Source organism: Shewanella sp. 10N.286.54.B9, assembly GCF_041468565.1.
In the GTDB taxonomy this organism is placed as follows: domain Bacteria; phylum Pseudomonadota; class Gammaproteobacteria; order Enterobacterales; family Shewanellaceae; genus Shewanella.
Window position 1 is genome coordinate 1 of the sequence record NZ_JBFRIY010000018.1, and the last position, 115,343, is coordinate 115,343.

The 115,343-nt window shown below is 41.8% G+C and carries 103 protein-coding genes; 48 read left to right on the plus strand and 55 right to left on the minus strand.

Annotation, left to right across the window (positions count from 1 at the left end):
- Positions 1–172: 172 nt before the first annotated feature.
- Positions 173–2,101, minus strand: a complete 1,929-nt coding sequence (locus tag AB4135_RS06255; RefSeq protein ID WP_371991253.1) for a transglycosylase SLT domain-containing protein — start codon at positions 2,099–2,101, stop codon at positions 173–175.
- Positions 2,102–2,150: 49 nt separating this feature from the next.
- Positions 2,151–3,644 (minus strand): DNA recombination protein RmuC, encoded by a 1,494-nt coding sequence (gene rmuC / locus AB4135_RS06260; RefSeq protein ID WP_371991255.1) that lies wholly within the window; start codon positions 3,642–3,644, stop codon positions 2,151–2,153.
- A gap of 213 nt (positions 3,645–3,857) precedes the next feature.
- Here rmuC and msrP point away from each other — a divergent pair, with 213 nt between their 5' ends.
- The gene (gene msrP / locus AB4135_RS06265; protein WP_371991257.1) at positions 3,858–4,880 is read left to right on the plus strand and encodes a protein-methionine-sulfoxide reductase catalytic subunit MsrP; all 1,023 of its coding nucleotides are present in this window, start codon (positions 3,858–3,860) and stop codon (positions 4,878–4,880) included.
- 7 nt (positions 4,881–4,887) lie between these two features.
- Positions 4,888–5,535 carry a protein-methionine-sulfoxide reductase heme-binding subunit MsrQ gene (msrQ, locus tag AB4135_RS06270; protein WP_371991259.1) on the plus strand — a complete coding sequence of 216 codons (648 nt, stop codon included), beginning with the start codon at positions 4,888–4,890 and terminating at the stop codon, positions 5,533–5,535.
- A 416-nt stretch (positions 5,536–5,951) separates the two neighbouring features.
- Here msrQ and AB4135_RS06275 read toward each other — a convergent pair whose 3' ends face one another.
- Positions 5,952–6,278, minus strand: coding sequence for a hypothetical protein (locus AB4135_RS06275; RefSeq protein WP_371991261.1), 327 nt, complete (start codon positions 6,276–6,278; stop codon positions 5,952–5,954).
- Positions 6,279–6,465: 187 nt separating this feature from the next.
- On the opposite strand from AB4135_RS06275, the gene AB4135_RS06280 reads away from it, so the two are divergent.
- The 3 genes from AB4135_RS06280 to AB4135_RS06290 are packed head-to-tail and all read left to right on the plus strand — an operon-like array spanning position 6,466 to position 9,352.
- Positions 6,466–6,963 (plus strand): putative 4-hydroxy-4-methyl-2-oxoglutarate aldolase, encoded by a 498-nt coding sequence (locus AB4135_RS06280; RefSeq protein ID WP_371991263.1) that lies wholly within the window; start codon positions 6,466–6,468, stop codon positions 6,961–6,963.
- A gap of 32 nt (positions 6,964–6,995) precedes the next feature.
- Positions 6,996–8,813 (plus strand): AsmA family protein, encoded by a 1,818-nt coding sequence (locus AB4135_RS06285; RefSeq protein WP_371991265.1) that lies wholly within the window; start codon positions 6,996–6,998, stop codon positions 8,811–8,813.
- Positions 8,813–9,352: a BsuPI-related putative proteinase inhibitor gene (locus AB4135_RS06290; RefSeq protein WP_371991267.1), complete on the plus strand. Its 540-nt coding sequence runs from the start codon at positions 8,813–8,815 to the stop codon at positions 9,350–9,352. The genes AB4135_RS06285 and AB4135_RS06290 overlap by 1 nt, the downstream gene beginning before the upstream one ends.
- A gap of 88 nt (positions 9,353–9,440) precedes the next feature.
- Here AB4135_RS06290 and sodB read toward each other — a convergent pair whose 3' ends face one another.
- Positions 9,441–10,025 (minus strand): superoxide dismutase [Fe], encoded by a 585-nt coding sequence (gene sodB, locus AB4135_RS06295; protein ID WP_371991269.1) that lies wholly within the window; start codon positions 10,023–10,025, stop codon positions 9,441–9,443.
- Between the two features lie 224 nt (positions 10,026–10,249).
- Here sodB and AB4135_RS06300 point away from each other — a divergent pair, with 224 nt between their 5' ends.
- Complete coding sequence (locus tag AB4135_RS06300; protein WP_371991271.1) at positions 10,250–10,597, plus strand: Grx4 family monothiol glutaredoxin; 348 nt, start codon at positions 10,250–10,252, stop codon at positions 10,595–10,597.
- A 123-nt stretch (positions 10,598–10,720) separates the two neighbouring features.
- Here the strand turns inward: AB4135_RS06300 and AB4135_RS06305 are convergent, their stop codons facing one another.
- Positions 10,721–11,974 (minus strand): uracil-xanthine permease family protein, encoded by a 1,254-nt coding sequence (locus AB4135_RS06305; protein WP_371991273.1) that lies wholly within the window; start codon positions 11,972–11,974, stop codon positions 10,721–10,723.
- Between the two features lie 174 nt (positions 11,975–12,148).
- On the opposite strand from AB4135_RS06305, the gene AB4135_RS06310 reads away from it, so the two are divergent.
- Positions 12,149–13,255: a DUF2066 domain-containing protein gene (locus AB4135_RS06310; RefSeq protein ID WP_371991275.1), complete on the plus strand. Its 1,107-nt coding sequence runs from the start codon at positions 12,149–12,151 to the stop codon at positions 13,253–13,255.
- A gap of 72 nt (positions 13,256–13,327) precedes the next feature.
- The gene (gene hda / locus AB4135_RS06315) at positions 13,328–14,038 is read left to right on the plus strand and encodes a DnaA inactivator Hda (RefSeq protein WP_371991277.1); all 711 of its coding nucleotides are present in this window, start codon (positions 13,328–13,330) and stop codon (positions 14,036–14,038) included.
- Positions 14,039–14,108: 70 nt separating this feature from the next.
- On the opposite strand, the gene AB4135_RS06320 is transcribed toward hda, so the two are convergent.
- The 4 genes from AB4135_RS06320 to AB4135_RS06335 all read right to left on the minus strand — a co-directional run bounded on the left by AB4135_RS06320 (position 14,109) and on the right by AB4135_RS06335 (position 18,491).
- Entirely contained in the window at positions 14,109–16,037 is a 1,929-nt protein-coding gene (locus AB4135_RS06320) for a PKD domain-containing protein (protein WP_371991279.1), read from the minus strand.
- A 198-nt stretch (positions 16,038–16,235) separates the two neighbouring features.
- Entirely contained in the window at positions 16,236–16,607 is a 372-nt protein-coding gene (locus AB4135_RS06325) for a DUF2069 domain-containing protein (RefSeq protein WP_371991281.1), read from the minus strand.
- Positions 16,608–16,619: 12 nt separating this feature from the next.
- A complete protein-coding gene (arsC, locus tag AB4135_RS06330) occupies positions 16,620–16,970 on the minus strand; it encodes an arsenate reductase (glutaredoxin) (RefSeq protein WP_371991283.1) in 351 nt (116 codons plus the stop codon).
- 63 nt (positions 16,971–17,033) lie between these two features.
- The gene (locus tag AB4135_RS06335) at positions 17,034–18,491 is read right to left on the minus strand and encodes a M48 family metalloprotease (RefSeq protein ID WP_371991285.1); all 1,458 of its coding nucleotides are present in this window, start codon (positions 18,489–18,491) and stop codon (positions 17,034–17,036) included.
- 111 nt (positions 18,492–18,602) lie between these two features.
- Between AB4135_RS06335 and AB4135_RS06340 the strand changes: the two genes are divergently transcribed.
- Both AB4135_RS06340 and AB4135_RS06345 read left to right on the plus strand, forming a co-directional pair.
- Entirely contained in the window at positions 18,603–18,818 is a 216-nt protein-coding gene (locus AB4135_RS06340; RefSeq protein WP_371991287.1) for a sulfurtransferase TusA family protein, read from the plus strand.
- Positions 18,819–18,909: 91 nt separating this feature from the next.
- Entirely contained in the window at positions 18,910–20,004 is a 1,095-nt protein-coding gene (locus tag AB4135_RS06345; RefSeq protein WP_371991289.1) for an AI-2E family transporter, read from the plus strand.
- 44 nt (positions 20,005–20,048) lie between these two features.
- Here the strand turns inward: AB4135_RS06345 and AB4135_RS06350 are convergent, their stop codons facing one another.
- Positions 20,049–20,948: a LysR family transcriptional regulator ArgP gene (locus tag AB4135_RS06350; RefSeq protein WP_371991290.1), complete on the minus strand. Its 900-nt coding sequence runs from the start codon at positions 20,946–20,948 to the stop codon at positions 20,049–20,051.
- Between the two features lie 122 nt (positions 20,949–21,070).
- Between AB4135_RS06350 and AB4135_RS06355 the strand changes: the two genes are divergently transcribed.
- Positions 21,071–21,682: a LysE/ArgO family amino acid transporter gene (locus AB4135_RS06355; RefSeq protein ID WP_371991292.1), complete on the plus strand. Its 612-nt coding sequence runs from the start codon at positions 21,071–21,073 to the stop codon at positions 21,680–21,682.
- 47 nt (positions 21,683–21,729) lie between these two features.
- Here the strand turns inward: AB4135_RS06355 and bcp are convergent, their stop codons facing one another.
- Together bcp and AB4135_RS06365 are read right to left on the minus strand one after the other, a co-directional pair.
- The gene (gene bcp / locus AB4135_RS06360; protein ID WP_371991294.1) at positions 21,730–22,197 is read right to left on the minus strand and encodes a thioredoxin-dependent thiol peroxidase; all 468 of its coding nucleotides are present in this window, start codon (positions 22,195–22,197) and stop codon (positions 21,730–21,732) included.
- Between the two features lie 17 nt (positions 22,198–22,214).
- Positions 22,215–22,751 (minus strand): glycine cleavage system protein R, encoded by a 537-nt coding sequence (locus AB4135_RS06365; protein WP_371991295.1) that lies wholly within the window; start codon positions 22,749–22,751, stop codon positions 22,215–22,217.
- A gap of 238 nt (positions 22,752–22,989) precedes the next feature.
- On the opposite strand from AB4135_RS06365, the gene dapA reads away from it, so the two are divergent.
- The 6 genes from dapA (at position 22,990) to AB4135_RS06395 (ending at position 31,440) form a co-directional block, all read left to right on the plus strand.
- Positions 22,990–23,871, plus strand: a complete 882-nt coding sequence (gene dapA / locus AB4135_RS06370; RefSeq protein ID WP_371991297.1) for a 4-hydroxy-tetrahydrodipicolinate synthase — start codon at positions 22,990–22,992, stop codon at positions 23,869–23,871.
- Positions 23,872–23,877: 6 nt separating this feature from the next.
- Entirely contained in the window at positions 23,878–24,978 is a 1,101-nt protein-coding gene (gene bamC, locus AB4135_RS06375) for an outer membrane protein assembly factor BamC (RefSeq protein ID WP_371991299.1), read from the plus strand.
- A gap of 753 nt (positions 24,979–25,731) precedes the next feature.
- A complete protein-coding gene (locus AB4135_RS06380; protein ID WP_371991300.1) occupies positions 25,732–26,817 on the plus strand; it encodes an efflux RND transporter periplasmic adaptor subunit in 1,086 nt (361 codons plus the stop codon).
- The gene (locus AB4135_RS06385) at positions 26,814–29,906 is read left to right on the plus strand and encodes an efflux RND transporter permease subunit (protein ID WP_371991302.1); all 3,093 of its coding nucleotides are present in this window, start codon (positions 26,814–26,816) and stop codon (positions 29,904–29,906) included. Before AB4135_RS06380 ends, AB4135_RS06385 begins: the two co-directional genes overlap by 4 nt.
- A gap of 713 nt (positions 29,907–30,619) precedes the next feature.
- Positions 30,620–30,844 (plus strand): hypothetical protein, encoded by a 225-nt coding sequence (locus AB4135_RS06390; RefSeq protein ID WP_371991304.1) that lies wholly within the window; start codon positions 30,620–30,622, stop codon positions 30,842–30,844.
- Positions 30,845–30,951: 107 nt separating this feature from the next.
- A complete protein-coding gene (locus AB4135_RS06395; RefSeq protein WP_371991306.1) occupies positions 30,952–31,440 on the plus strand; it encodes a hypothetical protein in 489 nt (162 codons plus the stop codon).
- Positions 31,441–31,804: 364 nt separating this feature from the next.
- Here AB4135_RS06395 and AB4135_RS06400 read toward each other — a convergent pair whose 3' ends face one another.
- From AB4135_RS06400 to AB4135_RS06465, 14 genes are all read right to left on the minus strand, one after another.
- Positions 31,805–32,005 (minus strand): DUF2897 family protein, encoded by a 201-nt coding sequence (locus AB4135_RS06400; protein ID WP_371991308.1) that lies wholly within the window; start codon positions 32,003–32,005, stop codon positions 31,805–31,807.
- A gap of 14 nt (positions 32,006–32,019) precedes the next feature.
- Complete coding sequence (kdsB, locus tag AB4135_RS06405) at positions 32,020–32,757, minus strand: 8-amino-3,8-dideoxy-manno-octulosonate cytidylyltransferase KdsB (protein WP_371991310.1); 738 nt, start codon at positions 32,755–32,757, stop codon at positions 32,020–32,022.
- Between the two features lie 67 nt (positions 32,758–32,824).
- Positions 32,825–33,895, minus strand: coding sequence for a 3-deoxy-alpha-D-manno-octulosonate 8-oxidase KdnB (gene kdnB / locus AB4135_RS06410; RefSeq protein WP_371991312.1), 1,071 nt, complete (start codon positions 33,893–33,895; stop codon positions 32,825–32,827).
- 79 nt (positions 33,896–33,974) lie between these two features.
- The gene (kdnA, locus tag AB4135_RS06415; RefSeq protein ID WP_371991314.1) at positions 33,975–35,159 is read right to left on the minus strand and encodes an 8-amino-3,8-dideoxy-alpha-D-manno-octulosonate transaminase KdnA; all 1,185 of its coding nucleotides are present in this window, start codon (positions 35,157–35,159) and stop codon (positions 33,975–33,977) included.
- A 242-nt stretch (positions 35,160–35,401) separates the two neighbouring features.
- The gene (can, locus tag AB4135_RS06420; protein WP_371991316.1) at positions 35,402–36,013 is read right to left on the minus strand and encodes a carbonate dehydratase; all 612 of its coding nucleotides are present in this window, start codon (positions 36,011–36,013) and stop codon (positions 35,402–35,404) included.
- 164 nt (positions 36,014–36,177) lie between these two features.
- On the minus strand, positions 36,178–37,008 hold the full coding sequence (locus AB4135_RS06425) for an alpha/beta fold hydrolase (protein WP_371991318.1): 831 nt from the start codon (positions 37,006–37,008) through the stop codon (positions 36,178–36,180).
- A gap of 50 nt (positions 37,009–37,058) precedes the next feature.
- Entirely contained in the window at positions 37,059–37,736 is a 678-nt protein-coding gene (locus AB4135_RS06430) for a M15 family metallopeptidase (protein ID WP_371991319.1), read from the minus strand.
- The gene (dapE, locus tag AB4135_RS06435) at positions 37,727–38,872 is read right to left on the minus strand and encodes a succinyl-diaminopimelate desuccinylase (protein ID WP_371991321.1); all 1,146 of its coding nucleotides are present in this window, start codon (positions 38,870–38,872) and stop codon (positions 37,727–37,729) included. Before dapE ends, AB4135_RS06430 begins: the two co-directional genes overlap by 10 nt.
- On the minus strand, positions 38,869–39,213 hold the full coding sequence (locus tag AB4135_RS06440) for an ArsC family reductase (RefSeq protein ID WP_371991323.1): 345 nt from the start codon (positions 39,211–39,213) through the stop codon (positions 38,869–38,871). Before AB4135_RS06440 ends, dapE begins: the two co-directional genes overlap by 4 nt.
- A gap of 234 nt (positions 39,214–39,447) precedes the next feature.
- Positions 39,448–39,957, minus strand: a complete 510-nt coding sequence (gene crr, locus AB4135_RS06445; protein ID WP_371991324.1) for a PTS glucose transporter subunit IIA — start codon at positions 39,955–39,957, stop codon at positions 39,448–39,450.
- A 56-nt stretch (positions 39,958–40,013) separates the two neighbouring features.
- Positions 40,014–41,720, minus strand: coding sequence for a phosphoenolpyruvate--protein phosphotransferase (ptsP, locus tag AB4135_RS06450; RefSeq protein ID WP_371991326.1), 1,707 nt, complete (start codon positions 41,718–41,720; stop codon positions 40,014–40,016).
- Positions 41,721–41,731: 11 nt separating this feature from the next.
- The gene (locus AB4135_RS06455; protein ID WP_371991328.1) at positions 41,732–41,989 is read right to left on the minus strand and encodes an HPr family phosphocarrier protein; all 258 of its coding nucleotides are present in this window, start codon (positions 41,987–41,989) and stop codon (positions 41,732–41,734) included.
- Between the two features lie 48 nt (positions 41,990–42,037).
- Positions 42,038–42,430 carry an ACT domain-containing protein gene (locus AB4135_RS06460; RefSeq protein WP_371991330.1) on the minus strand — a complete coding sequence of 131 codons (393 nt, stop codon included), beginning with the start codon at positions 42,428–42,430 and terminating at the stop codon, positions 42,038–42,040.
- Positions 42,431–42,537: 107 nt separating this feature from the next.
- Positions 42,538–44,178 (minus strand): methyl-accepting chemotaxis protein, encoded by a 1,641-nt coding sequence (locus AB4135_RS06465; RefSeq protein WP_371991332.1) that lies wholly within the window; start codon positions 44,176–44,178, stop codon positions 42,538–42,540.
- 335 nt (positions 44,179–44,513) lie between these two features.
- On the opposite strand from AB4135_RS06465, the gene AB4135_RS06470 reads away from it, so the two are divergent.
- Both AB4135_RS06470 and AB4135_RS06475 read left to right on the plus strand, forming a co-directional pair.
- Positions 44,514–45,212, plus strand: coding sequence for a DUF3334 family protein (locus AB4135_RS06470; RefSeq protein ID WP_371991334.1), 699 nt, complete (start codon positions 44,514–44,516; stop codon positions 45,210–45,212).
- Between the two features lie 81 nt (positions 45,213–45,293).
- Positions 45,294–46,310 carry a LacI family DNA-binding transcriptional regulator gene (locus AB4135_RS06475; protein WP_371991336.1) on the plus strand — a complete coding sequence of 339 codons (1,017 nt, stop codon included), beginning with the start codon at positions 45,294–45,296 and terminating at the stop codon, positions 46,308–46,310.
- A gap of 50 nt (positions 46,311–46,360) precedes the next feature.
- Here the strand turns inward: AB4135_RS06475 and AB4135_RS06480 are convergent, their stop codons facing one another.
- Complete coding sequence (locus tag AB4135_RS06480) at positions 46,361–47,029, minus strand: PolC-type DNA polymerase III (protein WP_371991338.1); 669 nt, start codon at positions 47,027–47,029, stop codon at positions 46,361–46,363.
- A gap of 171 nt (positions 47,030–47,200) precedes the next feature.
- On the opposite strand from AB4135_RS06480, the gene AB4135_RS06485 reads away from it, so the two are divergent.
- On the plus strand, positions 47,201–48,346 hold the full coding sequence (locus tag AB4135_RS06485) for a JmjC domain-containing protein (RefSeq protein ID WP_371991340.1): 1,146 nt from the start codon (positions 47,201–47,203) through the stop codon (positions 48,344–48,346).
- A gap of 114 nt (positions 48,347–48,460) precedes the next feature.
- On the opposite strand, the gene AB4135_RS06490 is transcribed toward AB4135_RS06485, so the two are convergent.
- Positions 48,461–49,378, minus strand: a complete 918-nt coding sequence (locus tag AB4135_RS06490) for a transporter (protein ID WP_371991342.1) — start codon at positions 49,376–49,378, stop codon at positions 48,461–48,463.
- 165 nt (positions 49,379–49,543) lie between these two features.
- On the opposite strand from AB4135_RS06490, the gene AB4135_RS06495 reads away from it, so the two are divergent.
- The 3 genes from AB4135_RS06495 to AB4135_RS06505 are packed head-to-tail and all read left to right on the plus strand — an operon-like array spanning position 49,544 to position 51,164.
- Positions 49,544–50,056 carry a GreA/GreB family elongation factor gene (locus AB4135_RS06495; RefSeq protein ID WP_371991344.1) on the plus strand — a complete coding sequence of 171 codons (513 nt, stop codon included), beginning with the start codon at positions 49,544–49,546 and terminating at the stop codon, positions 50,054–50,056.
- Between the two features lie 44 nt (positions 50,057–50,100).
- A complete protein-coding gene (locus AB4135_RS06500; protein ID WP_371991346.1) occupies positions 50,101–50,616 on the plus strand; it encodes a GNAT family N-acetyltransferase in 516 nt (171 codons plus the stop codon).
- Between the two features lie 2 nt (positions 50,617–50,618).
- Positions 50,619–51,164 carry a GNAT family N-acetyltransferase gene (locus AB4135_RS06505; protein WP_371991348.1) on the plus strand — a complete coding sequence of 182 codons (546 nt, stop codon included), beginning with the start codon at positions 50,619–50,621 and terminating at the stop codon, positions 51,162–51,164.
- A gap of 60 nt (positions 51,165–51,224) precedes the next feature.
- Here the strand turns inward: AB4135_RS06505 and AB4135_RS06510 are convergent, their stop codons facing one another.
- Both AB4135_RS06510 and AB4135_RS06515 read right to left on the minus strand, forming a co-directional pair.
- Complete coding sequence (locus tag AB4135_RS06510; RefSeq protein ID WP_371991558.1) at positions 51,225–53,720, minus strand: glycoside hydrolase family 15 protein; 2,496 nt, start codon at positions 53,718–53,720, stop codon at positions 51,225–51,227.
- Between the two features lie 143 nt (positions 53,721–53,863).
- The gene (locus AB4135_RS06515) at positions 53,864–55,420 is read right to left on the minus strand and encodes an MFS transporter (protein WP_371991350.1); all 1,557 of its coding nucleotides are present in this window, start codon (positions 55,418–55,420) and stop codon (positions 53,864–53,866) included.
- A 341-nt stretch (positions 55,421–55,761) separates the two neighbouring features.
- On the opposite strand from AB4135_RS06515, the gene AB4135_RS06520 reads away from it, so the two are divergent.
- Entirely contained in the window at positions 55,762–56,127 is a 366-nt protein-coding gene (locus AB4135_RS06520; RefSeq protein ID WP_371991351.1) for a hypothetical protein, read from the plus strand.
- Between the two features lie 27 nt (positions 56,128–56,154).
- Here AB4135_RS06520 and AB4135_RS06525 read toward each other — a convergent pair whose 3' ends face one another.
- A complete protein-coding gene (locus AB4135_RS06525) occupies positions 56,155–57,690 on the minus strand; it encodes a DUF3612 domain-containing protein (RefSeq protein WP_371991353.1) in 1,536 nt (511 codons plus the stop codon).
- Between the two features lie 156 nt (positions 57,691–57,846).
- Here AB4135_RS06525 and AB4135_RS06530 point away from each other — a divergent pair, with 156 nt between their 5' ends.
- Positions 57,847–58,359 carry a malate synthase gene (locus tag AB4135_RS06530; protein ID WP_371991354.1) on the plus strand — a complete coding sequence of 171 codons (513 nt, stop codon included), beginning with the start codon at positions 57,847–57,849 and terminating at the stop codon, positions 58,357–58,359.
- A gap of 81 nt (positions 58,360–58,440) precedes the next feature.
- Here the strand turns inward: AB4135_RS06530 and AB4135_RS06535 are convergent, their stop codons facing one another.
- The 5 genes from AB4135_RS06535 to AB4135_RS06555 form a co-directional block, all read right to left on the minus strand.
- Positions 58,441–60,570 carry a glycoside hydrolase family 97 protein gene (locus tag AB4135_RS06535; protein ID WP_371991356.1) on the minus strand — a complete coding sequence of 710 codons (2,130 nt, stop codon included), beginning with the start codon at positions 60,568–60,570 and terminating at the stop codon, positions 58,441–58,443.
- A gap of 234 nt (positions 60,571–60,804) precedes the next feature.
- The gene (locus AB4135_RS06540) at positions 60,805–62,871 is read right to left on the minus strand and encodes an alpha-amylase family protein (protein WP_371991358.1); all 2,067 of its coding nucleotides are present in this window, start codon (positions 62,869–62,871) and stop codon (positions 60,805–60,807) included.
- Between the two features lie 40 nt (positions 62,872–62,911).
- A complete protein-coding gene (locus AB4135_RS06545) occupies positions 62,912–64,840 on the minus strand; it encodes a glycoside hydrolase family 13 protein (RefSeq protein WP_371991360.1) in 1,929 nt (642 codons plus the stop codon).
- A 10-nt stretch (positions 64,841–64,850) separates the two neighbouring features.
- Positions 64,851–66,368 (minus strand): tryptophan halogenase family protein, encoded by a 1,518-nt coding sequence (locus AB4135_RS06550; protein WP_371991362.1) that lies wholly within the window; start codon positions 66,366–66,368, stop codon positions 64,851–64,853.
- A gap of 100 nt (positions 66,369–66,468) precedes the next feature.
- Entirely contained in the window at positions 66,469–69,192 is a 2,724-nt protein-coding gene (locus tag AB4135_RS06555; RefSeq protein ID WP_371991364.1) for a TonB-dependent receptor, read from the minus strand.
- Positions 69,193–69,666: 474 nt separating this feature from the next.
- Between AB4135_RS06555 and AB4135_RS06560 the strand changes: the two genes are divergently transcribed.
- The 3 genes from AB4135_RS06560 to AB4135_RS06570 all read left to right on the plus strand — a co-directional run bounded on the left by AB4135_RS06560 (position 69,667) and on the right by AB4135_RS06570 (position 73,982).
- A complete protein-coding gene (locus tag AB4135_RS06560; protein WP_371991366.1) occupies positions 69,667–71,331 on the plus strand; it encodes an alpha-glucosidase in 1,665 nt (554 codons plus the stop codon).
- 16 nt (positions 71,332–71,347) lie between these two features.
- Complete coding sequence (locus AB4135_RS06565) at positions 71,348–72,613, plus strand: sugar MFS transporter (RefSeq protein ID WP_371991368.1); 1,266 nt, start codon at positions 71,348–71,350, stop codon at positions 72,611–72,613.
- 151 nt (positions 72,614–72,764) lie between these two features.
- On the plus strand, positions 72,765–73,982 hold the full coding sequence (locus tag AB4135_RS06570; protein ID WP_371991370.1) for an RsmB/NOP family class I SAM-dependent RNA methyltransferase: 1,218 nt from the start codon (positions 72,765–72,767) through the stop codon (positions 73,980–73,982).
- A gap of 127 nt (positions 73,983–74,109) precedes the next feature.
- Here AB4135_RS06570 and AB4135_RS06575 read toward each other — a convergent pair whose 3' ends face one another.
- The 4 genes from AB4135_RS06575 to AB4135_RS06590 form a co-directional block, all read right to left on the minus strand.
- Positions 74,110–74,529 carry a secondary thiamine-phosphate synthase enzyme YjbQ gene (locus tag AB4135_RS06575; RefSeq protein WP_371991371.1) on the minus strand — a complete coding sequence of 140 codons (420 nt, stop codon included), beginning with the start codon at positions 74,527–74,529 and terminating at the stop codon, positions 74,110–74,112.
- Positions 74,530–74,612: 83 nt separating this feature from the next.
- On the minus strand, positions 74,613–75,914 hold the full coding sequence (locus AB4135_RS06580) for an O-antigen ligase family protein (protein ID WP_371991373.1): 1,302 nt from the start codon (positions 75,912–75,914) through the stop codon (positions 74,613–74,615).
- A complete protein-coding gene (locus AB4135_RS06585) occupies positions 75,904–77,949 on the minus strand; it encodes a sulfatase-like hydrolase/transferase (protein ID WP_371991374.1) in 2,046 nt (681 codons plus the stop codon). Before AB4135_RS06585 ends, AB4135_RS06580 begins: the two co-directional genes overlap by 11 nt.
- A complete protein-coding gene (locus AB4135_RS06590) occupies positions 77,946–78,215 on the minus strand; it encodes a hypothetical protein (protein WP_371991376.1) in 270 nt (89 codons plus the stop codon). Before AB4135_RS06590 ends, AB4135_RS06585 begins: the two co-directional genes overlap by 4 nt.
- A gap of 322 nt (positions 78,216–78,537) precedes the next feature.
- Here AB4135_RS06590 and AB4135_RS06595 point away from each other — a divergent pair, with 322 nt between their 5' ends.
- From AB4135_RS06595 to AB4135_RS06670, 16 genes are all read left to right on the plus strand, one after another.
- Positions 78,538–79,818, plus strand: coding sequence for a L,D-transpeptidase family protein (locus AB4135_RS06595; protein ID WP_371991560.1), 1,281 nt, complete (start codon positions 78,538–78,540; stop codon positions 79,816–79,818).
- A gap of 1 nt (position 79,819) precedes the next feature.
- Positions 79,820–80,227 (plus strand): transposase, encoded by a 408-nt coding sequence (locus AB4135_RS06600; RefSeq protein ID WP_371991378.1) that lies wholly within the window; start codon positions 79,820–79,822, stop codon positions 80,225–80,227.
- A 557-nt stretch (positions 80,228–80,784) separates the two neighbouring features.
- Positions 80,785–80,964 carry a Flp family type IVb pilin gene (locus tag AB4135_RS06605; RefSeq protein ID WP_371991380.1) on the plus strand — a complete coding sequence of 60 codons (180 nt, stop codon included), beginning with the start codon at positions 80,785–80,787 and terminating at the stop codon, positions 80,962–80,964.
- Positions 80,965–81,047: 83 nt separating this feature from the next.
- Positions 81,048–81,614, plus strand: coding sequence for a prepilin peptidase (locus AB4135_RS06610; protein WP_371991382.1), 567 nt, complete (start codon positions 81,048–81,050; stop codon positions 81,612–81,614).
- Between the two features lie 9 nt (positions 81,615–81,623).
- Entirely contained in the window at positions 81,624–82,931 is a 1,308-nt protein-coding gene (locus AB4135_RS06615) for an AAA family ATPase (RefSeq protein ID WP_371991384.1), read from the plus strand.
- A 36-nt stretch (positions 82,932–82,967) separates the two neighbouring features.
- Positions 82,968–83,777 carry a Flp pilus assembly protein CpaB gene (gene cpaB / locus AB4135_RS06620; RefSeq protein ID WP_371991385.1) on the plus strand — a complete coding sequence of 270 codons (810 nt, stop codon included), beginning with the start codon at positions 82,968–82,970 and terminating at the stop codon, positions 83,775–83,777.
- Between the two features lie 39 nt (positions 83,778–83,816).
- Positions 83,817–85,253: a type II and III secretion system protein family protein gene (locus tag AB4135_RS06625; RefSeq protein WP_371991386.1), complete on the plus strand. Its 1,437-nt coding sequence runs from the start codon at positions 83,817–83,819 to the stop codon at positions 85,251–85,253.
- A 16-nt stretch (positions 85,254–85,269) separates the two neighbouring features.
- Complete coding sequence (locus AB4135_RS06630) at positions 85,270–85,572, plus strand: hypothetical protein (protein WP_371991388.1); 303 nt, start codon at positions 85,270–85,272, stop codon at positions 85,570–85,572.
- A 12-nt stretch (positions 85,573–85,584) separates the two neighbouring features.
- Positions 85,585–86,937, plus strand: coding sequence for a Tad domain-containing protein (locus tag AB4135_RS06635; RefSeq protein WP_371991390.1), 1,353 nt, complete (start codon positions 85,585–85,587; stop codon positions 86,935–86,937).
- Between the two features lie 9 nt (positions 86,938–86,946).
- Complete coding sequence (locus AB4135_RS06640; RefSeq protein WP_371991391.1) at positions 86,947–87,414, plus strand: TadE/TadG family type IV pilus assembly protein; 468 nt, start codon at positions 86,947–86,949, stop codon at positions 87,412–87,414.
- Entirely contained in the window at positions 87,411–87,860 is a 450-nt protein-coding gene (locus tag AB4135_RS06645; protein WP_371991393.1) for a TadE/TadG family type IV pilus assembly protein, read from the plus strand. The genes AB4135_RS06640 and AB4135_RS06645 overlap by 4 nt, the downstream gene beginning before the upstream one ends.
- A 73-nt stretch (positions 87,861–87,933) precedes the next feature.
- On the plus strand, positions 87,934–89,166 hold the full coding sequence (locus AB4135_RS06650; protein ID WP_371991395.1) for a CpaE family protein: 1,233 nt from the start codon (positions 87,934–87,936) through the stop codon (positions 89,164–89,166).
- A 1-nt stretch (position 89,167) separates the two neighbouring features.
- Positions 89,168–90,496 (plus strand): CpaF family protein, encoded by a 1,329-nt coding sequence (locus AB4135_RS06655; protein ID WP_371991396.1) that lies wholly within the window; start codon positions 89,168–89,170, stop codon positions 90,494–90,496.
- Between the two features lie 11 nt (positions 90,497–90,507).
- Positions 90,508–91,485: a type II secretion system F family protein gene (locus tag AB4135_RS06660; protein ID WP_371991398.1), complete on the plus strand. Its 978-nt coding sequence runs from the start codon at positions 90,508–90,510 to the stop codon at positions 91,483–91,485.
- A gap of 2 nt (positions 91,486–91,487) precedes the next feature.
- Positions 91,488–92,450: a type II secretion system F family protein gene (locus tag AB4135_RS06665; protein ID WP_371991400.1), complete on the plus strand. Its 963-nt coding sequence runs from the start codon at positions 91,488–91,490 to the stop codon at positions 92,448–92,450.
- Positions 92,451–92,485: 35 nt separating this feature from the next.
- The gene (locus AB4135_RS06670; RefSeq protein ID WP_371991402.1) at positions 92,486–93,517 is read left to right on the plus strand and encodes a tetratricopeptide repeat protein; all 1,032 of its coding nucleotides are present in this window, start codon (positions 92,486–92,488) and stop codon (positions 93,515–93,517) included.
- Between the two features lie 90 nt (positions 93,518–93,607).
- Here the strand turns inward: AB4135_RS06670 and AB4135_RS06675 are convergent, their stop codons facing one another.
- From AB4135_RS06675 to asnS, 12 genes are all read right to left on the minus strand, one after another.
- Positions 93,608–93,955, minus strand: coding sequence for a hydrogenase maturation nickel metallochaperone HypA (locus AB4135_RS06675; protein WP_371991403.1), 348 nt, complete (start codon positions 93,953–93,955; stop codon positions 93,608–93,610).
- On the minus strand, positions 93,955–94,971 hold the full coding sequence (gene hypE / locus AB4135_RS06680) for a hydrogenase expression/formation protein HypE (RefSeq protein ID WP_371991405.1): 1,017 nt from the start codon (positions 94,969–94,971) through the stop codon (positions 93,955–93,957). Before hypE ends, AB4135_RS06675 begins: the two co-directional genes overlap by 1 nt.
- Positions 94,968–96,092, minus strand: a complete 1,125-nt coding sequence (gene hypD / locus AB4135_RS06685; RefSeq protein WP_371991407.1) for a hydrogenase formation protein HypD — start codon at positions 96,090–96,092, stop codon at positions 94,968–94,970. Before hypD ends, hypE begins: the two co-directional genes overlap by 4 nt.
- Positions 96,089–96,334, minus strand: coding sequence for a HypC/HybG/HupF family hydrogenase formation chaperone (locus tag AB4135_RS06690; RefSeq protein WP_371991409.1), 246 nt, complete (start codon positions 96,332–96,334; stop codon positions 96,089–96,091). The genes hypD and AB4135_RS06690 overlap by 4 nt, the downstream gene beginning before the upstream one ends.
- On the minus strand, positions 96,334–97,089 hold the full coding sequence (hypB, locus tag AB4135_RS06695; RefSeq protein WP_371991410.1) for a hydrogenase nickel incorporation protein HypB: 756 nt from the start codon (positions 97,087–97,089) through the stop codon (positions 96,334–96,336). The genes AB4135_RS06690 and hypB overlap by 1 nt, the downstream gene beginning before the upstream one ends.
- A 115-nt stretch (positions 97,090–97,204) precedes the next feature.
- A complete protein-coding gene (gene hypF / locus AB4135_RS06700; protein ID WP_371991412.1) occupies positions 97,205–99,586 on the minus strand; it encodes a carbamoyltransferase HypF in 2,382 nt (793 codons plus the stop codon).
- Positions 99,586–101,355, minus strand: a complete 1,770-nt coding sequence (locus tag AB4135_RS06705) for a NiFe hydrogenase (protein WP_371991414.1) — start codon at positions 101,353–101,355, stop codon at positions 99,586–99,588. The genes hypF and AB4135_RS06705 overlap by 1 nt, the downstream gene beginning before the upstream one ends.
- The gene (locus tag AB4135_RS06710; protein WP_371991416.1) at positions 101,342–101,899 is read right to left on the minus strand and encodes a HyaD/HybD family hydrogenase maturation endopeptidase; all 558 of its coding nucleotides are present in this window, start codon (positions 101,897–101,899) and stop codon (positions 101,342–101,344) included. The genes AB4135_RS06705 and AB4135_RS06710 overlap by 14 nt, the downstream gene beginning before the upstream one ends.
- A 9-nt stretch (positions 101,900–101,908) precedes the next feature.
- Positions 101,909–102,577 carry a Ni/Fe-hydrogenase, b-type cytochrome subunit gene (cybH, locus tag AB4135_RS06715; RefSeq protein WP_371991418.1) on the minus strand — a complete coding sequence of 223 codons (669 nt, stop codon included), beginning with the start codon at positions 102,575–102,577 and terminating at the stop codon, positions 101,909–101,911.
- A gap of 14 nt (positions 102,578–102,591) precedes the next feature.
- Positions 102,592–104,295 carry a nickel-dependent hydrogenase large subunit gene (gene hyaB, locus AB4135_RS06720; RefSeq protein WP_371991420.1) on the minus strand — a complete coding sequence of 568 codons (1,704 nt, stop codon included), beginning with the start codon at positions 104,293–104,295 and terminating at the stop codon, positions 102,592–102,594.
- Positions 104,296–104,297: 2 nt separating this feature from the next.
- A complete protein-coding gene (gene hyaA, locus AB4135_RS06725) occupies positions 104,298–105,434 on the minus strand; it encodes a nickel-dependent hydrogenase small subunit (RefSeq protein WP_371991422.1) in 1,137 nt (378 codons plus the stop codon).
- Between the two features lie 470 nt (positions 105,435–105,904).
- Positions 105,905–107,305 (minus strand): asparagine--tRNA ligase, encoded by a 1,401-nt coding sequence (gene asnS / locus AB4135_RS06730; protein ID WP_248975555.1) that lies wholly within the window; start codon positions 107,303–107,305, stop codon positions 105,905–105,907.
- Positions 107,306–107,457: 152 nt separating this feature from the next.
- Here asnS and AB4135_RS06735 point away from each other — a divergent pair, with 152 nt between their 5' ends.
- Positions 107,458–107,793, plus strand: coding sequence for a hypothetical protein (locus tag AB4135_RS06735; RefSeq protein WP_371991424.1), 336 nt, complete (start codon positions 107,458–107,460; stop codon positions 107,791–107,793).
- Between the two features lie 71 nt (positions 107,794–107,864).
- On the opposite strand, the gene AB4135_RS06740 is transcribed toward AB4135_RS06735, so the two are convergent.
- Positions 107,865–108,485 carry a CoA pyrophosphatase gene (locus AB4135_RS06740; protein WP_371991426.1) on the minus strand — a complete coding sequence of 207 codons (621 nt, stop codon included), beginning with the start codon at positions 108,483–108,485 and terminating at the stop codon, positions 107,865–107,867.
- Positions 108,486–108,489: 4 nt separating this feature from the next.
- The gene (gene pabB / locus AB4135_RS06745) at positions 108,490–109,989 is read right to left on the minus strand and encodes an aminodeoxychorismate synthase component I (protein WP_371991428.1); all 1,500 of its coding nucleotides are present in this window, start codon (positions 109,987–109,989) and stop codon (positions 108,490–108,492) included.
- A 178-nt stretch (positions 109,990–110,167) separates the two neighbouring features.
- Here pabB and AB4135_RS06750 point away from each other — a divergent pair, with 178 nt between their 5' ends.
- From AB4135_RS06750 to AB4135_RS06760, 3 genes are all read left to right on the plus strand, one after another.
- Positions 110,168–111,688 carry a fumarate hydratase gene (locus AB4135_RS06750; RefSeq protein ID WP_371991429.1) on the plus strand — a complete coding sequence of 507 codons (1,521 nt, stop codon included), beginning with the start codon at positions 110,168–110,170 and terminating at the stop codon, positions 111,686–111,688.
- A 248-nt stretch (positions 111,689–111,936) separates the two neighbouring features.
- The gene (locus tag AB4135_RS06755; protein WP_371991431.1) at positions 111,937–113,988 is read left to right on the plus strand and encodes a prolyl oligopeptidase family serine peptidase; all 2,052 of its coding nucleotides are present in this window, start codon (positions 111,937–111,939) and stop codon (positions 113,986–113,988) included.
- 113 nt (positions 113,989–114,101) lie between these two features.
- On the plus strand, positions 114,102–114,419 hold the full coding sequence (locus tag AB4135_RS06760; RefSeq protein ID WP_371991432.1) for an antibiotic biosynthesis monooxygenase: 318 nt from the start codon (positions 114,102–114,104) through the stop codon (positions 114,417–114,419).
- Between the two features lie 49 nt (positions 114,420–114,468).
- On the opposite strand, the gene AB4135_RS06765 is transcribed toward AB4135_RS06760, so the two are convergent.
- Positions 114,469–115,035, minus strand: coding sequence for a Tfp pilus assembly protein FimT/FimU (locus AB4135_RS06765; protein ID WP_371991434.1), 567 nt, complete (start codon positions 115,033–115,035; stop codon positions 114,469–114,471).
- Positions 115,036–115,343 lie beyond the last annotated feature (308 nt).

Here is a 115,343-nt window from a genome sequence, read left to right on the forward strand (position 1 = left end):
GAATAGAAGCATTGAGTCGAATCCAAAGGGCAGCGTTTCTTGGCTATTTTTACTGTGTTGTAGACTATTTGTGGAGAATAACTAAACGGCATAGCCTCCGCCTTGTCAAAATAGCCAATAAACTGCGGCAAAAAAAACCGTGAAAGATCAACAGCCCCTAGTATTGAATAGTTTAATATTGAAAAATGAGCTCTTCCTTAGACATCAACTCAGGTTGTTTTTGTTGTTTTATTTGATAAATAACTCGGTAACTGAGAACCGCTTGCACATATTCTCGAGTTTCTGTGTAAGGGATTGACTCAATAAAACTCATTACATTGAGCTTCGCATCACTCTTCTTTAGCCAAGATTTTACTCTATGGGGACCTGCGTTATAGGAGGCCGTTGCCAATACTCGGTTGTTATCAAACTGCTCGAGTAAACTTGAATAGTAGGCACTGCCTAACGCGATATTGAGTTTTTCATTATAGAGACTGCGTGTACCACGATAATTGAGTTTGGTCTTTTTAGCTGTTTGCTTTGCGGTGGCTGGCATTAGTTGCATATATCCTCTAGCGCCCACTCCAGATGTCGCATTGGGGAAATAGGCACTTTCGCGCCTTGCAATAGCCCTAATTTCATCAATATCAACCTTGTATTTTTCACTCGCGTTAGTAAATGAAGTTTGCGCCGCATATGGAAAGCGCATATCCATATCATTCCAAAGCTTAGCTTGAATGCTAGCTTGAACACCTAAGCTATGCCATTTATGCGTTACGGCGTATACGCCATAATCCCTTTGCATCTCTTTATTGTGCCTAGCTAGTAGCATTACCCATTCAGCGCGGGCATCAGATTGCTTGTCGATAGCCAATAGCTCTGTCACTCGCGCTAGGCCTTTATCACTGGCAAGCTTACTTTGACGCTCAGTAGTGCTCTGTGTGGGTTGGTGTTGCACGTTATAGACACCATTAATTACATTTGCAGCTTTAAATCCGTAGAAATTACGCTGTTTACTTAAGTCCGTAAATAACACCAAAGCGGCTTGCTGATCGAGCTTATCTTCACTCTGTTGTAATATGGTTGCACGCCAATAAGTCCAACGAGCGGTATTTTGCTTCTCTTTTGTAAGCAGCGTAATAAAATATCTAAACTGCTTTTGTTCATTGGTTCTTAGCGCCCAGCGCAATCGCATCTCAATTAAATCATCACTGTCTAGTAAGGGAAGCATAGTGTCGGCAAAGCTTTTTAACTCTTCAACTTGGTAAATGAGGGCTCTGCGTACTAGGTAACGGCTAAGTAACCGCCCCTTATAATCGCTAAAGCGATCGGCTTTTTGGTATTTAGCATACAGTTTCACTGCTTGCTTAAGATCTTTTTTCGCTAATCGTCGTAAACCTATGTCGACGATAGTGGCATTTATCTTTGCTTTACCGCTGTATTTGGATGTGTTGCGTAGCTGGCGCGGGTCTTTATAAACAGATACAAGACGTTCAGCTGCTTGTTTGTTACGGGTGACCTTTCTAGAGAGATAAGTTAGTAGACCGTATTGTCCTTGCTCAAAGCTGAGTAGCATTCTTGACCAAATCAACTCTTGGGTTTGAAAGCCTGCCTTTTTCCACTCATTAAAAAGTGGGTCACACTCTTTGGGACGAGAGCGTCCATAAAGCCACAAGTCACCAGCTCCCTTGTAAGCAAGTTGTTTATCTCCTTTTTGTAACTGCGCTCTGAGGAAATAGCATTGTAATATAATATTGTTAGGTTGTTTTGGACTAACGGCTAAAAAATCATCCCAACGTTTCTGTTGCCCGCTACGGTTTAAATATCGCGAACGTGCAGTGTTATAAAGTGGGCTGCCTTGGAATTGCAAAAAGGCTTTAGCTGCTTGGTTGCCTGGTAACTGTAATATTGAACCGATATTTTGATGAAAATCCAAATATATAGCCAATGGATAATCACCGAGCTGTTCACGCTGTTTCAAATATGTATTGAGGTTTTGCTTATCAAGCGATTTTTTTGCGTCGAGGTATAACTGCTGCTCAGACGTCAAAGTCTGAGCTACTATCGGGTACGATATTAATGTCGCTAATGCGAATAAAATGCCGCTTAACTGCTTGTGCATCTATGAATGTCCTCTATCAATGTCCCTATTGCGAGTTTTGTTGACTATATTATTGCGAGATGATTTCACCTTCAGATAAGCTTAGCGCTTTATCCAGTAACTGGGAGTCAACTTTTTTACTGGTTTCTACTCCCAACTGCTGCATCTGATGTGCTTGGCGGATCACGTTGCCTTTTCCTGATGCCAATTTATTCATCGCGTTTTGATAATTCTTGTCTGCAGACTCGATAGCACGACCTATTTTTTCCATGTCTTCTAGATAACCGCAAAGCTTGTCGTATATTTTCCCAGCTTGTTTAGCAATCAACTGTGCATTTTGATTTTGGTACTCGTAACGCCAAATATTATTAATTGTCCTGAGCGCTACAAGTAAGTTGGTTGGACTGACTAGCATGATGTTACTTTCAAGTGCAAAATTAACTAGACTCGGATCATGCTCTAAAGCGAGTAAGAATGCAGGTTCTAGCGGGATAAACATCAATACGTAATCCAAGCTCGTTAAACCATGAAGCTTTTGATAATCTTTGTTGCTTAAGCCTTTAATATGAGCTCTAACTGATACGATATGCTCCTTAATTGCTTGAGAACGTACTTCTTCATCATCGCTATTAAAGTATCGTTCATAGGCAACTAGAGACATTTTTGCATCGATAACAACATCTTTATTTTCTGGAAGGTGTACCACAACATCAGGTTTGAAGCGTTTACCATCATCATTTTTTAAATCGGTTTGGGTGTCATATTCGTGTCCTTCACGAAGGCCACTTTCCTGTAACACTCGTTCCAAAATAACCTCACCCCAGTTACCCTGCTGCTTGTTATCTCCTTTTAACGCCTTAGTCAGGTTTATTGCATCTTGACTCATTTTTAGATTGAGTTCTGTTAATGAATCTAATTGATGTTTTAGTGCACTTCGTTGGCTCTGCTCGTGGGCATATGAGGATTGTACTTGAGCTCTAAATCCCTCTAATTGCTGCTTGAAAGGGGCTAGAACACTGTCTAGTTGCTGGTTGTTTTGGTTTTGCAATTGTTCACTTCGGGCTTCAAAAATTTTGGTGGCTAGATTTTCGAATTGGTTATTTAAACGCACTTCAGCTTTTTCTAATAATTCAATCTTGTCATTTAATGCCTGTTGCTCTGCATCGTAGCGAGCAGTAATGGTTTGTTGCATCGCATTTGATTTAGAAAGCGCAAGTTGAGTTTCCATCTGCTTGCGTTGATTGTCCGCTAATGTTTGTTCAAGTTCAGCACTTCTTTCTGCCTGTGCTTGCGCTTTACCAAGAAGTTCGATGCGTTGCTCAAGTTTTTCTTGTGAAAAGGCGAGTTGCGCGTCTTTTTGATGAAGCGATTCTTTCAGTTCCAAAATCTCGCCGTTTAATTCATTTTTTGTTAGCTCAATGTCATCTAATAACTGTTTACGAACGTATTCCCATTTAACCCTTGTTTTTCGCTGATTAAAAAGAGCACCTACTAAGATAGAAAGAAATGCGATTGCGACTAAGATAATGATTTCAGGTGTAGAAAAAGCGATATTTAAAGGCATGTGAGACGGCTCTTAACATGGTAAATGAAAGGGTAGAGTGGCATGCTGGCTTAAACACTGCAAGCTTAACAACGTCTTCTTAATGGTAAATGATGAAGACGTAATCAGCTGTTAATGAGTTGTAAATGTTAGGCTCGAATGAAATCTTTTTAGTGACTGTGCGGTCTGACTAATTAGGTTTCTAAAATAATAAATTGAAGAGGTAGGCGGCCAATGAAAATAATTAGCAAAGCTGCATGGGACAAGTTTAAAGATTGCGATGTGACCCCAGAAGAGGTTTACCATGACAGGCGACGTATTCTAAAGCAGATGGGGTTTGTTGGTGCTGGAGCATTATTGTCGTCTCAGGCAAATGCAGGTGTATTTGATCTGTTTTCCAGTGATGAAGAAAAAGCAGCTTTTGCGAGGGTTGCATTGCCCCACTCAAAGCACACTGAGTATGATCATCTGCTATATGGCGATCTAACTCCTGAAAACAAGGTTATTTCACACAATAACTTTTACGAATTCGGCACCAGTAAAACCGACCCCGTTGAAAACTCACAGGGACTAAAAGTTAATCCCTGGCAATTAGTCATCGAAGGTGAAGTTGATAAGCCTCTCACGCTTGACTATGACGACATACTAAAAATGTTGCCTTTAGAGGAACGTATTTATAACTTTAGATGCGTTGAGGCTTGGTCGATGGTCATTCCATGGGTGGGCTTTTCTCTAGCAAGCTTATTAAATAAAGCTGGGGTGAAGAGTAACGCAACCCATGTGGCTTTTGAAACGCTCTATGATCCAGAGCAAATGCCAGGACAAAGGAATCGCTATAGTGGTGGTGGCATAAATTACCCATATGTTGAGGGATTAACTATTGCTGAAGCGATGACGGATCTCACCTTTATGTCTGTGGGTTTATATGGCAAAACGTTACCACCGCAAAATGGCGCGCCTATTAGGCTAGTGGTGCCGTGGAAATATGGTTTTAAAAGTATTAAGTCGATTGTGCGCATACGGGTAACAGATGGGCAGCCTAAATCCTCTTGGAATGAGTTGGCGCCGAGTGAATATGGTTTCTATGCCAATGTAAACCCAGCCGTTGATCATCCTAGATGGTCACAAGCTTCCGAAAGACGCATTGCAGAGGGCGGGTTATTTTCAGCTAAACGGATCCCCACTCTTCCTTTTAATGGATATGAAGATTCAGTAGCCGGCCTTTATCAGGGCTTAAATCTAAAAAGAAACTTTTAGGTAAAATATGAAAAGTAAGTCGTTTAAATTAACCTCAAAGTCTCTGTTTTGGCTTAAATTCCTAATGCACACCATAGGGTTACTGCCGATTGTCTACTTGGTGCTTTTAGTATTAAGTGACAAAGCAGGGGGCGACCCTGTGCAATATATTATTCACTTTACTGGCATTGGTGCGTTAAATGCCTTAGTGGCGACATTATTAATTTCGCCCTTAGCCAAGAAACTGAAGCAAGGTTTATTATTACAAACAAGGCGGCTTGTTGGCCTTTATGTTTTTGCTTATGCCAGTCTACATATTTTGGCATTTTTCAGTTTGGATCTGCTATTTGCATGGTCACTGTTTTTTGAAGAGGTTGTTAAGCGTCCTTACATCCTGGTGGGAGCGTCGGCTTACGTTCTGTTGAGTGCATTGGCAGTAACCTCTTTCAAAAAAGTAATGCGTAAGATGGGACGACGTTGGCAGAAATTACATAATGCTGTTTATTTAATTGCAATACTGGTACCTGTCCATTTTTACTGGTCCGTTAAATCCGAGATTATCGAACCGATATTGTACTTCGTTTTCATTGCTGTGTTACTTGGAGTTCGAGTACAGAAGTCGAGTTGGTGGAAGAAAAATTCGATAAAATATTTTACGAAGCAAGAAAGAGTGTAATTTCACATTAAATGGTCACTCTGGATATTATACCAATTGCATTACAAGTTTGACCATTCAACGTTTTGCTCATTTTTTACTTCAGCCGCACTAAGTGTGCGCCTCTAACTTTCCACTTCTGCTATGCATTGGTTTAAAAGGGAACAACTATTTCTTTACCAATGCGCTTTGAATTGAAAAGACTGAGGGGCTCTGAACGGGTCAAATACTTAATGCTATTGCTATTAGAGTGGCAATTTTATTTTAATCGTTAAACATAAATGACTTGAGATATGACGTTTAATAGTGGAGGAATATGTTCTAAGCAGATTATACTCTAGGGGACCCTGTAATTAAAACAATGAATAGCCCTTCCGTAGGCTGTTTCAATGGAACAAGATTTTACTTATTTTGACTGTTAGCTGTTATTTATAGTTCTAATTTGTTGCGTTTTCTTCTTGCTGTTTCATCACTTGTAACACTTCATCGTATGAGATATTAAACTGACGAGACAAATTGATAATTTTGGTCTTATAAGTTTGAATATTTTCTTGTTGTGCTAGTAATCTTTTCTCGTTCTCTACAAGTTCATTTACAGCCTCTTGTAAAATAAGTAAGCGACGTAAATTAAAATCGAGAGAGTCAATATATTTAATCATTTGTGGCTTATTTCTAGCTTGCTCGAGATCGCTGCTGGTTTTCTTTTCATAACCGTATTGGTCTAATGCAGCGATGGCATTTTCTAAATCAAGATTTTCTTTCATAGGAGTCCGAGGTAAGGAAGATTAACATTGAAAAACAGATATTGATTCAGATTATAGTTTGTAATCTAGAACTGTAAAAGGAAAATCATGTATTTTAGGCTAAAAAGCCAACTATTTGCTTGGGTTTAGGCCTGCGACCTGTCAATCTAGCTGATATATTATATGTCGTTAAAGCAAGGAGATGCTTATGCTTGATTTATTACCAGATCTATTCGACTTATACCCAGAGCGTTTATCGTTGCTACCCCCGATGTTTAAATCGTTTGGGCGCGAAGATTGTTTTTGGGGAGAAGTGGTAACAGTTAAGTGTTTTAAAGATAACTCTCTAGTTAAAGAAGAACTGTCGAAAAATGGCAAAGGGAAAGTACTCGTTGTTGACGGACAAGGAGTGACTGATTGTGCACTGCTTGGCGATATGATTGCCAAAAATGCTGAAGTTAATGGTTGGCAAGGAGTTGTGGTTTTTGGTTGTGTAAGAGACGTATCAGCCTTAAAAACCATGAAAATAGGTATACAGGCAATTGGTGTAAACCCGATTAAAACGGTCAAAAAAGGGCAAGGCGAACTTAATGTTGCGGTTGAAATATACGGCGTCATTATATCACCCCACTCATATGTGTATGCTGATCTAAACGGTATCGCAATATCTAATCAAGCTTTAGATTTATCCGTGCTAAATTTATAGTATTCGCTTTTGTTATTCAGATGGAATCTGTCATGAAATTATTAAAATGGTTTTTTGTAGCAATGTTAGGCCTAATAGCAGCGTTAGTGCTGTATATTACCTTGATTTTTGACCCCAATAATTTTAAACCGCAAATCGTAGAGGTTGTTAAAGAGAAGACCGGCCGTGACCTAGCGATTAATAGTGATCTGTCTTGGACTTTTTTCCCTAGTTTAGGCATTAAGTTAGGTGGGGTTACACTGTCTAACCCACAAGGGTTTGAGAGTGCTGCCATGGTTTCTATTACAGAAGTCGTTGCGGAAGTGTCGTTAATGCCGCTGCTGACAAAAGAGGTCGAGATCTCTCAGCTAAACTTAGATGGGCTGACATTATCTTTAGAAACCCAAAAAGATGGCCGAAGCAGCTTTGACGGGCTTACTGGTGAGGCAAAGCCTGGCGAAGTTTCAAAAGCGCCCGCCAATGAGACATCGAGCATTAGCTTATCAAAACTAGATATTGGCGGGATCTCAATTACGAATACTCAGATTAGCAATTTGGACCATCAATCTAATACCAAACAGCTACTCTCGTTAAAATCTCTGACACTAGGGCGGTTTCAATTAGATAAATTTGCACCTCTTAAGTATGAGTTGTCTGCGTCATTGCCAGATCTTAATGTTACTAGCTCAGGTGAAGGGCAAATAAAAGTCTCGCAGAACTTGCAGCAGGTTGTGATTAACGATTTTGTTGTGACAAATCTGCTGCAAGGTAAAGGGATGCCAAATGGTGAGCTTAAGGCTGACTTAACAACGTCGCTTGCAATGGCATTAGATAAAAAAACAGTGAGCCTAGTGCTAGCAAGCTTTAGTGCTGCAAATATAGAGGCAACAGGGCAGTTGGATATTGCCTACGGCAACAAGGTGCCCAATGTTGTCGCTAAGCTTGAGGTAGGAGACGTCGACTTAGATCGTTTCTTACCTGAAAAGGAAGCAGAAACCCAGAACACTAAGCAAAATAATACTAATAACAATGCGTCTGTTGAGCCAGATTTAACAGCAATGAAGTCTGTGAACTTAGACGTCAATGTAAAAGTGAAATCGGTGAAAGTTGCGAATATGAAGACTCAAAACTGGGTCTTTAAAATGGCGATGAAACAAGGTGTTGCCAACGTGAGTCAACTGTCCGCAGCGCTTTATGGAGGCACGATTAAAGCATCTGCAAAATTGGATGGTCGTAATAAAGTCGCTAAGTATGAGTTTGATAAGCGTCTAACGGGGGTCGATATCCGAGCCTTGCTTATTGATGCTGCTGAAGTTGATATGCTTGACGGGACTGCGAACTTTAATGTCGCCGGTAAAGGTAGTAGTTTATTACCTGATAACCTTAAAAAGAACTTATTAGCCAACGGAAAGTTTGAAATTGCTGATGGAGCAATTCATGGGGTGAATATTCCACAAATGATCCGAGATGCAAAAGCCAAACTTGGCGGTGATATGTCATCTAGTGGCTCTGGTGAGCAAAAGACAGATTTTACCAGTATGACCGGTTCATTTAAGGTCGCTAAAGGTGTGGTGACAAATCCAGATCTTAATATGGCATCTCCACTTATTCGCTTGACTGGTGCTGGTACTGCCAATGTTATTAATGAAGCACTGAATTATAAGTTAACGACTTCGGTTGTCGGTTCACTTGAAGGTCAGGGCGGTAACGAGAGGGATGCGCTATACGGTGTTGAGATCCCTTTTGCGATAAGTGGCACAATGTCTGAACCGAAATTTGCTCTAGATACAAAGGCTTTGTTAGATTCGAAGCTAAAAGATGAAACGAATAAACTAAAAGACAGTTTGTTTAAAAAATTCGGGGGATTTTAATGTTAAGTAAAACAGCGTTAGCCATGGTGATACTCGCAGCTACTGGTTGTTCACAAAGCAGTAGTAGCGTGGGTGAGGTTACTGATATGACTAAAAAGAGCAATGCAGATGTTTCACCAATAGTTGTCACGCCCATAAAAAGTGATGCTGAAACTCGAGCTAAATTAGCTCAAAAAGGGTTGTTTGAAGGCAAACTAATTGTTGAACATCAAACGGGCGCGGCGATGAATGTGACGCTGCAATACACCAATAGTCAGTCCTACGGTGTACCCTTAATGTTCAATTCTGGTATGACAGCAGACCTAAGGTTGTTTGATTCAACAGGAAAAAAAGTTTGGGCTTGGTCTAATGAGATGATGTTTACCCAAGCATTGAGAGAAACGGTAATGCCAGCAGGTAAAACCCAGAATGTTAAATTTCGGATTGCTGATAGTATTGCTGCGACGATTGGTAAAGGATTCTACTTACAGGCGATATTTTCCGGTCGGGCAACTGAATCTCAAACACCGGCAATGGCACCAGTGATCTATAAGTTTTAAAGCCTTTGTTTATTGAATATAAAAAATCCGGTCTCTGAAAGAGACCGGATTTTTTTTACAGCTTTATAACCGCTGAGTAACTCTAAGGTTAACCTGCGAAGTTTGCGTTAACAAAATCCCAGTTGATTAGCTCCCAGAAGTGAGCCATGTAGTCTGGACGAACGTTACGGTAATCGATGTAGTATGCATGTTCCCAAACATCTACAGTCATGATTGGAGTAACAGACTCATCTGTAAGCGGTGTCGCAGCGTTGCTAGTGTTAACGATAGCAACCGTGCCGTCTGCTTTTTTCACTAACCAAGTCCAAGCGCTACCGAAATTGTTAACTGCTGAGTCAGTGAACTGTGCTTTAAATGCATCGAAAGAACCGAATGCAGCAACGATAGCGTCAGCTACTGGGCCAGTCGCTTCACCACCACCGTTTGGCGATAGGCAGTTCCAGTAGAAAGTGTGGTTCCAGATTTGAGCTGCATTGTTGAAGATACCACCAGTAGAGGTCTTGATGATCTCTTCTAGGCTCTTCTGTGCAAGTTCAGTACCTTCAACTAAACCGTTAAGCTTAACAACGTAAGTGTTGTGATGCTTGCCGTAATGGTAGTTGATTGTTTCTTCTGAGATATGTGGCTCAAGTGCGTTTTTTGCGTAAGGTAATGCTGGTAATTCGAAAGCCATTAGTTTTCTCCGTTAACTCTTGATTGTAGTATTATGCGTTCTTGCTCACTGCGGGTCATTTTACCTAATAAACTTGTGAAGTGTATCATTGTTTATTCGAAACAGTCGATTATCTCAATCGATTAATTCTATTAGTAAATATCCATGCTAAAAGTAGGTTTTTGTTCTGGCCTATACTGGCGTACAATAGGGCAACGCAATGTTGTATAACCCAGGAACGAAAAATGGAAACAGTTGATAAAATCAAGCAGCAAATAGCCGAAAACCCAATTATTGTATACATGAAAGGCTCACCAAAGTTACCAAGCTGTGGTTTTTCATCTCAGGTCGCACAGATCATGATTAACTGTGAAGAGCAGTTTGCTTTTGTTGATATTCTTCAACACCCTGATATCCGTGCCGAGCTTCCTAAATATGCGAACTGGCCAACGTTTCCACAATTATGGATCGAAGGCGAATTAATCGGCGGCTGTGACATCCTTACTGAGATGTTTCAAAAGGGTGAGTTAAAGACCCTTATCAAGGAAACAGCCGCAAAATATAAAACTGAAGACGAACAAACAAATAGCTAATCAATAGCTGCTATAAAAAAAGCCCTGAATATCATTGATATTCAGGGCTTTTTATTTGGGATATAGATTATAGTTAATTTAATGCAAGTGCTCGCTGCATTGCGCTAATCATCGGAGTGCGATTTAGATTTGGTCTAAATCATCACTGACAATCTTTTCATGAGACGCTGCATTATCGGGCAGTACCAGATTCATTAATATGGCGATGATGCCACACAAGCTAATTCCGGTAAGGCTAAAGGAGCCAATACCAAAAGCCATACCACCAATACCAAAGACTAAAGTTACCCCTACAATACTTAAGTTACGTGGCTCATTCATATCGACGTGATTCTTGATTAATGAATTGAGACCTACCGCAGCGATTGAGCCGAACAGTAAGCACATTATTCCACCCATAACAGGTACTGGAATCGTTTGCATCAGTGCGCCTAACTTGCCAACAAACGCTAACAAAATGGCAGTAATAGCCGTCCATGTCATGATCACTGGGTTAAATGCTTTTGTCAGTGTTACTGCGCCGGTCACTTCAGAATAAGTCGTATTTGGAGGTCCACCAAATGCTGATGATGCAATTGTTGCGACACCATCACCCGCTAATGTTCGATGCAGACCTGGTTTCTTGATGAAATCTTTTCCGGTTACATTCGATATAGCTAGAATATCGCCAATATGTTCAACTGCTGGGGCGATTGCGACGGGGATCATAAACAGAATCGCGTGCCAGTTAAATTCAGGTGCGACAAAATTTGGCATCGCTATCCAGCTGGCATTTGCTACAGGCGAGAAATCAACAATACCAAAAGCTAAACTTAGACCGTAACCAACTGAAATACCGGCAAGGATCGGCATCAGTTTTAGCATTCCTTTTGCAAAGATAGCGACGGCTATAGTTGTAAATAGTGAAGCTAAAGAGATAATCAAAGCAGTATTTTGCTCAACTAATATTAAGCTGCCGTCACCTGTTTTGCCGATTGCCATATTAACGGCGACTGGTGCTAAACCTAAACCAATTACAATGATAACGGGTCCAACAACCACAGGCGGTAACAGACGTTTAATAAAGCCAGCCCCTCTGATTTTTACAACCGTTGCCAGTAATACATACACGAAACCCGCCGCCATGAGCCCCCCCATTGTTGACGGGATCCCCCATGTTTGTACGCCATACATAATTGGCGCGATAAAGGCAAAGGAAGATGCTAGGAAGATTGGAATTTGACGTTTAGTTATCAATTGGAAAAGAAGTGTCCCGATACCTGCAGTAAATAGTGCGACATTGGTATCTAAACCTGTTAACAAAGGCATTAATACGAGTGCACCAAATGCTACAAATAGCATCTGGGCCCCCTGTAAAGGGAGTGTAAGGTATTTCATTATTATTCTCTTATTTTAATAAACTTAACAATCATATCTTTATGAAACAAAATTTACAGCGATTTTGTTCAAACAACACTGATCTTAAGGGAGAAAACTTGACGCTATAAAATTCCTAATTACGCCGACTGTGGTACAATTTAGTTAACTGTGTCGTTTGTTGAAGCCTATAATATGCTTAAAACTGTCTGTCGTTACATGATGATGTTGCCCTTGTTATTTTGTTTTTCAGCTGGATCTGCTGAAGTATACAACCTAGACGAAAGCCTAGTACCTGTGGACTCAAGGGCTAAAAATTTGAGAAGTCAGGCGATAAAACGGGGCTTGAAGGAAGTTGTATTAAAAAATACAGGAACTCAGAGCGCATTAACTCACCCAGAAGTGGTGAAGCAACTAGCTAATGCTAGCGCAATGATGACACAGTATGGATATCAAGATTTGGATGGTGAGTTATTCATTAAGGTAAGTTTTGACCACAAACGTCTGATCAGTTTGTTACGTCAAGCAGGTTTACCCGTTTGGGGGAAACAACGTCCACTGACACTAGTATGGTTAGTTGAAGAAATTGAGGGTGAAAGAAAGATTTTAAATGATGCTTCAACATCGATCACTCGCACATCATTTGATACACAATCATCCAATCGTGGTGTGCCTTTATTGTTCCCGTTAATGGATCTAGATGACTCTATGCAGGTTGGGGTTAACGATATTCGTGGCCAATTTACTGCTAATGTGGCAAATGCATCCCTCAGATATCAAGCTAACTACTTTATAATGGCAACGATCTCTCCACAAGGTGCCGTTTATCGTTATCAGATGTCACTGTATCCAAGAGAGTTAACCGCTGGCGCTAGCCAATACACTCCATCGACGAGTCATAGTGGCGAGTCTGCAAGTGTAGAGCAAGCGGTTACCGATATTACAGCTGCGGCCAGTGAGTTTTACGTAAGCCAATACGCAATTGCTGACTCGGGCGAAAAGCTGACAACAAAAATTAGCTTTACTGATGTAAGTGAAATGAAGCAACTTGTCGAAATTGAAAAGTATTTAAATCAATTAAGTGCTATCAAAACGGTAACTGTAGCAAGTATTGAAGGAATGACAGTAGAGTTTAACTTAGGCCTTTTTGGTAATGAAGAGGATTTGCACCGGTTAATGAATCTCGACCCCCGCATTGAATCTATAGCTAATGGCACAAGTGATAATATTGTGTACGCCAACTTTGGTAGCGAGACCAATACCAATAAACCGACACAGATCTACTATTGGAAGGGGCAATAACTCCCAATTTACGGGTGCGCATGCTAATATGTGCACCTAAATTGAAATACTGCGTTGTCGAGAAACTCCTGAGTGAAATCAAACTCACCATTACAATTATCGCTACCTGTTCATCTACCAGATGATGAGACCTTTAACAGTTATTATCCAGCTGCAGGTAATGATGAACTGATCCAAAGTTTACAAGCTTGTGCTGAAGGTCGAGCCGAAGGGGCTGTGTTTATTTGGGGCCCTGAAAAATCAGGTCGAACACACTTAATGCATGCTGCATGTGCCCACGCTAACGAGCTTAGTCGAAGTAGTTTTTACATTCCACTTGGGATCCATGCCAGTATTTCTCCTGCCTTACTAGAAGGCTTAGAAAAAATTGATTTGGTGTGTATTGACGATGTGAATGCGATAGCAGGGCATCCCGTCTGGGAAGAAGCCATATTTGATCTCTATAATAGGATCTCAGAACAAAAGACTTGTTCGTTAGTTTTGAGCGCGAGTGTCTCCCCAAGTGATACCGGTTTTGCTTTGCCGGATCTTATATCTAGAATGCAATGGGGGCTTAACTATCAGCTGCAACCAATGGCAGATGATGAAAAGTTAGCCGCATTGCAACGGCGTGCTGCAATGCGTGGGTTACAGCTTTCAGAAGACGTTGGTCGTTTCTTGTTAAATCGTTTAGCTCGAGATCTAAGGACATTGTTTGATGTTCTCGATCGTTTAGATAAAGCTTCTATGGTTCATCAACGTAAATTGACGATACCGTTTATCAAAGAGATGTTGCGCTTATAGCGGTGATTTACTAGCAACAAAAAGCCCAGTGAATACACTGGGCTTTTTGTTGGGCGGTTTTATCACCTGTTTAATCTACGGGTAACTGGTGCCTGCTACCACTTAATGTTACTGCTGGAGTATTTGCTGGAACGGTGAACGCTACTCGATTAACGCTATTCTTAAGTGCCGGGGAAATAACAAGGTTTTCAGACCAAGTTGCGCCTTGCGCCATAGGAATGGGTTGAGGTAAATTTTTAACGAGTGTTGTTGCATCAAGCTCTGGAAATATTTCACTAATAACAAAGGCAGCTCTATTTTGCAGCGAATCGTCGCCAACTCTGCCTCTTTGGCCCCAATCAACTGTAATGGTATCTGCTGAAACAGCATCTGGCTTATCGGTTACACCTACATCCCTTTGAATACCGAGTCTGTGACTCATCATTGCCTCTTCAAATAGCATCGCCGCATCTTCTCTGCGTGTTGAGAATGCATAGTAATCAGATGCTGTATCAGTAGAAAAGAAGCTGCTGATATCACTCGGCATGTATGACTTTTGTTGCGCTGTTGCCGATTCACCTCTAAAGCTGACATTTGCCAAACTCGCCATTTCAGCGCTGTTTAATGGGTATTTAGCTGTTAATTGGTCAGAAACCAGCAATTGTTGACTATTTCTTGTTTCATAATCGTCCAATAGTGTCGGTCCCTGAAGAGCAAGGTGAATACTTCGGGGGAAAAAATCATTGGCGTGGGCGAGTTCGTGATAGAGCAGGGATGCTAAGTCTGGCTGCATCTCAGCGGGGGTGCGGTTAATGCGTGTACTGCGTGGGGTAACATAGGAAGTATATTGGTTATTCTTTACATAGCGCCATGGCATTAGAAACTGTAATTCATTGCCAAAACCGCTGCGATAATCTGGTGCTTCATTGATGGTATCCCTTTCTTCTGCAAGCAGCCATAAATCGTTCGGGTCTAGGTAGATTGCGCCTGTGGCGACCCAATAGAATGAGGGCCGTACATCGTAGCTAATAACAATCGCGGTAACTGATTGAAGTAAGGTGGCAAAGTCGCTATCCGCGTCTAAGTTATCTAGAAAATACTCGAAATTCTCCCCCATCCATTGGTGTGAAACTAACAGTCTATCTAGTATCTGTTGCTTACCACTGTTCGATTCCTGTCCGATAAGTGGTAATTGCTCTATGGTGCAACTTTGTTGTAACTGGTTGGAATAGACGCAATCGCGTAATATCGATTTATAGGGCGAATTAGGTTGATAACTGAATGTTCGCGCGATTGGAGAGTCGAAGTATGGCGAGGTAATAGGCGCTTCTTTGGTTATAAGTATATGCACGTCATCAGAGCTTTGTTGGCCATTAATAGTTGCAGATGCTCTTAAAATAGCAAAAGTATCTTGGTCAACATTCGGCGCCGTAAATAGCGGGTTTTCTAAATTAGAAAGATCGACATTAATGTTTGGACCAGCCGCTAAGCACCAACTAATATTTTCTGGAGTTGCTGACGGTGGCGTATCAATCCTAAAACTAACGCCGCTTCCCATCGTTACTTGATGATCAACTCTTATCGCTAATTGGTTTGTTTGACCATCAATAACGTCAATTGTAGCAATAGCACTGTATGAATTATTTTCACCGGTCGCGATGAGTTCAAATTGATAACTACCACTTGTTGAAGCGGTAAAAGCGAGCATTGGGCTGTTAGTCGATTTTAATACCAATGCATCACCAGATTTTTGAGACCAGCTAAATGTGTAATTTGAACTCTCAGCACCGTTTACTGTTGCCGCAATTACAGCTGGTTGTAATGAGTGATAACTTGGTTCTATATGAAAAATTATATTAGATGAACTGGATTCTTGTAAGAGGTTAGATTGAACTTCACATCTTACAAGTTGATCGGTAATTGGCGGGGGAATTAAATCACTATCTGCATTATCACTGCTTCCACCACATGCAGTTAGCGCGAGTATACTGAGTAAAATCAGTTGATTATTGCTTAACATTACCTGACCTCAAATTTTTATTGTTATTATTGCTTTGCTATTAATCAAATATAGCATGCAGTTTGTTTTTTCTACATATTTGTCTGCTTTTTATGGTGCAATAACAGTGACTAGACTGTTTAGAACAGGAAGTTAAGAAGTGAGGAGATATTTAGTAAATAGAAAGGCTGGCAGATACCAGCCTATGGCTGTTGTTGATTACTTTTTCTTTTTTTTCAGTCCAAGCCCCAATTCGCGGCCTCTGATCCGAGCGTAAAACGGAAAACCAATCAGTAGTACGCCGATTAACAAGGATTCGATAACGGCGAACGCTAAGTTGGTCTCTGTAACATAAACTAACGTAAGCGCATGCAGCATGTATAAACACAATATAAAACTTGCCCAGGCGTAAGTATAAGGTTTACCCGTTAAAATCCCTTTCAAAGGAAGCAACAGCGGGATTAACCATAACAGGCTAAATATCATCGAGTATTCGCCTGATATGCCTTGCTGAATAAACCAGTAGCTCAGCATTATGACTAAAAGAACATACCCAGTACGACATAATTTAAAAAGGGTGGATGACTCCATTTACTTGCTCTCTTATAAAATGGTTAAAACATTTTCTGGTGGGCGACCGATAGCAGCTTTATCGTTTGCCAATACAATAGGACGTTCGATTAATTTAGGCGTATCGGCCATCGCTTGGATTAACTGCGCGTCAGTAACATTTTTATCTGCAAGGTTTTGCTGCTTGTACTCATCCTCTTTCACTCGCATCATCTCTCTCGGGCTAACCCCAAGTTTTGCTTGAATGCTGCTGATTTCAGTGGTTGAAAGTGGCGTTTTTAAATATTCTATTATCGTAATGTCGCAGCCTTGCTCTTCAAGCAATGCAAGGGTTTGTCTGCTTTTTGAGCATCTTGGGTTATGGATAATATTTACGTTTGTCATAGTTATTTTTAACTTCTGCTAATTTTGCCAATATCATACTTTAAATGGTGATATGAGTCACATTTACTGTAATGACTCCATCGCTCTGTCTGCTTGTCTAAATTGTCTAATCCTAGCTTCTATACGAGCTAACTGCAGTGGATTCTCTTTTGACTGCTTATAAGCGAAATTAAGCTGATCAATGGCAGTCTTATAATCGGCTGCGAGCGCTAAGGATTCAGCTTTGACAAAGTGTTCCATCGCCTTGTTGCCATTCTTTTTATAGGCTTCTGTTAGCAGAAAATATGCAAGTTGATCTTGCTTGTCGAGAAAAATCAGATCTTCTAGTAACGGAATCGCTTTTTCAGTTTGATCATTCTCAATATAAACGTTGGCCAAGTTGGTGTTAACAACACTTGAAGTCGGTTTTATTTTTTGCTGCTTTAATAACAGCGAGATAGCCGACTTGTAATCACCTTTTTGAGTCAATATATCTGTTTTTGTATCAATAAAAAATAGATTGTTAGGCTCGCTAGCCAACAACTCATCGATGATCTTTTCTGATTCTTCAAATTTATCCATTCTAAAAAGAGCAAGGGCTTTACCGTACTGCGCTGCACTTTTAAATGTATAACGATGATGTTTCAGTTGTTTCTCAAATATCGACAATACAGCGGCCTCGCTGTAGCCAGAGAACCTTACTTGGATCCGCGCTTTTGCTAATTGGAAGTCCAAATTGTCCGGAACATGCCGCAATGGATATTGCTGTGCTCTAATTCTCGCTTCGGAAATTCGAGATTCAGGTAATGGGTGAGTGAGCAACATTTGCGGTGGTTTGGTGGTAAACCTGTAGCGCGTTGCCAGTTTACCAAAAAAATTTGCCGCACCATTTGGATCAAAGCCTGCATCAACTAAAATTTGCATACCGATTCGGTCAGCTTCTTTTTCATGCATTCGGGTGTAGTTAATTTTAGCCTGTGTAGACAATGCTTGGGTTGTTGCTAGTGCTGCCATACCTGCTTGTGGTGATGCGATGGTAAGAAGAATCGCGCCAAGCATGCCAGCAATTGTTGCTGTCGAACTTTTTTGCTGTGCTTCTAACGAGCGCGCTAAGTGGCGTTGAGTAACGTGAGTTATTTCGTGTCCAAGTACAGAAGCGAGTTCACTTTCAGTGTCAGCATTGAGAAACAAACCTGTATGTACGCCTACATGACCACCAAAAAATGCAAATGCATTTATCTCATCATTACGTAGTAAGAAAAAATAGAAAGGCGTTTTAACCCCAGTTGCATGGGCGACGAGCTTGTTACCTAGCTCTGTTAAGTACTGATTCAATACTGGATCATTGAGCATCGGTGCAGATGATCTAATCACGCGCATATACGCATCACCATACTCGGTTTCTTTTTCTAAACTGAATGTATTGACTGCCGCTGTACCTAAATCAGGAAGGTCGTTATTGGCGTAGGTAACAGGTGAGGCTGCTAAGGTAAATGCCAATGTCCCTGCAATAATAGATTTGGAAAAAGTTAATTTGCTCAAGCGGATCCTTAAATTGGGCTATGCTTTTCTTGTTGTAAGGCCACAATGCTTGCTTGTGGTTTGCATTGCTTATTAGGATAATAGCCTTAGATTGTTTATAGCAAGTTGATTATGATTATTATTGATTTAACAGCCTTTCGTTGTCCATTGCCACTCGTAAAAGTTAAATTGGCTTTAAAGCAGATCGACAGTGGCGAAAAACTAAGGGTTTTGTTATCAGACCCCGGTTCTAAGCAAGATGTTCCCCGTTTTTTAAAAAAAGTCGGTTATCATCACCAAATAGTACAATCTAAAGAGTCAGTTTTAGCACTTGAGATCACTAAGTAAAGTGACTTTAAACTGTTTTACATTTTAGGTGTAGAACATCTTTTTTATCGACACGAGTACCAAGCACTCGCTGTCGCATTAGGGTAAATGAATGTTAACAATCTTAAGTCGTTGGTATAAAGAACGTTTTAGTGATCCACAAGCTGTTACTTTAGTGCTTATTCTGGTTGGTTTAGCACTGGCTATCTATTTCGCAGGTGGCTTACTCGCGCCGTTATTAGTTGCGCTTGTACTCGCTTTTCTATTGGAGTGGCCTGTGGCGCAGATGGCACGCATCGGTATTAACCGTACTCCGGCTGCTTCATTAGTGTTGATTCTGTTCATTGGTTTAATGTTACTGATCAGTTTTGGTTTGATCCCAAGCCTCTGGAAACAGGGTGTTAGCCTGATAGGTGACCTGCCAAGTATGATTGATAAAGGGTTATTTACTGCACAGCAGTTTATAAACCAGTATCCGCAATTTGTTAACCCAACACAGTTAGACACCATGGTCGCCGAACTGAAAAAAATGCTCGATACCCAACACCTATTGGATATCGGCAAGCAGTTACTCGGTTATTCAGCTTCGTTGTTAGTGTTAATGGTATACGCGATATTGGTGCCACTATTGGTGTTTTTCTTCTTAAAAGACAAAGATGAGCTATTGCGTGGTAGTAAGCGGTTCTTTCCTTCCAACCGTGATTTGGCACGCAAAGTTTGGAATGAGATGCATCAACAGATCTTTAATTATATTCGCGGTAAGATCATCGAAATTGTCATTATCGGTGTGGTAAGTTACGCCTTCTTCGCTGTGATGGATCTAAGATATGCAGCACTGCTAGGGGTATTAACGGGTCTGTCGGTTTTAATCCCTTACGTAGGTGCAACGCTGGTGACATTACCTATCGCATTAGTTGCATTTTTCCAGTGGGGGATCAGCTCAGAGTTTGGTTACTTGATGATCGGCTACGGTATTATCCAAGCATTGGACGGTAATTTACTTGTGCCTATTCTCTTTTCCGACGCGGTTGATTTGCATCCAGTATTTATTATCGCGGCTGTATTAGTGTTTGGAGGCCTGTGGGGAGTATGGGGTGTTTTCTTTGCTATACCGTTAGCGTCACTCGTTAAAGCGGTTATCAACGCATGGCCCGTTCATGGTGCTTCTGCAGAGCAAGTCGTCGAAGCTGATCCTTTGGTTAAATAAGTCAGCTGCTACATCGAAAACATAAAGGGGCTGATGCCCCTTTTTCATTCGGGATTAATGAGTAAGTGGCGTGCAGTGGCTGCTAGCGAACGATAAACGATAGTTGTTTGTTTAGCTTTTATGTTCCAATGTTGCCAATAAAGCGGGACTTGCATTCGTTTACCTGGGAATACTTCGATTAAGTCACCACTTTCCATTAATGGTTTTGCTTGCAGATGAGCCACTAAGCCATAGCCTAAGCCCATCGTTATCGCTTCGAGAAAACTTTCAGATGAAGGGATTTTATGCTCTCGTGTACTGCCTTCGTTGATACCAAAATAAAAATTTAGAAACTTATCGTGAAGCTTATCTTTGGTGGAAAAGACCACTGCTGGGGCTTTAAGTATCGAATCGGGCTGCTGGGTCAATTGCTCAAAGTACTCGGCGATAAAATCTGGGGTTGCGACACACATGTATTCCATGTTGCCAAGGTATTCACTACTGCAGCCCGCCATAGGTGATTGGCTGGTGGTTACACAGCCAACCGCGTCACCACTTTTTAGCAAATGATGGGTGTAGGCTTCATCGTCAACAACCAGTTCTAATAGCCATTTGTGACGTTTAAATACTTCAGTCAGAGCGGGTAAAAACCAAGTGGCTAAACTATCAGCATTGACGGCGATACGCACAACCGTCGGCAATGATGGGTCATCAACGTTCATTTCAGTGCGCAGTTCACTCTCAAGTAACTGTACTTGTGCATAATGCCTCAGCAGTCTCTTCCCCATATCAGTGGCATACACAGGTGTAGCGCGAACGACTAGGGCTTGGCCTACTTTGTCTTCGAGTTGTTTTATCCGTTGTGATACGGCTGACTGGCTAATGAAAAGGAGCTTAGCAGCCTTATCAAAACCGCCTTGTGATACCACTATCGATAGTGCTTTTAAATGGGCGTAATCAAACATAGGAGACTAAATGAACGGTTATAAGTTTTGCTAATGATACATAAATTTAATTAGTTGTACTTATTTTTATTGGAGGAATATTCTGCTCGCTAATTCTTAGTCTTTATATTTCAGGTAATTTCATGCAAACAGCATTCATTCAGGGAATGGCAATTGGTGGCAGTCTCATCATGGCAGTTGGGGCACAAAACGCATTTGTGTTAAAGCAGGGCTTAAAGCAATCTCATTCATTGCCTATCGCTGCTCTGTGTTCTTTTATTGATGCCATAATGATTACTGCAGGCGTTGCTGGGCTTGGGCATCTTATACTGGCCTTTCCTCTGATCAAAGATATCGCCAGTTTTGGTGGTGCTATCTTTCTATTTATATATGGTTATGGAGCGTTGAAATCGTCTTTTTCAGAGCAAATAATGGAAAATGAGCAAGAGTTAGCCGCTGATAGTCTCAAAAAAGCAGTTATAACCACATTAGCAATCAGCTTTCTTAATCCACACTTGTATTTAGATACCGTGGTACTGCTAGGAAGCATTAGTGTGCAGTTTGAAGGCACGGCAAAGCAATGGTTTGGAGCCGGAGCGGTGTTGGCATCATTTGTATGGTTTTTTAGCTTAAGTATTGGTGCTCGCTACTTAAGTCCAATATTTCAGAAGCCTAAAGCATGGTGCTACTTGGATCGATTCATCTGCCTGACAATGTGGTCTATTGCTTTGGCTTTAATATATCCATACTTTTAAAAAAATAAAAGGAGCTAACGTAGCTCCTTTTATTTAATCAGTATTATCTACTCGGCTAAAAAGGAAAGTACCACTTCGTGGTGGTCTTTGGTTTTAAACTTATTGAACATGTGGGCAATATTGCCATCTTGTCCAACTAGAAAACTTAGGCGGTGGATACCGTCATAAATTTTACCCATAAACTTTTTCTCACCCCAAACACCAAATGCATCGGCGATTGCGTGGTCTTCATCACTTAGCAGTGAGAAGTTGAGTGATTGCTTATCGGAGAATTTTGCGAGCTTTGCGACTGGATCTGGACTAATGCCCAACACTGTCACAGATAGATCATTAAGCTGTGGCTGACTGTCTCTTAAGCCACAGGCTTGCACTGTACACCCAGGTGTAGATGCTTTTGGGTAAAAGTAAACCAACACCGGACCTGTCAGTAATGCTTCTGTTAAGCTGATAGTCTCATTACGTTGATTTTGTAGGGTAAACTGTGGCGCTTTATCGCCTACTGTTAAGGTATGCATATCTTTTCCTTATATTTTTAGCTGTCTATGCCTTGCATATGCTCCAAAGTACACTCTAGTGACAACTCTTTTGCGAGTTCATGCATACTGATTTCAAGCTTTTCAAGATCGACTTTTTCAGGGACATTGATTGTCAATGAGATATTTTGAGTCGGTTCACCTGTGTCATCTTCTTCAGCATGGGACTTTACCGCCCCTAAATCTAATGAACGATCGGCGAGAAACTGAGTTATTTTCTTCATGGTTCCACGTTGGTCAAAACCACTGAAGTTAACTTCTAAGCGAGAAATGTAATTTTTAGGTGTGTGTTTAGCTGTCCGTTTCATCACTGTCATCAGTTCTAGCTCAACACTTAAGCTAGGCAAGGTTGATTCCATCTTGGTGATAGAAGGCCATGAGCCAGATAACATCATAATTAAAGTGAATTCATTACCGAACAACGCCATGCGACTGTCGACGATGTCACAATCACATTCACTTGCGAGTCGAGCAAATTTACTCACAATACCTGGACGGTCGGCCCCCATTGCTGTTACGACCAAGTGGTTGGACATTTAATACCCCATTTTTATATTAGTTAGCCCAAAAAATAAGCATTTTGATGATGCTTTTTTTTCATGGTCAGCAATGCTATCACATGTTGCTCTATTTGCGATCCTTGTCGTGGTTACAAAATCGAATATTTAATATGTTTCAAGTTGATAATGAATATGGAATGAGTTGCGCACTAGTGCTTGTCTTTAACTGATTCCATCAGTACCATAGCCAGTCCTGAACCCTTGGGGAATACACATGATAAACGGAAGCATCGTTGCCTTAATCACACCAATGAATAGTGATGGCACAGTAGATTATAAGAGTCTTGAGAATTTAGTTGAGTACCATATCGCCCAGGGTACCGATGGCATCGTTGCAGTTGGCACGACTGGTGAATCAGCAACATTGCCTGCAAAAGAGCATATCGAAGTCGTCCAACAGACGGTAAAGTTTGCCGCTGGCCGCATTCCAATTATTGGTGGTAATGGCGCAAATGCCACTGCAGAAGCGATAGAGTTAACAAAAGGGCTATCTAGTGTAGGTGTTGAAGCCATGCTGGGCGTGACGCCATATTACAATAAGCCGTCTCCAAAAGGCTTGATTGCTCATTATAAAGCGGTAGCTCAAAGCACTGATATCCCACAAATATTATACAATGTGCCCGGGCGAACCTCGGTAGATATGTTACCAGAAACGGTGGCTGAGCTGGCGAGTGTTAGTAACATTATTGGTGTAAAAGAAGCCACTGGCGATCTTTCTCGTGTAAGCAAACTACGTAGTTTGTGTGGCGATGACTTTATGCTTTACAGTGGTGATGACGCTACAGCACGCGAATTTTTAACTTTGGGTGGCAACGGTATCATTTCAGTTGCTAATAACATCGTACCTAAAGCATTTAAAGCGATGTGTGATGCCGCGCTTGCAGGCAATACTGCTGAAGCTATTGCTGTTGAAAAGTCTATCCAAAGTTTGTTCAGTGCTTTATTTTGTGAAGCTAACCCAATCCCTGTAAAATGGGCCGCTCATCAAATGGGACTTATCAGTCAAGGTGAAATTCGTTTACCTTTAACTGAACTTTCTAGTGAGTTTCATGGTCTGTTGCTAGAAGCAATGAAAAATGCCCGAATTGAGGTTTAATAATAAATGCTAAAGCAAGTATCACCATTAATACTGATTGCGGCTGTCACAGCGTGCAGTACACCAATTGATAGAAGGCAAGCAAATGATGTCGATCAGCAATATCAAGATCTAACATCTGCGCCTAAACTGGTTATTCCTGAAGGGCTTAACCAACCAACATATAGCAAAGAATATGATATCCCCGAGGTTGGCGCTAAAGTTGATAAGACGCTAGTTGGCAACACTTTAGATATTCGTCCTCCGCTACAGGTATTGCCTATGGCCGCGGGAACGCGTGTCGAAGAGGGTGATGAAAATATTAAAATTATGGTTGAGTCGATTGATAATGACTCAGACCTAAAGCAGGAGATCTTTGATGTATTAAAAGAGTACTTTGCAAGTGAGTCTGTTCAGCTTCGTTCTGAAGACTATGATGCTGGTACCTTTGAGACAGATTGGATTGAAAGCTCTGAAGTTGTTGAGTCTAGCTTTTGGGGAAGTGACAAAATTTACCTGTTACGCCAACGCTATAAGTATGACGTTAATATTCGACCACACGGCCGTAGTGGTAGCGTGACAATCAGTTTGATTGAGCATGAAGAGTCTTATGACGGTGAGCAACAAGAAATTTTGCTTAGTGGAGAAGATAAACGCCGTTATACGATTGATATCTTAAATGATTCTATTAGCTACATGAGTATTAAACGTGCTCAAGCCATGAAAGCTAAGCGTCTTAAGCAAAGTCTTGGTATTGATGTTGACTTGATCTCCGAGCAAGACGAGCAAGCTTATTGGCTAGCAGATGCTAAGTTTAAACGCACGTGGGACCGTTTACGTATTGTTTTGCCTGAGATGGGCTTTGAAATTGTAGATATGGACAGTAACAAAGGTCTGCTTTATATCAATGTGGTTGATGATTCCGGTTTTTGGAGCTCTTTATGGGGTGAGAAAAAGTTGAATTTGGATGAAGGCTCTTACCGCATCGAACTTAAAGATGATAGTGCTGACGACAAAACGCAGATCCACCTGCTTGGTTCTGACAATGAACCATTAGAAAACGAAGTGGTTATCGCCGTCTACGAAGGCTTCTCTGAACTCATGGAAGAAGATCGTAAAGTCCGTTAGTAGATTGCCGTTGTAATGAAGGAGCCTATGTGGCTCCTTTTTTATTGTCTTTCTTTTAAGTGAATAGCTTAATGACTTATTTGCGGCGTTATGGCAATTGCATTAAAAGTTTGACCATTCAGCGGGAATTCAAAATGCTATAAGCAAGCCGTTGGATTTGAGCTAATCGTTATTCTCGACTTTGGTATTCTGTTTCATTCTCGATAATCGCTACTGCATTATTCTACCTTCGACCATCCTTGGTCTCGTACCTCCTAAATCTGACCACCAAGGAGGGCCGAAATGTCTTATTTTGTATGGAACAAAATAGACCACTTAGTCGTATATCCAAAACCCCATAGCGAAGCTTAAAGCGGATTGAAACCCGTATTACCTGAGCCGTTAGGCTAGCCACTGTTGCTTTGAATTGCATTAAGAGGCAATACCATTCGTACCAATGTGCTTTGAATTGAAAAGTCTAAGGAGGGCTGAACGGATTAAATACTTAATACAATTAGAATAATGGCCGTTTCAACTCGATGTCGAATATATAAAACGTTTATGCTCGTTAGTTTTGATTTGTAAACAGTTAAAACTTATTCAGTGCTTAAACGATATATTATTAACTTAGGTAGCCGCTAATCCGCTATTTTCTGCTGAACGAGAGAGTGTGTATAAAATGTGTTAATTGTAAGAAAAGGTAAAACGTATTGAAGCTTAGTATTACCTAGGTAAACTACCCACAATTGAATAACGCAGTTTGTTAGGGAAGTCATGAAAAAAATAACAATAATTATACTAATTGCATTAGCTGCCGCCTTTAGTTACCAATATTTTACTAGCGATAGTGTAACTAAAACCAAAAAATCCAGACCCACTCCTAATGTTGTTGTAGCAAAAGCGGCGATTCAACCTATTCGCGATGAAGTTGAAGCGTTAGGAACAAGTAAAGCCAATGAATCCATCACCGTTACGCCAAAAGTATCAGAAGTGGTTACTCAGGTTAATTTTGATGATGGTGATTTAGTCGAAAAAGGGCGCTTGCTGGTACAGTTACAAGATAGTGAGCAAAAAGCACGTGTTACCGTTGCCAAAGTAAAAGTTAAAGATCACCAACGAGAGTTGGATCGTATTCGCACGCTCGTTACCAGCCAAACGATTGCAGAGCTTGAAAGAGATAGACTGCAAACTCTAATCGATACCGCTAAAGCTGAATTAGTACAATCGCAATCAGCACTTAGTGATAGACGCATAAGCGCACCATTTTCGGGTGCGTTAGGTTTGCGTCAAGTCAGTGTTGGCGCGTTAGTGACTCCTGGTAAAGCAATTACTACTTTGGATGACATATCAGTAATCAAGTTGGATTTCTCTGTGCCAGAGCGCTTCTTGCAATCGTTAGCGATTGGCAAAACAGTAGAAGCAAGTGCTGTAGCTTTCGATGGTGAGATGTTCATTGGCAAAGTGACATCAATTGATAGCCGCATTAACCCGCAAACCCGCGCAGTTATTGTTCGTGCAGAGATCCCAAATCCAAAACATCGTTTACTTCCTGGTATGTTGATGAAGGTTAAACTTATCAAGCAAAGCCGAGAAGCGCTTATTTTGCCAGAATCCGCGATTATTCCCATACAAGACCGGCACTACGTTTATCTAGTTAATGATGAAGGTGTGGTTGAGCAGAAACAGGTAACGCTTGGATTACGTAAACGTGGCTGGGTAGAAATTTTGGATGGTGTTGAGCTCGATGAGCAAGTCGTGATAAGAGGGATCCTAAAGGTAAGACCTGGTGATACGGTTAAAGTAACGTTTAGCGAAAGATTTAGTTTTCTTAAACAAGCCAGTGTGGAGCCAGTAGCATGATCTTAACTGATATTTCGGTTAAGCGACCGGTTTTCGCTTCGGTTATCAGTATCCTGTTAATCGTCTTTGGTCTTGTAGCATTTGAAAAGTTACCGCTACGAGAATACCCAAATATTGATCCCCCTGTTGTTTCAATCCAAACCAATTATCGCGGCGCAAGTGCTGCGGTAGTTGAAAGTCGTATTACTCAGCTTGTAGAAGACCGCATCAGTGGTGTCGAGGGGATTAAACATATTAGCTCCTCAAGCAGTGATGGTCGCTCTAACGTCACCTTAGAATTTGATGTTGGTCGAGATATCGAGGCTGCTGCAAACGATGTCCGCGACAGAGTATCCGGACTATTAAATAATCTACCGGAAGAAGCTGAGCCACCAGAAGTGCAAAAAGCCAACGGTGGTGATGAAGTGATTATGTGGCTAAACCTAGTCTCTGATCAGATGAACACGTTGCAGTTAACAGATTATGCAAGGCGCTACTTAGTTGATCGCTTTTCAGTGATCGATGGTGTGGCGAATATGCGACTTGGTGGCGGTAAAGTTTATGCAATGCGGGTGTGGATAGACCGTCAAGCACTAGCTGCGCGTAATCTTACTGTGGCAGATATTGAGTCAGCACTGCGCTCTGAAAACGTTGAGTTACCAGCGGGGAGTGTAGAATCAAAGGAGCGTCACTTTACTGTAAGACTTGAAAGAAGCTTTAGAACCTCAGACGATTTTGCCAATTTAGTGTTGGCTGAGGGTGACGATGGTTATCTTATTAAACTCGGTGATGTCGCTAAAGTTGAGATTGGCTCTGAAGAGGAACGCATTACCTTTAGAGGTAACCGCGAAGCGATGATTGGTCTTGGCGTTTCTAAGCAATCTACCGCCAACACTCTTGATGTTGCGAGAGCTGCTAATGAGCTGGTTGATCAAATTAATCCAACATTACCAGCCGGAATGGAGATTAAGCGCTCATACGATAGCTCGGTATTTATTGAGGCGTCAGTAAAAGAAGTTTACCAAACTCTATTTATCGCAATGTTTTTGGTTATTGTGGTTATTTACCTGTTCTTAGGAAGTGTGCGGGCGATGTTGATCCCAGCGTTAACGGTACCCGTGTCGTTAATGGCGACATTTATCGTACTGTATGCGCTGGGGTATACCATTAATTTGTTAACCCTTTTGGCTATGATTTTGGCCATTGGCATGGTGGTTGATGACGCGATTGTAGTGTTAGAGAATATCCACCGCCGCATTGAGGAGGGCGATTCGCCTCTTAAAGCAGCATTTTTGGGTGCTCGAGAAGTCGCGTTTGCGGTTGTCGCTACCACATTAGTACTAGTCGCGGTATTTATGCCGATAACCTTCCTAGAAGGCGACTTGGGTAAATTGTTTAAAGAGTTTGCCGTTGCCATGAGTGCAGCAGTCATCTTTTCCAGTATCGTTGCATTAACGCTAAGCCCGATGATGTGCTCGAAAGTATTGAAGCCTGCTGGCCAATCTTCTTGGTTAGTCAGACAGATAGACAGTGGTATGGATAAGCTATCTGCTGGATATCGAGCATGGCTTAGAAAAGCTATGTCACACCCATTCTTGGTTTCATCGCTCATTCTTATTGCATTGGTAAGCAGTGCATACCTTGCCAAAGAGGTACCGCAAGAGTTTGCACCAAGAGAGGATAGGGGCTCAATGTTCCTTATCGTCAATGGCCCTCAAGGCGCAAGTTTTGAATATATCGAATCTTATATGGATGAGATTGAAAACAGGCTGATGCCGCTAGTTGAAGCCGGTGAAATTAAACGCCTGCTTATCCGAGCGCCACGTGGTTTTGGTCGTAGCTCAAATTTCTCTAATGGTATGGCGATTATTGTATTGGAAGATTGGGCGGTGAGACGCAGTGCATTTGAGATCATCGGCGATATACGCGGTCGGTTGTCAGATCTTGCTGGTGTGCGAGCGTTCCCGGTGATGCGGCAAGCATTTGGTCGCGGGGTTGGTAAACCGGTACAGTTTGTATTAGGTGGCCCAAGTTACGACGAGTTAGCCCGTTGGCGCGATACAATTCTTGAAAAAGCAAAAGAAAATCCAAACCTTGTCGGGCTCGATCACGACTACAAAGAGACGAAGCCGCAACTGCGGGTAGTGATAGATAAAGACAGAGCGTCAGATCTTGGGGTGTCTATTTCACATATCGGCCGCACGCTCGAGTCGATGCTAGGTTCACGATTAGTGACTACCTTTATGCGAGACGGTGAAGAGTATGATGTGATTATTGAGGGGAACCGAGAAAATCAAAATACTGCAACCGATCTTGAAAATATCTATGTGCGTTCAGAGCGTTCAAAAGAGCTTATTCCATTGTCTAATTTGGTTAGCGTGGAAGAGTTTGCCGATGCGAGTCAGTTAAATCGTTATAACCGTATGCGAGCAATTACCATCGAAGCGAACCTTGCTGATGGTTATAGTCTAGGTGAGGCACTTGAATACCTCAATGACCTGACTCACGAGTATCTACCAGCTGAAGCGATTGTTAGCTATAAAGGGCAGTCGTTAGATTACCAAGATTCAGGTAATTCAATGTACTTTGTGTTTATCTTAGCGCTCGGTATTGTATTTCTGGTATTAGCAGCTCAGTTTGAAAGTTATGTGCATCCAGTGGTGATTATGCTCACCGTTCCGCTCGCGACTTTAGGTGCGCTAATCGGCCTATGGTTGACTGATCAAAGCCTTAATATCTATAGTCAAATTGGTATAATAATGTTGGTGGGTTTAGCGGCTAAGAACGGTATTCTAATCGTTGAATTTGCTAATCAACTTCGTGATAAAGGCATTGAGTTTAAAGATGCTATTATTCAAGCTTCAAGCCAACGTTTACGCCCCATTTTAATGACGGGTATTACAACGGCAGCAGGAGCGATTCCGCTAGTGATGGCGCAAGGCGCTGGCGCTGAGACGCGGTTTGTTATTGGTGTAGTGGTGTTATCAGGTATTAGCTTGGCCACTTTCTTTACCCTGTTTGTTATTCCTGTCGCTTACTCTTTGCTTGCTAAAAATTCCGGTTCACCAGAACTTGTAGCCCAGCAACTTGAAAAAGAGCTCGCTGAATAACTATTTTTCTAAAAGAGATAGAGAGATAAAAAGGCGCATTGAGCGCCTTTTTTATGTGGCAAACGGCATGCAAATCGAACTACATGCAGTTAAAGGCGTTTGGTTACTTTTTTTGTAATTCGCACTGATAATTGTTGAAGTGAGTAAGAGGTGGCTTTTTCATCGTAGCCTCGAATTGTTGTAGTATGCATAAAGTTAGCATGGATTTTGAAGAGATTTACCAGCCACTATAAAACCTCGGATTTAAGGTTCACAAAGGCTGAATACCATTTGCTGAACAAACTGCCCGTCAGTGCATGGGTTACTGATTAGTGGAGTATTATGCGTAGGTTTATAGTTGGGCTTTAATTAGTTGGAACGCTATGCCTTTATGCTGCTCAGATATTGAGCGTGAAATTCAAATTCCGGAAAGCGAACTTTTGGCTGTTTGTGAAAGAGACTCATCTTTAAGCGTGCAGCACAATGCAAAAGCAACAACTCGCAAACGGGTGAAGTTATTGATATTAAAACACCCAAGAGCGGTGTTTGGATTAGCCTTATTTAAAGGGGCAAATATTATCCACATATTCAAATGGTAGTATTACGCTGGGATATGATTAAGTTCAAACAAAAAAAGCTAAAAGGTCAGCGCTGTTACTAAACGCAAAAGTCGTTGGTGACGAGTGTTATAAACATAATGAGGCGTTAGTTGTACACCTAAAAAGGAGTCTACCGTGCATCAATCAAATTTTTCAAAATGGGCTTTGTTAGTCTTTTGTTCAATAGTATCACTTGTGGGTATTTTTCAATTCGGTCAATTAATTGGTTTAGCAATATTCTCCAGTGATTTTAGTGTAAATTCAATTCAGGTTTGGCAAGTAGGGCTCATTGGTTCAGGTATTTGGGGGGGATCTGAATTTGTAAGAACCATTAAAAAATTGAAAGCGTCACCACGGTAAAACGAACAAGGGTTTAAAGCAGGACTGCTAACTGTCTGTTTGGTTTGTCTTGGTTACACATTTTTGCAAACAATTATTAATGGCCTTAATAAGGGAGCGTTGTGGTTTTGAACATAATTCGATTTATCTTTGTGGTGCTAATTGGGGGTTGTACATCGTCTGAAAATCAGGTGATTGGTTATCTTGGCTTTGCTGGTAATGAGAAATGGGCAATTCAATTTAACGACTGTGCGGTAGTTTCATTTGAACAAGCTCAACAATATATCTGGTTTGATCGAGATTTAAGCTCGATAAATTGTTATACGCTAAAAGATAGTGATACATCAGCAATACGAAACAGACCAATCCGAGTTTATTCTCAACCCAACAAGCATTCAGAATATAAGGACATAAATAAATTCTCTGAGTTAACGGTCTCGGAATCTGGTTGGGGTACTTTTCCTAGTGTTTATGAAAGAGTCGACTCAAGTTGGTTTAAGGTTGTCGATGGTTGGGTTTACTTGAATTCCGCAGATAAAGTTTTAGTTGATTTCTATCCAGGCTCCCAAAGTATTGCAAAGAAAAAAGAACACGACGCATATTTTTTTAATCACTAATGATAGTGAGTGAAGGGGACTTTCCTCACGAGTAAACTGCGCCACTTGTCGATGCTCGGTATTTCTACTCAGTTTAGCTTGAGTGGTTTCAGTGGTAAGTTTGAGTGCCTTGGTCTTGATCTCTGCGACTTAACTAAGCGTAATGTTTCAAAAGACAAGGTCTTTAAAACACAGGCTTTGTTATGGCTTACTCTTTGTTGACTAGTGGCTTGCCTCGCCTGAAATACTTAGCCAACAACTTGAAAATAGTTAGCGAATTAAATATTGATAAGGTAATGCTTGGCAATAAAAAAGGCGCTTAAAGCGCCGTTTTTATTGCCTGAATCTAAAAGCAGATTAGAGGGAGGCTGAGATAAGTAAACTGCTATATGTCGTCTTTGCTCTTATCTGAAACCTGAGATTTTTCTTTATCAATAGACTCAGGCTTTTTTTCATTAGTCGGCTTTTTATGATCTTTACCAAATTGAGTCATCTTGAACTTTGCACTGTATTTCAGGACTGCCAAGTTACTGGCAATAACACCAATTACCAACAAAATGATGAGACCAACTTCAAGATCAGACATAAACTTATCCTTAATTAATCAACCGCTAATCGAGATTCACAGATACGAATATCTTCTGGTGTATCAACTTCAGGAGAGTCAAAGGCACTGATGGCGACTTTGATTTTATGACCGTGTTCTAGAGCACGCAATTGCTCAAGTTTTTCAAGATCTTCTAGGCGACCTAGTGGTAGCTTGGCAAACGTGTGTACAAATTTTCGTGTATAAGCGTAAACACCTAAGTGCTTGTATACCGGGTAGTCATCGGTATCACGGCCAAAAGGAATGCGTGCACGAGAAAAATACAGCGCGTTAAACTCATTATCAAACACAAGTTTCACGTGCTTAGGATCGTTAAGCTCTTCCTCTTCGGTAATTTGAAAACCGAGAGTCGCCATTCCGAACTCACCAGGGTGGCGTTCAAAAAGACTAATAATTTGTTCTATCGAAATAGGATCGATAAGCGGCTGATCACCTTGCAGATTGACCACTAAGTCATCTTCAGCTAGACCTAGCTGGGTAATCGCATCTTCGATACGGTCGGTACCTGATGCAGCTTCTGCACTTGTCATGACAACTTTTCCGCCAAAGCCTTCAACAGCCTCTTTGATGCGATCGTCATCGGTAGCGACGTAGATATCAGTCAACCCTTTTGCAAGCGATGCACGCTCGTAAACATGCTGGATCATTGGTTTGCCATTGATTGGAGCCAGTGGCTTACCTGGAAAACGGCTTGAGCCGTATCGAGCAGGGATTAACAAGGTTACATTCATTCAATTTACCTAATAATAAAATTAATGGGCTCCTTTATAGAAGCCCATTTAGTATCTAAAAGCGAGTTTAGATACGACGGAATAGCTTAGTTAGCATTTCGTCGGTGACTTTCTCTTCCCAACCTTCGCCATAAACATTGTCCCATAATGGGCCCATGCTCTTAGTTACGGCAACCATCTTGGCGATAGTTTCATCTGGCAGATCACGACAGATATTTTTTGGAAGTACGATGTTGTGGGTTTCCATCATCTTACGGAACTCTGCAACGCCTTCTGGGTAGAACTCTTCAAGTACGTCAAATGCTAAACAGTTTCCGATGCCGTGATGGTAACCTAGCACATAGCCTAGGCCATAAGAAACGGCGTGACATGCACCAACTTGGCTATAAGCAATGCTCATTCCGCCCATGTACGAGGCCATCATTAACTTGTCATCTTTCTCTTCATGATTATCGATAAAGACTTCACGACAAAGATCCATCGACTTTTCAGCGAAAGCTTTAGCAAATTCATTAAGGTAAGTCCCTTCTAATGATTCAACACAGTGGATGTAGCAATCCATACCTGTGTAGAACCATTGGTCAGTCGGTACGCCAGCGATGAGTTCTGAGTCCATAATGATCTGGTCAAATACAGTGTAATCTGAGTTAAGACCTAGCTTACGAACGGGACCGCAAAGTACTGCTGTACGAGACGCTTCAGCGCCTGTACCTGAAACGGTAGGGATCCCAATGTGATGTACTGCTGGGTTTTTGATCAAATCCCAACCTTGGTACTCGGCACTGCCACCTTCGTTGGTTAGCATTAAAGATACTGCTTTGGCCAAATCTAGAGTAGAACCACCACCAAGACCAATTACACTTACAGGAAGCTTAGTGCTAAATGCTTGTACTTGTTCAGTTAATGCATCAACTTGTTTAGTTGTTGGCTCATCGTCAACGTTAACGTACACCACTAAATCGTGTGCTTTAGCAGGTACACGTGCACCAAGTGGCTTTTTTTGATGAACATCGTCTACCAAGAAAACGACGAAATCATCTTCGCTGTTACGTTCTTCAGCAAGAACGGCATCTAACTGTGCGAAAGATCCACGTCCAAAAATCATTTTTGGTACACATTTGAAATTTTTAAAACTCATTACAACATTCTCCGTTGAGATTATTACTGTAAAAAGTGCCGCGGGTCATATAAATGAAGTCGCGGCATATAAAATGTGATTAAGCGAAAGCGCGCTTAATGTTTTCAATACGTTGGTTAACCTCTTCTTCAGTCCAAGAAAGTTTAATCAACATTGAGATAGTACGACTCATAATGGCATCAGACTTAGGTACTGATACTTGAGTATAGTCAGGTCTATCTTCGATTAATGTGATCGGCAAAGCTGCTGGCGACTTAAGCTCTTGGATATGTTTCCATTGATTTAGGTAATGCCAGTTGTTGATATACCAGTAGAAACACCCGTCAACGCCATTTTCAGCTAGCTTTTTGTTGATCTCAATAGTACGTGCTTCAGTTGGCATAAAGAAAGTGAGGAAACCAGCAGAATCACCAGCTGGATCTGGGATTTCACGGAATGTTACTTCTGGGATCTCTGCCATTGCATCTTTGATAACTTTTTTATTGGTACGTTGAATATCAATTATTTTATCAAGCTTACGTAGCTGTGCTAAACCCATAGCAGAGTTCATTTCAGAGATACGGAAGTTCAAGCCCATGATAGGGTGGCCTTCAGCGCCGCGGTCGTTACCTACATGGTCATGGCCATGATCTGAGAACATGTGTGCGTGGTTGTAAATTGTTTCGTTATTGGTGATTACCGCTCCACCTTCACCACAAGTGATGGTTTTTACCGAATCAAATGAGTAACAGCCTACATCACCAATTGTACCAAGCGCTTGGCCTTTATAGCTGCCACCAATGGCTTGGCAAGCATCTTCTAGTATGACGAGGTTGTGTTTGGCACAAACGGCTTTAATTTCGTCCATTTTGGCCATTGAGCCACACATATGAACTAGGTTAATTGCTTTAGTCTTAGGGGTGATAACCGCTTCAATGCCTTCAGGAGATAGACAAAGTGTTTCATCAATCTCTGCAAAAATAGGGACTGCACCTGCCATGAAAACAGCTTCTACAGAAGCGACAAAAGTGAAAGGCGGTACAATAACTTCGTCGCCAGCACCGATGCCAGCTGCTGCCATTGCTGTTTGCAATGCTGCCGTGCCACTCGATACTAAATGTGCGTGCTTTGCGTTCATTTTTTCGCAAAGTAGCGCTTCCATTTCACGGGTCTTCCAACGATCATTACGCATATGATCGAAGTTATAACGGAATGTAAAACCATTCTCCATTACGTCTGCAACTTCCTGCTTCTCTTCAGGACCAAATAATTCAAAACCAGGCATGGAAATTTCCTTAGAATTCACTGCGCATAAAAGCGCTAAAAATAACTAATGGATTATAACTGCGATATGGGGGTAACTGCGAGATTTCTTGATGATTTTCTTCGGATATATATCAAATAATGCTTAAACAAACGATTTTAGCGCGATTGAGTTACTACGAAGAGGCCGATTGTCTGTAAATTGTAACATAAAAGGCTACCACTCTGGGGCGAATGATAGCCATTTTAAGCTGTCAACAATGCTTATTTAGAAAGCTCGCTTTCTCTATTGATTGTGACATCTAAGTCAGAAAGTAGACCATTTTCAACACTGTAGATCCAGCCGTGAATAGCAACATCTTGCCCACTATGCCAAGCTTCTTGCACGATAGTGGTGCTGCTGACATTAGCCACTTGTTCCATTACGTTCAGTTCGCACAGTCGATCAAAACGAGCGTCTTCATCCAGTTTATCTAAGTCTTGTTTGTGTAAGCGGTGAATATCACGCAGATGGCCAAGCCAGTTGTCAATTAGGCCTAATCGCTCAGTACCCATCGAAGCCTTTACGCCACCGCAACCATAATGCCCAACAACCATAATATGCTTTACTTTCAGTACTTCGACTGCGTACTGCAGTACCGACAGACAGTTAAGATCAGTATGAATGACCATGTTAGCAATATTACGATGCACAAAAACTTCGCCGGGCATAAGATCGATGATCTGGTTAGATGGCACTCTACTGTCGGAGCAGCCAATCCATAAGTATTCAGGGTTTTGCTGTTTAGCTAACTGCTCGAAGAATTTAGGATTTTCTTCAAGAATACGTCCAGCCCAGCGTTTGTTATTATCAAAAAGCGGTTTTAGTAATTTCATTCTGCTCTTATTTTCAGTCAGTTAACGAGAACATTGATGCGTTGCCAGCATAGCACTAATAACTTGCCATGCTGGTCTATTCAGTGGTGCTAATTGCTCGGTAACAGCATAGAACACAAACCTTAACTAATTGTTAAAGTGTGACACCACATGGTAACAATCCCTTAGTCTGTGGCTTTTAAAAACTGACTAAGCTGTTTATTAACAAATTCAGGCTGTTCAAGCGTTGATATATGCCCTGCATCAGGAATGTGAACAAACTGACTGCCGTCAATGATATCGTGCATTAGATAGCTTTCTAGCACCGAGCGTGCCTTATCTTGCAAACCCGCCATGATTAAGCAGGGAAGCGTAAGCTTATCTGCATCCTCGGTAATATCTCGTCTACCGAAAATCATCTTGCCCAATCGATAAATAGTGTCTATCTGTTCATTATCAAGGTTTGCTAAGCGAGTATTAAATGTCTCTACTAACTCTACATTTTGCTGCTCAGCAAAAAATAACGGCACTATTGCAGCGCGCAGTGACGTTGAAACATCTTGCTCTTGCTTAATCACCTCAAGCATGGCGTAGTATTTGTCACGAGTGATTTCAGGCTCATAGCCGATAAAGCTGTTTAGCATAACCAAACGTTTGACTCGTGTTGGCGCCGCAAGGGCAAGTTCTGCGCCCCACATTGCACCAACAGATAGGCCAATGATTGAAAACTCTTCAACCTCTAAACTGTCCATCAAAGCAAGCATCTGAGTCGATATATCGCGAAGGTTACGGTTTTTGCTAGGCATTGGATCTGACAAGCCATGGCCCCATAGATCTGGCACAATACAGCGATAATGTTGGCTCAATAACTCAATCTGCGGCGCCCACATTAGTGCGTCCCACAGGTAGCTATGCCCAAATAAAAGGGTTGGCCCTTGACCAATATCAATAAAACTTAGTGTCTGCTTATCGATAGTATACTGTTGTCTATGAGCGGCGAAATCTGGATTTTTCACGAGGTATTCTCTGTCAAGTGTGAATTTATTAGATATTAATTAATACAGTTTTACTGCGGAGTAGGCGCTACTCGAAAAACGTACTCTTGCACTAAGCTCTCTAGGTTAGTGAGTAACGATTCTTTATGCAATACTGAAGAGTCTTGCAGTATCTTTCGTAATATTTGCGAGTCAAAATTATCTATAAAGCCCTTAGATACCGGAAAGTAACTCAAATGCCAAGGCTCAGCACTCACACCACTTAGCCCTTGCTGAAAAGGAAAGTAAAAGCCAAACTGCTCAGCGTTGTTAACTAGCCAAGTATAAAGTTGATGGCAGGGGCCATTCAACGCGTATTCTTGCGGTATAAGTTGTAACTTGTCCTTTGATATAGCTTTGCCATCAAAAACATCGATATCAGTACCCCAATGATGACGTGAAGTTCCAGGTAGCGCTGACCACAATAAGATTAATGCTATTATTTGCTCTGGGCTTTTTTTATCAACGTCTACAGGCTTGGAGTCTGAATCGAGCAACACTCGCTTACCACTGGCTTTTGCATTCCAAATTAGCTGTTGCCTATCAAAGTCACGAAAAGCGGAACATATCGCTAAGTTAATACCGTCTTTAGCTGCAGAGGTACGCATCTTTTCAAATGCGACAGCGGTTTCACTCTCGAGTAGAAAGCCGCAGTACTCAACTAAGTGAGCACTGCTAAGTCCGTAAAGATGAGGCGAGGCTACTGGCAAAGTAAGTTTTCCAAAATAGCTTCGTAGCATAGCGTAAGTTGCTCAAGATCTGATACTTTTACGCACTCATTGACCTTATGGATAGTGGCATTGACAGGACCTAACTCTAGGACATGTGCTCCAGTAGGGGCAATAAATCGCCCATCTGAGGTACCACCTGATGTTTGTGGGTCAGTGTCTAACCCAGTCACTTTCTTAATCGCATCACGGGTCGCATCAAGTAATGGCCCATCGCCGGTTAGAAAAGGTAGGCCATTGAATATCCAACTAATATCGTAATCTAGTCCATGGGCATCGAGGATATTAAGCACTCGCTCGATTAAGATCTCGGCAGTCACTTCGGTGGAATACCTAAAGTTGAACATTACTTCTAGTGCACCTGGGATAACATTTGATGCACCTGTACCACCGTTGATATTGGCTATTTGAAAGCTGGTCGGTGGGAAGAACTCATTGCCGTTGTCCCACTTCATACGTGCTAACTCATCTAGCGCAGGTGCTGCCTTATGAATTGGGTTATCAGCTAGGTGAGGGTAGGCAACATGCCCCTGTATTCCCTTAACAGTCAAGTTGCCGGTTAAGCTACCGCGGCGGCCATTTTTAACAATATCACCGAGTTTATGGGTTGATGACGGTTCACCGACAAGTGACCAAGTGATCTTTTCATTGCGAGCTTCTAAGGTGTCGATGACGCGCGTAGTACCGTTAATAAACGGTCCCTCTTCATCGCTGGTAATGAGAAAGGCGATTGAACCATTATGATCTGGGTGCTTATTAACAAATCGCTCCGTGGCGACAACCATCGCGGCAAGTGAGCCTTTCATATCTGCCGCGCCACGCCCATGGAGGTAATCATCAATGACTACGGGCTCAAAAGGCGGCGTATGCCAGCGATTGAGATCGCCAACGGGTACGACGTCAGTATGACCGGCAAAACAAAAAACGGGGCTTTGTGTGCCTTTTCTTGCCCACATATTGGTGGTGTCTTCAAACACCATATCTTCAATATTGAAACCGGCATCTTTTAGTCTATCAGCCATCAAAGTTTGACAGCCCTCATCCAGCGGTGTGACTGATGGCCGAGAAATAAGGTCTTTAGCCAGTGCAAGTACTGGTGAATCGTTCAACTGGCTCATAGACCAAACCACCCTTTATAGTCAGCCTCTTTGAAGCCAACCATCACCTTGCCGTTATCGGCTAGTACAGGGCGTTTTATCAAAGTCGGGTACAACACCATTAATGCGATGGCTTTTTTCTCGTTGATGTCGTTTTTCTCTGCATCAGTGAGGTTTCTAAAGCTAGTACTACGTTTGTTAAATAAGGTTTCCCAACCGACAATAGCAGACCATTCTTTTACTAACTCTTCGGTAAGCCCATCTTCACGAAAGTCGTGAAAATTAACGCTAAGATTATTCTGTTCAAGCCATTTGCGGGCTTTACGCACGGTATCGCAATTCTTAATGCCGAAAAGTGTCAAGGTGGGTACTCCATTATCTATTTTTTTGTGTTTCGCATTGTGGCATTGGTTTTATAAAGGCTCAAGATGAAATCGTGCCGTAATGCTGTTAATGAGGTTTATTCACGCCAATGTGAGAGTCATCTGAACTTTGTTTGCTTAACGCTTACATAGTGACAACATTAAGCCCAATGGGTTTCATTAGGCTATCCACATGCTATATGAGATTCATACAGCGCGAGCATTAGGCTGAGGCTATAATATTGCAGAAAAGATGATATCTTTTCCGGCTTCTAAGCTTCCCTGTTTCTTGTCCAGACTTTGGATATCTTCCATATTAGCTATTAGCACTGGTGTTAGCAGGCTATCTGCATGTTCTTTTAGGTATTCAATATCAAACTCAAGAATGGGTTCTCCCATTTTCACCTCTTGCCCCTCTTCGGCTAGACGTTGAAAACCGTTTCCTCGGAGCTCAACTGTACCAATACCAAAGTGGACGAATATCTCTAAACCTTGAGGAGATTCAATGCTGAAAGCATGGTTGGTCTCAAAAATTTTACCTATGGTTCCGTCGATGGGCGCAACAATATGCTTACCCATTGGCGCAATCGCTAAGCCATCACCGACTATTTTTTCAGAAAATACTGCGTCAGGTACTTTCTCGATAGCAACAATTTTGCCTGAAACGGGCGCGTATACATTTACACTTCCCGCGATGTCTGTTTGTCCGGAAACAAGACGTCTAATGCGGCTTAAAAATCCCATTTATTTGCCCCTTGGAATCATTATTATTTTCAAATTGGACTGCATATATTATATCTCTATAAACTAAGACCTGTTAGATAAAGATTTAATTCTTCGATTCTTTTTAATTTGTGTGCCTGTTTTGCCATTGCTAAACAGGCTTGGAGTGACCTCGCCCTAATGGCAGATTTGACTTCAAGTAATGAAGCTAAGTTGACACTGAGCTCATCAATGCCCATTCCTACCAAAAGCGGCGCTACAATTGGATCACTGGCTAGCTCACCACAAAGCGATACTTTAACATTGTGTTTTTTTGCACTATCTATCGTCATTTGTATCAAGGTTAATATGGCGGGCGATAGTGATGGGTAATCTCTTGTTAGTTGGGGATTAGTTCTATCTGCTGCCATAGCATATTGGGTTAAATCATTGGTACCTATACTTATAAAGTCAAGTCTTGGTAGCATGGATTCAAGATTTATCACCGCAGCGGGAGTCTCCACGACTATGCCATAGCTTAGCTGACCAAAGCCTTTTTCTTCTTCATTTAAACGGGCTTTACACTGCTCTATCAAGTCGAAAAGGGTGTCTAGCTCTTCAACTTGATTAAGCATAGGAAACATCAATCTAATCGGCCCATGGTTCGCGGCCCGCAAAATAGCCTTAAGCTGAGTCATCAATATTTCTGGGTGGGCAAAGGTGTAGCGTATACCTCTCACTCCTAACGCTGGGTTGTCCTCACAAGCGGGATTTAAACAAGGGAGTTCTTTATCCGCACCAACATCGAGTGTGCGTATGGTAAAGGGCTTGCCATCCATCAGGTGCAGCGCATCACAGTAGAAGTGATACTGAATTTTTTCCTGTGGAATGGTAGTGGTGTTCATCAGCATAAATTCTGTTCTGAACAAGCCGATCCCTTCCGCACCAACGTCTGTGAGGTGGCTTATTTCATTCAAGCTACCGACATTGGCAAGTAGTCCTACATTATGACCATCAAGCGTTTGTGTCGGTAGATCTTTAAGCAATAGTAGCTGTTGCTTATGTGCTTCATCTTGTTGACGAAGCTCGGTCAATTTTTTAAAGGTTTCAGCAGTGGGCTTAAGATGCAGCTCGCCATCAATAGCATTTAGAACGACTTCATCGCCGTTATGGATCTGCGCTCGGGTGAATTGACAACTTAGCAGGGCGGGTAAGCCTGCACTGCGAGCCAAAATAGCGGTATGGCTAGTAAGCCCGCCGGTATTTAGCACTAATCCTGCTATGTGCTCAAGTGGTAACATGGCAAATTCAGCTGGGGTCAAATCATGTGCTAGTACAATAGTGGGCTGAGTTAATTGGCTGAGATCTAGGTGCTGCGCACCACTTAGTCTCGCTATTAACCGGCTGCCAAGACATAACACATCCTGGGCTCTATTAGCGAGATAGGGGTCGTCGAGTTGCTCTAGTTCAGATGCTTGCAGTGCAAAAACCCTTTCAATCGCAACGGCGGCATTGATCTGTAGTTGTTCAACTTCCGCTACAACCAGTTCCAACAGCGATTCATCATCTAAAAAGAGTATGTCTGCTTCTATAAGATCATAGTGGTCAGAACCAACTTCAAGTTTTGCTAAACCTTCTTCTAAATGACACTTTTGCTTTGTAAAAGCCTGAGTTAGTTTTCGTTGTTCATCTACTATTTGAGCTGTTGGTAACCTACGGTAGTCTATTTTTTCATGATGCAGGTTTAAATGCAGCGCCTGTCCAAATGCAACTCCTGAAGAAACAACAATACCTTTAATAGACATGACGTAGCCTTTTAACTAAGAGTGATCAGTAATTCGGAAACTTCTTCTACGGCTTGCTCTGCTTGTTCGCCGTCTGCAATCACCTTCACTTCGATACCATAATAGAGCCCAAGAGTTTGCAGTTTAAATAAACTTTTTGCACTGGCCTGTTTACCGTTACATTCAACTAAAATATCGCAATCGAATGACTTTGCCTTTTTAACTAAAAGAGCTGCTGGGCGAGTGTGTATACCGTGTTTGGCGGTAATGGTGACTGTTTTCTGATGCATATATTTTCTCTATCTAGCGCAAAGCGAGTGGCTAATTGGTCATCGTAATTATTCTTGATGATTAATTATCTGATAGTTCTTTTTCTTGAGTGCTTTAGTGGCCTCGGTAAGTGTTTCTTCTTTTACCAAAATATAATCAGTATCAAAGGTAGAAATGGCAAAGATTGATATTTTTTGCTCGGCAAGTGCACCAGAGACACTCGACAAAATACCTGTCATAGAAAAACCTAAAGGCCCCAGCACTTCTAAACAACTCCAGCCATGCTCTTGCTCTATGCTGTCAATTTCGAAAGTGGAATCAACCACCACCGACAACTCTTCTCGCGTCTTACCGATAAAATAGATCTCTTGCTGGAATATGCTGTTTGGCACGATCGTGTCAGGAGCTAGGCTATGGATAGTAAAAAGCTGCGGATGAACAGCTAATGTCATACGTGCCATAAATTCAATTCCGTTTAGATGAGTTTTCCAAATTGAATTTAGCTTAACATAGTTTTAGAAATGAAAAAGGGGCAAATAATGCCCCAGATTTAGTGTGGATAAGGTGCTTAGTTTACCTTGAACTGACCTAACGTTTTTGCTGAGTTCTGGCTAATTGATTGCAAAGATACCGCTGCATGATGGTTACTTTCATTAGCTTTCACAGACACTTCTGTTAATTCGGTAATACTACAAATGTTGCGGTTAATCTCTTCGGTAACTAAAGATTGCTCTTCTGTTGCACTGGCTAATTGAGTGTTCATGTCACTAATATGTGCGATTAAGGCTAAGATTTCTCCCAGAGAGTCACCCACTCCTTTAGCTTGTGTTTGTACCTGTTCTGATTGTTGTTGGGTGCGCTCATTGCTGGTGACTACCGAACCTACTCCTGATTGGATCTCTGTAATGATCTTCTGTATTTCATTGGTTGAATCTTGAGTACGGTTAGCAAGCGCTCGAACCTCATCGGCGACAACTGCAAAACCACGGCCATGAGCTCCTGCTCGGGCTGCTTCAATTGCTGCGTTGAGGGCTAATAGATTAGTTTGGTCGGCTATGCCTCTAATCACATCCAAAATACTGCCAATTTGTTTTGATGAACTGCCAAGTTCATGGGTGATCTGCTCTGATGTTTTGAGCTCTTCAACTAAGCGCTGGGTATTGTCTAAAGTACTGCCCATTTTTTCCATGCTTAACTGTGCTTGCTGTTTGACGCTGTTCGCGGCATCGGCAGCTTGATTGGTACTACTCGCCATTTCGTGGGTAGTCGATAACATTTCGTTAATAGCAGTGGCGACGCTACTGGTTTCTTGATGCAGATGATCAACGCTGCTATTTGATTCTTGTACCGCATTAAGCAAGCGATTAGCATCATCATCAAGGCTTTTACCCAAAGGCTGCAATTGGGCGACGGTATCAGCTATTTTAATGACAAACAGATTAAATGCTTCAGCAAGTTCTGCTACTTCATCTTTACCTTTTGTAGGCAATCTTTTGGTTAAATCGCCTTCGCCCTGAGCGATATCTTTCATCGCTGCAATCGCATCTTTTAGTGGCGCAGTGATAGAGAGATTGAGCATCAGAAAGAAACTGAAAATAGGAATAGAGATCATCAACATAATGACTAAGTAATCTATCGCCATTGAATACATGACTGAGGTTATCTCGCTTTTGTAGCTACCTGTTATCAGTGTCCAATTCCAAGCAGGGTAATATCTCGCTTCTACCAATTTACTTTCTAACTGCCTAGTTTGAGGATTATTAAAGTTCACCTCTCCCTGTGCACTACCGGCAGACGAAGCCTTTGCTACCAGCGCTGAAAGTGTACTGTCATTGCCCGGTTGGTTGATGCTCGCGATGTTTCTGCCGATTGCTTGATTATTGCCACCATGAGCCAAAATAGTGTTGTTGTCATCGGTTAGAATGAAAAAACCATCGTTACCAAAATTGATTTGGTTCACCAAACTTGCTGATTCGACTTTTGCTTCAGCTTCAGAAATTTTTCCATTAATGACTTGCTGTCTATGGGCCTCAATAATGCTGACTACAGTATTAAGTTGAGCATCATTCTGTTCCAGCTTTTGTGTCACAAGATTGTTATATTGTTCATTGACTGAAAAACTGGCAAAAACAACTGTGCCAATCGCAGCAAGCATAAGCATTAAAATTAGTCGCTGAAGGATGGTGAGTTGTCTTAATATGGCTGTCATGATGGTGAAGCTCTATTAGTGAAATAGTAGGCTAAATGTACCGTTTATTTTGCCTAAAAAGAACAGCTAAGGTTATGTTTATTTTTAAAATGTTAACTACATCGTTTCTTATACTTTTATTTATTCGCAGTGGCTTAATTAGGATTAATGCGAGGCGTGGTTGACTCACGACCTTTTACTTGAAGTTTAATGTTCTAAAGGTAGTGAGATTAACGAATAGGATCGGCTAAAGACTGTACTGGTTAGCAATAATTCTCGATTTTAGCTATGTTTTTGCTTTGTTTTGTTAAAGGTTTGCGGCACTATGAAACGATTACAATAAGAAGGTTTTCATTATGCTAACAACGCAAGATTCTGTCACCACTGATGACATACTACGTAAGCTTTGTATATCAGTCTCTCACGTACTTTCTAGTACCACCAACAGCCAGATCACCCATGCTGGAATGGTGCAGTCAATTACACGTACTTGTTTAAAGCCTGATTTAGGTTGTTTTTCTATTTTTGACGGTGGCTTTTCTGGCCTAGTGGTAATCAATTTTTCGGCACCCGCGGCGATTGAGATCTATCGAGAGTATATGCTTAATATGGGCATGCCTGAGTCAGAGTTGGCGTTCTCGCACACGTCTGACGAAGTCGGCAATGTGATGGGTGAGTTGATGAATCAAATGCTAGGGGATTTCATTAACAAAATTAGTAAGGAATTGCAGACATCAATTAGCCAAAGTCAGCCGAAAATGTTGACCATTAATAAAGAGCTGACCATTTCGGTTGATACTAACCTTGATGAAGCCGTGGCAAGAAGAGTTTCCTTTAAAACTCAGAATAATCATATTTTCTATCTAGAATTTGCGATGGATAAAACAGAGTTCATTAAGTTAACAGATTTCGATGCAGATGAAGATTTTGACTTAGATGATCTGTTGGCAGAGCATGGCCAAGGCACTAGCCCAAAACAAGTAAAAGCCAGCGCAACCTCTAATGAGGCAAAAATGAGTAGTGCAGACGATCTGTTTGATGAGTTAGGTATATAGGCCGATAGGCTATATCAGTGAGAGTGAAGTAAGTAACGCTATAAAAACTACCTAAAACGATAATAAAGGTTTGAAAGAATCATGGTTACAAAAGCAACATCCATTGATATAGCTTACAAAGCGGGAGTGTCACAATCTACAGTCTCTAGAGCCTTAAGAGACAGTCCGTTGGTGAATTTGGAAACCCGCCAACGTATCCAAGCGATTGCAAAAGAGCTTAACTATAAAGTTGATAAAAATGCCAGTAACTTACGGATGCAAAACAGTCAGACGCTTGCGTTGTTACTTTGTGAGGATCCTACCAATGATGACTCACTGATCAACCCGTTCTTTTTATCTATGCTTGGCTCAATCACTCGAGCTTCCGCACAAAAGGGCTATGATCTGCTGGTTTCTTTTCAACAGTTAAGCAGTGATTGGCATGCGGATTATGAGGACAGTAACAAGGCTGATGGCATTATTTTACTTGGTTATGGTGACTTTGTTGATTACGAAACCAAGTTAGCAAAACTGTTAGAGCAAAATACCCATTTCGTCATTTGGGGCGCAGAACACAATCATAAATCGGTATTAACCATTGGTTGTGATAACCATCAAGGTGGCGTAACAGCCACAGAACACCTCTTAGCGAAAGGGCATAACAACATTGCCTTTATTGGCGATTCATCTAGTCATAGCCCTGAGTTTCGTGACCGTTACTTAGGTCACCTCAGCGCACTGAAAAAAGCCGGGATTAAAGCAAATAACGCCATACAGTTTGCAGCGATAAGTACAGAAACGTCGGGATTTGATGCGACCAATAGCTTACTGAATAGTGGTGAAGCCTTTGACGCTATTTTTGCCGCTAGCGATCTTATTGCAATTGGCGCCATAAGGGCACTTAACGCTAAAGGGTTAGCTGTTCCCGAAGATGTTGCTGTCATGGGCTATGACGATATTCCAGTGGCTAGTTTTGCTAATCCGCCATTAACGACAATTAAGCAAAATACTATGCTGGCAGGTGAAATTCTGGTTGAGAGTGTACTTAAACTGATTAACGGTGAAGAGGTATCACCGCAGCTGATCCCGACTAACTTAGTGGTGCGTCAGTCGGCATAGCAACTTTTTAGCTGCCGAGCGATAAAACATGTCATACTCGGCAAAAGGCGTTAGTTGCTGTAATTAGACAAAAATCTAAAGATGTTGGCTTTACTCTGCTTTGTTATCGTTTGCATCAATGTAAACTCCGCATTTTCAATACAATGATCTTGCTTAAGATCATCTAGCATTGCTAACCATAAATCGGCTGTCATCTCTGAATCGGCTAACGCTCTATGAAAAACACCATCATGTTTAATCTGCTTGTAACTGATTAAACTACCAAGTTTATGGTTTGGCGCTTCTTGATATAGCCTTCTAGCAATCAACATCGAGCAAGCAAACTGACCGTTATAACCACGTCCAATAGCGTTGAGCTCGGCATCTAAGAATCGTTGGTCGAAAGATGCATTATGGGCAACCATATTATAGTCAGCGATAAAGTCAGCAAACTGATCCATGACTTCATCACAAGGCGCTGCACTGCTTAGCATTTGGTTGCTAATCCCGGTGTAACTCTCGATAAAGCCACTAACACGAAAGCCCGGATTCATTAGCTCTTGAAAACGATCAACTACAATGCCATTTCGTAATTTCACTGCACCAATTTCTATGGCTCGGTCGCCTTGGTTTGGAGACAGACCAGTGGTTTCAAAATCGAGCACAATGACCGTACTTGCATCTAAAGCGATATCGTTTTGAAGATTTGTCGAATGGGGTGAAGCAAAAGAGTGTGCCAATGTGCAGTTCTTACCAGTAGAGTTTGCGCATATTGTAGAGCGACATTGTGGGGAGTCAATTTAAATGTAACGCAAATTGAATGTTCAGCAACTTGCCAATTTATGATCTTGCCCAAATAACTAAATGCTAATACTTGCTAGGATCGCCGCAAATTATAGTGAGTGATAAATATGCAATTAGATTTAAATGGTATTACGCCGCAGCAGTTCTTAGAGCAGTACTGGCAAAAAAAACCACTAGTGATCCGCCAAGGATTTAAAAATTTTCAAGATCTGCTCTCTCCTGAAGAGATGGCTGGACTTGCTTGTGACGAGATGGTTGAGTCACGCCGAGTCTTTAAAGCAAACGATGAGTGGCAAGCTGAGTTTGGCCCATTTGAATCTTACGAGAAGCTTGGTGAAAAAGATTGGACCTTAATTGTTCAAGCACTGAATAACTGGTTACCAGAAGCAGAAGAGTTAATTCAATGTTTTGATTTTATCCCACGCTGGCGTTTTGATGATGTCATGGTTAGCTATGCCACACCAGGTGGCGGAGTTGGACCTCATATTGACCTTTACGATGTGTTTATCTGCCAAGGCTCGGGTCGCCGACGTTGGCGAGTGGGGGATCTCGGTCCTCACAAAGAGTTTGCCGCTCATCCAGCATTGCTTCATACAGAAGCATTTGATCCGATCATTGATGTTGAACTATTGCCTGGCGATATTTTATATCTGCCACCGGGGTATCCTCATGATGGTGTGACTCTTGAGCCTTCGATGAGCTTCTCAGTCGGTTATCGAACAGCCTCTGCGAAAGACATGGTGAGCGCAATGGCTGATCACATTATCGATAACGATCTGTGTAATGAGCAGATTGCCGATCCGGACCGTGAACTAGCTAATGGCTCTGGCGTGGTCAATAACTCCGACTTAGCACGCATTAAGCAGCAGTTATTCAGCACGTTAGATGACCAGCTAATCAGTGAGTTTAGTGGCCGTTATCTTACTCAGTCGAAATGTGAACTTGATTTACCTGAAGACCATTTAGGTTTTCAAAGTCTTGACGTAACCGAGCAGTTAAAGTTACAGCCGCTAGTAAAGCTTGGTGGCCTGCGTTGTTTGTATTTTGAAGCAACAGCCGCTGACGGTATGCTCTATATAAATGGTGAACAGATCCAACTAGGCGAAACTAAAGAGTCGTTAATCGCACTGTTATGTGACTCGCAGCAGTTAACTCTAGAGGCGCTAACACCTTGGTTGGCTGATGATGAAACACTCAATCAATTAACTGATTGGGTTAATGCTGGTTACTGGTATTTCGACGATATAGAGTAACAGCTAGCATTCGCAAATGCTTGACTGCAAATAGAACTGGTTCAACGGTAATACTGCCATTGAACCTTTTTTATTAGTGCATTAAGTTGAGCGGCATATTTTTGGCTAATCAATCTAGAATATGTACTGCCAAACTGCACCGAGCGTATCAAAATCGCTACCGACTTGAGTAACCACGCCAGTACTGGCGTAAAGTTTAATGCTATTGTTTCTGTTAATCGGCGCTGAATAGGTAATGCCGAAGCGAGAGTTCTCCTGCGAATCAAATGAATCGACATTGTCTTTATGGGTTTCACCACCAAAATAGAAGTTGGCGTTAAGCGATAACCAATGGCCTCTGCTAAAATTGTAAATTAAGTGACCTTGTAGGGTATATTGTGGATCTTGCTCTAGCTTAACGTCATTAAAATACTCGTCGTTATCACCGTAAAAACGCACAGAAGCAATTAAATCGTAATACCAGTCACCGAGCTTATGAGACATGCCTAATCCTGGTCTAAATACCCAGCGATTAGCACCCGCATTTAGTAGTTTATCTCTGTCATAACTTCCCGTAGGCGCGGTTATTTGTAGACTGGTACCGACCACAACACCTTGCTTCCATGCACCAAAGTCGGCAGGCTTTAAAGCCGGCGCGCCAAAAAAGTTCCAGGAGAGTCGAATATTAGCATCGCCATAGCCGCATCTATCAGCGGTTACTCGCTCGCCTTGAAAGTCAGCGCTGCCTTTATAGCAAAGTCGACTTGCCGACATATCAATCTTTGATGATTTGCCAGCCCATGCAAAAGTATGGGCGTATCCGACAACTGCAGCATTGATGTTGATGTCTGCATTTTCAATTGGTGCGGTCGGCGCAGGCGAAAGCTCACCTTCTGAGTGTGCTGCGCCGACGACTAAAAAGTTCATCCCAATGGGAATATTGGTATAGCTTCTAGGCTCAAGATCTTGCGCAGTGCATGTCGCTGCGGCCATTGCTAGGCTGAGCAAGCCAAAATTGAGAAGTTTATTGTCTTTATTATGGCTGTTTTGCATTGATGATCCCTAACTGAAAGATGGCACTCTCTAAGCTGATGCGCGACTTAGTTAATACGATTGCACATCTCCTAAGTTAACTAATTTGTCAGTTTAATCAAGCATGTTATGCTGCAAGCAATTAAAACTATATTCAACATTCTTTGAATAACTACAGGGTTTTCCGTGTTTAGCAGAGAAGAGATAGAACATTCGATTCAGCAAGCCCTTATAAAAGTGCATCAAGATGCGGTGAATGCTGCCAAGCGTGCCCATGATACTGCTACCAGTAGTGAAAGCGTTGCAGAGAATAAATACGATACTTTTGGTTTAGAGGCGTCATACCTAGCCCACGGCCAATCAGTGAGAGTCGCGCAGTGCCAGGCGGATATCGCAGGTTTTGAACAACTTTTCGCCTTATCAAAGCGTCGAGCTTCAAAAGAAAGCGTTATTCACAGCTCAAAGCAGATCACGCTTGGTCACTTAGTTGAACTTGTTGACCAAGAGGATATTGTCAGCTTGTTGTTTGTGGGGCCAAGTGCTGGTGGACTAAAAATTGAATTAGCTAAACGCAATTTTATGCTCATCACGCCGCAGTCGCCTATTGGCGAAAAACTGATGTCACGCGAGGTTAATGATGAAGTTTCGATTAACATTGGGGGGAAACTTCATCATTATGAAATTACTGCGATCTATTAGAAACAAATTAACAGATATTTGAGTGTGATTATAAAAGGATTTATATGGCTTTAATGACCAGTGAAAGACTATCAATTAGACAGGTTACTGCTGCTGATGCGAGTTTTATTCTGTGCTTACTTAACGAACCAAGCTTTATAGAAGGGATAGCGGACAAACAAGTTCACAACCTTGAGCAAGCTGCTAACTATATAGCAGATAATTTCACTAAAAGTTATGCTGATAACGGTTATGGTATGTTCCTGGTTTCATTGCGAAATGGCGATACACCGATTGGGATCTGTGGCTTGATATGTCGAGATTATCGCGATGATTTTGAACTAGGCTATGCGTTTGCAAAAGCCTATTGGTCTAAAGGGTATGCGCAAGAAGCGGTAAAAGCGGTACTCAACTATGGTGAAACTGTTCTTAAGGCAAAGGAATTTATTGCAGTGACCTCTATGGGGAACGAGGCTTCAATAAAGACACTAGAGCGGCTGGGCTTTGTATTCGATAAAATTGAAAAATTGGCTGCTTATGATGAAGAGAGTCGGTTGTATAAATTAACAGTAGAGTCATAACAATGTCGAAGATATTTACCGTGGATGATTTAACTATCCGTGAGTTTGAACTTGGCGACCTAGAGACTTTTGCGCGTTATCGAGCGGTTAAAGAGGTTGCTCAATACCAAAGCTGGAATGACTACTCGATAGAACAAGCCAATAGCTTGTATGAGTCGATGCAGGGGCATCAATTTGGTGAAGTAGGGCAATGGTTCCAACTTGCAATTGTTGCAACCCACAGCAATAACTTGTTAGGTGATTTTGCAATCCACTTTATTGATGCCGAGCAAGTTGAAGTGGGCTTTACCTTGGCGCCAGAGCATCAAGGTAAAGGGATTGCCACTAAAGCGTTGAATGCATTTATCGGTTATCTATTTAATGATATGAAAAAGCACCGAATAATTGCGACTACTGACTGCGACAATCAGCCCTCCTATCAATTATTAGAAAGAGTAGGATTTCGCCGTGAAGCGCATTTTATCAATAATATATTCTTTAAAGGCGCTTGGGGGAGTGAGTATCAATATGGTTTACTTAAAAGTGAAAAGATAAGCATAAGGCAATAAAAAAGCCCGTTAGTTTGTCACTAACGAGCTAGTATTTTCTCGCTTGAGCTAATTGATAAATTAGTTGTTGAGCTTTTCACTCACTATAGAATAGTTATCCCATACCTGTTTATCGGACATCGAACGCACCAGCTTAATGTATTCAGCGTGGGTCCAAGCAAGTGGTGTGGCAGAGTTAGTGCCTTGAGCTGGCTTATAGTCGTAACGCGTTGGGTTGCCAACACCGTCCCATACTTGTTCCGGTAGCATTAATCCTTCATTGGCAAAAGTTTCCATTCCTTGCACATAAGTAATGATTAGCTTTTGATGGGAGTCACTATCAAGGCTGTTGCTCTTAAGGGCTTTAGCAAGCTCAAAATGGCCACGTTCTCCGGTAAAAAATGGCCAAACACGCCCTCGTTGCCCAGCACTGTTTTGGCCTTTCTCAGCGTAGCTGTCACCGTTGACTTCATCTTCTCCATAACCATCATTACCGTAACGTCTAAAGCCTGGAATAAGTGACCCATCTTTGGCTTTAAACTGGTATTTCACTCTTAAGTTATGCTCTAGTTTCTCTTCGTCTATCAGTGCAACCGTATTACTCACCGTCTTATCGGTTGCGTCAGTTACACCGTAGCGAACCAGTTCCAAAAAGCCTCCATCTAGAATAAGGCGTTGATCAAGGCCATCTCTACCATTGTTGTCACCGAGCTTAGTATCAAGGTTTGGTTCGCCGTTTGGCGCTAAACGTACAAAATAGGGTAGTTTTTTATATTGGTCTGAATCACTATTAGAGCGGCTTGATGCTGCCAGTAAACCATTGGTTGTGACCATAAGTTTTGCTATTTGGTTCTGCATCATTTTTGCGGTATCTAAATAACGTTTGGCCGCTATTTCATCGCCAGTATGACTTGCTATATCACTGGCACTGATAAGACCTGATATTACCGCTGCGGTGGTTGAAGGTGAGTAGCCTTGCTGCTCCTCCCAGCGTTCTTGTTGAGTTTTTAGTGGTGTTATATTGGTGTGATTCCAATCTAAGTTAACTTCACCACCATTGACCAAAAACTCTGCGGCAGGTTTGAGCATTTTTTTGTACCAATGGCTTATTTCAGTATCGCTTAATACCCCAGCTTGCCATAACTTCCAGCCGAGCATGATAGGCATTGCAGTCTGATCTAATTGCACACCGACCCATTCAATCTGTCCATCTACATGGGTTTTCTGTAAAAACCAACCTGGTGTGCCGGTATAACCCGGAGTATTTTCAGTTACCTGAACTTTCTCTAAATACTCAAACGCTGTTTTTGGCGTTTGGCTGTCACCCATTGCTAGAAAGGCCATCGCGCATTGATAAAAGTCCCGTGGCCAAACCGCTTTGTAGCCGGTACTGCCAACTTTTGCAGAAACCGTATCTCCCCATGGATTAGAAAGTGAGGCGATTAACGCGCCGGCATGGGTCTTGTCTTCTTGGGCTTTTAACACTAATGCACTGGCGTATAACAACTTGCCATTATCAGTAGTGGTATTCACCATGTTGTTTAATGCATCGAGTGAGCTTAGATAATCTTGCCAACCCAATGCATCTCCATCACCGTTAAAGGCTGCGAGTACTTTGTCGCTACCTGCTGCTAGGCTCGCGTCTGTATTAGCTAAACTGTTTTGCTTATCGCTGCCAAAACCGATGACGAGATCAAAACTTATCTTAGCTTGTTGCTCGCCGGCTTTTACTATTGGGCTCGGGTACTGGGCGGTGAGTGCGACATTCCCTCCTTGGTTTTCATCGGAGGTTGCGCTGTACTGCCAGTTCATATCACCGTTATTTTTTAGATCGGTTAATCCATCAGAGATGCCAACAAAGCCAACACTTGCTTGGCTAAAATCAATACTTGATTTAACACTCATGACACTGCTGTTTTTATCTGTGGTGTTTACGGTAAACACTTTATTAGCAGTGTCATACTGAGCAATATCATTTGCACCACTATTGTCGATATGCGGGTTAACCATTAGGTATGGAGTGATCCCGGATTCAAATGCAGTAAAGATCACCTTCATCATTAGTGCATCGCGGTCAGGATCAGTAAAAATATGTTTTTCTATTTGGTATTTTCCGCCTTTATCTTTATTAATAAGCTTATAGGCAAGTGATAGTGGTCTGCCTTGCTCATCAGTGTGTAAATACTCGATAGAGTGTTCAGTATCATCTTTTTCGGTATCAACAAAACCGTCACCGGTTACAATAAATTGCATCTCTTTAAGTTGCGCATTATGAATAAGACCGAACATGGTTTCAGTAACAATACCTTGGGCAAGCGAGAACCAAACCCGACTGATAGGGTTTTCTGCGCTATCTTGATAACTACCGTCTGCATAGGGCTCATAAGAGGTGCCAATGCCGGTTTTTCCTGCAAAAGCCCATGTTGGGTCGTTTCCAGGAATTCCTGGTGCAATAGAATTTCGCTGATTACCAGTGCTAAGTTTTGTTGTTTCACTTTTAACAGAATTTAACTCGGTACTTTTTTCAGTATTATTTTCTGTATGTTGATTGTTACAGCCGGCTAGTAACAGCGCCATACTCACTGCGGCGGTAAGTACTGTTTGTTTAAATGTGATTGGACCTACCATTTGCTTCCCCAAATATGATGCTTCTTTATTTATTTTGCGTAAAACACAAAGTGTATTGTTAAGGTTTTTGAGTGTTTGATCTTCAACAAGGATCATTGGCTATTGTCGACATTGACTCTTAGCACAGCTATACCTGCTACCATCATCAGCGTGCCACCGGTGATCAGGGCGTAAATCGGCTGGCCATCGAAAAGTACTCTGACGATAAGACCAAGCACACTTGCTGCCAATAATTGTGGGATGACGATAAAGAAGTTAAATATTCCCATGTAAACACCCATTTTCTTTGCTGGTAATGTATTTGCGAGCAGGGCGTATGGGACAGAGAGTATTGAAGCCCAAGCGATACCTATGCCTATCATTGGCAGCCATAATAAGGTGGGATCGCTGATGAACTTAAAGCTTATAAGGCCGAGACCACCACAGAACAGGTTGATGCAGTGAGTCACTTTTAAGCCTAGTTTTTTCGCGAGTATCGGGATAAAAATAGCTGCAATTGCCGCAAAACCGTTATAAACAGCAAAGAGCAAGCCGACCCAGTCAGCACCATCGTTATAGGCTTTTGATAATACATCTTGGCTACCATAGTGATAGTCAGTCACGGCTGCTGTGGTATAGATCCACATGGCAAATAGTGCGAACCAGGAGAAAAATTGCACTAAAGCGAGTTGATGCATCGCTTTGGGCATATTAAACAGGTCATCGACCACACAAAAGATCAACCCCTGCTTTTCACGACTTACACCTAACGGGTTATTTGCTTGAGCACCGTGCTGCAGTTGGGCTAATTTGCTTGAGCAGTATAGTTGTAAAGGACCAAAGCTTAGGATCCCTAAACTGAGAATAAATAATTGCTTATCCCATTCACACAACCAAATAGTGGCAGTAAAAATGCTACCAATACTTGCCCAGAGGATACTGCCGTTTCGGTACTGTGTTGCGCTACGTTGGCCTGTTTTTTGGGTAGGGCTTGCATCAGTATGTTTTTCAAATTCAGCTAACTCTTCAGGTGAGTACTCTTTGGTTGAAATGACGGTCCACATTACAGCAAGGAAAAGCACGGCACCGCCAAAATAGAAAGCGTAACGTACTGAATCAGCAATCTCACCAGCGGGCGCAGTATTACTGACATCAAAATAATTACTTAAAATATAGGGTAGCGCTGATGCGATGACGGCGCCAATACCAATAAAGAAGCTTTGCATCGCATAACCCAGAGTGCGTTGCTTATTGGGCAGGTTATCGCCAACAAATGCCCGAAAAGGTTCCATCGCGATGTTAATCGATGCATCCATAATCCATAGCATGCCAGCAGCAATCCACAAAGCAGGAGAGTGGGGCATAACAAAAAGTGCTAAGGTCGTACAAACTGCGCCTAGTACAAAAAATGGTCGCCTTCTTCCCCATCTTCCCCAGGTGTTATCACTGAGGTAACCGATGATAGGCTGTACAATGAGTCCGGTTAAAGGCGCGGCAATCCACAGAATTGGGATATCATCAATCGATGCGCCAAGGGTTTGGAATATTCGGCTTACATTGGCATTTTGCAGTGCAAAGCCAAATTGAATGCCCAAAAATCCAAAACACATATTAAATATTTGCCAGAAGCTGAGCTGTGGCTTTTGTTGTTGAGGGTTGTTCTCAGACATTAACCAGACCTTTTCGGTGTTAGAATTATTATTGTTGGTCGAATCATTAAAAAATTGGGTAACAGCTAGCAACCTCTGCTGACCGTTACCCTATACCTATGCTATTCCTGCGATAGCCAAACGTGTTTGCGTTGTCGAACTAAAGCGCGTTATAGGGTGGTAAAACTAACGGCTAAACCGTTAGAAACGACCATACTTTTACCGACCACACCACAAGCAGAGCATGAATAAAAGTAGGTTTCCATGTTACCCTTGAGCTTGAATTTGGTACAACAGAATACATACGTATTCATGCTGTATATTTAACAACTGCAACACTTTTAATTAACGGGTACATGTGGATGACTAAAGTGGTTAAAATACAAGCTATTGTTTTTATATGCTTTCTACTATTGACTGGCTGTAACATAGCAAATCACGGTTCGTTTACCTCTCAAACCTATCATGGTGCGACTCAGTCTGAGGAGCTTGTTGCATTAGGCGCTGTGGTAGGCAAAAGCTGTCAAACCCAGTTTTTATATTTATTGCCTATTGATGACGGAGTGTCTACTTTGATGGCAATTGAGCAAGCTAAGCAAGAAATTGCCGGCACCGTGTTACTCGCAAATATGATTATTGACGATACCCTAGCAATTGAATTTGGCTATTCAGAGCAGTGCATCATTGTACATGCAACGGCAATGGGCATACCTAATCACGGTAACTAATACCCCGTGGACTAACCATTTTGTAAGTTACTGTTCATCACAAAGTGCTTTACCGGCTTTATAACAACTTGGTTGTCTTGGGCACACAGCGCCTCTTGAGCAAATAAGCCGAGCTTCATTGTCTATGCCGCGCTCTATCCAATTAATGTTCAGGATTTTTGCCACGCTTAATAGGTTTTGTTTAATATGTTTTGGCATTTCAACTGAGCCACTGTTTTCTGCACAGATCTGTTTCAGCTCTGTGGCAATAGATGCGGAATCACCACCTTGGGCATCGATAGCGGGGTTGAGATCAATGCCAGCGCAAAGCACGTGATTGTTACCCGCCATATCTTCTACCTTTACTGATTCACAGCAGTAGATCCGTGGCTCTTCAGCCACCTCAAGAATAGATATTTGAGCTGAGGTACCTACTTTAGGCTCATTGATCATTCTAAATACGGCCCAGTGCTGACAAGGATCTTCCACCACCCGCATATTGCCCCAAGGCAAAGGAATGCCATTACCGCGATAAACGGCTTTTAATTTTCCAGGTGCATAAGCGTCAAAGTAATGCCAGTGCGGGTAGGGAGAGACAACAGTCATTCGCCGCATTGCAACTGATGCTGAAACACCAACGGTTTTATTGACGTTTATCTCATAGCCGTGTCTGTCTAATAATTGTCTAAAGGGCACTTTTGGACAAAGCAGTGCACCAGCAAAGAAGCTAGACTCAAAATCCCGCCATGCGTGCAAAATATCTTGGGCATTCAAAGTCGATGATGCTGGGCTGGTTAACTCATCGTGGGCAGCGGTATGCCTTCTTCCCGCAGTTAACACGCACTTTAAACCGTCTTTATTGTGTAAAACACAGTGACCAATATGTACCGCAAGATCATATTTAAGCCTTGTTGGGAATGACTTGAGCATCTTGTTGAGATAGATAGTTGATGGCGGCTCAAAGAACGAAGTCACCACATGGGCGGTACTGACTCCCATCTCATCTTCTACTTCTTGCGGGGTTCTATCGACCCATTTCAGTTTTAACCCAAGGGATTTAGCAATATCCTTTAAGTCATCTAATGCCAAAGGAAGCCGTTTTTGACCGACTTCTTCAGCAGCACGTTCAAGATCTGGGAAGTGATTTTGATGGTGTTCTTGGTGTGCGCGGATCAATAAATGGGCAAATTCACGACCGGTAGTTCCTGTTTGTGACAGCATTTCGGGGATGGCAATCTGTAAAATATCACTGGAAAACAGAAAACTCGGTTCTAAAGCCATACCACTTATTCCACCGCGGCGACCTTTTTCTGGTGTAATAGCGTTGTCTTCGGGGACGTCATCGAGGAACCAATCAACCTCTTTTTGAAACACTGCCGCTATCACCGCAAGCATTCCAGCACTCGGGACTCGTTTACCCCGTTCAATCATCGAAAGGTAAGATACAGAGGGGGCTGACTCAGGATCGACACGCACACAGCGGGCTGAAAGATCTTCCATTGTAAGATGGTTTCTCTTACGCAAATTTCTAATCTTGGTTCCGAGAAAATGTGACTTTCTGATCAGGCTCTGATTACTTTTCATATTGTAAAATTCACATTGTAAAATTTTTATTGTGAAATTGTAGCGATTTTTACACTAGACTACAAATCAAGCAGTCAGGAAATGTACAGTTTTTTGAAAGCTTTCAAAGCAAGTAACGGTGAGTGACCTATTTTAGGAATGAATGAGGACAGGACAATGGATATATCAACAATCAATAACACTGCAAACAACCACGAGAATAATCTATACACTGGTTCGGATTTTGTTGATGTGAATGTTGTCCGTCAGGCAGCAAATGATACCTCAACACCCTGTGCCAAAATCTTTTTGGATGACAAGTTTCCACTGGCTAAGGGATCGCATAAAGATGCTTGTAGCTATGTGGTGTACTACCAGCAGCTTTTAGTGTTTATGAAAGACGGTAGCCAAACAGGTTTACGTTGCCCTAAACAGTTTGTGGCGCTTAACGGCCACAAGAGCGAGCCAACTGCAATCTTACTTAAAGATAATGGCGTTCATGTTGAGCTTACTTTTGATAGACAAAGCGAAAAGGGCGCACGAGATTGTGCCAACATTGAGGATATCTTAGTTGAAGGCCACCAGTACTGGATAAGCCTGGTTAATGTAGAAAATACTGTGGTAGCCTCATCAGTACTCGATCAAGAATTTACAGCTAAAGACGGTAGTGACTATCAGCTAAAGCGCTAAATATGGCTGAGAAAGTGAGTAATAGAAAAAGCCCTTAATTAAGGGCTTTTTGGGTCTAAAACTACCAAAAGGCAGACTTTGCTAATCAATAGCTTTAAAACGAATCGCGGTACCGCCGCTTGAAGCCAGTTCTAGTGTTAGGCGGTCTGCAGCGTTAACCTGTTTGCTCTCGATGACATAATCATAAGGATTATTTTGCCAGTTAGCATCTTTACCATCTCGGTAGATCTGAGCTTCATATTGTACACCTGGGGATAAAAAATCGAGTTTGATGTCGATGTCTCTAGCGCTGTCATCGGTAATTGCGCCTAGATACCAATCTTTACCTTTACTCTTACCCGCACGTTCTTGACGAGCAAAGACCACATACTCACCCACTTCACCTGCCAAGGCGATACTCTGATACCAATCAGTGGGTACATCTTTGATGAACTGAAATGCATCTTGCCTCTCAAGGTAGTTTCTAGGCAGATCCGCTGCCATCTGAATTGGGCTATAAAGTACCACATACAGAGCAAGCTGTTTGGTTAAGGTTGTTTGCACGCGATTAACTGCATCGAGTCCTTTAGGGGCAAGGTCGAAAATACCCGGTGTAAAATCCATAGGCCCTGATAACATGCGGGTATAGGCAAGCGTTGTGGTGTGTGCTGGGTTGTTCGGCGGTGTGCCCCAGGCGTTAAACTCTTGTCCACGGGCACCTTCACGAGAAATCCAGTTTGGATAGGTACGGCGCAGTCCGGTATCTTTTATCGGTTCGTGAGTGTTAATACTGAGCTGACGTTTAGCTGCCTGCTTAACACTGTACAAATATTCGTTTGCCATAAATTGACCATCATGCCATTCATGGCGAGTAATACCGTTTTCATCTATACGCTTAATATCACCGCCATCAGCGACATAGCCGGTCTTTATCTGACTGACGCCATACTGTTGGTAAAGATCGTAGGCGACTTGCATCTGATTTCGGTAGTTTGTGACTGAGCCAGAGGTTTCGTGATGGCCAATGAGCTTAACCCCTTTTGAGCTGCCGTAATTGCTCACCGCATCAAGGTCAAAATCTGGGTAGGGTTGAGTAAAACTGAACACGTCACCATTATGGAACCAGCTGCCATCCCAACCATGATTCCAGCCTTCTACTAACACACCATCGAAGCCATTACTAGCTGCAAAATCCATATAACGCTTGGTTTCGCTGGTGGTGGCGCCGTGCTTTTCACCTGAGCCCCAAGTATTCGCATTAAGGTGCATACCCCACCAAATACCGACATATTTCCCTGGCTCTACCCAGCTTACATCGCCAAGTTTATTGGGTTCATTCAAATTAAGAATTAAGTGCGAATTTAGTAAACCTGCGGCGTCATCGCTTATCTGGATAGTACGCCATGGAGAGAAAAAGCCCGCTTGAGTTTTGACCAAACTGCCGTCAGACCAGGGAGTGAGATCGGCTTTTAGTTTGCCGCTACGACGTTGATTTAGGGTCATCGAAGTGTAGTCGACCAGTGCCGCTTCGTGAATACTCAAGTGGACTCCAGAATTGAGCCTAAAAGTGAAGGGAGTGTGTACATTAGTCACTTTGTCTAAAGCGCTGTTGCTGTATAGGTACTCATAACGATTCCAGCCTCTTGCTGGGATCCACCAGGCTTGCGCTTTTTCGGGCAACGGAACTGAAAATTCTGTTAATTCATTGGTGATGGTTAACTGACTTAGCCCAGCTTGTTTTGGTAGCTCATATCGAAAGCCGATGCCGTCATCAAAGGCTTTAAAATGCAGTTTAAGCTTATATTTGCCGTTGCTTAGGGTGATGTTAGCTTGGTTGTAATTATCTTCTATCCATTCTTGCTCGCCCCATGGTTGCTGCCAGCGATTTTGAGTGTTGCTTAATTTGCTTTTCTCAATGGTAAAGCCTTGTGCCAATTCACCTAATGATTCAAATACCAGTCCAAGACGAGAGTCGGTGATGACCTGTTTTCCATGAAACTTAACGTTATATTCTGGCTGGCCATTGTCATCAAAAATAGACACCACTATTTGTTTGTCGGGAGAGGTAACTGAAACTGTTTTAGCCACTGCGACATTGCTAAACGCCGTACCTAGTATTATTGAAGTGATAGCGGCCAACTCAGGCAAAGAGTGCTTTTTAGCGTGGAAATTCTTTTTTTGTATTGCGGCGTTATCATGGTACGGAAGTAATGTAGAGCGCAATGAGTACATGGTGCCATCCCTGTGTTTAATTTATTGTTATAGTTTTGTCGTGCAAGTTTTATTGAAGTTTTGCTGCTGTTAGCATACTAAATTGAACCTTAAACTTGCTGCAATGGCTTGCATACGTATTCAAATGGAGAAGATAGCTGTACAGCATTTTGGTTATGTTTCGCTTTTCAGATAAATGACAAAGCCCGTCTATACGGGCTTTGTATTACTTTTTATTGGTATGGATATTGGTATTTAGTGATGATTAAGCATTAGTACTTTTGACTCGTTAGGCGCAAGGGTCAAAGCGACGCCCCATTTATCATCAATAACTGTCAGTGTTAATTCTTGGCCGCTTAATGACTTTTGAGGGGCATTTAAAAGGTCCACCAGCGCTATTTGCTTAGTGTTAATGTTCCACTTCGAGATGAGTGAGTGAGGTAGTTGTAAGGTAAACGTCTTACTGTGTTGCTGGCTAAAGTTACTTACGATGATTAATTGTTGTTCAGCATTGTAACGGCTGAATGCAAAAGTCTGCTCATCATAGCCAGCCACTTTGTTTGCACGATTAAAACTATCGAGTTCGCTATACTCACCGCTTAATGCGGAGGCACTATGGCTTAGGTTGAGCAGTTTTGTGTAGTAATGTCTAAGTTCAAGCTCTTCTACAGTAGACTGTCCACCGTCAAACTTGCCGTTATTCATGTAACGCTGATGGGCGGGTACGCCGATATAATCAAAAATACTGGTACGCGTAGGACTACCAAAACCAGGGTTCTCTGCTGCTTTTTCGCCTACGTCTTGGCCGAAATAAACAAGCGTAGGGGCTGAGCTGATGGTGGTAGAAACGACCATAGCGGGCAGGGCTGCAAAAGCATTATTAGCAAATTGGTCACTGGCAATTCTTTGCTCATCATGATTTTCTAAAAAATGCAGCATGTTTGCTGAAATATCACTGACTAACGCTTGTTTTTCTGCGATAGCAGCCGTGCTTTCTTGCCCTTGAATAATGGCTTTTAAGGTATCGTACATATCCACTTTATCGTAAAGGTAGTCCATTTTGCCTAAATGAATATAGTCTCGATAAAGCGCTGGGTTATAGACTTCAGCTAATAAGAACGCCTCAGGATTAGTGTGTTTAATATTGGTGTTTAGGTAGCTCCAAAATGCCACCGGCACCATCTCTGCCATATCGTAACGAAAACCATCGACACCCTGTGCTAGCCAAAATTGAGTGATCTGTTTGAATTTAAGCCAAGAGTCGGGGATCTGTTTTTGCTCAGCTACTAATGCATTATCCGTTTTTTCTATCGCCAACCAATGTTGATAATGGGCATTCGCATCTTCATTGGCTAAAGATCGTGGCAGAGCTGGGAAGTCAATACTGCCGTCTGGCTTTACGCCATAATTGATTTTGACGGTTTCGTACCAATCATTGGCGTCAGGCTGTGCTGCACGAGCGCCATTGCCAGTCCATTTGGCGGGGAACTCTCTAAACTCTCCATCTACTAGTGGGTGCACCTCTCCACCAAGAGGTGAGTTTTGCACGTTTAATTTTGGCACTTTAAAGGCTGTAGCGGTTGTTCCTCCGCCGGACTGCTTTACTACATAGTAAAAATTATTGTGCCTTTTATAGCTTTTACTGGTGTGATCATTAGTGCCAAAACTGCTTATGCCTTTTTGCTGATAGTTGGACTGATAAGCTCTAGCAACATGATTAGGCACAATGTCGATGACGACCTTCATACCATTATCATGGGTGCGTTTGATTAAGTCTTTAAACTCTTGCAGCCTGTTCTCTACATTATCAGCAAGATCTGGGTTCACATTGTAGTAATCTTTTACAGCATAAGGGGAACCTGCGCGTCCTTTAACGACATCTGGGTCATCGTCGCTAATACCATAGGCTTTATAGTCGGCAACTAATGCATGATGGGGAACGCCGGTATACCATATATGGGTGGTACCTAATGCTTTAATACTTTGCAGCGCAGTGTTATCAAAATCACTAAACTTTCCAACACCGTTTTGCTGTTTTGTTCCCCACGGTTGATTGTTGGTGTTTTTGTTGCCAAACAAGCGAGTAAAGACTTGATAAACCACCGGCTTTACTTGTTTATGCGTCGAAACAGTGCTTTTGTTTGCAGATGCTTTTTCTGCAGTGTTAACGTCGCTATTCGTTGACGATTCTGTGCAACCGGTTGCAAAAAACGCAGGTAAGACGAGACTGACTATTAATGCGTTTTTTGATGCTTTTTGCTTGCTCTTTACAAGACTTTGTTTAAAACCATATGCGTCAACTAACTTTGTTGTAATCGTCATAAAATCTAACCCTATCTTTTGATTTCTTAGTTATTATTGATTAGTTTAGGCTTAGTACTAACACCGAGTTGGCAGGGCTTTTTAAGCTATGTAAGATATTTTGCGATTGGCCTGTTATCACATCGGTTGCGGTTGAAAAGTCTTTCAACTGTGCTTTGAATCTTTCGTTATCTAGCATTATCTGCTCATTATTCTTGTTCATCACTACCATAACCGTTTCGGTTAGATCTGCTCTAAAGTAAACATAAGTGCCGTTTTCTGGCACGTAATGAATCAACTTACCGTTATGAATGGCAGATGAACTTTTTCTAAAGTTGAGTAATTTACTGACAAAATTCTGGGCATCTAATTGTTGTGACGTTAAACTTTGTCCGGTCATGGCATTGGTAGCATCCGATGACCAACCACCAGGGAGGTCAGATCTTACTTCGCCGTCGTGGCGACCTGATACTGGGCTTTGCATCAATACTTCAGTGCCGTAAAAAATCTGCGGAATACGATTAGACGTTAATGTGTATGCCATTGCCATCTTGAAGCGGGATAAATTGCTATCTAACAGGCTGAATAAACGGTTTGTGTCATGGTTACCTTCAAACAACACAAGGTTGGTTGGATCGGCATAGACAACATCATTGGCCATCATCTCATAGAGCTCTATAAAGCCTTTGTCCCATGATTCGTCGTTATTGAACGCTTTTAGCATGGTTTCGTATAACGGAAAGTCCATAAGGCTTGGCAGGTAGGAGACATAGCCATCTTGGTTTATTTTTCCCGCTTGCCAATAGGAGACTGTTATTGGGTTGGCTGTCCATTCTTCGCCCACTATATTGAACTTAGGATATTCTGCCATAATTGCTTTTGACCATTGCGCCAAAAATGCTTTATCGGCGTAGGAGTAGGTATCTTCGCGGATCCCAGATAAATTAGCGTACTCAACCCACCAAATACTGTTTTGAATCAGGTAGGTTGCCAGTTTTTCTTCGGTCTGATTTAAATCTGGCATGCTATCAACAAACCAGCCATCAACGAAGTTGCTCAAATCGCTTGGCGCAGAGTAGGGATCTTGTACTGTAGTACGGCGATGAGTGGTAAAAGGCAACATATTGGTATTGATGGCCTGATTAGCAGCCAAACCATTAATCCAGTTTTTGCTAGGAATATCTTTCATCCACCAATGATTAGAGCCGATATGGTTGACGATGATATCTTTGATGATCCCAATGCCCCTATCTTTAGCGGCATCACTAAGTTGACGGTAGTCCGCATTACTGCCAAAACGCGGGTCAATCTTGTAGTGATCTGTTGTTGAGTAGCCATGGTAGGAGTATTGCTGCTGATTATTTTCAAGCAGTGGATTGACCCAAAGCTGGGTCACACCAAGCTTTTGTAAGTAATCTAGGCTATTAATAATACCTTGTATATCACCGCCATGACGGCCATCTTTATCTGCTCTATTGACCTTTTCAAGCATTGAGCTGTGATTATCATTTGATGTCTCGCCGTTAACGAAGCGATCTGGGGTAATTAGGTAGATAACATCGCTGTTATCGAAGCCTTGTCGCTGGCTTGAACCTACACGTCGTTGCTTGATTTGGTAGTCAAACTGATGCATTTGAGCATTGTCTTTTATTAGCGACAAAGTAATAGTCTGCGGCTTCGCATCTTTTAAAGAAAGCTTAATAAATAAGTAGTTTGGATTTTCTGTGGTTGATTGCTCAATGATGTTGATCCTGGAAGCGGACTGTATGGATGCTTGCATTGAAGCGATGTTGTCGCCGTGAAGCATCAACTCAAGCGTTGTATTGACCATTCCCGCCCACCAGAACTCCGGTTCAACTCTAACTTCTTTTATTGCTTTAGCCGTGTTTAAACCTTCCATCGGAAGTGAATTGTCCGCCGCGCTAACATTGCTACAAACGCCATAGACGCACATTAAACTAAGAACAGCTTTCGTCAGAATATATCTCATAGCTGTTATCCTATGTATTATTGGGTGATTGTTTGTGATCAATATAAAGATCAATAAAGTGCTTGTGTTTTGGCACTGCGGGTATTATTTGTTTGATAATAGAGCGAGTTTCAGCTAGATAGATCTTTAGATTTTTAACCGGGAAACTATGTGTCATAGGGTGATAGCTTTTGGGTAATATGTTTTGCCCTAGCATCACTTGCGTCCAACTAATGTCAGAAAATAATTCATCACTACCGCAGTGGACTTGTCCTTGAGCTTCAAAGAGCGATATTTTTTGTTGTAATGCCGCAGGGACTGGCATTTGTGCGCAGTCATGCCAGAATTTACTTTCCTGTTTTTGATTAGCTTTATAATGGAGGATGATGAAATCCCTAACATTATTATATTCTTGGTTCACTAGTCGGTTAAATTCATCAGTAGTAGATGGATGAAATGCTTTATTTGGGAAAAACTTTAGTAACTTGCCTAAGGAAAATTGTACTAAATGAATACTCGTGGATTCTAACGGTTCTAGAAAGCCACTTGCTAATCCAAGAGCAACACAATTTTTATTCCAACTCAATTTTCTCATACCTGTTTTAAAGCGAATATGTTTCGCTGGCCCAATTGGTTCGCTATTTAACTTGTTTAATAATTCTTCCTCGGCTTGTTCATCTGTCATATAGCGACTGCTGTAAACATATCCGTTACCGGTTCTATGTTGCAGAGGGATCTGCCATTGCCAACCAGCATCATGTGCTGTCGCTGTTGTGTATGGAGGGAGAGGAGTTAACGCTTTAGTTGGAATAGCAAGAGCACTATCACACGGTAACCAGTGGCTCCAACATTCGAAACCTGTTTGAAGTGCTTGTTCAATAAGCACACCTTTAAAACCTGAACAATCGATAAAGAGTTCGCCAGTAATAACCATTCCGCTGTCGAGCGTCAGTGAATCAATAAAGCCTGTTTCACTACTTAAATTTGTCTTTTTAACGATTCCTTCTATTCGATTTACACCAAGGTTCTCAGAAAAAGAGCGCAGGAAACTTGCAAACAATGATGCATCGAACTGGTAGGCGTATACGAGTCCTTGAAGGTTGGTTTCACCGACTTTTTCTAATTTGGCAAACTTATTATATTTTGCTGCCTGACTATTTAATGAGTAATCCCAAAAACTAAATTGATTCCCTAATGTTTTACTATGCATCCAATATTGAAAAAATGGTTGTGATCCAAATGGGAATCCAAAACCACCAAAAGCATGCATGTAGTCATCTTGCTCTTTCCCCCAACCTTTGAATTGTATGCCTAGCTTAAAAGTTGCTTGAGTAGCTTTGACAAATGCTTGTTCATCAATCCCTATCAGCTGATTGAAGAGATGTATAGATGGGATAGTCGCTTCTCCTACGCCGACAGTGCCTATTGATTCCGACTCGATAAGCGTAATTTGTAACTGGCTGCCGAGTGTTTTGCTTAAGCAAGCTGCAGCCATCCATCCAGCACTGCCGCCACCAAGAATAACCACGTTTTGGACACGGCTCGTCATAGATACTCCATAGAATGGACTAATCGATTTAGTAAAATTCCACTGTGCAAACATAAGGCCTTTGATCCAAGTTGTGATCAAAGACCTTGTTTTGCATTATTTAAAACTGGTATGAAGCGCCAAATGCGTAGTTAGTACCATAACGTTGGTAATCAATTACGCGCATTTCATCGCCTTCTTCAGTGGTGACAAACGGTTCATCTGTAAGGTTATTGGCTTGCAACAATAATGTTAGACCTTCCAGCGTACCTTCTTGGAAACGATAACTTATTTGAGCATCAACAATTGTTTCTGGCTCGTTATATCTAAAACTTCTTCCAGCATCAAAACCGGATACTTCTCCTAAAAACTCAGATCGATAACGCCCAACAACCCGAGCAGAAAAACCGCTATTTTCATAGTAGAAAGTTAAGTTATAGACATCTTCAGATAAACCAGGTAAAGGCTCTGACGGAGAATCTGGGTTCGGTTGAATATCGCTTGTCGTGAATGAAGCACTGGCAATAGCACCAAAATCTTCAAGTACTTCGGTTAACATTGCACCAGATATTGAGGCTGCTAGTTCAAGTCCTTTTAGCGACCCGCCATCGCCGTTTTGTGGCTTAGTAATCGCACCTAGATCTAAAGCGGGGTTGTAACCACCTGTAGGAAATTCACTGAAGTCATAGGCTTCTGGTTGAGTATATACATAGGACTCGAGATCTTTATAAAAACCAGCAATAGATACATATCCAACTGAATCATCGAAATAATGTTCAAATGACAGGTCAACACCATTTGCAATCCAAGGTTCTAGCTGCGGATTACCACCGCTCGCGCTCCAAGGTGAAAATTCAGGATCTGTTGAGTCTTCGTATTTAGGGTCAAAGCTATAAGTAGAGCTTGCGCGGAGTTCATCCATACGTGGACGAGTTAACGTTCTTGCTGCACCAAAACGTAATATAGAGCTATCCGAAAGCGCTAAGCTCAAATTTAAGCTCGGTAGAATCTCTGTATAATCAGTACCATCTTCAATTGGTACGATTGTAACATCAACAATAATTCCATTTTCGTACACATCTGTTGCAGAAACAGCAGAAGAACTTTGCTCTGTATAAACAACTTGCGTGCCTACGTTACCCGTGAGGCGCATATCCCAAATGTCAGTATCAATATCAAATTTAATATAAGCGGTCGTTACTTGTTCACTAACTTCCCATGCCTTTGCGGCAATATCAGCTCGAAGCGCTTCTACTTCTACAAGTGAATCGAAGGCGGCACGTGGATCATAACTTACCATTCCTGGAATCCCTAAGAAGCCAAGATTAGTGGTGAAGGTATTAAAATTGATATCCTTTTGACAAGTACTAGAATCTCCTGGCTTAGTGCAGTCAGAATCTGAAAGTGTGTAGTAGTACTCAGGAATTGTCGTTTTAGATTTAGTTCGATCATCATAGTTTGCACCGAACTCTACCCGAGAGATTAATCCCCAGTCCAAATCGTGGCTAGCGCTTAGGCGGATTTGATAAAGTTCATCTTTACTAGCTGGTTGTTTGTAATAGCCAACTTGGCCATTGTTAAGACCCACATTGCCAGCCCAGTTTGGACCTGACAACTTCACAAGGTCAGTGTCGGCGTAGTCAAGTTCAGATTCGAATACAGTGCCTTTAGTGGTTGATTTAAACTTTAGGTTATCTAAAGCACTGGTTATTTGGCTATAGCTTTCATAGATTTCATCTGTTCGCTCATTTTTTGAATAACTTAAATCTCCCTCGAGTTGCCATTCTCCTAGGTCATATTCAAGGTTCCAGCCAGCTGCTACCGTATCAGAATCTCTTTGTTCTAGATCGTTACGCATTATCCCTTCAACACCGTTGAAAGTACCATCAGTTACCATTCCATTTTGGACTGTACCTGGTGTTAAGGTTGCGCCAGACCATGCTAAAGGAAATTCGATACCGCGCAAAGTTTGTGCTTCATTGAAATCAGTATAAAAAAGATCAAAAGTGCTGTGTAGATTTTCAGTTGGTTGAAACTCTAAAGTTGCTACGATTGCGGTACGCTTTAGTTCATTTGACTGTACAAATGGCTTCGCACCACCAATTACGTAATTCCCATCTTCATTTTGAGGGTAGCCCCAAGCGTTAAAACGCTCTCCTTGGCTAGGTGTATCCATATAGGAAACACCTAAGACTAAACCTATAGTGTTGTCGGCGAACTGATCAATATACGAAGCTGAAACTCGCTGGCCAGAGTCGTTCACGTCCGGATTTAGAGATTCTAATTCATTCCATTCATATCGTGCATTAACACTGAATGTCTGTTCTCCATGTGCTAACGGACGAACAGTCTGCATATCAATGGTACCAGCGATGCCTTGTGCCATTAATGATGCGTCTGGTGTCTTATATACAACAGCACCACTTAATAACTCTGAAGGGTACATGTCGTATTCAACACTTCGGTTATCACTAGCTGATACTTGCTGACGACCATTTAAGGTTGTATTTGTGAAGTCTGGTGATAGACCTCGAACACTTATTACCTGACCACGGCCATTTAAGCGTTGTGTGGTTAAACCTGGTAGACGCGCTAAAGAGTCAGCAATACTTACGTCTGGTAATTTACCGATATCTTCAGCAGAAATAGCTTCTACTATAGAGCTGGACGTCATCTTTATCGCTTTGGAGTCTTGTAGGCTACGACGAATGCCTGTAACGCTTATAACTTCAATTGATTCATCTGCTGAGGTCTCTGCTTTGGCTTCTTCTGCAGCGTAACTGCTCATACTCGCGCCAGCAGCAACTAATGCTAAGGTCAGCACGCTAGGTTTAAATTGCAACATCTTCATCCCCTTTAACTAGACTGTCGGCTAGTTACTTTTTTAATTATCACTGACGTTGTAACGAGTTTGGGTACAGAAGCGCACGTGTTACAACATATTTGCAGCGTTTATAAGTATTTTGTTGCGCAACGGTGAAGATATTACTCCCGAGATTCTGACCATAACAATGTTATGCATACGTATTCAATCTTTTTAGCCATCCAAAATTTGCATTTACTGCTGTTTTTTATCATTGGAGAACGTCGTGTGTGATGTGGCTTAGTTGCTGTTATTAAACGGATTGTATCGGGATTCCCGATTAATATATGTTGACTGATTTATTGCATACGTATGCAGAGATATTGAACCCTATTTCGCAAATCACGTATGCTGCCAACATTCTAACAACAAAAGCGACCAATCTTTAGGTGGCAACATTGTTTTAACTAACGATTGGATTTGTTAGTTTTTAATATTGAGTGTTAAGGGGCAAGAATGGATCAACTTACATGGTGGCGAGGCGCTGTCATCTATCAAATCTATCCACGTAGTATGTTGGATACCAATGGTGATGGAATAGGCGATCTACAAGGGATTATTAGCAAGCTGGATTACATTGCCAGCCTGAATGTTGATGCAATATGGATTTCGCCGTTTTTTACTTCGCCAATGAAAGACTTTGGTTATGACATTAGTGATTATAGAGATATTGACCCTATGTTCGGTAATATGGCCGACTTTGATCAGCTCATTGCCAAAGCACACTCACTCAACCTTAAAGTAGTCATTGACCAGGTGCTTAGTCATACCTCTGATCAGCATCAATGGTTTATCGAAAGTAGACAAGATAAAACCAATGCTAGACAAGACTGGTATGTTTGGAGCGATCCGAAAGACGATGGAACCGCGCCTAATAATTGGTTAGCGATTTTTGGTGGTTGTGCTTGGGAATGGGAGCCTAGACGTCAGCAATATTACTTACATAACTTTTTAACTAGCCAACCAGATCTAAATTTTCACAATCCGCAAGTGCGTACAGCCGTATTAGCCAATGTACAGTTTTGGTTAGATAAGGGCGTTGATGGTTTCAGGCTTGATGCTATTACGTTCTGCTTTCATGATGATCTTCTACGTGATAACCCAGCAAAGCCCAAAGACAAGCGTCAGGGGCGCGGGTTTAGTGAAGATAATCCGTATGCTTATCAGTATCACTACTTCAACAATACCCGCCCTGAAACCGTTAACTTTATAGAAGAGTTACGGGCACTGATTAATAATTATCCCGGTGCAGTTACCTTAGGTGAAGTGTCTTCAGAAGATTCGTTAGCCACAATGGCTGAATACACTCAAGGTAATGACCGATTACATATGGCTTATAGTTTTGAGCTATTAACCAATGACTACAGCGCCAGTTACATACGGGAAACCGTTGAAGCGCTAGAAGGCCGAATAGGGGATGGCTGGCCATGTTGGGCTATTGGTAACCATGATGTACAGCGGGTGGCATCGCGCTGGGGGAAAGGGCAAGCCACTGCGGAAATGATAAAGATGCTTAATGGCTTGTTATGTTCGCTCAGAGGCAGTGTTTGCAGCTATCAAGGTGAAGAACTTGGGTTAACTGAAGCTAAAATAGAGTTTGAGCAACTGCAAGACCCATTCGGTATTGCATTTTGGCCAATGTTTAAGGGCCGAGACGGCTGTCGTACGCCGATGCCTTGGTCAAAAGATTTAAACAATGCAGGGTTTAGCGACGGCTTGGCTTGGTTACCTGTAGCAAAAGATCACTATTCATTGGCGGTTGAAAGCCAAGAGCAGAATAAGGACTCTATTTTAAACAGTTATAGAAACTTTCTTGCATGGCGAAAACACCATCCAGTACTCATTGAAGGCGATATTCACTTTATTGATACTCCAGAACCAACACTGAGTTTTATTCGTAGCGATGAGAAAAGCAGTTACTTAGTCTGTTTTAATTTAGGTGAAGATGAGCTGTCGTTGCAGTTACCCAGTGTAGAAGTGGAACTTGAGTTCAATGACCATGGTTTGGTAATGGGTAACATCAAGAACGGAGTGTTGACCTTGCCATCCTACGGCAGCTTTTACGCCAAACTTAGTAATACTAAGTCTTTAAATGACTTCAACTTAAGAAGATTGACCTGATAAGAGAGAAAATAATATGGCTTCATCTTTTAGTTCTAATACCGCGACTGTTGCATCGGGCGATAACGGCAGTTATCGCTTTGCTTTGGTTTCACTCACGTCACTGTTTTTCATGTGGGGCTTCATAACCTGTCTAAATGATATTTTAATCCCTCATTTAAAAGCGGTTTTTTCGCTTAGCTATACAGAGGCTATGCTCATCCAGTTTTGCTTCTTTGGCGCCTATTTTTTAGTTTCAGTGCCAGCAGGTAAATTAGTTAAGACCATGGGATATCAGCGTGGGATTATCACCGGGCTTGTTATCGCTAGTATAGGTTGTGCTTTGTTTTATCCAGCAGCAGCTTTGGCGGTTTACCCGCTATTTTTAGGCGCACTTTTTGTGCTTGCCTCGGGGATCACCATTCTACAGGTTGCGGCAAATCCTTATGTAAATGCATTAGGGAGTGTCGAGACGTCTTCCAGTCGATTAAACCTGACTCAAGCATTTAATGCATTAGGTACCACCGTTGCCCCATATTTTGGCGCTATCTTAATACTATCTGTAGCCGTTGAGGCCCAATCTGGGCTTTCGCAAATGCAAGCAGAAGCAGAAGTGGTTAAATTGCCCTATTTATTGTTATCAGCAATGTTAGCCAGTTTGGCGCTTATATTCTCAAAGTTAAAACTGCCGGTTATAAAAGCTCACACAGAAGCCGCAGTAGCAGGTTTAGCCGACAAAAACGGTAAAACGAGTGCCAGCCAGTACAAGCATTTGGTGCTCGGTGCGGTTGGGATATTCGTTTATGTAGGGGCTGAAGTTTCGATTGGTAGCTTTTTGGTCAACTTTCTTGGCGAAGAACATATTGTTGGTATGAAAGAAGCTGACGCAGCCAAATATATTGCTTACTACTGGGGTGGGGCGATGGTAGGGCGTTTTATTGGCTCGGCGGTGATGCAGAAAATCCCGGCTGGAACAGTATTGGCTTTCAATGCATTTATGGCAGCAAGTTTAGTGGTCATTGCGATGAACACTTCGGGCGAAGTCGCAATGTGGTCAATACTCGCGGTCGGACTGTTTAACTCCATCATGTTCCCAACTATCTTTAGTTTGGCACTACGTGATTTAGGCCCACATACCTCTCAAGGTAGTGGCTTTTTATGCTTAGCGATTGTAGGTGGCGCAATTATCCCCTTACTACAAGGTGTGATGGCAGATAGCATGGGGATCCAACCCGCGTTTATCCTACCCGTTATCTGCTACGGTTTTATTCTATACTATGGAGCTAAAGGTTCTAAGCTATAGGATTTTAGGTTAGCGATTCAGCGCATGTAAGCGCTTATGAAAAGCGACTTGTTAGAAGTCGCTTTTTTATTGCGACTTTGCGCGAGTATGCTTGCGTATTTAGCACTTTGCTCCTATGATCGCTGCGATTTCTTTATACGGTAACTTTTTAATGTTGAATTCGTCTTTATCTCCTAGCTCTACAGAACTTGTGATTAGTATTCTTGACCTTGTGTTAAAAGAGGGCAAGCCACTGGATCGCGCTTATTCGCAGCACTTTTCGGGGCTGCAACTAGAGCCTTCTGAGCAAGGGCGGATCACACTCGTAACCGGTGATATCTTAAGACGTTTAAACCTCTATTGTTTTTTATCTGATGTAAAGCCTGAAGAGATGGCGAGAATGGGCTCGCGTTTATTGAACGTATGGCACTTATTCCACCAATTACCGTTACCCAAAATGAAATATGCTCTCCAAGTTGATGAGCAAGACTTGGCGACTCGTATTGAAACCGCAAAACAGCAACCGGTATTGTGGGATGGCTGTCCCGATTGGCTAAACGAGATGGGACAGGCACAAATGGGCGAGCGCTGGCCAGCAGAGCGTGCAGCGCTCAACAAGCCGGCTAAACGTTTCTTACGCGTTAATACCCTTAAATGTAGTCGAGATGAGTTAGCCAAAAAGTTACGTAATGAGCGGGTGCAAACTGTAGAAGTTGAAGGGGTAGAGACCGCTTTAGAAGTGGTATCTGATTCAGCATTGTTTAGAACTGAGTGTTTTAAGAAAGGTTGGTTTGAACAGCAAGATGCTGGCTCGCAGCTTATTGCTAAAGCGCTTGATGCGAAACCAGGTATGCGCGTCGTTGATGCGTGTGCTGGAGCAGGCGGGAAAACACTATCGATATCGGCACAAATGCAAGGCAAAGGTCGCTTGCTCGCAATGGATGTTGAGCAGTGGAAACTAGATAACCTTAAACAGCGTGCTCGACGTGCTGCTGCTCATAATGTTGAGACACGCATCATTGCTAGTAGTAAAACGATCAAGCGTCTTAAACTCTCAGCCGACCGAGTTCTACTCGATGTACCTTGTTCTGGGCTTGGCGTGTTAAAACGTAACCCTGATGCGAAATGGCGTGATACTCCTGAGCGATTACCCGTTCTGGTTGAATTGCAAAAGCACATTTTGCAAAGTTATAGCAGAATGGTCAAAGTCGGTGGTATTTTGATTTATGCGACTTGCTCTATCATGCCTGAAGAGAATCGCGATCAAGTCGATGCATTTTTAGCAGAGAATAAGCATTTTCGCTTTATAGAAGATGAGAATATTAGCCCTGCTGAAACGGGCTTCGATGGTTTCTATTACGCAAAACTTGAGCGTATCGCTGAAGCATAAAACTGACTGACTAATATCTAAAAAAAGAGCGCTTAATGCGCTCTTTTTGTTAGCTAAAACTTGTGAGTTTTGCTGTTACATCATAAGTCCTATATCCGATGATATAGCGATTTCCTTTAGGAAAATGTTATTCGCCTTGTAATGTGACCAAGACCTTTCTTGAGCCACCATCATCCCTATGCTCGCCCAAATATATACCTTGCCAGGTTCCAAGATTAAAGCGGCCGTTGGTGATAGGCAGCGTTAAGCTAACACCAAACAGACTTGATTTTAGATGTGCTGGCATATCATCATCTCCCTCATAAGTATGGGTGTAGTAGGCGGCGCGCTCTGGCGCTAATCGATTTATAAATGACTCAAAATCAACCCGAACACTTGGATCTGCATTTTCATTGAGCGAAAGAGACGCTGAGGTGTGCTGCAACAAAATGTGAGCAAAACCTACTGTCATATTTTTTAATGAAGGTAAGCCACACTCAATTTCGTCGGTGACGAGATGGAAGCCCCTTGGTCTTGCTTTTAAAGAGAGTGATTTTTGTATCCACATAGTAAACTACTTTATTATTTCTTTTACGAATTATAACGCTTGAGCCATGCCTGCTAAAACAACTAAAAGCGATAAAACACGATTTACACAGATCGTACTGTGCTGTGGTGTATAGTCATAATGCTCACAAAAGCTATGATTAATAAAAATAATGGCTGTGAATGGTAAAAGGTCCCATCAACCAGGCCATGTATGGATAAGCTTATGATTATCATTAATGCAATTTTACCGTCTAGTAATGTGCCATTGTTTCTGTTGAATAGCTGCATTATCGCTATAAAAACAGTCTTGCTGTAAAAGTAGAGCATGATGAGTGTAGCAAATAGTCCATAACCGACTAACAGTTGTAATAATACATTGTGCGGCTGCAAACCGAATACGTGGTCTGGGTGGAAACGGTAACCTTCTGGGCCGAGGCCAATCCAAGGATTATCGGAGATAGCAGCTAAGGTTTGAGTCCATATGGCAATCCGATTGGAAGATAATTTATTAATATCGATCGACGCTAGCGCTGTGTCTGAATTGACTGAGCGAAAGAAGCTCAGCGGCCCATTCCATGAAAATACTGTGCAAAAGTATGCAAGGTAAAAAGCAATAATTATAAGTAGAATCAGTATAATCAACCTTGATACTTTAAGCTGAGCGGTGACCACAAAGTAACTGAGATAAATAAATGCTGATGCAGCTAACGCGACCAGTGACCCTCGTCCTCCTAACCAAATAAGTAGCGCCAAATTTGAAACAAATAACAAAGCCCATAAACTCAGCTTAAAACGTTCGATCTCCTGTTGTAAAAACATGATGATACAGAGCATGGATGATGCGGTGACCAAATAGCCCAAGTAACGAATATTCGATGAAAAGGGTACTGAAGAAGGTTTGCCATAAAGTATGGACGGAATCCCTGTTGTATGCATGAAAACGTAGCTCAACGCCAATAACATTATGGTTATAGGTAACCAATAGATAAAATCGGTCAATTGTATTTTTAAGCTTAAGAATACTTTTAGTAAGCAGTAAATAAAACAGAGATGTACAGTGGTAAAAAGTAGATTATAGGTAACAACTACATTTTTTAAAGGAGTATTATTGATGTCGTTGTTCAAAGCTGTCGTCGTCGCAATGAGTAACACAAGAGCCAACAAACTGGTCTTATCAAACATAGATAAAGTAAGTAGGTTAGGTGGGGGAGTATTTGCGGTTTGGTTTAATAAGCGATAAGAAAAAAACAACACTATAAACAGTAGCTCAAACTTAGCGATCGTATAATCGACAACAAATGGGTAGCTCCCCCCAATGAGTATGATAGCAAACAGCATGACTTTTAGGTAAGTGATGAATACGGCTCTTGGGTTTTTACCGAAAACGTCAACTCTAGTCTTCATTGCGATTACTTTTATTCACAATAGCTGAAAGGTTTACTGCGCAATTTTCTCTTTGATAAAACTCAAGATCAGCTTTGAATTGCTTACATAACTTATCCCGCATAGTCTGCCAATCAACTGCAGTCGAATCGTTAGGAATTGTTAGTTGGTTCAGCTTTACATTAAGCAAGACCGGCCCATCGTAGTCGGGCAACAACGTTAGCTGCCAATCTTCACTTCTAATCGCTCGTTGCTTTTTGGCTATAAAGTCATCATATTCATCGATTCGCATGTAAGGCTTTCCGTCATCTCTCACCTCGTAATATGCTTCTGTTTCTGATAATAGTTTTTTCTTATCAATAAAGCTGGTGTTAATTGACTTGACGGGAATTGAAGACTCTAGATAAACGAAGCGGTGTGCTATAACGTCATCTTTAGTTACAGGTAACACTATGCCATCTAGATCTTTAAGTTTACGATTTGTTATCGATAATGAATCAGCAATACTCGGGAGTATATCGACTAACGAATAAACACCTTTAAATACCGCTTTCTCATTAACGATACTACCTTTGATATAACGTGCTCTTGCTAACAACACATGGGATTGTTTGTCGTCAATAATATTTGTACCGTGTCCCCATGCTTTCATAGAAGGCAGTTCGCTAGTAACCGCCGCGGGTTCGGAGGTGTCAGTAATATTAAAGCTTTCTCCATGGTCAGAAACTAAATAAACAATGGCATTTTCTAACATGCCTCTTTCTTCTAGCCCAGAGAGTAAATGTTCAACTTGTTTATCGACGTTTCGCATCATCTGTTTATACATAAAGTGGTTATAGTTTCCATCCCACTCTTGCGGGGCTTGTGCAACAAACTCTTTAGAACTATAAGGCCAGTGAAGTTGGCAAAAGTGAACAGCCAAAAAATTTGCTTGAGTGTCTGAAAGACTAGTAAGTACATCCTGATTAAACCTAATTAAATTATAGGCTTTTCCGTAAGCTCTATTGTTGTACAGGTATGGCAGTATGTGTTTAGAGAGTGGATGAAGCAGGGCGATATTGATGTATGGTAGGTCAGCCAAACTAGTGATAATAGAGTCAGCAGCACCAATTTTGGGGCCTACGGTTTCATCAAATCCATAACTCATATCTATTTGATTAAATCGCCTTTCGTCAATTGCGTATATTGTTTTATAACCTTCACTATTGAGGTGGTTGATAAGGGGAAGTGACGTATTAACAACCTCTGGTGGTGTCAGGTTAAATCTAGCCCCGTTATTGATAGGGTACTTGCCCGTCAATATACTCATCCAAGCCGCGTAAGTACGACTCATTGGCGAATAAGTTTTTTCATACACCGACATATCGGTTAAGCGTCGATTGATATTTGGCGCAAGTGCTGGGTTTGCACCCAAAAACGCCAAATGATCTGGTCTTAACGCATCAATACCAATAATGAATATATTTGGCTTAGAAGCAAGCTCGACCTGCTTCGAAGTATTTGAGGGCGTAATAGCAGCTACCAAAATTAATATTGGTAGCAGCAACGTCGCACATCGACTAAACGAATTTTTGATTGATAATGCTGACGCTATGTACAAAAAAAGTAAGACTATTACCTGTCCAACGATCATGACAGGAGAAGAAAAAGGTGTTTGCCTTAAATAAGATGTTAAAGATGTCGGAAAGTAATAGGAGTTAACGCTCACAATCAGAGTGCAACTGAGCAATACAATAAGTAACCAATAAAGGTCGCGTTGGGTTTGTGTACCTAGTGTGAGGTAAGGTGATTGGCTTATAAACGTGACTAGTGTAGCCCAAAGAGATAGGGTAAGTACCAAAACAATACCAAATATAGCTAAATCTTGCCAAAGCCCAATACTTTCAACAAGATGGTTATTCGCTTCGCTTATCATGTTTAAAGTAGAAATTAACGAATATGGCGAAAGTAATGAACGTACATTAAGCATTGATATAGTGAACAATATCAAAACTGAAAATGTTCTAATAAATACCCTTAAGTTACTGGTTTCTATATTTAAAGGTTCCTCCTTCATTCAATAGCATCCTTCTTCGGTTTTATAGTGTTTGGAATCTGATAATCCAATACAAATTCGTGTGCTTTTTCAATTCGAGATGCTGGCCAGTCTTCATGATAAAGATAGCGTTCCGCTAAAGAAGAGCCATGGCTACTTTCGGTCATTAATGCTTTCTTTTCAGTGTGATTTTCAAAGATGTAGTAACAATGGATAAACGTTATTGAAGCGACTAGTACGGTCAAGATCGTCGTTTTGCTTCTATCTGTTGCTTTTGGCCTCGCCATAGTCTTTAGCTCTATAATTAATGACGTCAATATAATGAGTATAGAAGAGTAAAAAAATATTGAAAAAATATTTGGTCCTGCTTATCTGAATCATTTTTACTAAAAACATAAACTTAATAAAACTGTCTAGAGTAGAGCAATAGTTATGTAAGCTTATAAAACTTGCAAAATGGTGTTGTCATGTACTAAACCTAAGTGCAACTTGCTTTGCAAGTTGCAAAGCAATTTTAAAATTTGCTGGGTTGTTAGAAGGGAATCTATTGCAGAGTAAAAAAGGGAGTTTTACTTTTATAAGCTGACTTTAGGGGTTCTTTTGGAGTTTATGACGCTTTTGATATCTGTTCGAGCTCATTCGTTAATACTTATTACGGTATTGATGGTGATGACTGGGGTTTCTAACGCACAGGCAGTGGATAATGAGCAGCAGAAAAAATCAAAAATGTACACTCCAGAGCAAATTGTAGCGTTCACTAATAATGAAATTCGCGATTTACTTTCCGATAAACAATATTTTCAGTTCAATTCATTGTCTAAATCAGAGCTACGCGTTTTAGGCGAAAACCGTACAATTGTTGCTATCATTAACTTGTTAATTCAATACCGGAGTCTGGAGCAATATGCATGGCCTGAAGTGGTAAACGTTGAGCTTGCAATCGGAAAAAAATCTAAAGAGATTGCGAAATTACGATGGATGCTTACAAAACTTTATGACTTGCAACCTCACAGTCTTAATTCATATCGCGAACAAGTCTACGATCCTTCTATTACTAGTGGGATTAAAAGCTTCCAGAATCGGCATGGTCTTATAGCATCTGGTGAGCTCACACCAGAAACAATTACGCAGTTAAATACTCAACCGCGTGACCGCAGCAGGCAGTTGGTTGCACTTCTTATTGATTATATTTCACCAAACCGCTTAAAGGTTGAGGAATATGTTGAGGTGAATATCCCGAGTTACCAGTTAAAAGTGATTAAAAATACTGAAGAGGTTATGAGCTTAAAAGTTATTGTAGGAGCTAAGGATACTAAAACTCCACTGCTAAATACGAAGGTCACAAGCCTTACTGTAAATCCAAACTGGACTGTGCCGGTCAGTATTATTAACAAAGATATAGTTAATCAACTAAATACAAATAATTCATATTTGAAAAATAATAGTTTCTTTCTAAAGGATGCAGAGAATAATCAAGACTATTTTGAATCGATAACGGTGCAAGACTTTAGAAAAAAATTGAAAGGCAAACAACTAGTGCAAGCACCAGGGAAAAAGAACGCACTCGGAAAGCTGAGGTTTACTACTCCTAATGATAAATCAATTTTTCTGCATGACACTCCTAGCAAAGGTTTGTTTGATTTGGATGTTAGGGCTTTAAGCCATGGCTGTATACGAGTAGAAAATCCTAATGTTTTTGCCGAGTTTTTAATAAGTCGAGAAAGCAGCCTCAAGAATAAATCTTTTATGAATTCTATAGGTAGTGACAAAACAGTTAATTTGAAATTTGAAAATCCTATCCCTTTATTTATCACTTACAAACCACTATGGATAGACACACGTGGAGTGTTACAGATAAGACCAGATGTATACTCAATGGGAGGCGAATAGTATGAATAGTAATTGCCATGATAATAAATCGCTTTCTATTCTTATCCGTAAAGAGAAAAGTGCTAGAAAGAAACTTAAGTTGCTAGCTATTTTGCATTTTCAGGAAGGAAAATCTCGCTACAAGATTGCAGAATACCTAAAAGTCAGTCGCACTAGTGTTAATCGATGGGTAAGTAACTATCTATCTCATGGATTGAATGGACTTAACGAGAAACCACATTCAGGTAGACCTTGTTCTTTAAGCAAGCAACAAAAAATCCAATTGAGCCTTTATATTGAAAAAAATATAGGCCAGTCACAAGACAGGGATCTCACCGGTAGAAACGTACAGAACTATATACTAGAAAAATTCGGTGTGGATTACGAAATATCAAGTGTATATAAGATAATGGACAAATTAGTCAGGTAGTTAATTCTAACATCTCATCAATGTATATTCCCTTCTTCAGCTTTTATTTATTGCGCTTTGTAAATATCACTATCACAAATAATATATCATTGTTAAATATGTACTTTAATGCAAGTTGTTAATTTTCACTAAGGATGAATGGAATAATTAACTGGTCTAATTTTACAGTTTGTTTACTTTTTATTTTCCTTATTTCTAGGAGTTCAACTGTTATTTTGTGGAGAATGATTATCATTAAGTAGGTATTTGTTGGAGGGTCTGTTGTTTGTCTTTGTTTTATTTGGTTTTTATACTTGCACAGTTAAGTTTAGTCAGGTTGTACAAGACAAGTTAAGAGAGGAATATTATAGTTTTACATAGGTGAGTAGACCTATTAATTATTCTAGATAGTGGGAGTGCAAGGCTTTTGCTATCTTTAATTTACGATGTCACTTAGAAGTTATCCGGGTAGATATCTGTCTAAATAAAACTAGATTAGAACGAGCTAAATTTGGTCTCTAACTGGTTTTAAACTGAGATTTTTAAGTCGCTCTAATATGAGTTTTTGGAGATAAATTATGAACATTAAGCAGCTAATGAAAGAGTTTATAGAAGATGAAAGTGGATTAACTGCAGTTGAATATGCAATTGCAGGAGGCCTAGTTGTTGGCGGCATGGTCGCAGCTTTTTCCGAACTAGGTACTAATGCTACTGGTAGAATTGAGTCGTTAGCATCTGCAATTGGTAGTAACGGATAGGTTGACTCTAACTATCAAACGTATTTAATCTTGAAAGACTATGATTACAGGGAGTTGTCATGGTCTGAGTGAAAGGACAAATTATGGGTGATGCACAGCTGTTTTACCAAGTTTGCGGAGCCGGCATAGTTTTTATATTGGCTATTAGCATTGACCTATCTACTGAAAAAATTCCTAATTGGTTAACTTTCTCAGCACTATTTTGTGGATTTGCAATAAATACATATTTTGCCCAACTTAATGGTGTATTGGTTTCCTTCCTTGGTTTTGCTCTTGCTTTCGCTATTTTATTCCCCACTTTCATGCTCAAAATTTTGGGTGCTGGTGACATTAAGTTAATGATGGGAATAGGTGCTTTTATGGGGCCACAACTACTCTTTACTAGTGTTATTTACGGCATTATCGCGGGAGCGTTAACCAGTATTATACTCGTTATAAGTAAAACTGGACTGCAAGGTTTGTATCAGACTTTTAAGCGATACAAGGATTGCATTGTTTTGGGGCATTATTTTAAACCTGAAGCAAATGAAGCTGCAGGACAAAGAGTTGCTTATGCTCCTGCGCTTGGGATTGGATGGTTGTTTGCTTGTATTCTAAATCCTCATATCAATGCCACTTTTTCGTCATTTAGTGAAAATCTATTTTCTTAAGGCAATTCTATGCAACATTCTTTTATGGACAAAGGTGAGCTTATTGATGCTATTCCTGTAACAGCTGGAAAACTCGCACCTCGCCCTGTAACTATCGAAAATACTGGTTTGTCGGAATCGCTACTACTCGATTTAATGTTAAAGCATATGTTAATTGGAGGAGTCGTTACCAAGCAAACCCTTGTTAAAAATATGGGGGTAACGGGTGGGATACTGCAAGGCTTGTTGGATACTGCAAAGGCTCTCGCTTGGGTAGAAAATAGACAAACGACTACTGATGGCCAGATGAGGTTTGCGTTAAGTGCAGGGGGAGAGATACATGCAAAGCAAGCATTATCAAGGAATGGTTATATTGGCTTAGCACCAGTTACCTTGGAACAATATACCGATATTTGTCAAAAGCAGTCTAGCCGTTCCACCCCAGTTACTTATCAAATGTTGGAGGAGGGGCTATCTGCATTGGTGTTGCCGTCTGATCTTCTGTTTAAAATCGGACCTGCAATGAACTCAAGTCGTCCTGTTTTAATCTATGGACCGCCAGGTACTGGTAAAAGTTACTTATGTCGTCATTTGAATCGAGCCTTAGGTGACAGCATTTTGATCCCATATGCGATTTCAATCGGTAATGAAATCATTCAAGTATTCGATCCAGAATTACATTTTCGAATTATGGAAACTGATAGTCCAAACAGCTTAGATTTTAACCATGGTCATGATCCTAGATGGATCCAATGTCAGCGTCCATTAAGAATCACTGGTGGTGAGTTAACTTCAGAAATGCTTGAAGTTCAGTTTGATACACACAGCCGAACCTATATGGCACCAATTCAGCTAAAAGCAAACAATGGAATATTGCTTTTAGATGATTTAGGTAGACAAAAAATTAGCGCTAAGCAGTTGTTTAATCGCTGGATCATCCCGATGGAGGAGCGTAGGGATTTTCTAAGTTTACAGTCTGGTGAACATTTTGAGATCCCTTTTGAACTAATCTTACTTTTTTCAACTAACCTTGATCCTAAAGAACTTGTTGATGAAGCTTTTCTAAGAAGGCTTGGTTACAAAATTCATTTTGACGCACTGGATGAATCGTTATACCGGAAGATCTGGTTTCAAGTATGTTCAGAGCTCGAGCTATCTTGTAGCGAAGAAGTTTTTCAGTACTTATTAACGGAGCACCAACGCCACGGCAAGCCTTTTATTCCTTGTTATCCTCGAGACTTACTGGGAATTATGTCAGACCAAATTAGTTTTATGGAGTTTGATGGCGTTGTGACGCCTTCATTAATAGATTCAGCTTGGTCTATTTATTTCGTATAAGTACTTCAATATCGTTTTCTAGTTTAGGAGCGAAACATGAATAATAAGACAATTTTATTCGTAGTGTTATCACTAGTTTTTGGGGTTACTGCTGTATATCTAGCTCAAAACTGGTTGCAAACAAATACAAAGTCGGAATCAAACCAACAGTTAACTCAGGTTATTACAATGGCATCTGAAGTGCCGTTAGGCGCCATTATAGAAAGAAAGCATATTGCATTGACGACAGTGCCTAGTCATCTTGTTCCAAAAGGTGCACTAGTAGATCTAACGCAAGCTGAAGGAAAAGTTGTAAAGCAGCGATTATACCAAGGTGAAGTTTTACGCAAAGAACGCTTAACCGTAAAAGGTGAGGGTAGCACTTTAGCAAGTTTAATAACTCCCACAATGAGAGCCGTAACTATTCGTGTGAACGATGTGGTCGGGGTGGCAGGTTTCCTGCTGCCGGGTAATCGAGTTGATATTATTAACATTTTTACTAGTAGCGGAATAAAGACGGATATCGTTTTATCTAATGTAAAAATTCTTGCGATAGACCAACGCGCTTCCAACGACGAAAACAAACCTATGTTAGTTCGAGCAGTCACACTTGAGTTAAGCCTTGAGCAAGCTGAGGTGTTGATGATTGCAAAAAGTCGGGGCGCCTTACAACTCGCTTTGAGAAATCCAAATGACACTGCAGTTGTTGAGTTAGCGATGCTATCGGAAGAGCTAGATGAGCCAGAGACAGTGCCTGTTACTAAAGCTCCTCTAATAATGAGTAACGTTAGTTCCGTGCAGAGTAGTAGCAAAAAAGTCTTGCTTCTTAAGGGTATAAGCGAGCAAGAAATAAAGGTTGAAAATTAATTTATAAGTTCCATTTTGGAAAACTTATAGGAGCACAACATGCTAATCCAGCGAGTAATAGTTATTGCGACTGTACTAATGTCGATGTTGTCTTTATTTGCCTATGCAGGTGGACCGACAGTTGGGGTAATCAGTGACGTTAAACAGATCCCAATCTTTAAATCAAAAGTTCTAATGATGAATGAACCGGTACATAGGGTGTCCGTGGGTAATCCCAGTATTGCAGATATTAAATTATTACCTAATAACGAACTTTACATTTTAGGAAAGCAGCTAGGCAGTACCAATATCATGATTTGGGATAAGAACGAGCAACTCTCAAGTATTATGGATATTGAGGTAACCCATGACTTAAATGGGCTTAAAACGAGGCTTCATCAGTTTCTCCCTACAGAGAAACTTGGCGTTCAGACGTCTCAAGGTCAATTACTGCTTAGTGGACAGGCTTCAAACTTGCAAAAAATGAATACAGCGGTTGAGCTTGCACAAGGTTACGCAGAAGCTGCTGCAGGAGGTCAAGCCCCTAGCAGAGTACTAAATATGATGACGATAGGCGGTGATCACCAAGTAATGCTAGAGGTTGTCGTTGCAGAGGTACAGCGTAATGTTGCTCGCCAATTTGATTCGAAGTTTTTTATCTTTAATCAAGGTGACAACCTCGCTGGTGGTGTCATTGGTGGTGGAGGAGGATTTGACCCTGGAGGAATTGGTGGCGTAGATGGTAAAGGTCTGTTTGCACAGTATGTTAACGGTGATTTATTAATGAACTTTGCCTTGGATGTTGCAAAACAAAATGGGCTAGCAAAAGTGTTAGCTGAACCCAATGTTACTGCAATGAGTGGCCAGTCTGCTGAATTTCTATCTGGTGGTGAATTTCCAATACCAGTTCCAGGAGACGATGGTAATACTACAGTAGAGTATCGAGATTATGGTGTTGGGGTTAAATTCGTACCGACTGTACTCGACTCAGGACAGATCAACCTCAATTTAAATGTTGTAGTAAGTGAAATAAGTACCGCGAACGGATTTTCCATTTCAGGGAACACTTCTACTTCTTTAATTGTTCCATCCTTAACAAAAAGAAGTACGGCTACGACTGTAGAGCTTGCTGATGGGCAAACAATCGCGATAAGTGGATTAATCAGTGACACTTTGCGAGAGAATATCGATAAGTTACCAGGTCTTGGAGACGTACCTGTACTAGGGCAACTCTTTACAAGTAAAAGTTTTCAGAATGGTCAAAGTGAATTAGTTATCTTAGTGACTCCCCGCTTAGTTCGACCTTTTAATCGAAAAGATATTTCGTTGCCTACTGATGGTTTCGTTTTACCCTCTGACGTTGAGTTCTACCTCTTAGGTAAGCTGTCTCACAAAGAGAAGCCTGACGAAAAAAGTGACACTCCCTATGAACCCGCTCAATCTGATAGCAGCATAGACGATACCGGTACACAGCAAAAATACGGTCATTCACTGTAGGATAGGAGATAGTTAGATGAGTAAGAATAATATTTTAGCTTATCCAATATTAGGCTGCTTTAGTTGCGCTATTATCTTAAGCGGCTGTACACAAATCAACGACTTCCCTATGGGAGAGAGTCACTATCAAATTAAACAAGTTCAAATACTGGATCCTGGCGCGCCAGAACGCAATGATGGAACTATACTTAGTCTTGATGGCAGCTATGGTGAAAGAGTAATGGAGTCTTACAGACAAAGTTCTGTGGCACCAACAACTGCAAAAAGTATGGGTTCGACCACAGCAGGAGGCTCTGGTGGTAGCTCTAGTGGTAATTGATGAGAGGTCATTATGAGAGCTATCCATCAAACGGGCGCGTTAAACCCTACAAGAAGCATAAGAAAACATACTAAACAACAGCTCCATAATTCTGAATCTGGTGGCGTTTTAGTGATGGCAACAATCGGGCTTTTAGCTGTGGTCGGCATGGCAGCGTTAGCTTTAGATAGTAGTCATATGTTACTCAACAAGGGAAGACTACAAAATGCTGTAGATTCTGCCGCACTAACCGCTGCCAAAGCACTACAAAACAATTTATCGTTAGCTGATGCGAGGCAAAAAGCTTGGGCAGTTCTTGCTGAAAACCTAGGCCAAAATGAAAACCACGAAATGACGAACCTTGTGGTTGGTCAAACTATCAATTTTAGTGATGTTCAATTGACTCCTCATGTAAAAATAGAGTTTTCTGGGGATCCAACCTCCTTTAGTAATCCAGCCACTGAAGATGATGAGTATGTCAGAGTGACAGTTTCAGGCGTTGATTTAAATAACTTTTTGGCAGACATTCTAAATTTCGATAAAGCGGTAAGAGCGTCTGCAGTAGCAGGCCGGAGCACCGATATAGAATGTCTCAATAAAGTTGTCCCTATTCTAGCCTGCGCAGATACGTCACCATCGGCAGTCAATTTTGGGATGAAGCAAGGTGAGTTAACTGTTTTAAAAACAGGCTCTAAACAAGATCCAAGTTTAGGCCCTGGTAACTTTCAATTACTTGATCTTGGCGGTAGCGGTGGTAGCGGTGTTTCTAAAGGCTTAGCTGGTGAGTTTACCCCTGAATCATGCGTTGCGGTAGGGCAAATGGTCGACACCGAACCCGGTAATAAAGTCGGTCCAACAGATGGCATTAATACGCGTTTTGGAGAGTGGGGAGCACAGTTAAATTCTGTAGATCATCCTCGCGATGCAAATATTTGTTGGGGAGATGTACTTACGATTGACGAAAATAGTGTTGTAACTAACGCGGATACTGCAAATTATTATACCTATGACGATTACATACACAACACTCAAGAATCGTACTGTAAGGTCAATGACATCAAGACACCGTCAAGTGAATTTAAAACTGACAGAAGAAAGTTGTCTGTCGTGATTGGTAATTGTGACGGTAAAATTAATGGTAAGAATCAAGTAGAAGTTTTAGCTATAGGTTGCTTTTTCTTGACTCAACCTGCAACCGCTGAGGCGGATGTGGATTCAGGGGACAAGGGAAAGGGAAAGGGAGGGGGGACTGGTCAGAAATCTTTTATAGTAGGAGAGTACATTTCTGAATGTGGTTCTACAGGTAATGCTTCACTCGACCCAGATTTTGAAAGTGACAATTTTACAATTGTCCTATATCGAGATCCCAATAGTCCTGACTCATAAGGGGGGATTATGAAAACCAAACAAGGTGGTATCGCAGTTATTGAATTTACTATCGTTGCGCCCTTTTTTTTATTAATTATATTTGTTACTGCAGAGTTTGGACGATTAATTTACCAATATAGTGAACTGACAAGAATGGCTCGTAGTGCAGGGCGATACTTACAAAATACAGCCATTATTGATACAACAGGCACGCTGCCTCCGACATTAGATGATACGAACTGTGATTACTGTATTACGAAAATGAAGCGTATGCTTCTTGGTGGTAAAACAATTGAGTCGACCTCAAGTCTTGCTGGATTACACACAAGTGATATCACAGTCACAAAAGACCCGGTAAACGAGGGTGTTTTACTTATAAGCGTTTCCTATGACTGGACACCGATGTTACTCAATAGTCTGCATACATACTCCTATAGCAATGATATCGACCTAAGTTTTAATATTAGTACCCATTATTCGGTAACTGCACTATGAAGTTAACCTTGCGTGGCCAAAAAGGTATATATGCAATTGAGTTTGCGATCGTTGCCAGTGTTTTTTTCGTCATATTGTTTGGCGCAATAGAGATTGCAAGACTATTGTTTACTTATAATGTGCTTCATGAAGCTTCGAGGAGAGCTGCTCGCCTAGCTGTTGTATGTCCAGTTAATAATGATATTAATGCGCTAGCGCTTTTTAACAACGCAAATATATTACCTAATTTAACAGTGCAAAATTTGGAAATTACTTATTTGGCATTCGATGGCACAGAAGCAACAGGAACGAATATTGATCTTGTAAAAGCCGAAATTAAAAATTATACGCATCAGTTTTTAGTTCCGGGACTTGAACGGACAATAAGCTCGCCATCATTTGTTACTACATTACCTAGAGAAAGCTTAGGTGTGGTTTATAAACAAGGAACCGTAAGTTGCATTTAGTGATGGAAGCATTCTTAAATTAGTTTGTTCTAAAATTATAGTTGTTCCTTAATTTTTATTAGAGAGGGAGTCAATGGACAAACCCCTAGAACTTTATGTATCTGCGTCTACGAATGATACATCCGACCCTATGCATGTTACGTTACCTTTTCAGGTTAATGTTCTCGTTATTAGTAACGATATTTATATGTTGGATTGGTTAACTGTTCACTTAGATAGTTGTGAAAACTTAAAGTGGACAGCTAAGTCTTATCTATCTGAATTAGAAACCGATATTAAAGACTTACCTTCCGTTGTCATCATCTCTTTACCTAACGAAGAACAAGAAGCAATTAAAGCTTTAGTCTTCGGTCAAAACATAGGCTGCGACATGATACTCGTTGGCGCGGATACTTCGCCAACGGTGTTGCGTCAAGCATTTCAGTATAATGTGACTGATTTTATTACGCGAGATTCATTAACTACAGAATTAAACAAATCTTTACTTAAAGTATCGCGTAAGTTAAGTGAGCAGGCAAAGCTGGCACCAGTCCTTGCCATCGTGAATGGAAAAGCAGGCTCTGGTGCGAGCTTTATTACTGCAAGTTTGGCAGACATCGTTAGTCGTAGAGAGAAGGTGCGGGTATCAATCCTCGACACAGATCTACACCAAGGAACACTCGCACATATTCTAGGATTAGAGCCTAAATATTCTATATGTGACGTTTTAGCTTCATTAGATGAACTTGATGAAGTGGCATTGAAAAGTACCATGGTCACCCGAGGAAATTTAAGCTTATTAGCTGCTAAGCCTTTTGAGTTACTGGGTCTTCATCAAGAAGTAGACATCACTCGTAACAAAGAGCTTTTATTTAAATGTCGTCAGTACTATGACCAAATCATCATGGACTTTTCTCGAGGTCCTGAGTATTGGAATGGTGATTTATTGTTAAATGCTACTATTTTGGTGGTTACTCAACAAAATATTATGCATTTACGTCAAACAAAAGATCTTGTTCAACAGTTAACGAATCGCATCGGCGTGCCAGAGGAAAGTATCGGTTTGATTATTAACCGATATGATAAGAGATCTGATATTTCTATTGAAGATGTTAAAGCCACGATTGGAATTAGCTCTGTATACACAATTGCTAATGACTATAAGCTTTCTAGTGAAAGCGTTGAGTTAGGCAAGCCAATATGTGAGCTCGCAAGCAAGCAAGCTATGTTTCAAGATCTGCAACACATTGCTAATCAAGTTATTCCCGTTAGCGATACTGGCGAGAAAAATAGCTCTGGCTTTTGGAAACGATTATTAGGGAAATAGTATGGATGCACGCATAGATGAAGAAGAGTTAAGCCATTATCAGCCTTTAAGTGTTGAAGAGCAAAGTATTAAAATTCGTCTTTATGATGAGCTTTTAGCTGTAATGGATCTTTCGCTAATAGAAACGGTATCAAAAGAACAGGCTAAAGTTCAAATAACTGAAATCAGTGAAAAAATCTTAGCTGACTTACAGTTACCTATTAACCTCTCTACTCGCAAACGATTGATTAAGTTGATTATCGATGAGGTTTTAGGGCTCGGTCCACTCGAAACGTTATTAGCAGATCCCTCTGTATCAGATATTTTAGTCAACTCTTATGATCGTGTCTATGTGGAACGATATGGTAAATTGCAAGCTGTAAATATCAAATTTCATAGTAATGCTCACCTTTTAAACATTATCGATAGAATTGTTTCAAGTGTTGGACGTCGAATAGATGAGTCTTCGCCTATGGTTGATGCTCGGTTACAAGATGGCTCTAGGGTTAACGCTATTATTCCTCCGTTGGCGCTTGATGGTCCTTCACTTTCAATTCGCCGATTTGCTGTAGACAAACTTAACGCTCAGCAATTGATAAATATCGGCTCAGTAACTGAGTCGATGATTGAGCTCCTAAAAGGCGGAGTTAAAGGCAAACTTAACATTCTAGTTTCTGGTGGTACAGGTAGTGGTAAAACAACATTATTAAATATGTTGTCTGGTTTTATTCCAGCTGACGAGCGTATTGTAACTATTGAAGACTCAGCTGAATTGCAGTTGCAGCAACCCCATACTGTTAGATTAGAAACTCGTCCGCAAAACATTGAGGGTAAAGGAGAGGTTTCCCAGCGAGATTTGGTTAAAAACTGCTTACGAATGCGTCCTGATCGAATAGTCATTGGTGAGGTTCGAGGTGGCGAAGCATTGGATATGCTTACTGCGATGAATACAGGTCATGAAGGGTCTCTGACAACACTTCATGCTAATAGCCCAAGAGATGCTTTAGGTCGTTTAGAGTACATGGTGTGTATGGCTGGTTTCGATATGCCAGTATCAAACATTCGTACCCAAGTCGCTTCGGCTATAGACGTTGTTGTGCAATTAGAAAGACAGGAAGATGGTCGTAGGCGTATTACAAGCATCCAAGAAATAAATGGTATGGAAGGGGATATTATTACTATGTCTGAAATTTTCACCTTTAAACGAAAAGGCGTCGATGATGAAGGGAATATTGAAGGTCATTTTGAAGCGACAGGTGTGATTCCTGGATTTCATACTAAGCTTAAGCAACATGGAATAAATCTACCTTATCAACTGTTTAATTGTGGTGATCCATTCGCTGAGTTTTAACGGGGTTTACAATGCTATCTAATCAATTAATATTTTTGGGACTCGTATTTATAGCCGTAATATTTTTATCACAAGCACTTTTTCTTCCTGTATACAGTCCCCAGAGAGCTAATACTGCTCAAGTCAGAAAGCGTCTCAAGCAACTATCTGAAGAAACTGGTGATGTTACCTATGAAACATCACTCTTGCGTAAAAGTAAGCTCAGTAAACTCGGTTCTTTTGGACGTTGGTTAGAAAGCTTTGAGTTTATCGAAAATTTGAGTTATCAACTTGAGCTTGCAGATTACAAACTAATGGGCCATCAATATCTTGCTTTATCATTGATTGTAGCAAGTATTATTTCAGTATTTATATGGGGCTATTTCTCAGAACCGATTGTAAGTTTAGTGGTGTTTTTAGCCGTGATATTTTTGTTTAACTTCAAACTCAAAAAAGATACCAACAAGCGGATGGATAAGATAGAAGAGAGTTTTCCAGATGCATTAGATGTACTTAGAAGAGCATTACAAGCAGGTTATTCATTTTCTGATGCAGTAAAGCTAGTAACTGAGGAGATGGAAGGTCCATTAGCAAAAGAGTTTAGCTTAATGTTTGCTAATATTAATTACAGTAAAGATACCAAAAGAGCGATTTTAGCCTTTATAGAAAGGATCCCTAGTGTTTCTGCTATGGCGTTTGCTAGTGCTGTCATGGTGCAAAAAGAAACAGGAGGTAACTTGGCCGAAAATATTGATAACCTTTCTCGTGTTATAAGGCAACGTTTTACGTTCAGACGCAGAGTGAGAACGCTCTCTGCTGAAGGCCGGTTGTCAGCTTGGATCCTTATCTTACTTCCTTTTGTTTTGTTTGCAGTTATCTACGTTCAGACACCCGGTTATGTGGGTGAGTTGCTTGAAACCGAAGATGGTAATTCACTGCTAATGTGGGGTGGATTAGGAATGGTAATTGGTGGTTTCTGGATCAGTAAATTAATTAGGATCGATATGTAATTATGGACTTTCTCATAGGATTATTTGGTCAGTTTTTCGATGACCCAGAGCATGTTGAATGGGCAATTTATGTTGTTGCGGCAATAGCGGGTGTCACTTTGGCTATTTCATTGTCTTACCTTATTAGTGGTATCTATTCTCCAATACGCAGCAGACTTAAGCTATTACAAGGCGATCATACTGTAAGCCACAATCAGGATGTAACCTCTACATTAGAGCACGGCATAGCCAATATAGCGAAAAAGCCTTTTTTAAACTTTTCTAATACCGAAACTAGGCGATTACTAATTCATGCAGGATTCCATTCTGAAAACGCTTTAGCCCTTTTTAATGCAAGCAAAATAATGCTGATTTTATTGAGCATTTTAGGCTTTATATTGGTATTGAATGTTTTTCCTGATTTAACTGGTATATGGCTTATCTATCTGTTTTGTTTGTTTATAGGTGGTGCTTTTCTTTTACCTTCGATGATTCTGCAATCTTTGGCTAATCGACGCATGAGGCTACTTAGAGTCGGCTTTCCTGATGCATTAGATCTGCTTGTTGTGTGTTGCGAAGCCGGATTAGGATTAATGGCCGCTCTGCAGCGTGTAGCCAAAGAACTTGCTTTTAGTCATCCAAGCTTAGCCAGTGAGCTAGAATTAGTCTGCAGTAAGGTACGCGCAGGTTTAACGATTAAAGTGGCTCTACAAGAATTCACAGATAGAACCGGCCTAGAAGATATTAAGGGACTAAATTCTGCAATTTCGCAAAGCATGCGTTTAGGTACTGGTATTGCAGAAACCCTCAGAGTTTTTTCTGATGAATATCGCGATAAGCGATTACAGGCAGCTGAAGAGCAAGCGGCTAAGCTAGCCGTTAAGATGATATTTCCTATGATGTGTTGTATATGGCCCTCCTTTTTTATTGTAGCAGTAGGTCCTGCTGTTCTAAAAGTAATGAAAGTTTGGGGACAAGCATTCTAATAGAGTCTTCACCAAGGTGAAGTATAAGGATAAATATGATGGCTACACGGGGTACTTATAAACGCTGCATGCGCTTTTTGTTATTGTTTTTATTCCTGGGTACTCTTAATGCCTGTTCCTCAACCACACCAGAAGAACCTCAAGAAATTAAGGCTCCAGACAGGCAGGATCTTCTTGATGCGGGGGCTTTATCTTCTATCACTTCTGACTTTGAAGCGCCACAGACTGAAGCTGAAGCTTTAATGAAAGCGCGCAAAGAGGAACAATCTGGAAATCTTGAAAAAGCATTGTATGCATACATCCAAGCATTAGATTTTAACGCTAAAAATGCAGAGACTTTTTATCACATAGGCCGGATCCATACTATGCGTGGTAATCCAGAGATCGCCTTTAGAGCCTACAACGAAGCTTTAGCTTTAGACCCAAATCTCATTATGGTGCATGCCGATCTCGGAGTAGTAAGCATGGACAAACGCCAATATAAAGAAGCGAGAATACACCTGACTAAAGCCATTGAGCTTGACCAGAAAAGGTTAGCATCGGTTTCAGTAAGTCGTATGATTGGCAATCTGTATGTTCCTGACCGAGACTCGCCAGCAAGAGTATACAACGCAATTGCAATTCTCGATGATGTTCAAAACGAGCATGAAAGCGCTCGTGAATATTTTCGTTTACTGCTCGAGCTGCAACCTCATTCAGCTATCTTAATCTCTAATCTAGGATATTCTTATTATCTGACTGGGGAGTTAACGAATGCTGAGAGGTATTTAAGGCAAGCGATTAGAGAAGATCAAAACCTAGATCGAGCTTGGACAAACCTTGGTTTAGTTTATGTTAGGAAGGGCTTATATAAAAGAGCGCTTGCAACATTTGAACAGGCGATGGAGCCGGCCGATGCGCTGAATGACCTTGGATATTTCCTTATGTTAGAAGGTAAATATGATCAAGCAATAGAGCTGTTTGAAAGAGCAATTGATACCTCGCCGAGTTACTTCGAGCAAGCACAGAAGAATTTGAAAAGATCTAAAGCTGAGCTATCTGATGAATTTAGGCATGCCACTAACTAGCGTTGAACGTAGTCAGGCTTAGCTATACCTCTATCTACAAAAACACCATTAATACTTTAATGGTGTTTTTCCTTTATCCAAATACAAAAGTTAACTCTGCTCAAGCTCCAATTGCATCAACAACATCTCTTCTCCGTCGAGTACTGTGGTATTGGTGCTTAGGCAATGGTCGCAAACAATACTCCGTTGTTGGTGGATTGTTCGTTCATTACATGAATGACACTGCAATACTAAAGGCTGGATCTGCATATTAAGCTGCGCTTCATGGCAGATCCCTTCTAGCTTAAACGCTTCGAATGCTGTTTTTAATAACGCCGGCTCAACACCGCTTAAAATACCTAGCTTTATGTCAACGCGGGTAATTTTATTTGCACTGTTTTGCTGTGCTAGCTTTTCACATTGTTCAATAAGCGCAGTTACAATCGAATATTCATGCACTAGCAGATCCTCGGTAGTAACTCACCTTGTGGTACATCTAAAAATCGACTACTTCCCCAAGGAGTATTAAGGATCACCTTTCCCGCTTTAATATCATTAACCTTGCCGATGATAGCTGCTTGTTCGCAGTGACAAAATGTGTGCATAATCTGCAGGGTTTTCTCGGCACAATCTTGGGCGACTGCAAGGATAAAAGTGCCTTCATTGGCTAAATCAAATGGCTCAAACCCAAAAAGCTCGCACAAACCTGCGACTTCTTGACTAACGGGGATGTCTGATTCATTGACAGTAATGCCAACTTGTGAGGCCGTTGCCCACTCGTTTAATACTGCAGATAAACCACCACGAGTCGCATCACGCATAGCATGCACGTCAACGTTACTGGCTATTAGCTGCTCTACTATAGGCCAGAGGGTGGCACAATCACTGGTGAGTTCAGATTCAACTGTTAATCCTTCGCGAGCCATTAGAATGGCAGCGCCGTGCCGGCCAATGTCCCGTGAAACGATAATGACATCATCATGCATGAGGTTTCTAACTGAAATACCGTTATTAATAATTCGTCCTACACCAGAAGTGTTAATAAACAGTCCGTCGGCGCAGCCTCTGGGAACGACCTTAGTATCGCCACATACTATGCGGGCACCAGACTTTTTAAGTTCGTTTGCCATGCTTGCGACAATCTTTTTTAGATCGTCAATTGGAAAGCCTTCTTCAATGATGAAGCTACTGCTTAAATATTGTGGCTCAGCACCCATCATCGCAAGATCATTGACGGTACCTGCAATGGCAAGCTTTCCTATATCACCCCCTGCGAAAAAGAGAGGTGCTACAGTGAAAGAATCGGTAGTGAATGCAGTATTACCACTGAAATGAAGCCTAGCTGAATCCTCTTCGTTTCTTAATATTTTGTTATCAAACGCTTTAAAGAAAATATCCTTAATCAGGCGGTTCATCTCTTTACCACCACCGCCGTGGCTAAGCTGAACGGTTTTGTTCATATTAACAGTGCTCATTCAGTTACTCCGTTATATCTATAATAAGCATTACATGCACCTTCTGAGCTCACCATACAGCTGCCTAGTGGTGTTTCAGGACTGCAGCCACGACCAAAAACCTTACAATCCTTTGGCTTAGATAGGCCACGCAAGATATCGCCACATTGGCAGGCTTTGTGGTCATCAATTTCTTGTGTCGGTAGCTGTTGTCTAAACACAATTTCAGCATCTCGATGCTGGTATTTCTGCCGAAGCATCAAAGCAGAGTCAGCAATTGGTCCTAATCCGCGCCACCTGAAATTAGGCCTAACGACCATGTATTTGTCGACGAGTGCTTGTGCGGCGAGATTTCCATGTTCAGATACCGCGCGGCTGTATTGATTCTCTAATAGAGACTGCGAATTGGCTTTTTGCTTGGTAATCATCAAGATAGATTCCATCACATCCACAGGCTCAAAACCAGAGACGACAACCGGCGTGTTATAGTTTTCGACTGCAGCGCGGTACACTTTTGCACCGCTTATCACACTGACATGAGCTGGACCGATAAAAGCATTAACTTTAGCGGAAGGATCGGCCATAACCGCATCAATAGCGGGGGGCACCAGTACATGGTTAATGTGAAACAGTAAATTATTAACTTGTTGCTTTTCGGCTTGTTCAATCAGCACCGCGGTCATTGGGGTTGATGTTTCAAACCCAATAGCAAAGAAAATAACTGTTTTATCAGGATTATCTTTTGCGATCTGCAAGCTGTCTAGAGGATCGTAGATAGGACGTATATCGCAGCCACTCGCTCTAAATTGAGCCAGACTGCCATTTGAGCCTGGAACACGGATCATGTCACCTAAGGTAATTAAAATGGTATCCGGCATACTGGCAAGTGCTGCTGCATGATCGATGCGCTCTTTGGGCATAATACACACTGGGCAACCTGGGCCATGAATAAACTCAATATTATCGGGTAATAGCTGATTAATGCCATACTTCATAATGGTATGAGTATGGCCACCACAAACCTCCATAATATTAATTTTGCCATTACATTTAGCAGCTTCAGCGGCGATATTTTTTGCTAATGACTTGATGACTTCGGGATCTCTAAAGCCTTTGTATAGTTCTTTTAAAGAGAGGCTCATCCTTGCTCCTCTTGTTCAAGTTTAGTGACGATCTCCTGATAAAGGGCAAGGCTTTGTTGAGCATCAGCCTTATCTATCTTATTCATCACAAATCCAATATGGATCAATACATAGTCGCCAAGCTCAAGCGGCTCTGTCATGAGGTGGCTCGAAACCTTGCGCTTTACCCCCATGGTATCGACAGTGACAGACTCTTCACCTTGGTGGATTTCAACCACTTGAGAGGGAATTGAAAGACACATTATGCTGCTCCTTGAAGGTTTTTCGCCAACCAATTAACGACATTTTCAAGAGATTTGCCGTCTTTAACTGATACTTCAATTAGCTCTACGTTGGGGTTTAGTTTTTTGAGTTGGGCTTTTGATTCGGCGATACTGAAGTCAAAGTGAGGCATTAAATCAGCCTTGGTGATCAGCACAACATCAGCACGGCGGAACATAACAGGATACTTCTCTATCTTGTCATCCCCTTCAGGTATTGAAAGCAATACAATATTTTTGTGGGTACCCACATCGTAACTGGCTGGGCAAACCAAGTTACCAACGTTTTCTACAAAACAGATATCCAATGGATTTAAATCGATATGATGCAGCGCGCTGTGTACCATAAATGCATCTAAATGACAGGCAGCGCCCGTTTGAATTTGAAAAGCATCTATGCCTTTAGCTTTCAATCTATCTGCATCCCTTGAGGTCTCCAAGTCGCCCTCTATAACTGCATAATTAAGGTCGGTATGCAGGTGTAGATGCTCTAACAGGGTTGTCTTTCCACTACCAGGACTACTCATAAGATTAAAAGCTGTCACAGATTGTGCTTCGAAGTGTTGTCGATTGTGTTGTGCTTCAATATCATTTTTATCCAATATCTTATGGATAACAGATAAGGTTTTTTTATCATTTAATTGCGGATTGGTTGCTATGTTGTCGTCAGCATGAGCCTGGCTTGGGCTTAAAGAATGGTCATGACGGGTAATTGAACAGCCACAATCTTGGCACATAGGTAACTCCGTTATAATAAGTTATATTTCATTGTCGATCACAATAAGCTGAGCGACCTTGATGTAAATCAGGTTAATAGGATTCAAATTGCGATAGATGTCACGTTTGCGCTGGTCAGTTACCAACGTTCTCGACAGCGGTTTCTACGCTATTATGGATTGCAAACCATGCTTGTCCGAGCGCTATACCAGCGTCGTTTATGGGCACTAAATTTGGTTGCATGATTTGGTTTCCTTGGGCTATGAGTAGCCTTTCGCAGCACTCTGATAGGTAACGGTTTTGAAATACCCCACCTGTTAACACAATGGGGGTAGACTTAAAGTCTTTAGCAACATCACCTATCATGTTGGCGATACAATCCATAAAGGCTTTGGCGATTACATTCGTTCTGTCTGAGGTGAGGGGCATTTTGTTTATTTCTGCCACCAGCTGCTCAATCAGTTCAATGGTTGGCCATTGATTGTCTTGGGTTAAATGTAGTTTAAAAGAGCAGTTAGTTTCAGCAACATTTCCTTGGGATCCCTCATTTATCCTCCCTTGAGTTATATTCACGTCACTGGGGGAGTTGACTCTGTTTGCGGCGGTTTCGAGTAGTATCCCTGCTTGACCCTCATATTGAATATTGTCCACAAGATTTAGCATGACAGCAACAACGTCAAATAGTCGACCGATAGAGCTGGTGAGGTTTTTAGGCGATGTGTTACGCCATACAGTGCAAAGGTTATTGAAGTGATTTTCACTTAACCTTTCGATGGCAGGCAGTTTTAATGCGGCAATTTCTTCTGGTGAATATTTTTCAAGTAATATAGATGTAAGTAGCCTTATAGGTTGCTTAATCGCTTGTTCACCTCCAATAAGTTTAAATGGGGATAAGTGAGCGATACGTTGGTAATTATAGGCATCAGCAAGCAAAACTTCGCCGCCCCAAAGACTGTTATCATTACCTAAACCTGTTCCGTCAAATGTGAAAGCGAGCACTTGTTCGGTGGTTTTATTTTCAGCCAGTACACTTAGTACATGAGCATAGTGGTGCTGAACCTCTGTTTTTGTGGTTGAGTCGTCCTCAGCAGCCCATTGACTCGTAAAGTAATTAGGGTGCATGTCATGCACCAACTCTTTTGCTTTGAAGTGATATAGCCGAGAGAAAGTCGTTAATGTGTCATGAAAGTAACGTTCGGCTTCGATAGACACCAAGTCGCCTATATGCGGGCTTAGAAAAAGATTATGACCGAAAGCAAAGCAGAGGGTGTTTTTCTGTTGCGCACCTAGGGCGAGTGTAGGTTTATCGATATATTGAGGATTATAGATAGATAGCGGGGCATAGCCACGGGCTAGCCTTAAGATCTGTAACCTGTTATTGATCACTTGAACGACGCTGTCATCACAGCCATTTAGAATCGGACGATTGTGATCTAAGATATGATCGACAATATGCCCAAGCTTGCTCGCAACGTCTATACCTTCCGTAATGATCGGCTCTCCTGAAAGGTTAGCACTTGTCATCACTAAGGGACAATCAATAAGTTGCAGCAACATATTATGTAAGGGGGTATAAGGTAAAAAAATCCCGAGTCTATCGATATCTGGAGCAATCATATTGCTGATCTCTAACTCAGGATTTCGACGTTTTTGCATAACAATAATGGGTCGTTCATTACTTGCTAGTGTTTGCCACTCAGTATTGTTGCCTGTTACTAATTTCTTTGCGATTTGGCTATTTTTAACCATTATGGCCAAAGGCTTTGCTGGCCTTATCTTACGCTGACGTAAAGTCCTTACACTTTGGTGGTTAGTGGCATCGCAGACTAGATGAAAACCACCAAGCCCTTTAATTGCAATAATCCCACCGGATTTTAACGCTTCGACTGCTTGTACTAACGGCTCTGTGGTGCTGTTAGTTATGCTCAAATTTGAATTGCAAAAGCGCAATTGAGGGCCACAGTTAGGGCAACTTACTGGTTGCGCGTGATAGCGCCTATTTAATGGATCTTGATACTCCTGTTCACAGGCAAGGCACATGGTAAAGTTTGCCATGCTAGTGTTGAACCTGTCGTAAGGTAAGTTGTTAATGATGGTGTATCTAGGACCACAATTTGTGCAGTTGGTGAACGGGTATCTAAAATAGTGAGACTTTGGGTTGCTTATATCAGCCAAACAATCATCACAAGTACATTTATCTGCAGAGACAGCGACGATTGCATCTGCATTATTCTGACTGTGGATGATACTAAATTGCTCTGCTGCCGTTACTAGTGGGATCTGTTTGGCTTCAAAACTATCAATGCGAGCCAGCGGAGGCGGCGAAGCTAGCAGGCGTTTGAACTGCTCAATCGTATCCTCATTAGCTTGTGCTTCTATGGTTACCCCTTCGCTGTTGTTAAGCACACTGCCACTTAGTGCAAGTTGATGTGCCAAACGATAAACAAACGGCCTAAAACCGACACCTTGAACGATGCCGGTTATTTTAATTTTTACTCGAATTAACGCTAAAGTCATTAATGTCTTCGCTGTTTTAAAAACAGAGAGCCTACTGCTATGTTAAGTCCTTCCAAGTCCATTTGAGCATTAGGGTTTAGATCGAAGTTTTTACCTAACCGTAAAGCTATTCTTTTGCCTAAAAGCTCATTATCAAAGCTACTTCCGGCGAGTACCACTGATTTTATAGAGATATTCTGATCTAAATGTTCAACCCAGTTACAGATAAAGTCAGCAAGAGAGTCATGCATACCAAACGCAAGCTTTTCAATATTTCCATCTTCTGCAAGCCTAAAACTTAGGATACTTCCAAGAGTTTTACACCAATTAAGACTTCTATGGGCTTCACCACGGGTAAGAGGGTAGTCTATACGCGGTGCATTACTGCCCCTATGGCGCAAAGCATTGGCGATAACAAAATCACTTAGCAATACCTTATTTGCGGGAACCGAGTGACATCCGTTCGTCGCGCCAAGTAACACAGCAGCTATCGCCCATAACGACTGAATATTATTAGTTGAGCCATCGAGTTTTAACGCTAATAGAGCAAGGTAGTCATCAGGGTATCGTTGTTTAAATTTGTCGAACAATTGTTTCTGTGGAGAGGCATCAATTTGGTGAACTATTTCATAACCGTTATCCGGTAAAGTAGGAAATTCGAAAAACAGCTCCAATTGCTGTTTAGCGTCCATAGTAACTATACGGCTTTTATTTGAATCACTTAGATAAAGCACGGCACAGTTCTTTGGCTTTTTCAGAGATAAGGTTGCTGCATGCAGAGCACATGTCGCTGCCTCATGATCTAAATTTGCATCAGTACCGAGATCCTGTTGGATATTTGACTTAGCAGTGCAGACTTCAATATGATCTTTTTTCCACTGCACTTGAAAACGGCCATAGTGTGCATCATCGTGCAATGGTTGCTTACTCGAAAGGTAACTTAGTATGTTGTTATCTTCTGTTATTTCACATAGCGGTAGCCAGTGAGAATCTACTCGGGTAAAGTGCGGATTGTTAGCCCCCTCAATGTAGATCCAGTCGATTCCGCGCTGCCGCAGCAGTTCACAGATCACCATTAGTAATCGTGAATTAGCAAAGCAAAGCGCGTAAAGAGGATCGGTCAGCCTAGGGTGGTTATCGATCGGGCGACAGCTAATGAGTGGTTTTTCAATGCTCGACAGAGCAAGTACTTGCTGCTCAGTGACCACAAAATGGGCATTAAGGTTATTTGGGTTACAGATCACCAGGTTCTGTCGGTTACTTTTTTGGTTACTCCTGTTTGGCTTGTAACTAATGCTAATTGCAGCATCTTTTGTGCCACAGGGCAAAATTACATGTCCTTGCTGCTCTAGCTTATTTAGCAGTATTTTAACATCATCTAATCCTGTGTTTTTAAGCTGCTGACTGATACGTTTATCTGCTTGGCAACATGGGCAGACATAATCTAGCTGGCCAAAGTGTTTAGCTTGGTTGTCGCCAAAATGAGGCTGGCACTGTTGGCAGTATTCCTGTGCTAGTGGCGAGTGCTGAATCAGTTTTTTACTGCCTATTGGCGAGTCGATTAAGGTAATAAGTGGTTTTATCAGCCAAGAGGAGATTAAAAAGTCTTCTGCAATGGCATCTGCTAAGGATTCTAGATCTGCTTGTTCGCCCTGTGCTTCAATAAAATAGCGATGACCATTTTGACCAATGTTCACATCATATTGTTCGTTTAATAAGTATTGATTGCAGAGATGCCCATAGAAGGGCACCTCGCGCTGACAGTCAAATTCAAATCTAATATTCTTCATCTGAGATTAAACCACGTTTGTATGAGTCGGGAATGAGATCATTAATATCAATGTTGGCATGTCGAGAGTGTGAGAAGCCAAGTGTTTCAAAGTGATTGAACAAGGTTTTTTCCATCAAAGGTACAGCGGCTTGAATTTGCGGCGTAAGGCCGAGAGTCATAGGTTCAAGCACCGTTGGTGTTACGCCAAGTACAAATGTTTTCGGTCTGTCGCCTACCATTTCCATCATAATTAACGTTTGCAGCATCTCTACTTCATGAGCGCTACCTTGCCAGTCAATTTCAGGGGGAGCGTTATCAAAATCAAAAAAGTAGACTTCACCTGGCTCAACTCCGTTGGCGTTAACGGTATCAACAACCAGTAAGTAATCGTATTTGCATAAAGTGGGAATAAGCCCCTGCGCAAGGGTGCCACCATCCATCATATCAAGCTGATGTTGTGGATGATGGAAGCGGAAATTTTCTTGGATATAATTGACGAAATGTACGCCGATACCTTCATCGGCGTACAGGACATTGCCAATACCAAGTAGCAATATCTTCATGTTTTCCTTTTATTTCTTCTTATGGTAATCGTAACCAGAGACGATAGAGTCCACCGAGTTATGCTTGAAACGGATCCCGCTCCACACTGCCATATACACATGGATCACAACAAAAATGATGAACACCCAAGTAAAGTAGTGGTGCCAGATCCTAACGGGGGCTAACCCCCCCATCATCATAGTGACCCAATTGGCCATACCGCCGAGCATACCGCCGAGCCCCTGATGATATACATTGGCATATAACACCAGACCCGTAACACAGATAAGAAAGGCGACAACCGAAATTGCTAAGTACGTCACAAATTGCAATGGCCCGTAGACTCCAGCTTTGTCTAAATGTCCCATCCATAAATAGGACTTAAGTTGAGTTATCCAGCTCTTAGGACTTAGTACATCCTTAAAGGAGCGTCTTTCGATATCACTCTTACCGAAGAAAAACAGATAAGCTCTTACCAACGTGATGGAAACCAGTAGGAAACCAAATATTTGGTGAGCCGCCCGGATATACCCCTGTACTAAAACATCAGAGCTTTCTGGTGCAACCAAAAATGGCCAAGAGATATAAAACCCCGTGATCACCAGGATCAAGATTGCTAACGCTCTTAACCAGTGAAAAATCCTGATCGCCGCACCAAAAACAAGTTCTCTTTGGTAGGGTGCAGATTGAGTAGGCATGCTAACCCCCTTAACTAGAATCCGTTGGGATCGATTTTGAATTCACCCAAATTCGTACCCTTGTAGTCCATCACATGTACGGCACAAGCCATACAAGGATCGAAAGAGTGAATGATTCGAATGACTTCTAAAGGTTTGGTTGGATCTTCGAGTTTCAAGCCAATAAGTGACGCCTCGTAAGGACCTACTTTGCCTTGTCCATCAACTGGTCCAGCATTCCACGTTGTTGGTACAACTGCTTGGTAGTTCGCGACCTTGCCACCTTTGATGCGGATCCAATGACTTAGCATACCGCGTGGTGCCTCAATCATGGCGTGGCCAACATACTCTTTATTGCTATCAATTTCTGGCTTGGTGTAAGTCGACTCATCCGACTGCAAATTGGTCAGTAAGGCATCGAAGGTTTTTAAGCCTTCTTCTGCAACGATTACAGTTTGCAGCATACGGGCGGCGGTGCGGCCTAGAGTTGTAAATAGTGCTTCAATAGGAAGCCCGGTAGCAGCAAGTAGTCCATTGACGGCATCGACCACCACTTGGTTACCACGAGCATAGCTCACTAACAAACAGGCAAGTGGACCCACTTCAACTGGTTCTCCTTGATAGCGAGGCGACTTAACCCAACTATACTTGCCATCTCCATCAACAGTCGGCAACTTACCGTAAACGGTGTCTCTTTCGACAAATCCGGTATAGTCGGGAACGGTTGTACCGTCATAAGGATGTTGTGCCCCATCTGCTTTATACCAAGCATGAGTGACATCTTCTTTAATTAGCTCTGGGTTCAAATCACTCACGCCAGCTAAGTCGCCGTTCATGATCACGCCTTGGTTGAACATGTATTGTCCATCACCAAGTATGAAGTCATCAGTAGCTAAGAAGTTTTTAACGTTTACACCACCAAGCACACTTGGTTCAGAGCCAAACGCTTCCGCTGCCATTACTACATCAGCTTTGTATGCGCGAATAATGAAATCATTAACGATGGCATGTTTTTGTTTCCATTCCTGCAGACGAGCAGGGCTTAACATGTCACGCACTGACGTCACGCCGCCCACTACGATAGACTGTGGGTGAGGTGATTTACCGCCGAAAATAGCAAGCATCTCAGCAGCAATACGCTGTACTTCTAGAGCTTTAAGGTAGTGTGATAAAGCAATCAAATTTTGCTCAGGGGTAAATCGATAAGTGCTGTTACCCCAGTAAGCGTTGGCAAAAGGACCGAGCTTACCGGTTTCAACTAGACCTTTCACCCGCTGTTGAACTGCGCGTAAATCACCTTCGCCAGCACTAATAGGATTGTCTGTATATTTAAGAGCAACTTGTGCAGCAAGCGCTGGATCTGCACTTAACGCAGAAACGACATCTACCCAATCTAAGCCATGTAGGTGATAGAAATGCACAATATGGTCATGCATATTGAGCGAGGTTTGCATCAAACTTCTGAGGTACTTAGCATTTAGTGGAATTTTTACCCCAAGCGCGTTTTCTACCGCTTCTGTGCCACATCGGTAGTGAGAGTAGGTACAAACACCACAGATCCGTTGTACGATTAAACCAACATCCATTGGCGTGCGACCTTTTAAGATCACCTCAATACCACGCCAGAGGGTAGAAGAGGACCAAGCTTTTTGAATCACATTATTCTCGTCAACCTCTACCTCTACTCGCAGGTGTCCCTCAATACGAGTGATAGGATCGATAACTACACGTTTACTCATGATTATTCCTCTTCAGATTTGGCAAAGACACTGGCGACTGCATGGGCACCGATACCGACAGCGGTGGCACCTAAAATTACTGCGCCGATGGTATCTGTGGTGGCGTCTAAGCCGTGTAGTAGTTGTCTACCTAATGGTTTTTCAAAGTCAGCCATGTCATCCCAAAAATTGGGTTCAGAGCAGCCCATACAGCCGTGTCCGGCTAAAACAGGCCAGCTAGTGTGATGGTTAAAGCGCTCTGTAGGGCAGTTGTTATAGGTATAGGGGCCTTTACAACCGACTTTGTACAGACAGTAGCCGTCTTTGGCACCTTGGTCGCCAAACTCTTCAACAAATTCGCCAGCATCAAAACGACCACGACGTTCACAATTATCATGAACGCGAGCGCCGTAGGCCCATTTAGGACGGTTAAACATATCCAGAGCAGGAAGTTTGCCAAACATAATGAAGTACATCAGTGTACCCACAATGTTCTTTTCGCTTGGTGGGCAGCCGCCTAGGTTAATGACAGGCTTATTAACGACTTCGTAAACACCTTTAGCACCAGTTGGATTTGGCGCTGCTGCTTGAACACCGCCAAATGCCGCGCAGGTACCAACAGAGATAATTGCTGCAGCGCCCTCAGCAGCTTCCTTGACAATATGAAGCCCTGTATGGCCTTTGCAGCCAACGGTTAAGTAAGCGCCGTTGTTTGCGGTGGGAACCGCGCCTTCAACGGCTAATAGATAGTTACCTTTATAGGCTTCTAATGCATGTTCAAGATTCTCTTCCGCTTGCCATCCTGCTGCGGCCATCAATGTTTCATGGTACTCAAGTGAGACATGATCGAATATAAGAGAGTCTAGATTAGGGGTGTCGGTTCTGATCAATGATTCTGAACAACCTGTACATTCTGCCATATGCAGCCAAATTAGCGGGACGCGATTAGCAAGTTCTGCAGCTTCTGCTACTAATGTGCTAAAGGGCAGTGGCAGCGCTAGCATTGCGGTTACAGATGCAGTCCATTTCATAAAGTCTCGGCGACTAATGCCATTTTGTAGCATTTTATCTTGCAGCGATTCACTATGACGTGGTTGCAATTGACGCAATTGCTCCATTCGCGCCACACCTTGCTGATATAGGGCTTCGTGTGTTTCCATGGTTAAACCTTATTATTCTTGAAAGTAATTTGCTCAACATCATCAGTCTAGGCCTCAAAAAGGGTGGAAATATTGATATGCGTCAAGCTTTCTTGGGGTTACAGAGGCTTACGGATAATCAGATTATCGAGGCTTGAGCTAGATCATTTATTTATAAGGGAAAAGGACAGAATGTCCCTACAGCATCTTGACTGTGACGCGGATCACGTTTAAAGCGTTTTTTGTAACTTATTTGTTATCAGGCGCCTTAAGGGGTTGCTAAATAAATGATCGATTATGTAGCTAAGGCTAGCTGGTTTTAAAGGGCAATATAAAGCAAGAAAGGTTTTATTAGTGAATACTAAAGCTAACCTAATTAATGACTGTAGAGCGGTTACAGAAGAGGGAATAAAGAGATAATGTTTTGATGATGGCAACAAAAAAGCCTCTAAGAATAGAGGCTTTGATTTTAAACAAATATCAAACGAGCTTTAGAAGTTCGCTGATTTTGGTGCTCTTGGGAATGGGATCACGTCACGGATGTTAGATACGCCAGTGACATAAGAAACTAGACGCTCAAACCCTAGACCGAATCCTGCGTGAGGCACTGTACCGTAACGACGCAGGTCACGATACCACCAGTAATCTTCTTGGCTAAGTTCCATCTCAGCAAGACGAGCATCAAGCACGTCTAAACGTTCTTCGCGCTGTGCGCCGCCGATGATTTCGCCAATGCCTGGTGCTAGTACGTCCATAGCGGCAACTGTTTTACCATCGTCATTTAAACGCATATAGAATGCTTTGATATCTTTCGGATAGTTTTTAACAACAACGGGTGCCTTGAAATGCTCTTCAGCCAGGTAACGTTCGTGCTCAGAGTGAAGATCAATACCCCATTCAACATCGTATTCAAACTTCTTCCCGCAAGCTTTAAGAATTTCGATAGCATCGGTGTAATCAATCTGTGCAAAATCACTGGTGACAAATGCTTCTAGACGATCAATTGCGGTTTTCTCAACACGCTGGGCAAAGAACTCAAGATCATCACGGCGCTCGGCCAATACTGCTCTAAAGCAGTATTTAAGCATATCTTCAGCAAGTTTTGCGGCGTCATCTAGGTCAGCATAAGCAACTTCCGGCTCTACCATCCAAAATTCTGCTAGATGACGACTGGTGTTTGAGTTTTCAGCTCGGAACGTAGGACCAAACGTGTAAACTTTAGATAGCGCACATGCATAAGTCTCTGCGTTTAACTGACCAGAAACCGTTAGGAACGACTCTTTACCGAAAAAGTCTTCGCTATAGTCAACGGCGCCTTTATCATCACGTGGCAGATTCTCTAGATCCAATGTTGAAACACGGAACATCTCTCCAGCACCTTCAGTATCTGATGCTGTGATTAGCGGAGTAGACACCCAGATGTAACCCTGTTCATTATAAAAGCGATGAATCGCTTGTGATAAACAGTTACGTACACGGGCGACTGCACCAATGATGTTTGTGCGTGGACGAAGATGGGCTAACTCGCGTAAATGCTCAATTGAGTGACGCTTAGCAGCCATAGGGTAAGTATCAGGATCTTCTACCCAGCCGGCAACTTCTACATTAGTCACTTGCATTTCGAAGGCTTGGCCTTTACCCGGTGATTCAACAACCTCACCGGTCATAATGACTGAACAACCCGCAGTAAGCTTTAACACTTCGTTGTCGTAATTCTCTAAATTATTCGGCACTACGCCCTGTATAGGGTCAAAGCATGAACCGTCATAAATAGCGAGGAATGAGATCCCAGCTTTAGAATCGCGGCGGGATCTAACCCAGCCACGTACTGTGATTTGCGAACCAATCGCAAAGTCACCTTTAAACACAGAAGCGACAGATGTAATGCTCATTGTTGCTTAGTTCTCCAACGAAACGTTTTAAATATAAAATTTGGTCGTTTATATTACCTTGATACAAGCTTTTCTCAAGTGGAAAGTAAGGTAAGTTGGTCTGGATCTTGGTATTGTTTTTAAAAACAGGGTTAAAACTACGGATAGTATTGATGAAAAGGCTAAAAGCGTTCCAATATTTACTGACTACAATGTCGATTGTCGGTTGGTCATTAGCAATATATGCACTGATGTTATTTGATAAAGCAAGACCCGATACTGCAGTTGGCTACCTTCAAAGTAAAGGTGCCGAGGTTCGTCTTGAATGGGATCCAGTGCAAACGATATTACTGGCTGATATTGTTTGGTGGTGTGCTTTGGTTAGCTTTATCAATTTGGGTTTCAACTATTATATTGCGACCCATAGCCGGCTTGGCTGGTGGATAAACATACCTTTGCTGTTTTTATGCTCTTTGGCCGCAGGACTTTATATACGTTTCGTGGTCTAAAGCGATCCCCTAACAATCTTAGTCAATAACTCAAGCTAGTAACATTGTGTGGAGTTTTTAATTGCTCAGTGCTATTCAGTTATATTGACTTTAGATAGTGGTCTGTCTTGGCTTAGGAGCCTGCACAATTGATCGATCATTGCAGCAGTTGCTCCCCAAATAAAATATTGGCCGTAAGGGATGAAATGAACTGGGTATTCAATCCCACCCCGACTGAAATATTGGATATGACGGTTGTCACTATCGAGTAGGAATGAGAGCGGTATAGTAAAAAGCTCATCCACTTCACCAGGGTCGATAACAGGAGTAAACGGCTTAGAGATGATACTGACAATTGGGGTGATATCAAAACCGGTAAAGGTTTTATGGTCATGCAACATACCAATCACTTCGACATGCTTGTTCGGTAAACCGATCTCTTCACGAGCTTCCCTCAGTGCGGTATCTTCAAAGCTCAGATCAAACTTCTCAACTTTACCACCTGGAAAACTAATTTGCCCGGGGTGCTGACGCAGGTGGCTAGGTCTACGGGTTAGAATGAGCTCAAGCTGATCGTTATAACTACTGAGTGCAACTAGCACCGCGGCTTTTCGTAACGGTTGCTTTACTTCAAATGGCAGTGAGGAGGGAAAGTGATGGGCCTTAGGTAAAGAGTGGAGATTAAATTTGAGCCTAAAATCCACTAAATCCATGTGTTTACGCCTCTTGGTTCATATTTGATAGTACGGGTAAGATTTTACTCACCTTATCAAAAGTTTCTTGATACTCGGCCTCAACCTTAGAATCAGCGACAATCCCGCCACCAGCCCAGCAGTAGATAATATTCTTATCTTTATCATTTTGCGCCACTAAGGTTCGTATAGTAATACTCGTGTCCATATTTCCGTCTTGGCTAATGTAACCAATAGAACCACAGTAAAGGCTTCGGCGTGAGGGTTCAAGCTCTTCAATTATTTCCATCGCTCGGATTTTAGGCGCACCGGTAATTGATCCACCAGGAAAGCAGGATCTCAACAGATCGCTAGCATTAAGAGATGGCTTCAATGTGGCAGTAACAGTACTGACAAGATGATGAACTGCAGGAAAACTCTCGATATCAAAAAGTGTTGGAACAGAGACCGAGCCTGCTGTTGCTACCTTACCTATATCATTTCTAAGTAGATCTACAATCATCAGGTTTTCGGCGCGATCTTTGTCAGAGTTGGCAAGTTCAAGTGCTAACTCGTTGTCAATGGCAGGATCGTTATCTCTTGGCATCGTGCCTTTAATAGGCTTTGTTTGAACTTGAGACCCCGATAACGAAATAAAGCGTTCAGGCGATATCGATAACACTGCATGACCTGGTAGTCTGATAAAGGCAGAAAAAGGCGCGGCATTACTTTGCCTTAATGTTTGATAAGCTTGCCATTCATCACCTTGATATTCACTGCTAAATCTTTGAGTGAGGTTTATTTGGTAACAGTCACCGCTTTGAAGGTATTGTTGTACCTGTGCGAATTTTTGATGATAATCCCTAGCATCAATTTGATTCTTCCAAGCAGAAGTTAATTTAAACGGTTCATGAGCCAAATTCGCTTGGTTGGCTGCGCAGTTTGTGTGTGCATCTTTGCCTTGTTGGGCAATTAAGCCATCAAGTTGGTTCTTTAGCTTGGTTAATGCTTGCTGGCTTTGGTAATGGACTAATGACCAGCATTTTTGCTGGTAATCGAACACCAGCGCCCAATCATAAAAGCCAACATTCATGATTGGTAGCGTGATGTCATCTGCAGCCTTGTTAGGCAACTTTTCAATATTACGCGCGAGATCATAACTGAAGCTTCCCATTGCACCGCCAGAAAAGGGCAATAAGCTCTCTTTAGAGATAGGGAACAGCTCAGATAAGGTTTTGTTTAACAATTCAAATGGATCATCTAAATATTCTTCAGTAATAAACTGTTTATTTTCGCTGCCAGTCTGTAGCGAAAACAATGCTTCTCGATTGGATGACTTCGTGATGTAACTACACGTTTGATTGCTAGTTAATGTTGCAATGGGTGCAACGCAGATCACATCGTACTTTGCATCAACGTGATCAGCATTGGCAGAATCGAGCAAAATGGCCCATGGAGAGTCGGAAAAAAGGCTGAAAACGGTTTCAGTGGTCAAATTCCAATCAAGACGCATCGAATAAACGGATTTAGGCGTCATATTGTTCATCTATTAACCCTATCTAAAATGTGATGTTTAACTCAAAGTCGCGAAAGAGTATCATATTGCTCACACAAGTTATAAAAACAAAACACACAAGCCATTAAGGCTGCTGGAGCGTACATCTTGAGCTGTTATCTGGATGTATCGGTTATCAAAATAAGTGTCTGTTAAAAAGGAAGTGTCTGTGAGCAAAGTAGTCCCTGTAATCAAGCAAGCCGATTTAATCGAAAGCGTTGCTGATGCCCTGCAATATATCTCCTATTATCACCCAAAAGATTTCGTTGACTCAATGGCTGATGCCTATGAGCGTGAAGAAAGTGCCGCAGCTAAAGATGCGATTGCACAGATCTTGATCAATTCACGTATGTCGGCGGAAGGGAAGCGTCCACTGTGTCAGGACACTGGTATTGTGACCTGTTTTGTTAAGATTGGTATGGCTGTCCAATGGGATAAAACCGATTTGACCGTGCAAGAGATGGTTGATGAAGGCGTACGCCGCGCATACACCAATCCTGACAATCCACTTAGAGCATCGATCGTTGCCGATCCTGCTGGTGGCCGTAAGAATACTAAAGACAACACTCCGTCAGTTGTGCATGTTGAAATGGTGCCAGGTAATCATGTCGAAGTTGCCATTGCAGCAAAAGGCGGCGGCTCAGAAAATAAATCTAAAATGGTGATGCTAAACCCATCTGACGACATTGCGGCCTGGGTAGAGAAAACCCTACCGACTATGGGCGCTGGCTGGTGTCCACCTGGAATGCTAGGTATAGGTATTGGCGGAACTGCTGAGAAAGCGGCTGTCATGGCAAAAGAGTCATTGATGGACCCTGTCGATATTCACGAACTACAAGCACGCGGTGCAGAAACGACAGACGAGAAATTACGTCTCGAGATCTTTGACCGTGCAAACAAATTGGGGATCGGTGCTCAAGGTCTAGGCGGTGTGACGACTGTGTTAGATATTAAAATTAAATCGGCGCCAACTCACGCGGCATCAAAACCTGTTGTCATGATCCCTAACTGCGCCGCAACACGCCATGTGCACTTCCATTTAGATGGCACAGGTCCTGCTGATCTCGCTCCACCGTCTTTGGAAGACTGGCCTGAGATCACATGGGAAGTGGGAGAAAGTGTTCGCCGCGTGAATTTAGATACAGTGACTCAAGAAGAGATGCAGCAGTGGAAGAGCGGTGACACCGTGTTATTAAGCGGCAAAATGTTAACCGGTCGAGACGCAGCTCACAAACGCATACAAAGCTTAATTGAAAGTGGCGAAGGCTTGCCAAAAGGAGTGGACTTCAAGGGTAAGTTTATTTACTACGTTGGCCCAGTCGATCCTGTTGGTGATGAAGTTGTTGGCCCGGCGGGCCCTACGACAGCAACTCGTATGGATAAGTTTACTGACCTGATGCTAGAGAAGACAGGGCTTATGGGGATGATTGGCAAAGCTGAGCGCGGCCCTGCAACCGTTGAGTCCATTAAAAAGCACAAATCATGTTATTTAATGGCAGTTGGTGGCGCCGCTTACCTAGTATCAAAGGCGATTAAGAAATCACGCGTAGTTGCCTTTGAAGACTTAGGTATGGAAGCTATCTACGAGTTTGATGTTAAAGATATGCCCGTGACAGTGGCTGTCGATTCAGAAGGCGTTAATGCTCACGATACCGGTCCTGCTATTTGGAAATTAAAACTAAATAGCTAATAACATCTTGTATTTCAACAGTTACAGGCTCGGATCCGAGAAGACAAAAGTCGCTGTTGAACATAACCTCTAAAGAGTCTCATTTAAACGGCCTTAAATGAGACTGCTACCAACTAGAGCCAAATTGAATGGCTTAAACGTATTGCTTAAGCCATTTATTTTGGATAGTGTGCTGTATCGCTTCAGGGATAAAGATACCGATTAATCTCGGTAAGATTCTTTTTAAACATAACAATAAGATAACTACGATGAAAAAAACTGCAATCATTTTGGCGTTAGCGTCAGTGGGCGCTGCATTTAGCGTTCAAGCCACTAGCCCACAGCCTTTCAGTGTTCAACAATTGGTTAAAATCAACAAGCTACACTCAGCAGTACTGTCGAACGATGGTACTAAAGTTGTTTATGCCGTGAAAAATGTTGATGCAGACGGTAAGGGAAGTTCAGACCTATATATTCAAGATTTAAACTCTAGCTCTGCGACAGCTAAACAAATAACTCAATTTTCAGGGACAGAGCACAGCGTAGCTTTTGGGCCAAATGATAAGAGTATCTACTTTCTTGCTGCTCGTGATGGTGCTAGTCAGCTATATCAGCTTGCACTGGACGGTGGTGAAGCAAGACAAGTCACAGATTTCCCGCTCGATGTTGAAGGTTTTAAACTTTCTAATGACGGCACCCAAGCTGTCGTGAATATGCGTGTTTTCCCTGAGTGTAAAGATTTAAACTGCTCGAAAGAGAAGTTTGAAGAAGAGGCTGCTCGCACGTCAACGGGCAGGGAATATAAACAGTTAATGGTGAGACACTGGGATACTTGGAATGATCATTCAAGAAGCCATCTGTTTGTTGCCAAGTTAAATGGTGAAAAAGTAACAACAGCTATTGACGTCACAGCGGGTTTAGACACTGAAACACCGCCTAAACCGTTCTCCGGTATGGAAGAAGTAACCTTCACACCCGATGGTAAGTATGTTGTTTATAGCGCGAAAGCGCCAAGTAAAGATCAAGCTTGGATCACTAACTATGATTTATGGAAAGTGAGCGTCGATGGCGGTGAAGCAAAGAACCTTACAGAATCTAACAAAGCATGGGATGCACATCCGACTTACTCCGCAGACGGACGTTATTTAGCTTACTTAGCAATGTCAAAACCTGGTTTTGAAGCTGACCGTTACCGCATAATGTTACGTGATACGGTAACAGGGCAAGAGAAAGAAGTCGCACCTATGTGGGATCGTAGCCCGCACTCTTTGGCATTTGGTAAAGACAACAAAACACTCTACGTGACTGCACAAGATGTAGGACAAGTGTCCATATTTGAAGTAAACACTCAATTTGGTGACGTAAAAACTATCTATAACGAAGGTAGTAACAGCGTCGTTGGTATTAATGCAGACAAAATCGTATTTAGTAAAAAGTCTCTGGTTGAGCCCGGTGACCTTTACTCTATTAATTTAGATGGTCAAAATCTAAATAGACTTACTGAGATCAATAAAGACAAGCTTGCAGAGATTAAGTTTGGCGAGTATCAACAGTTTAGCTTTAAAGGTTGGAACAACGAAGAAGTTTATGGCTACTGGATTAAACCCTCTAACTATAAAGCAGGCGAGAAATACCCGATAGCCTTCTTGGTTCATGGTGGTCCACAAGGGTCATTCGGCAACTCGTTCAGCAGCCGTTGGAATGCTCAGCTATGGGCTGGAGCAGGTTATGGCGTCGTGATGATCGATTTCCATGGTTCTACCGGTTATGGTCAAGCATTTACCGATTCAATTACCAAAGATTGGGGTGGTAAACCACTTGAAGATCTACAGAAAGGTCTTGCTGCAGTTACTAAGCAACAGAAATGGTTAGATGGCGATAGAGCTTGTGCACTAGGCGGTTCATACGGCGGTTACATGATGAACTGGATCCAAGGTAACTGGAATGATGGTTTTAAATGTCTAGTTAACCATGCTGGTTTATTTGATATGCGCTCAATGTACTACGTAACTGAAGAGCTTTGGTTCCCTGAATATGAGTTCGGTGGTACGTATGCTAAGAACAAAGAGCTGTATGAGAAGTTTAACCCAGTCAACTACGTAGATAACTGGCAGACTCCTATGTTGGTCATTCACGGCGAGAAAGACTTCCGTGTACCTTATGGCCAAGGTTTAGCGGCATTTACCTTTATGCAGCGTAAAGGGATCCCATCTGAATTGCTTGTCTACCCAGATGAGAATCATTGGATCTTAAACCCAGATAACTTAGAGCAATGGTACGACAACGTTCTCGGTTGGATGGATCGCTGGACTGAGAAGTAACAGCGAAAACGAGAAGCCAGAACATTTGTTCTGGCTTTTTTTTGCAAAAAATTAGATTGATTACCACCCAGTTTAAGCTGGTTTTTCGATCATTCTGTAATAAAAGGATATTTATGATTACGCTGGCGAATACTCCAAAACCACCTTATTACTGTGTAGTATTTACCTCTATTTTATCTAACGATACTGAAGGTTATGCTGCAATGGGCACGCGGATGCAAGCCCTTGCAGCAACTCAGGTTGGTTTTTTGGGAATTGAGTCGGCTAGAGAGGAGTTAGGGATTACCGTCTCTTATTGGCAGTCATTGGACGCCATTAAAGCATGGAAACAAAACGCAGAACATATTGAGGCGCAGCAGATGGGTAAAGCGCGCTGGTACAGTCAATTTGCGTTAAGAATTAGCAAAGTCGAACATGACTACTTTATGTAAGCCACCTATACACTAGTGCGAATTAGCAAGCCTTTTAGCTGCATGAATGCTAACAATCCTCAGTGTAAGCCGTAACCGAATAACGTCGAGATTTTGTCGGCGCGCTATACACCACATGGCATCTATACTGTCCATTTTCTATCTCGGTTAGCTTATCCTTAGATACCGCAGGCACTATCGCTGTTGCCGAGTTTTCGGTGCGAGCTATGGTTATAGAGAATTGTTGTTCACCCAAACCAAAAACAGTACGGTAATTGTTATTAACTGTACTTGATGAAGATAGTGGTGCTATGGGATAGCCCAAACTCACATATAAACGTGTGCCACTGGCATCAATAAAGTATTCACCGACAGGGATATCCCAATTGGGGTGATTACCACACTGAAAAGAACACTCTTCCAGCGCTGCGATATTCGCGAGATTACTTTTTGCATACACTAATTGGTTTTGAGTTGAGAGCAAAGCGGCGAGAGCACGCACGTCAGCGGCTTTTGCATCGGAACTGAGGTTCAAAAACTTAGGTACTGCTACTACAGATAAAACAGCCAATATGACGATGACTATTACCAGTTCGATTAGGGTAAATCCCGCAGAAGGTTTGTACTTAAATGACATGCTATGGCTTACTAGGTTAAAGTTGCTCGCAGCCTAACGACTTTGGCGTAATGCAACAAGTTAGCCCTGTAACATATTGATACATGGCTTCAGGAAGTGTTAACTTCGTCACGTTTTATTTGCCAGCTAAAGCTGTAAATTTTAAGCCTGTTCACTGTTCACCTGGATGGCGTATTACTATAAAGCAATGACTGGAGTCACGAAGGTCGCAATAACTCAATATCACCAGAGCTTGAACTAAAGATTTTTAGTGAAAAAAATTGAGCTGCCATTTAGTCAGAGCATGTGTGTAATGAAGGTTGCTAACT

What these genes read in the sequence shown, in the direction of transcription:
- kdnB (WP_371991312.1), bottom strand. Translation starts at nt 33,895, where the DNA reads ATGAGTTTTAAAAATTTCAAATGTGTACCAAAAATGATTTTTGGACGT.
- asnS (WP_248975555.1), bottom strand. Translation starts at nt 107,305, where the DNA reads ATGAGCATTACATCTGTCGCTTCTGTGTTTAAAGGTGACTTTGCGATT.
- rmuC (WP_371991255.1), bottom strand. Translation starts at nt 3,644, where the DNA reads ATGCCTTTAAATATCGCTTTTTCTACACCTGAAATCATTATCTTAGTC.
- AB4135_RS06290 (WP_371991267.1), top strand. Translation starts at nt 8,813, where the DNA reads ATGTTAAGTAAAACAGCGTTAGCCATGGTGATACTCGCAGCTACTGGT.
- AB4135_RS06345 (WP_371991289.1), top strand. Translation starts at nt 18,910, where the DNA reads ATGTTAACAATCTTAAGTCGTTGGTATAAAGAACGTTTTAGTGATCCA.
- dapA (WP_371991297.1), top strand. Translation starts at nt 22,990, where the DNA reads ATGATAAACGGAAGCATCGTTGCCTTAATCACACCAATGAATAGTGAT.
- AB4135_RS06460 (WP_371991330.1), bottom strand. Translation starts at nt 42,430, where the DNA reads ATGGCACGTATGACATTAGCTGTTCATCCGCAGCTTTTTACTATCCAT.
- AB4135_RS06635 (WP_371991390.1), top strand. Translation starts at nt 85,585, where the DNA reads ATGAGAGCTATCCATCAAACGGGCGCGTTAAACCCTACAAGAAGCATA.
- hypB (WP_371991410.1), bottom strand. Translation starts at nt 97,089, where the DNA reads ATGTGCCAAGATTGTGGCTGTTCAATTACCCGTCATGACCATTCTTTA.
- AB4135_RS06305 (WP_371991273.1), bottom strand. Translation starts at nt 11,974, where the DNA reads ATGAAATACCTTACACTCCCTTTACAGGGGGCCCAGATGCTATTTGTA.
- dapE (WP_371991321.1), bottom strand. Translation starts at nt 38,872, where the DNA reads ATGAGCCAGTTGAACGATTCACCAGTACTTGCACTGGCTAAAGACCTT.
- AB4135_RS06500 (WP_371991346.1), top strand. Translation starts at nt 50,101, where the DNA reads ATGGCTTTAATGACCAGTGAAAGACTATCAATTAGACAGGTTACTGCT.
- crr (WP_371991324.1), bottom strand. Translation starts at nt 39,957, where the DNA reads ATGGGATTTTTAAGCCGCATTAGACGTCTTGTTTCCGGACAAACAGAC.
- AB4135_RS06320 (WP_371991279.1), bottom strand. Translation starts at nt 16,037, where the DNA reads ATGTTAAGCAATAATCAACTGATTTTACTCAGTATACTCGCGCTAACT.
- AB4135_RS06365 (WP_371991295.1), bottom strand. Translation starts at nt 22,751, where the DNA reads ATGTCCAACCACTTGGTCGTAACAGCAATGGGGGCCGACCGTCCAGGT.
- AB4135_RS06505 (WP_371991348.1), top strand. Translation starts at nt 50,619, where the DNA reads ATGTCGAAGATATTTACCGTGGATGATTTAACTATCCGTGAGTTTGAA.
- AB4135_RS06540 (WP_371991358.1), bottom strand. Translation starts at nt 62,871, where the DNA reads ATGACGATTACAACAAAGTTAGTTGACGCATATGGTTTTAAACAAAGT.
- AB4135_RS06565 (WP_371991368.1), top strand. Translation starts at nt 71,348, where the DNA reads ATGGCTTCATCTTTTAGTTCTAATACCGCGACTGTTGCATCGGGCGAT.
- AB4135_RS06710 (WP_371991416.1), bottom strand. Translation starts at nt 101,899, where the DNA reads ATGAAGATATTGCTACTTGGTATTGGCAATGTCCTGTACGCCGATGAA.
- pabB (WP_371991428.1), bottom strand. Translation starts at nt 109,989, where the DNA reads ATGAACAATATGACGCCTAAATCCGTTTATTCGATGCGTCTTGATTGG.
- sodB (WP_371991269.1), bottom strand. Translation starts at nt 10,025, where the DNA reads ATGGCTTTCGAATTACCAGCATTACCTTACGCAAAAAACGCACTTGAG.
- AB4135_RS06690 (WP_371991409.1), bottom strand. Translation starts at nt 96,334, where the DNA reads ATGTGTCTTTCAATTCCCTCTCAAGTGGTTGAAATCCACCAAGGTGAA.
- hyaB (WP_371991420.1), bottom strand. Translation starts at nt 104,295, where the DNA reads ATGAGTAAACGTGTAGTTATCGATCCTATCACTCGTATTGAGGGACAC.
- AB4135_RS06400 (WP_371991308.1), bottom strand. Translation starts at nt 32,005, where the DNA reads ATGTCTGATCTTGAAGTTGGTCTCATCATTTTGTTGGTAATTGGTGTT.
- AB4135_RS06530 (WP_371991354.1), top strand. Translation starts at nt 57,847, where the DNA reads ATGGATATATCAACAATCAATAACACTGCAAACAACCACGAGAATAAT.
- AB4135_RS06470 (WP_371991334.1), top strand. Translation starts at nt 44,514, where the DNA reads ATGCTAACAACGCAAGATTCTGTCACCACTGATGACATACTACGTAAG.
- AB4135_RS06380 (WP_371991300.1), top strand. Translation starts at nt 25,732, where the DNA reads ATGAAAAAAATAACAATAATTATACTAATTGCATTAGCTGCCGCCTTT.
- bamC (WP_371991299.1), top strand. Translation starts at nt 23,878, where the DNA reads ATGCTAAAGCAAGTATCACCATTAATACTGATTGCGGCTGTCACAGCG.
- AB4135_RS06340 (WP_371991287.1), top strand. Translation starts at nt 18,603, where the DNA reads ATGATTATTATTGATTTAACAGCCTTTCGTTGTCCATTGCCACTCGTA.
- AB4135_RS06510 (WP_371991558.1), bottom strand. Translation starts at nt 53,720, where the DNA reads ATGGCGCTGTTACTAGCCGGCTGTAACAATCAACATACAGAAAATAAT.
- ptsP (WP_371991326.1), bottom strand. Translation starts at nt 41,720, where the DNA reads ATGTCTATTAAAGGTATTGTTGTTTCTTCAGGAGTTGCATTTGGACAG.
- AB4135_RS06275 (WP_371991261.1), bottom strand. Translation starts at nt 6,278, where the DNA reads ATGAAAGAAAATCTTGATTTAGAAAATGCCATCGCTGCATTAGACCAA.
- bcp (WP_371991294.1), bottom strand. Translation starts at nt 22,197, where the DNA reads ATGCATACCTTAACAGTAGGCGATAAAGCGCCACAGTTTACCCTACAA.
- AB4135_RS06485 (WP_371991340.1), top strand. Translation starts at nt 47,201, where the DNA reads ATGCAATTAGATTTAAATGGTATTACGCCGCAGCAGTTCTTAGAGCAG.
- AB4135_RS06465 (WP_371991332.1), bottom strand. Translation starts at nt 44,178, where the DNA reads ATGACAGCCATATTAAGACAACTCACCATCCTTCAGCGACTAATTTTA.
- cpaB (WP_371991385.1), top strand. Translation starts at nt 82,968, where the DNA reads ATGAATAATAAGACAATTTTATTCGTAGTGTTATCACTAGTTTTTGGG.
- AB4135_RS06640 (WP_371991391.1), top strand. Translation starts at nt 86,947, where the DNA reads ATGAAAACCAAACAAGGTGGTATCGCAGTTATTGAATTTACTATCGTT.
- cybH (WP_371991418.1), bottom strand. Translation starts at nt 102,577, where the DNA reads ATGCCTACTCAATCTGCACCCTACCAAAGAGAACTTGTTTTTGGTGCG.
- AB4135_RS06325 (WP_371991281.1), bottom strand. Translation starts at nt 16,607, where the DNA reads ATGGAGTCATCCACCCTTTTTAAATTATGTCGTACTGGGTATGTTCTT.
- AB4135_RS06645 (WP_371991393.1), top strand. Translation starts at nt 87,411, where the DNA reads ATGAAGTTAACCTTGCGTGGCCAAAAAGGTATATATGCAATTGAGTTT.
- AB4135_RS06705 (WP_371991414.1), bottom strand. Translation starts at nt 101,355, where the DNA reads ATGAAGAATATTAGATTTGAATTTGACTGTCAGCGCGAGGTGCCCTTC.
- AB4135_RS06665 (WP_371991400.1), top strand. Translation starts at nt 91,488, where the DNA reads ATGGACTTTCTCATAGGATTATTTGGTCAGTTTTTCGATGACCCAGAG.
- AB4135_RS06580 (WP_371991373.1), bottom strand. Translation starts at nt 75,914, where the DNA reads ATGAAGACTAGAGTTGACGTTTTCGGTAAAAACCCAAGAGCCGTATTC.
- AB4135_RS06255 (WP_371991253.1), bottom strand. Translation starts at nt 2,101, where the DNA reads ATGCACAAGCAGTTAAGCGGCATTTTATTCGCATTAGCGACATTAATA.
- AB4135_RS06670 (WP_371991402.1), top strand. Translation starts at nt 92,486, where the DNA reads ATGATGGCTACACGGGGTACTTATAAACGCTGCATGCGCTTTTTGTTA.
- AB4135_RS06515 (WP_371991350.1), bottom strand. Translation starts at nt 55,420, where the DNA reads ATGTCTGAGAACAACCCTCAACAACAAAAGCCACAGCTCAGCTTCTGG.
- AB4135_RS06595 (WP_371991560.1), top strand. Translation starts at nt 78,538, where the DNA reads ATGACGCTTTTGATATCTGTTCGAGCTCATTCGTTAATACTTATTACG.
- msrP (WP_371991257.1), top strand. Translation starts at nt 3,858, where the DNA reads ATGAAAATAATTAGCAAAGCTGCATGGGACAAGTTTAAAGATTGCGAT.
- AB4135_RS06740 (WP_371991426.1), bottom strand. Translation starts at nt 108,485, where the DNA reads ATGGATTTAGTGGATTTTAGGCTCAAATTTAATCTCCACTCTTTACCT.
- AB4135_RS06765 (WP_371991434.1), bottom strand. Translation starts at nt 115,035, where the DNA reads ATGTCATTTAAGTACAAACCTTCTGCGGGATTTACCCTAATCGAACTG.
- AB4135_RS06560 (WP_371991366.1), top strand. Translation starts at nt 69,667, where the DNA reads ATGGATCAACTTACATGGTGGCGAGGCGCTGTCATCTATCAAATCTAT.
- AB4135_RS06535 (WP_371991356.1), bottom strand. Translation starts at nt 60,570, where the DNA reads ATGTACTCATTGCGCTCTACATTACTTCCGTACCATGATAACGCCGCA.
- AB4135_RS06545 (WP_371991360.1), bottom strand. Translation starts at nt 64,840, where the DNA reads ATGAGATATATTCTGACGAAAGCTGTTCTTAGTTTAATGTGCGTCTAT.
- AB4135_RS06550 (WP_371991362.1), bottom strand. Translation starts at nt 66,368, where the DNA reads ATGACGAGCCGTGTCCAAAACGTGGTTATTCTTGGTGGCGGCAGTGCT.
- AB4135_RS06355 (WP_371991292.1), top strand. Translation starts at nt 21,071, where the DNA reads ATGCAAACAGCATTCATTCAGGGAATGGCAATTGGTGGCAGTCTCATC.
- AB4135_RS06655 (WP_371991396.1), top strand. Translation starts at nt 89,168, where the DNA reads ATGGATGCACGCATAGATGAAGAAGAGTTAAGCCATTATCAGCCTTTA.
- AB4135_RS06605 (WP_371991380.1), top strand. Translation starts at nt 80,785, where the DNA reads ATGAACATTAAGCAGCTAATGAAAGAGTTTATAGAAGATGAAAGTGGA.
- AB4135_RS06610 (WP_371991382.1), top strand. Translation starts at nt 81,048, where the DNA reads ATGGGTGATGCACAGCTGTTTTACCAAGTTTGCGGAGCCGGCATAGTT.
- AB4135_RS06575 (WP_371991371.1), bottom strand. Translation starts at nt 74,529, where the DNA reads ATGTGGATACAAAAATCACTCTCTTTAAAAGCAAGACCAAGGGGCTTC.
- AB4135_RS06350 (WP_371991290.1), bottom strand. Translation starts at nt 20,948, where the DNA reads ATGTTTGATTACGCCCATTTAAAAGCACTATCGATAGTGGTATCACAA.
- AB4135_RS06615 (WP_371991384.1), top strand. Translation starts at nt 81,624, where the DNA reads ATGCAACATTCTTTTATGGACAAAGGTGAGCTTATTGATGCTATTCCT.
- hypD (WP_371991407.1), bottom strand. Translation starts at nt 96,092, where the DNA reads ATGAGCCTCTCTTTAAAAGAACTATACAAAGGCTTTAGAGATCCCGAA.
- kdsB (WP_371991310.1), bottom strand. Translation starts at nt 32,757, where the DNA reads ATGAATGTAACCTTGTTAATCCCTGCTCGATACGGCTCAAGCCGTTTT.
- hypF (WP_371991412.1), bottom strand. Translation starts at nt 99,586, where the DNA reads ATGACTTTAGCGTTAATTCGAGTAAAAATTAAAATAACCGGCATCGTT.
- AB4135_RS06755 (WP_371991431.1), top strand. Translation starts at nt 111,937, where the DNA reads ATGAAAAAAACTGCAATCATTTTGGCGTTAGCGTCAGTGGGCGCTGCA.
- AB4135_RS06650 (WP_371991395.1), top strand. Translation starts at nt 87,934, where the DNA reads ATGGACAAACCCCTAGAACTTTATGTATCTGCGTCTACGAATGATACA.
- AB4135_RS06630 (WP_371991388.1), top strand. Translation starts at nt 85,270, where the DNA reads ATGAGTAAGAATAATATTTTAGCTTATCCAATATTAGGCTGCTTTAGT.
- AB4135_RS06660 (WP_371991398.1), top strand. Translation starts at nt 90,508, where the DNA reads ATGCTATCTAATCAATTAATATTTTTGGGACTCGTATTTATAGCCGTA.
- AB4135_RS06555 (WP_371991364.1), bottom strand. Translation starts at nt 69,192, where the DNA reads ATGTTGCAATTTAAACCTAGCGTGCTGACCTTAGCATTAGTTGCTGCT.
- AB4135_RS06475 (WP_371991336.1), top strand. Translation starts at nt 45,294, where the DNA reads ATGGTTACAAAAGCAACATCCATTGATATAGCTTACAAAGCGGGAGTG.
- AB4135_RS06525 (WP_371991353.1), bottom strand. Translation starts at nt 57,690, where the DNA reads ATGAAAAGTAATCAGAGCCTGATCAGAAAGTCACATTTTCTCGGAACC.
- AB4135_RS06310 (WP_371991275.1), top strand. Translation starts at nt 12,149, where the DNA reads ATGCTTAAAACTGTCTGTCGTTACATGATGATGTTGCCCTTGTTATTT.
- AB4135_RS06600 (WP_371991378.1), top strand. Translation starts at nt 79,820, where the DNA reads ATGAATAGTAATTGCCATGATAATAAATCGCTTTCTATTCTTATCCGT.
- msrQ (WP_371991259.1), top strand. Translation starts at nt 4,888, where the DNA reads ATGAAAAGTAAGTCGTTTAAATTAACCTCAAAGTCTCTGTTTTGGCTT.
- AB4135_RS06760 (WP_371991432.1), top strand. Translation starts at nt 114,102, where the DNA reads ATGATTACGCTGGCGAATACTCCAAAACCACCTTATTACTGTGTAGTA.
- kdnA (WP_371991314.1), bottom strand. Translation starts at nt 35,159, where the DNA reads ATGCCTGGTTTTGAATTATTTGGTCCTGAAGAGAAGCAGGAAGTTGCA.
- AB4135_RS06570 (WP_371991370.1), top strand. Translation starts at nt 72,765, where the DNA reads ATGTTGAATTCGTCTTTATCTCCTAGCTCTACAGAACTTGTGATTAGT.
- AB4135_RS06735 (WP_371991424.1), top strand. Translation starts at nt 107,458, where the DNA reads ATGAAAAGGCTAAAAGCGTTCCAATATTTACTGACTACAATGTCGATT.
- AB4135_RS06300 (WP_371991271.1), top strand. Translation starts at nt 10,250, where the DNA reads ATGGAAACAGTTGATAAAATCAAGCAGCAAATAGCCGAAAACCCAATT.
- can (WP_371991316.1), bottom strand. Translation starts at nt 36,013, where the DNA reads ATGAAATTACTAAAACCGCTTTTTGATAATAACAAACGCTGGGCTGGA.
- hyaA (WP_371991422.1), bottom strand. Translation starts at nt 105,434, where the DNA reads ATGGAAACACACGAAGCCCTATATCAGCAAGGTGTGGCGCGAATGGAG.
- AB4135_RS06520 (WP_371991351.1), top strand. Translation starts at nt 55,762, where the DNA reads ATGACTAAAGTGGTTAAAATACAAGCTATTGTTTTTATATGCTTTCTA.
- AB4135_RS06455 (WP_371991328.1), bottom strand. Translation starts at nt 41,989, where the DNA reads ATGCATCAGAAAACAGTCACCATTACCGCCAAACACGGTATACACACT.
- AB4135_RS06490 (WP_371991342.1), bottom strand. Translation starts at nt 49,378, where the DNA reads ATGCAAAACAGCCATAATAAAGACAATAAACTTCTCAATTTTGGCTTG.
- AB4135_RS06585 (WP_371991374.1), bottom strand. Translation starts at nt 77,949, where the DNA reads ATGAAGGAGGAACCTTTAAATATAGAAACCAGTAACTTAAGGGTATTT.
- AB4135_RS06285 (WP_371991265.1), top strand. Translation starts at nt 6,996, where the DNA reads ATGAAATTATTAAAATGGTTTTTTGTAGCAATGTTAGGCCTAATAGCA.
- arsC (WP_371991283.1), bottom strand. Translation starts at nt 16,970, where the DNA reads ATGACAAACGTAAATATTATCCATAACCCAAGATGCTCAAAAAGCAGA.
- AB4135_RS06590 (WP_371991376.1), bottom strand. Translation starts at nt 78,215, where the DNA reads ATGGCGAGGCCAAAAGCAACAGATAGAAGCAAAACGACGATCTTGACC.
- AB4135_RS06385 (WP_371991302.1), top strand. Translation starts at nt 26,814, where the DNA reads ATGATCTTAACTGATATTTCGGTTAAGCGACCGGTTTTCGCTTCGGTT.
- AB4135_RS06625 (WP_371991386.1), top strand. Translation starts at nt 83,817, where the DNA reads ATGCTAATCCAGCGAGTAATAGTTATTGCGACTGTACTAATGTCGATG.
- hypE (WP_371991405.1), bottom strand. Translation starts at nt 94,971, where the DNA reads ATGAGCACTGTTAATATGAACAAAACCGTTCAGCTTAGCCACGGCGGT.
- AB4135_RS06280 (WP_371991263.1), top strand. Translation starts at nt 6,466, where the DNA reads ATGCTTGATTTATTACCAGATCTATTCGACTTATACCCAGAGCGTTTA.